This is a genomic window from Hymenobacter arizonensis (assembly GCF_900115775.1).
Lineage (GTDB): Bacteria > Bacteroidota > Bacteroidia > Cytophagales > Hymenobacteraceae > Hymenobacter > Hymenobacter arizonensis.
The window spans coordinates 460,741-576,083 of record NZ_FOXS01000003.1; the positions used below are offsets into that span (position 1 = coordinate 460,741).

The 115,343-nt window shown below is 57.3% G+C and carries 87 protein-coding genes and 1 tRNA gene (2 of these 88 only partly in view); 39 read left to right on the forward strand and 49 right to left on the reverse strand.

The window, feature by feature from the left end; all coding sequences use genetic code 11:
• The 7 genes from BMZ66_RS13560 to BMZ66_RS13590 all read right to left on the reverse strand — a co-directional run.
• Positions 1 to 1,759 carry the 5' portion of a GumC family protein gene (locus BMZ66_RS13560; RefSeq protein WP_092674138.1) on the reverse strand. The gene continues 359 nt to the left of window position 1, outside the view, so the window shows 1,759 of its 2,118 coding nt (coding positions 1-1,759); the start codon lies at positions 1,757 to 1,759; its stop codon lies beyond the left edge, outside the window.
• Entirely contained in the window at positions 1,756 to 2,490 is a 735-nt protein-coding gene (locus BMZ66_RS13565) for a TolC family protein (protein WP_092674141.1), read from the reverse strand. Before BMZ66_RS13565 ends, BMZ66_RS13560 begins: the two co-directional genes overlap by 4 nt.
• Positions 2,487 to 3,677 carry a sugar transferase gene (locus BMZ66_RS26360; protein WP_092674145.1) on the reverse strand — a complete coding sequence of 397 codons (1,191 nt, stop codon included), beginning with the start codon at positions 3,675 to 3,677 and terminating at the stop codon, positions 2,487 to 2,489. The genes BMZ66_RS13565 and BMZ66_RS26360 overlap by 4 nt, the downstream gene beginning before the upstream one ends.
• Positions 3,674 to 4,147 carry a response regulator transcription factor gene (locus BMZ66_RS13575; protein WP_369407598.1) on the reverse strand — a complete coding sequence of 158 codons (474 nt, stop codon included), beginning with the start codon at positions 4,145 to 4,147 and terminating at the stop codon, positions 3,674 to 3,676. Before BMZ66_RS13575 ends, BMZ66_RS26360 begins: the two co-directional genes overlap by 4 nt.
• Positions 4,148 to 4,825: 678 nt before the next feature.
• Complete coding sequence (locus BMZ66_RS13580) at positions 4,826 to 5,662, reverse strand: PA14 domain-containing protein (protein WP_177204724.1); 837 nt, start codon at positions 5,660 to 5,662, stop codon at positions 4,826 to 4,828.
• A 771-nt stretch (positions 5,663 to 6,433) separates the two neighbouring features.
• Positions 6,434 to 8,536 (reverse strand): ATP-binding protein, encoded by a 2,103-nt coding sequence (locus BMZ66_RS13585; protein ID WP_092674154.1) that lies wholly within the window; start codon positions 8,534 to 8,536, stop codon positions 6,434 to 6,436.
• Between the two features lie 613 nt (positions 8,537 to 9,149).
• On the reverse strand, positions 9,150 to 12,491 hold the full coding sequence (locus BMZ66_RS13590; RefSeq protein ID WP_092674158.1) for a PA14 domain-containing protein: 3,342 nt from the start codon (positions 12,489 to 12,491) through the stop codon (positions 9,150 to 9,152).
• Between the two features lie 999 nt (positions 12,492 to 13,490).
• Between BMZ66_RS13590 and BMZ66_RS13595 the strand changes: the two genes are divergently transcribed.
• Positions 13,491 to 14,351, forward strand: coding sequence for a hypothetical protein (locus BMZ66_RS13595; RefSeq protein WP_143080205.1), 861 nt, complete (start codon positions 13,491 to 13,493; stop codon positions 14,349 to 14,351).
• Between the two features lie 30 nt (positions 14,352 to 14,381).
• Here BMZ66_RS13595 and BMZ66_RS13600 read toward each other — a convergent pair whose 3' ends face one another.
• A complete protein-coding gene (locus tag BMZ66_RS13600) occupies positions 14,382 to 15,074 on the reverse strand; it encodes a YetF domain-containing protein (protein WP_092674164.1) in 693 nt (230 codons plus the stop codon).
• A gap of 16 nt (positions 15,075 to 15,090) precedes the next feature.
• Positions 15,091 to 15,792: a DUF421 domain-containing protein gene (locus tag BMZ66_RS13605; protein ID WP_092674167.1), complete on the reverse strand. Its 702-nt coding sequence runs from the start codon at positions 15,790 to 15,792 to the stop codon at positions 15,091 to 15,093.
• Between the two features lie 488 nt (positions 15,793 to 16,280).
• Here BMZ66_RS13605 and BMZ66_RS13610 point away from each other — a divergent pair, with 488 nt between their 5' ends.
• From BMZ66_RS13610 to BMZ66_RS13620, 3 genes are all read left to right on the forward strand, one after another.
• Entirely contained in the window at positions 16,281 to 16,628 is a 348-nt protein-coding gene (locus BMZ66_RS13610) for a hypothetical protein (protein ID WP_092674170.1), read from the forward strand.
• 18 nt (positions 16,629 to 16,646) lie between these two features.
• Positions 16,647 to 17,558: an isoaspartyl peptidase/L-asparaginase family protein gene (locus tag BMZ66_RS13615; protein WP_092674173.1), complete on the forward strand. Its 912-nt coding sequence runs from the start codon at positions 16,647 to 16,649 to the stop codon at positions 17,556 to 17,558.
• Positions 17,559 to 17,856: 298 nt separating this feature from the next.
• A complete protein-coding gene (locus BMZ66_RS13620; RefSeq protein ID WP_092674176.1) occupies positions 17,857 to 18,702 on the forward strand; it encodes a cyanophycinase in 846 nt (281 codons plus the stop codon).
• 287 nt (positions 18,703 to 18,989) lie between these two features.
• Here the strand turns inward: BMZ66_RS13620 and BMZ66_RS13625 are convergent, their stop codons facing one another.
• Both BMZ66_RS13625 and BMZ66_RS25820 read right to left on the reverse strand, forming a co-directional pair.
• Positions 18,990 to 20,531, reverse strand: coding sequence for a DUF4394 domain-containing protein (locus tag BMZ66_RS13625; protein ID WP_092674179.1), 1,542 nt, complete (start codon positions 20,529 to 20,531; stop codon positions 18,990 to 18,992).
• A 361-nt stretch (positions 20,532 to 20,892) separates the two neighbouring features.
• Positions 20,893 to 21,213: a hypothetical protein gene (locus tag BMZ66_RS25820; RefSeq protein ID WP_214606999.1), complete on the reverse strand. Its 321-nt coding sequence runs from the start codon at positions 21,211 to 21,213 to the stop codon at positions 20,893 to 20,895.
• A gap of 58 nt (positions 21,214 to 21,271) precedes the next feature.
• Here BMZ66_RS25820 and BMZ66_RS13630 point away from each other — a divergent pair, with 58 nt between their 5' ends.
• On the forward strand, positions 21,272 to 23,473 hold the full coding sequence (locus BMZ66_RS13630; protein ID WP_092674182.1) for a bifunctional alpha,alpha-trehalose-phosphate synthase (UDP-forming)/trehalose-phosphatase: 2,202 nt from the start codon (positions 21,272 to 21,274) through the stop codon (positions 23,471 to 23,473).
• 13 nt (positions 23,474 to 23,486) lie between these two features.
• Here BMZ66_RS13630 and BMZ66_RS13635 read toward each other — a convergent pair whose 3' ends face one another.
• The gene (locus tag BMZ66_RS13635; RefSeq protein WP_092674185.1) at positions 23,487 to 23,744 is read right to left on the reverse strand and encodes a hypothetical protein; all 258 of its coding nucleotides are present in this window, start codon (positions 23,742 to 23,744) and stop codon (positions 23,487 to 23,489) included.
• Between the two features lie 531 nt (positions 23,745 to 24,275).
• On the opposite strand from BMZ66_RS13635, the gene BMZ66_RS13640 reads away from it, so the two are divergent.
• Positions 24,276 to 24,653, forward strand: coding sequence for an SPW repeat domain-containing protein (locus BMZ66_RS13640; protein WP_092674188.1), 378 nt, complete (start codon positions 24,276 to 24,278; stop codon positions 24,651 to 24,653).
• Between the two features lie 119 nt (positions 24,654 to 24,772).
• On the opposite strand, the gene BMZ66_RS13645 is transcribed toward BMZ66_RS13640, so the two are convergent.
• Together BMZ66_RS13645 and BMZ66_RS13650 are read right to left on the reverse strand one after the other, a co-directional pair.
• Positions 24,773 to 25,429, reverse strand: coding sequence for an MOSC domain-containing protein (locus tag BMZ66_RS13645; protein WP_092674191.1), 657 nt, complete (start codon positions 25,427 to 25,429; stop codon positions 24,773 to 24,775).
• 81 nt (positions 25,430 to 25,510) lie between these two features.
• Positions 25,511 to 26,146: an NAD(P)-dependent oxidoreductase gene (locus BMZ66_RS13650; protein ID WP_092674194.1), complete on the reverse strand. Its 636-nt coding sequence runs from the start codon at positions 26,144 to 26,146 to the stop codon at positions 25,511 to 25,513.
• 93 nt (positions 26,147 to 26,239) lie between these two features.
• On the opposite strand from BMZ66_RS13650, the gene BMZ66_RS13655 reads away from it, so the two are divergent.
• The 5 genes from BMZ66_RS13655 (at position 26,240) to BMZ66_RS13680 (ending at position 33,736) form a co-directional block, all read left to right on the forward strand.
• Positions 26,240 to 26,629, forward strand: coding sequence for a winged helix-turn-helix transcriptional regulator (locus BMZ66_RS13655; protein WP_092674197.1), 390 nt, complete (start codon positions 26,240 to 26,242; stop codon positions 26,627 to 26,629).
• 264 nt (positions 26,630 to 26,893) lie between these two features.
• The gene (locus BMZ66_RS13660; protein ID WP_143080206.1) at positions 26,894 to 27,403 is read left to right on the forward strand and encodes an efflux RND transporter periplasmic adaptor subunit; all 510 of its coding nucleotides are present in this window, start codon (positions 26,894 to 26,896) and stop codon (positions 27,401 to 27,403) included.
• A gap of 722 nt (positions 27,404 to 28,125) precedes the next feature.
• Complete coding sequence (locus tag BMZ66_RS13670) at positions 28,126 to 31,485, forward strand: cadherin-like domain-containing protein (RefSeq protein ID WP_092674205.1); 3,360 nt, start codon at positions 28,126 to 28,128, stop codon at positions 31,483 to 31,485.
• A gap of 182 nt (positions 31,486 to 31,667) precedes the next feature.
• On the forward strand, positions 31,668 to 32,375 hold the full coding sequence (locus tag BMZ66_RS13675; RefSeq protein ID WP_092674208.1) for a response regulator transcription factor: 708 nt from the start codon (positions 31,668 to 31,670) through the stop codon (positions 32,373 to 32,375).
• Positions 32,372 to 33,736 carry a sensor histidine kinase gene (locus BMZ66_RS13680; protein ID WP_092674211.1) on the forward strand — a complete coding sequence of 455 codons (1,365 nt, stop codon included), beginning with the start codon at positions 32,372 to 32,374 and terminating at the stop codon, positions 33,734 to 33,736. Before BMZ66_RS13675 ends, BMZ66_RS13680 begins: the two co-directional genes overlap by 4 nt.
• A 23-nt stretch (positions 33,737 to 33,759) precedes the next feature.
• On the opposite strand, the gene BMZ66_RS13685 is transcribed toward BMZ66_RS13680, so the two are convergent.
• The 3 genes from BMZ66_RS13685 to BMZ66_RS13695 form a co-directional block, all read right to left on the reverse strand.
• Positions 33,760 to 35,205: a TolC family protein gene (locus BMZ66_RS13685; RefSeq protein WP_092674214.1), complete on the reverse strand. Its 1,446-nt coding sequence runs from the start codon at positions 35,203 to 35,205 to the stop codon at positions 33,760 to 33,762.
• Positions 35,198 to 38,389: an efflux RND transporter permease subunit gene (locus BMZ66_RS13690; protein ID WP_092674217.1), complete on the reverse strand. Its 3,192-nt coding sequence runs from the start codon at positions 38,387 to 38,389 to the stop codon at positions 35,198 to 35,200. The genes BMZ66_RS13685 and BMZ66_RS13690 overlap by 8 nt, the downstream gene beginning before the upstream one ends.
• Before the next feature lie 143 nt (positions 38,390 to 38,532).
• Entirely contained in the window at positions 38,533 to 39,618 is a 1,086-nt protein-coding gene (locus tag BMZ66_RS13695) for an efflux RND transporter periplasmic adaptor subunit (RefSeq protein ID WP_092674220.1), read from the reverse strand.
• 959 nt (positions 39,619 to 40,577) lie between these two features.
• Here BMZ66_RS13695 and BMZ66_RS13700 point away from each other — a divergent pair.
• The 5 genes from BMZ66_RS13700 to BMZ66_RS13720 all read left to right on the forward strand — a co-directional run bounded on the left by BMZ66_RS13700 (position 40,578) and on the right by BMZ66_RS13720 (position 49,604).
• Positions 40,578 to 41,801 (forward strand): site-specific integrase, encoded by a 1,224-nt coding sequence (locus BMZ66_RS13700; protein ID WP_092674223.1) that lies wholly within the window; start codon positions 40,578 to 40,580, stop codon positions 41,799 to 41,801.
• Positions 41,802 to 42,311: 510 nt separating this feature from the next.
• Positions 42,312 to 43,175, forward strand: a complete 864-nt coding sequence (locus BMZ66_RS13705; protein WP_092674226.1) for a vWA domain-containing protein — start codon at positions 42,312 to 42,314, stop codon at positions 43,173 to 43,175.
• Positions 43,157 to 44,194: a protein phosphatase 2C domain-containing protein gene (locus tag BMZ66_RS13710; RefSeq protein WP_092674229.1), complete on the forward strand. Its 1,038-nt coding sequence runs from the start codon at positions 43,157 to 43,159 to the stop codon at positions 44,192 to 44,194. The genes BMZ66_RS13705 and BMZ66_RS13710 overlap by 19 nt, the downstream gene beginning before the upstream one ends.
• On the forward strand, positions 44,191 to 46,635 hold the full coding sequence (locus BMZ66_RS13715) for an SEL1-like repeat-containing protein kinase family protein (protein WP_092674232.1): 2,445 nt from the start codon (positions 44,191 to 44,193) through the stop codon (positions 46,633 to 46,635). Before BMZ66_RS13710 ends, BMZ66_RS13715 begins: the two co-directional genes overlap by 4 nt.
• 476 nt (positions 46,636 to 47,111) lie before the next feature.
• Positions 47,112 to 49,604 (forward strand): hypothetical protein, encoded by a 2,493-nt coding sequence (locus tag BMZ66_RS13720; protein ID WP_214607000.1) that lies wholly within the window; start codon positions 47,112 to 47,114, stop codon positions 49,602 to 49,604.
• 2 nt (positions 49,605 to 49,606) lie between these two features.
• Here the strand turns inward: BMZ66_RS13720 and BMZ66_RS13725 are convergent, their stop codons facing one another.
• The 12 genes from BMZ66_RS13725 to BMZ66_RS13780 all read right to left on the reverse strand — a co-directional run bounded on the left by BMZ66_RS13725 (position 49,607) and on the right by BMZ66_RS13780 (position 63,016).
• Positions 49,607 to 50,557 (reverse strand): protein kinase domain-containing protein, encoded by a 951-nt coding sequence (locus tag BMZ66_RS13725; protein WP_092674235.1) that lies wholly within the window; start codon positions 50,555 to 50,557, stop codon positions 49,607 to 49,609.
• Entirely contained in the window at positions 50,554 to 51,654 is a 1,101-nt protein-coding gene (locus BMZ66_RS13730) for a DUF262 domain-containing protein (protein WP_092674238.1), read from the reverse strand. The genes BMZ66_RS13725 and BMZ66_RS13730 overlap by 4 nt, the downstream gene beginning before the upstream one ends.
• Positions 51,655 to 52,734, reverse strand: a complete 1,080-nt coding sequence (locus BMZ66_RS13735) for a phosphoadenosine phosphosulfate reductase family protein (RefSeq protein ID WP_234795090.1) — start codon at positions 52,732 to 52,734, stop codon at positions 51,655 to 51,657.
• 33 nt (positions 52,735 to 52,767) lie between these two features.
• On the reverse strand, positions 52,768 to 55,998 hold the full coding sequence (locus tag BMZ66_RS13740; protein ID WP_092674245.1) for a hypothetical protein: 3,231 nt from the start codon (positions 55,996 to 55,998) through the stop codon (positions 52,768 to 52,770).
• A complete protein-coding gene (locus BMZ66_RS13745) occupies positions 55,982 to 56,869 on the reverse strand; it encodes a DUF4007 family protein (RefSeq protein ID WP_092674248.1) in 888 nt (295 codons plus the stop codon). Before BMZ66_RS13745 ends, BMZ66_RS13740 begins: the two co-directional genes overlap by 17 nt.
• 164 nt (positions 56,870 to 57,033) lie before the next feature.
• On the reverse strand, positions 57,034 to 57,627 hold the full coding sequence (locus tag BMZ66_RS13750; protein WP_143080207.1) for a hypothetical protein: 594 nt from the start codon (positions 57,625 to 57,627) through the stop codon (positions 57,034 to 57,036).
• Positions 57,628 to 57,704: 77 nt separating this feature from the next.
• The gene (locus BMZ66_RS13755; RefSeq protein ID WP_092674254.1) at positions 57,705 to 58,415 is read right to left on the reverse strand and encodes a recombinase family protein; all 711 of its coding nucleotides are present in this window, start codon (positions 58,413 to 58,415) and stop codon (positions 57,705 to 57,707) included.
• A 173-nt stretch (positions 58,416 to 58,588) separates the two neighbouring features.
• Positions 58,589 to 60,319, reverse strand: a complete 1,731-nt coding sequence (locus tag BMZ66_RS13760) for a DUF3987 domain-containing protein (RefSeq protein ID WP_143080208.1) — start codon at positions 60,317 to 60,319, stop codon at positions 58,589 to 58,591.
• A complete protein-coding gene (locus BMZ66_RS13765; RefSeq protein WP_092674257.1) occupies positions 60,283 to 61,110 on the reverse strand; it encodes a BT4734/BF3469 family protein in 828 nt (275 codons plus the stop codon). Before BMZ66_RS13765 ends, BMZ66_RS13760 begins: the two co-directional genes overlap by 37 nt.
• Before the next feature lie 171 nt (positions 61,111 to 61,281).
• Positions 61,282 to 61,689 carry a helix-turn-helix domain-containing protein gene (locus tag BMZ66_RS13770; RefSeq protein ID WP_092674260.1) on the reverse strand — a complete coding sequence of 136 codons (408 nt, stop codon included), beginning with the start codon at positions 61,687 to 61,689 and terminating at the stop codon, positions 61,282 to 61,284.
• 90 nt (positions 61,690 to 61,779) lie between these two features.
• Complete coding sequence (locus BMZ66_RS13775; protein WP_092674263.1) at positions 61,780 to 62,766, reverse strand: hypothetical protein; 987 nt, start codon at positions 62,764 to 62,766, stop codon at positions 61,780 to 61,782.
• A 178-nt stretch (positions 62,767 to 62,944) separates the two neighbouring features.
• Positions 62,945 to 63,016: transfer RNA gene (locus tag BMZ66_RS13780), tRNA-Glu, on the reverse strand.
• Positions 63,017 to 63,330: 314 nt separating this feature from the next.
• Here BMZ66_RS13780 and gap point away from each other — a divergent pair.
• The 5 genes from gap (at position 63,331) to BMZ66_RS13805 (ending at position 66,782) form a co-directional block, all read left to right on the forward strand.
• Positions 63,331 to 64,338, forward strand: a complete 1,008-nt coding sequence (gap, locus tag BMZ66_RS13785; protein ID WP_092674267.1) for a type I glyceraldehyde-3-phosphate dehydrogenase — start codon at positions 63,331 to 63,333, stop codon at positions 64,336 to 64,338.
• Between the two features lie 135 nt (positions 64,339 to 64,473).
• Entirely contained in the window at positions 64,474 to 65,343 is an 870-nt protein-coding gene (locus BMZ66_RS13790) for a diacylglycerol/lipid kinase family protein (RefSeq protein WP_092674873.1), read from the forward strand.
• Between the two features lie 62 nt (positions 65,344 to 65,405).
• Positions 65,406 to 65,750, forward strand: a complete 345-nt coding sequence (locus BMZ66_RS13795; RefSeq protein ID WP_092674270.1) for a translation initiation factor — start codon at positions 65,406 to 65,408, stop codon at positions 65,748 to 65,750.
• Positions 65,751 to 65,815: 65 nt separating this feature from the next.
• Complete coding sequence (locus BMZ66_RS13800; protein ID WP_092674272.1) at positions 65,816 to 66,337, forward strand: HPP family protein; 522 nt, start codon at positions 65,816 to 65,818, stop codon at positions 66,335 to 66,337.
• Positions 66,338 to 66,344: 7 nt separating this feature from the next.
• Positions 66,345 to 66,782: a DUF1622 domain-containing protein gene (locus BMZ66_RS13805; protein WP_234795091.1), complete on the forward strand. Its 438-nt coding sequence runs from the start codon at positions 66,345 to 66,347 to the stop codon at positions 66,780 to 66,782.
• Positions 66,783 to 66,811: 29 nt separating this feature from the next.
• Here BMZ66_RS13805 and kdsB read toward each other — a convergent pair whose 3' ends face one another.
• On the reverse strand, positions 66,812 to 67,558 hold the full coding sequence (kdsB, locus tag BMZ66_RS13810) for a 3-deoxy-manno-octulosonate cytidylyltransferase (protein ID WP_092674278.1): 747 nt from the start codon (positions 67,556 to 67,558) through the stop codon (positions 66,812 to 66,814).
• Positions 67,559 to 67,748: 190 nt separating this feature from the next.
• Between kdsB and BMZ66_RS13815 the strand changes: the two genes are divergently transcribed.
• Complete coding sequence (locus BMZ66_RS13815) at positions 67,749 to 68,711, forward strand: LysM peptidoglycan-binding domain-containing protein (RefSeq protein WP_092674281.1); 963 nt, start codon at positions 67,749 to 67,751, stop codon at positions 68,709 to 68,711.
• Positions 68,712 to 68,870: 159 nt separating this feature from the next.
• Positions 68,871 to 69,638 (forward strand): TIGR02757 family protein, encoded by a 768-nt coding sequence (locus BMZ66_RS13820; protein WP_439645763.1) that lies wholly within the window; start codon positions 68,871 to 68,873, stop codon positions 69,636 to 69,638.
• 101 nt (positions 69,639 to 69,739) lie between these two features.
• Here the strand turns inward: BMZ66_RS13820 and BMZ66_RS13825 are convergent, their stop codons facing one another.
• From BMZ66_RS13825 to BMZ66_RS13835, 3 genes are read right to left on the reverse strand one after another with little or no spacing between them, the layout of a single operon-like run.
• Entirely contained in the window at positions 69,740 to 71,443 is a 1,704-nt protein-coding gene (locus BMZ66_RS13825) for a hypothetical protein (RefSeq protein ID WP_092674288.1), read from the reverse strand.
• A gap of 22 nt (positions 71,444 to 71,465) precedes the next feature.
• Positions 71,466 to 72,107 carry a hypothetical protein gene (locus tag BMZ66_RS13830; RefSeq protein WP_092674291.1) on the reverse strand — a complete coding sequence of 214 codons (642 nt, stop codon included), beginning with the start codon at positions 72,105 to 72,107 and terminating at the stop codon, positions 71,466 to 71,468.
• A 3-nt stretch (positions 72,108 to 72,110) separates the two neighbouring features.
• Positions 72,111 to 73,118 carry a WD40/YVTN/BNR-like repeat-containing protein gene (locus BMZ66_RS13835; protein ID WP_092674294.1) on the reverse strand — a complete coding sequence of 336 codons (1,008 nt, stop codon included), beginning with the start codon at positions 73,116 to 73,118 and terminating at the stop codon, positions 72,111 to 72,113.
• Between the two features lie 362 nt (positions 73,119 to 73,480).
• Between BMZ66_RS13835 and BMZ66_RS13840 the strand changes: the two genes are divergently transcribed.
• From BMZ66_RS13840 to BMZ66_RS13855, 4 genes are all read left to right on the forward strand, one after another.
• On the forward strand, positions 73,481 to 75,925 hold the full coding sequence (locus tag BMZ66_RS13840; protein WP_092674297.1) for an endonuclease MutS2: 2,445 nt from the start codon (positions 73,481 to 73,483) through the stop codon (positions 75,923 to 75,925).
• A gap of 604 nt (positions 75,926 to 76,529) precedes the next feature.
• Entirely contained in the window at positions 76,530 to 79,385 is a 2,856-nt protein-coding gene (locus BMZ66_RS13845; protein WP_177204725.1) for a right-handed parallel beta-helix repeat-containing protein, read from the forward strand.
• A gap of 352 nt (positions 79,386 to 79,737) precedes the next feature.
• Positions 79,738 to 80,175, forward strand: coding sequence for an inner membrane protein YiaA (gene yiaA, locus BMZ66_RS13850; RefSeq protein ID WP_092674303.1), 438 nt, complete (start codon positions 79,738 to 79,740; stop codon positions 80,173 to 80,175).
• A 33-nt stretch (positions 80,176 to 80,208) separates the two neighbouring features.
• A complete protein-coding gene (locus BMZ66_RS13855; RefSeq protein ID WP_092674307.1) occupies positions 80,209 to 80,811 on the forward strand; it encodes a CDP-alcohol phosphatidyltransferase family protein in 603 nt (200 codons plus the stop codon).
• A gap of 537 nt (positions 80,812 to 81,348) precedes the next feature.
• Here the strand turns inward: BMZ66_RS13855 and BMZ66_RS13860 are convergent.
• Both BMZ66_RS13860 and murB read right to left on the reverse strand, forming a co-directional pair.
• Positions 81,349 to 82,350 carry a hypothetical protein gene (locus tag BMZ66_RS13860; protein ID WP_092674311.1) on the reverse strand — a complete coding sequence of 334 codons (1,002 nt, stop codon included), beginning with the start codon at positions 82,348 to 82,350 and terminating at the stop codon, positions 81,349 to 81,351.
• Positions 82,351 to 82,471: 121 nt separating this feature from the next.
• A complete protein-coding gene (gene murB / locus BMZ66_RS13865; protein WP_369407596.1) occupies positions 82,472 to 83,527 on the reverse strand; it encodes a UDP-N-acetylmuramate dehydrogenase in 1,056 nt (351 codons plus the stop codon).
• Between the two features lie 69 nt (positions 83,528 to 83,596).
• On the opposite strand from murB, the gene BMZ66_RS13870 reads away from it, so the two are divergent.
• Positions 83,597 to 84,142, forward strand: a complete 546-nt coding sequence (locus tag BMZ66_RS13870; RefSeq protein WP_092674879.1) for an RNA 2'-phosphotransferase — start codon at positions 83,597 to 83,599, stop codon at positions 84,140 to 84,142.
• A 183-nt stretch (positions 84,143 to 84,325) separates the two neighbouring features.
• On the opposite strand, the gene BMZ66_RS13875 is transcribed toward BMZ66_RS13870, so the two are convergent.
• Complete coding sequence (locus BMZ66_RS13875) at positions 84,326 to 85,741, reverse strand: sugar MFS transporter (RefSeq protein ID WP_092674315.1); 1,416 nt, start codon at positions 85,739 to 85,741, stop codon at positions 84,326 to 84,328.
• Positions 85,742 to 85,914: 173 nt separating this feature from the next.
• Between BMZ66_RS13875 and BMZ66_RS13880 the strand changes: the two genes are divergently transcribed.
• From BMZ66_RS13880 to BMZ66_RS13900, 5 genes are all read left to right on the forward strand, one after another.
• Entirely contained in the window at positions 85,915 to 87,135 is a 1,221-nt protein-coding gene (locus BMZ66_RS13880; protein WP_092674319.1) for a THUMP domain-containing class I SAM-dependent RNA methyltransferase, read from the forward strand.
• A 104-nt stretch (positions 87,136 to 87,239) separates the two neighbouring features.
• Positions 87,240 to 89,966 (forward strand): DNA helicase RecQ, encoded by a 2,727-nt coding sequence (recQ, locus tag BMZ66_RS13885; RefSeq protein WP_092674322.1) that lies wholly within the window; start codon positions 87,240 to 87,242, stop codon positions 89,964 to 89,966.
• A gap of 1 nt (position 89,967) precedes the next feature.
• Entirely contained in the window at positions 89,968 to 90,651 is a 684-nt protein-coding gene (locus BMZ66_RS13890; protein WP_092674325.1) for a hypothetical protein, read from the forward strand.
• 297 nt (positions 90,652 to 90,948) lie between these two features.
• Positions 90,949 to 91,782 (forward strand): LexA family transcriptional regulator, encoded by an 834-nt coding sequence (locus tag BMZ66_RS13895; RefSeq protein WP_092674328.1) that lies wholly within the window; start codon positions 90,949 to 90,951, stop codon positions 91,780 to 91,782.
• Positions 91,783 to 91,992: 210 nt separating this feature from the next.
• Positions 91,993 to 92,715: a pirin family protein gene (locus tag BMZ66_RS13900; RefSeq protein ID WP_092674331.1), complete on the forward strand. Its 723-nt coding sequence runs from the start codon at positions 91,993 to 91,995 to the stop codon at positions 92,713 to 92,715.
• A gap of 180 nt (positions 92,716 to 92,895) precedes the next feature.
• On the opposite strand, the gene BMZ66_RS13905 is transcribed toward BMZ66_RS13900, so the two are convergent.
• On the reverse strand, positions 92,896 to 93,801 hold the full coding sequence (locus BMZ66_RS13905; RefSeq protein ID WP_092674334.1) for a hypothetical protein: 906 nt from the start codon (positions 93,799 to 93,801) through the stop codon (positions 92,896 to 92,898).
• A gap of 211 nt (positions 93,802 to 94,012) precedes the next feature.
• Here BMZ66_RS13905 and BMZ66_RS13910 point away from each other — a divergent pair, with 211 nt between their 5' ends.
• Together BMZ66_RS13910 and BMZ66_RS13915 are read left to right on the forward strand one after the other, a co-directional pair.
• Positions 94,013 to 95,008, forward strand: a complete 996-nt coding sequence (locus BMZ66_RS13910) for a fasciclin domain-containing protein (RefSeq protein ID WP_092674337.1) — start codon at positions 94,013 to 94,015, stop codon at positions 95,006 to 95,008.
• A gap of 79 nt (positions 95,009 to 95,087) precedes the next feature.
• Positions 95,088 to 96,650 (forward strand): alpha/beta hydrolase, encoded by a 1,563-nt coding sequence (locus BMZ66_RS13915; protein WP_092674340.1) that lies wholly within the window; start codon positions 95,088 to 95,090, stop codon positions 96,648 to 96,650.
• A 107-nt stretch (positions 96,651 to 96,757) separates the two neighbouring features.
• Here the strand turns inward: BMZ66_RS13915 and BMZ66_RS13920 are convergent, their stop codons facing one another.
• From BMZ66_RS13920 to BMZ66_RS13945, 6 genes are all read right to left on the reverse strand, one after another.
• A complete protein-coding gene (locus tag BMZ66_RS13920) occupies positions 96,758 to 98,605 on the reverse strand; it encodes a M2 family metallopeptidase (protein ID WP_092674343.1) in 1,848 nt (615 codons plus the stop codon).
• A 311-nt stretch (positions 98,606 to 98,916) separates the two neighbouring features.
• Positions 98,917 to 99,858: a M90 family metallopeptidase gene (locus BMZ66_RS13925; RefSeq protein ID WP_092674347.1), complete on the reverse strand. Its 942-nt coding sequence runs from the start codon at positions 99,856 to 99,858 to the stop codon at positions 98,917 to 98,919.
• Positions 99,859 to 99,894: 36 nt separating this feature from the next.
• Entirely contained in the window at positions 99,895 to 101,175 is a 1,281-nt protein-coding gene (locus BMZ66_RS13930) for a hypothetical protein (RefSeq protein WP_143080210.1), read from the reverse strand.
• Between the two features lie 38 nt (positions 101,176 to 101,213).
• Positions 101,214 to 101,402: a hypothetical protein gene (locus tag BMZ66_RS26085; RefSeq protein WP_234795093.1), complete on the reverse strand. Its 189-nt coding sequence runs from the start codon at positions 101,400 to 101,402 to the stop codon at positions 101,214 to 101,216.
• Positions 101,403 to 101,563: 161 nt separating this feature from the next.
• Positions 101,564 to 103,012, reverse strand: a complete 1,449-nt coding sequence (locus BMZ66_RS13940) for a DEAD/DEAH box helicase (RefSeq protein WP_092674356.1) — start codon at positions 103,010 to 103,012, stop codon at positions 101,564 to 101,566.
• 63 nt (positions 103,013 to 103,075) lie between these two features.
• The gene (locus tag BMZ66_RS13945; protein WP_092674359.1) at positions 103,076 to 104,026 is read right to left on the reverse strand and encodes a YihY/virulence factor BrkB family protein; all 951 of its coding nucleotides are present in this window, start codon (positions 104,024 to 104,026) and stop codon (positions 103,076 to 103,078) included.
• A gap of 89 nt (positions 104,027 to 104,115) precedes the next feature.
• Between BMZ66_RS13945 and BMZ66_RS13950 the strand changes: the two genes are divergently transcribed.
• Positions 104,116 to 104,643 carry a DUF2062 domain-containing protein gene (locus BMZ66_RS13950; RefSeq protein ID WP_092674362.1) on the forward strand — a complete coding sequence of 176 codons (528 nt, stop codon included), beginning with the start codon at positions 104,116 to 104,118 and terminating at the stop codon, positions 104,641 to 104,643.
• A gap of 216 nt (positions 104,644 to 104,859) precedes the next feature.
• Complete coding sequence (locus BMZ66_RS13955; RefSeq protein ID WP_092674365.1) at positions 104,860 to 105,408, forward strand: DUF2062 domain-containing protein; 549 nt, start codon at positions 104,860 to 104,862, stop codon at positions 105,406 to 105,408.
• A 59-nt stretch (positions 105,409 to 105,467) separates the two neighbouring features.
• Here the strand turns inward: BMZ66_RS13955 and BMZ66_RS13960 are convergent, their stop codons facing one another.
• Together BMZ66_RS13960 and BMZ66_RS13965 are read right to left on the reverse strand one after the other, a co-directional pair.
• On the reverse strand, positions 105,468 to 105,995 hold the full coding sequence (locus BMZ66_RS13960) for an NADPH-dependent FMN reductase (RefSeq protein WP_092674882.1): 528 nt from the start codon (positions 105,993 to 105,995) through the stop codon (positions 105,468 to 105,470).
• A 100-nt stretch (positions 105,996 to 106,095) separates the two neighbouring features.
• The gene (locus tag BMZ66_RS13965) at positions 106,096 to 107,325 is read right to left on the reverse strand and encodes an MFS transporter (RefSeq protein ID WP_092674370.1); all 1,230 of its coding nucleotides are present in this window, start codon (positions 107,323 to 107,325) and stop codon (positions 106,096 to 106,098) included.
• 221 nt (positions 107,326 to 107,546) lie between these two features.
• On the opposite strand from BMZ66_RS13965, the gene BMZ66_RS13970 reads away from it, so the two are divergent.
• The gene (locus tag BMZ66_RS13970) at positions 107,547 to 108,704 is read left to right on the forward strand and encodes an MFS transporter (protein ID WP_092674374.1); all 1,158 of its coding nucleotides are present in this window, start codon (positions 107,547 to 107,549) and stop codon (positions 108,702 to 108,704) included.
• A gap of 185 nt (positions 108,705 to 108,889) precedes the next feature.
• Here BMZ66_RS13970 and BMZ66_RS13975 read toward each other — a convergent pair whose 3' ends face one another.
• The 4 genes from BMZ66_RS13975 to BMZ66_RS13990 all read right to left on the reverse strand — a co-directional run bounded on the left by BMZ66_RS13975 (position 108,890) and on the right by BMZ66_RS13990 (position 114,523).
• Positions 108,890 to 110,182 carry a hypothetical protein gene (locus BMZ66_RS13975; protein WP_143080211.1) on the reverse strand — a complete coding sequence of 431 codons (1,293 nt, stop codon included), beginning with the start codon at positions 110,180 to 110,182 and terminating at the stop codon, positions 108,890 to 108,892.
• Between the two features lie 637 nt (positions 110,183 to 110,819).
• On the reverse strand, positions 110,820 to 111,575 hold the full coding sequence (locus tag BMZ66_RS13980) for a succinate dehydrogenase/fumarate reductase iron-sulfur subunit (RefSeq protein WP_092674885.1): 756 nt from the start codon (positions 111,573 to 111,575) through the stop codon (positions 110,820 to 110,822).
• A gap of 157 nt (positions 111,576 to 111,732) precedes the next feature.
• Positions 111,733 to 113,667, reverse strand: a complete 1,935-nt coding sequence (locus BMZ66_RS13985; RefSeq protein WP_092674385.1) for a fumarate reductase/succinate dehydrogenase flavoprotein subunit — start codon at positions 113,665 to 113,667, stop codon at positions 111,733 to 111,735.
• A 100-nt stretch (positions 113,668 to 113,767) separates the two neighbouring features.
• The gene (locus tag BMZ66_RS13990) at positions 113,768 to 114,523 is read right to left on the reverse strand and encodes a succinate dehydrogenase cytochrome b subunit (protein ID WP_092674389.1); all 756 of its coding nucleotides are present in this window, start codon (positions 114,521 to 114,523) and stop codon (positions 113,768 to 113,770) included.
• Positions 114,524 to 114,821: 298 nt separating this feature from the next.
• Between BMZ66_RS13990 and BMZ66_RS13995 the strand changes: the two genes are divergently transcribed.
• Positions 114,822 to 115,343, forward strand: partial view of a T9SS type B sorting domain-containing protein gene (locus tag BMZ66_RS13995; RefSeq protein ID WP_092674395.1) — the beginning only. 2,436 nt of this gene lie beyond the right edge of the window; 522 of the gene's 2,958 nt are visible here — the first part of the coding sequence; it begins with the start codon at positions 114,822 to 114,824; its stop codon lies beyond the right edge, outside the window.

Below are 115,343 nucleotides of genomic sequence, written 5' to 3' on the forward strand. Positions count from 1 at the left end.
TATCGGGGTACAAGGCCAGGGTTTGCACGCCCATTTCGTGGCAGCGCTGCGAAAGGCCCTGGCATAAAGTGGTTTTGCCTTCCTGGCGCTGCACGCTGAAGATGCCCACCACAAACGGAGGTGGCACCGGCGAGGTGTTGGCTTTGAGCAAAATGTGCCGCACCAATTGGTCGAGGCTGCGTTGCTGCGCGGCTTGCAGCTGCTTGGTAGCAGGCGCGTGCGAGTCCAGTGTCATGCCGGCCACGGGCAACCCAATCTGCCGCATGGCTTCCGATGGGTTCTTCAACGACTTGTCGAGCAGGCCCAGGCCCACAATAGTCCCGGCCACAAACACGAAGCCACCGAGGCCACTCAGCAGCACCATCATCATCAGCTTGTTGCTTTTGGGCTGCGAGGGCAGGTTCGGCGGGTCCACAATCTTCAGGTTGGCCGTGAGGGCGGTGTTTTGCTGAGTAGCCTTGCTTGCGTTCAGGCTGGCCAGCACCGAGAGGTAGGCTTTTTCGGCCAGCTCTATCTCGCGGCCAATGCGCTTGAGGGTTGCGCCCAGAGGAGCCATGCGCTGGTACTCGCGCTCAAACTCCTGCCGGCGGCGGTTCATTACTTCCAGCTTGGCCTTGTTCGACTCCACCAGCACCATGTTTTGCACCCACTCGCCCAGCAGGTCCTTGTTGGGAATGCCTTCGACGGAGCTGCTCTGCACGGCAAGAAGGTCCACGTTGTTCTGGATGGCTTGGGCGGCTTGGTCGGCTTCGGCCTTGAGCTGCTTGGTTTTGTTGGGGTCGTTCTGGCCAAAAAGCTCCTGGTCGGCAATGCTGGCGCTGAGGCGGCTAAGCTTCCGGCGCTGCTCTATCATCTGGGCGCTGCTCATCAACGAGGCCTGGCGGCCACCAAGCTTGCGGTTCACCGCACTGAGGGCGGCCTGTGCACCGGCATACTGCTGGTTCATCTCGGTGAGTTGCCCCGCCAGCGACTCCTTCTGCATGGCCACGTTGTTGGACTGCGACTCGAAGTTGATGATGTTATTCTCGCGGTTAAACGCCAGGTTTTCGGCCTCGGCCTTGTCGAGCCGGTCTTTGGCACGCTTCAGCTCCTCTTCATAGTACTTAATAACCGAGCTGGTCTGGCCTTCGCGCAGGTTGCGGGACTGGTTCAGAAACACCTGGGTCACCAGCGAAAGCGTGGTGCGGGCAAGGTCCGGGTCGTGGCTGTCAAAGTACAGCCGCACCAGGTCGCTGGAGCCAACACGGCTTGCCGAGAGGTCTTTCAGCGCGGCCAGCGAGTATGTGGGGTTGGCCGAGTTCAGCAGCCGCTGCACGGGGTTGCTGTTGTTGGTTTGGGCGTAAGCGCGCACCTTTTCCAGGGTGGCCTCCTGCGTGGGGCCCGTAAGTTGCTGGCGCAGGCGGGCCGGCAGGCTCTCCCGGAGCCCTTCGTAAGTTGGTGAAGCCAGCAACGAGGGCTGCTGGCTGGTTTCCCACAGGTGCTTCGCCAACAGGCTGTAAATCACCTCCTCTTTGGTGGTGCGCGACGTAATCAGGTTGATGAGGTTGTCGAACGCGTTGTTGGTTGTGTTATAGTCCGCCGCCGCATTGCCCGTGAGCGAGTAGCCCGAGGCAATGCCCGTGTAAATGGTGGTGTCGGAGCTATAGGTTTGGGGCAGCTGGCGCGCAAAGAAATAGGTCGAGACACTGAGCACCAGCGGCACCAACAGCAGCAAGACCCATTTCCGCTTCAGCAGCCGGAATATCTCGTACAAACTCATTTACTTGTCATTAAAGTTGAAATTTTAGCGCCAACCACTTCTTCCAGCAGCATAAATGCCGTGTCGTATTGGTTGCGGGCCGACTCCAGGGCCACCGAAGCCGAGGTCAGGCTACTGTTAGCACCGGAAAGCTCCTGCAAGGTCATTTGGCCCTGCCGGAACTGCTTCTCGGCCAGCTGGTAGTTGGTCCGAACGTTTACCAGAGCCTCTTGCTGCAAGGTAAAAACTTTTCGGGCCAGGCGCACGCTTTGGTACATCGGGATAATCTGCTCCCGAATCTGGTTTTCGCGGTCCTGCTGCAGGGCTTCGGTGCGCTGCAGCGCCAACTGCTCGCGCTTGATGTTATTGCCGCGGCTCACGAATTGCCCAAGCGGCAGGTTCAACGAAGCAACGGCCGAGTAGCGCGGCGTATTGCGTATCGCAATTTGGTCAACCCCCAGGTTGCCCACCGCCAGCAGGTTGCCATAGCTGTAGTTGGCACCCACGGCAACGTTGTTAAAGATGGCTTCCTTCGCCAGCGTCACGTTTTGCTTGGCAATGCCCTTTTCCAGCTCCATGGCTTTCATCTGCGCCGAGTGCCGAAGGGCAGCCGCGGTCAGCAGGGGCAGTGCCGTTTCCGGCGAGTCAAAAAAAACGCTTTGCCAGGTCTCGCTAGGCGCGGGTTTTGCCTGGCCAAATGCCAGTGTTGTGTGCAGCGCGAGCAGCAAGCCACTCAAGAGCGTCCTCATCATACGTTTTCCTTCTGAAATAAAGCGGGAATGGTTTTCAAGATGATTTCCAGGTCTTTTTTCATCGAATAGTCCCGTGCGTATTCAATGTCCAAAGCTTTGCGTTCTTCCTCCGACATGTCGCCGCCTTTGCCGCGGCGGCTCACCTGCCACAAGCCCGTGATACCGGCCGGCGCAATAAAGCGCCGGGAGTACTCGTCGGTGAGCAGTTTTTCGGCCTCGTACAGCGGCAGGGGGCGGTTGCCGACCAGCGACATGTCGCCCCGAAGCACGTTGTAGAGCTGCGGAAGCTCGTCGATGCTGGTGTTGCGCATAAACCGGCCCAGGCGCGTAACGCGGGGGTCGTTCACGATTTTGATAAACGCCGGGGCCTCTTCGGCCTTTTTCTGCCAGCGGTACTTCTTCTCACAAATCAGGCGCCCGCGCTGGTCCACCAGCTGCTGTTGGCAGGCGGTGCCGGCGGCGGTGCACGCGTCGCACAGCCCCGCCAGCCCGTTGGCCTCCGGCGCCGTGCTCGACCCGTTGGCCTGGTACTGGTTCAGGTTTTTAATGGAATCCAGCATCTGGTCCGCATCCGAGCGCATCGAGCGCAGCTTCCAGAACTTGAAAACCCGGTAGCCCGCGCCCACGCGGTAGGAATAGTAGAACACCGGCCCGCGCGATTCGAGCTTGATAAGAGCTGCCAGCACCAACAGGATGGGCGAGAGCACCAGCAGCGCCCCACCCGCCACCACCACGTCCATGAGGCGCTTGCTCAGGGGCATGCGCAGGGCGTAGGGGCTGGTGGTGTCTATTTGCACGGGGCGGGCCCGCGCCAGGAAGTGCAGGCGCGTGAGTAGTCGCTCCTGGTCGTCTTGGGCTGAGAATATTTCGCTGCCCGGGCTTTCCAGCAGCACCGTCCGCAGGGCGGGGGCTACCGGCTGCTGCACCACCCACAGTATGGGCTGGGCCACGTGGTTTTGCTCCTTAAGCACGCGCATCAGGCGCAAGCCTAAGCTAGACGCCGCGTCGGCAGCGTTAATTACTGCGGTGAAAGGCATGGGTTGCTGCGCGCAGAGCGCCAGCACTTGTTCGGCAGTCGTTACGACTACCGCTTCCAGTTCCTGCACAAATTCCTGTTGGAAGCGCCGGCCCTCCTGTTCGTCGGGCGTTATGTACAAGACGGGTATTTTACCAGTAGTCAAGCTCATACCCGAATGCGGTTCAGCAGGTTTTGAATGCGCAAACTTAGCTCCTCGGGGTTGAAGGGCTTTACCAGGTAGTCGTCGGCACCCAGCCGCAAGCATAGAATCTTGTTGCTCGTGCTTTCCTTGCCCGACAGAATAATCAGGCCCACATCGCGGTGGCGGCTGCTGGCCCGAATCTGCTTAATGAAGTCCGGCCCGTCCATTACCGGCATGTCGTAATCAGCCACAATGGCGTCGGGGCTGTTGCCTTGCTCCAACCATTGCATGGCCTCCAGCCCGTTAGACTTAACCACAACTTTGTAATCAGCGCCGAAATAATGCTCCAAAATCAAGCAAATTGACGGTTCGTCATCGACTATAAGTAGTGTTTTTTTAATAATGGGCATAGTTTGTTTTCTGTTTTGTGAAAAATCAGAGTTTATATATAGCACAATCGGATACCAATATAAGGTACCCTCATTGCTAACAAGCATACTGCCAAAGGCTGTTTGAGGTTGATTTATCTGCACATAATTTTCATACAAACTACGGTAAAAGCCGCATCGTGGATTCAAAAATTCGCTGATAATTAGTGTATTACATTTAAAACAGTTCTTATTTGAAATAGTGCTTCATTCTGTTTCATTAATTGTAGGTCTAGAGCAATTTGGCCATTCAGAGCATTGCAAGAGGCATTTTTTATTACGCCAGCATTACGCGCAAACAATGGGTTCGGCCGGTTTTAAGGCAGCCTGTGCGCTGAATCGGAGTCCAATAACCTCATCATTATGATTAATGAGAATTTGCGTTTTACTGAGATTTAGTTTTTTGAAAAGACTGATAAGCAAAAAGCATAGTTAGATGCTTTCAACAGCCTTTTTTGCGGTTCAGGAGATATTAAGCTGACTTGGTTGCAAGTGCAGCGCATTGACAGAAGCAGGTGTCACGGTTAAGCGCAGGGCATACCGTAGAATGATTTCATTTCTTAAGTTAGCTACTGCAAACTCAACAGCCTTAAGGCATGAGTAAAACGACCCTGCCCCGGATGGGCTGTTCACGAAAGAACAGCCCATCCGGGGCAGGGCACTTGACTGATTCTGTTGGGCTAACAGGCCCGGATGCGGGTTGGATTGTGAGCTGCTGCTAGTAAGCTCTCGAATGTTATTATATCATTACCGGGTAATAGTAAACCGGGTATTAATGACTTCGTGTTGGGTGATGAGTCGGACGAAGAAGACGCCGTCGGGTAGGCCGTTGGTGTCGAAGGGCACGTGCTGGAGCTCGCCGGCGGGGCGGGTGTCGGCCAGCAGCTGGCGCAGGCGTTGGCCCTGCAGGTTGTAGAGGGCCAGGGTGACGGGGCCGGCCTGGGCCAGGCGGAAGGCCACCGTGGCGCGGCCCCCTTGCCCGGCCACGGGGTTGGGGTACACCGAGGCCGTCGTGCCGGCCTCGGCGGCGGCTACCGTAGCGCTGCTGCCCGTGGCGCTGCTAGTCAGCGAGGCGGTAGAAGCAAAGGGCAGCAGGTTGGCGCCGGGGATGGGCTCTTGGCGGGTGCCGTTGGGCAGGCGCCAGGCCACGGCCAGGTAGCCCGGGCCCCAGCTCTGCTTGTGCAGGGCCTCGACGTAGTAGCGCGTGCCGGCCGTGAGCTGCACCGGGGCCGACTGCTGGCTGGCCATGCGCGTGAAGTCGCGGTTGCCGCTGGTCCAGCCGGCGCAGGAAGCGATGCGGACTTTCTTGGCCGGGTCGTCGCTGGTGCTCAGGAAGAGCTCGGCCGCGTCGTCGCCCACCACCCAGAAGGTGTAGGCCCCGCTCGTGGGCGGGCAGAGGTAGGCGCGGACCCGGGCCCCGTAGTTGAAGCCCGACTGGGCCGGCGCTTCGAAGCTGGCGATGGCCGCCGTGCTGCTCGGCGCGCTGCCGGTGGGGATGTCGCCCACGGCCGAGCCGTTGACGTTGGCCCACACCTGGTACGTGGCGCTACCCGCCCCGCTGCAGCTTGCTGATGTTTGTGCCATGGCGGCTGGCGCCGCCAAGCTTACAGCACCTACAGTGGCGATAATTAGAAGTGAATTTATTATGGCAGGAGCAATTTTTATTATAACTTTTTCAATAAAAAACATAGGCTGGTAACTAGCGTTTTCGTACTTAAAAGGCTCCTGACTGCCTCAATTATTAAAATTGATTAGGGCATGCACACCATAAAGTTAGTAGGAGGAATTTCTGAAATAGGATTTCACCCGTACAACATTTTGGCATAGATTAACTTGATATTCCTTATTATTGGTGATTTATAGATTGTTGCAGTGAGTAATGTCGTGTTATGATTAATGGGTGAATTATACTGGCATCTCAATTTTATAAAGAGATGTTACAGTCGACCCTAACACCTTTATACCTTTTGGAGGTGCATAATTCAATTTTTAGCTTTTATGCTTCTTTGCACCAAATGAAGAGGAAAATACTACTATGTAGTAGTGTAAAACTGTCTCACTATGTGTCGGCATAAAAGGCCGTCCTGATGTGCTTGTGTCCACCAAGTGCAGGCGAGACATACGGGCCGCTACTGGGCAGGATGCTGCTGCGGAACCCCTTCCAAAATAGCCAAAAAGCACAGCCCCTGCCGGGCACTTCGAACTAGCGAAGCGCCCGGCAGGGGCTGAAGATTGAATCGGCATTGATACCGGGACGGACCCGGTGCTAATTACCTAAGAGAGTGGTTCCGCCCTTGGTCTGGTAGAGCGTTGGCGCACCGCTTCAAGTCTGTTATTGAGCACAGGCTCGTAGTATCATACTTGCTGGGCGGCCGACATTTTGGCCAATTCTTCCTTGAATAGCGCAGAAAACAGCTCGGTTCCTTTGGCAATGGCGTTCACAAACGGAAGGATATCGGCTTTTGGTGCCTTAAGTTCGGCAAGCTCTTCCACCATCTTCAGGTTGCCTACTTCGGGCTGAATGTTGAGGCTGCCGAAGGTCGATTTCAGGCTGTGGGCCTCGTGGGCTACGGTCTGCCAATCGTCCTGCTCTAAGGCGCGCTGGAGGGTTTCTACCTGCCCGGGCACCCGGTTGATGAACAGCTCCAGCATCTTGCGGATGAAGGTTTGGTCGGTGGCCAGGCGGCCCAGCATCTCGAAGTCGTAGTGCAAGCCCAGGTCTGTGGCAGCTATGGGCGCATCAGCCGGCGCCAGTGGGTTCTGAGAGCGTTGGCTGACTTTGGCGATGATGTTGTAGAGCGCTAATTCGCTATAAGGTTTGGTGAGGAAGTCGCTGAAGCCCAGCGACTCGCACGAGGCTTCGTTTACCCGAATGGCATCGGCGGTGAGGGCAATGACGGGGGTGTTGCGGTTGGGGCTTTGCTCGGTCCGGAGCCGCGAAGTGGCCTCGAATCCGTTCATCTGGGGCATCTGAATGTCCATCAGAATGAGGTCGTACTGGCGCTGCCAGGCCTTGTGCAGGGCTTCTTCGCCGTTCTGGGCCATGTCGACTTTCACCTGCCACTGGCTGAGCATCGACACGCCAATGAGTTGGTTCACAGCGTTGTCTTCGGCAAACAGGATGCTGAGCCCCCGCAACAGGTCGGGCTGTTGAATAACGGGGTGCTCCTTGGCGGGCTGCTCGTTGCTGACCGTGTAAGGAATGGTGAAGTAGAAGCAACTGCCCTGGCCGGGCTCGCTGCGCACCCCAATTTCGCCGCCCTGCAGCTCCACCAGGTTTTTGCAGATGGTGAGCCCCAGCCCCGTGCCGCCGTATAGCCGCGGCACGCTGCTGTCGCCCTGCTGAAAGCTGCTGAAAACCGTGCTGAGGTTTTTGGCGCTGATGCCAATGCCGGTGTCGGCCACGCTGAACGTGACCGGCAGGTGCGTGCCCGAGCGGTGGCTGGCGTCGATGGTGATGGTGATGGCACCCTGCTCGGTAAACTTAATGGCGTTGCTGATGAGGTTGACCAGCACCTGGCGCAGGCGGTAGGGGTCGCCCTGGGCCAGCGGCAGGTTCTCGTTGAGGCCCAGCACGCGCAGCACGATGCCCTTCTCGTCCGACTTGAAAGTGAGCGAACGCACGGCGTCCTGCACGGTCTTGACGATGTCGAACGGAATATTTTCCAGGTTGATTTTGCCCGACTCAATTTTGGCAAAGTCCAGGATGTCGTTGATAACTACCAGCAGGTTTTCGGTGCTGGACTGAATCATGTCCACGTAGTCGGCCTGTTCGGCCGAGAGAGGGCCTTTCTTAATCAGGTCGGCCAGGCCCATTACGCCGTGCAGGGGCGTGCGGATTTCGTGGCTCATGTTGGCCATGAACACCTGCTTGGCGTGCACCGATTCTTCGGCCACCCGGTTGGCCCGCTTCAGCTCCGTGATGTCGGACGAGAACGAGAGCAGGTACCGGGAGCCGTCGGAGCGCATCAGCGGGCTTTGGGTGGTGTGGTACCAGCGCGTCTGGCCATCCATGAGGTGGTAGCACTCCTCAAAAGTGGTCGAGGTTTCGTTGGTTTCCCCGTTTTCCATGGGGCGGTTTGGGGCCGGCACGCCCGCGGCCACGGGCTCGTCGGCGCGGCTGCGGCTGGAAAGCCAGCTCAGAATGTGGGCGTAGCTTTTGTTGGCCAGGATGATGCCACCTTTGGCATCTTCTACATATATCAGGTTGGGACTGGTGTTAATGACCTGGCGCACCAGGTCTTGCTGGTCTTCCAGCTCTTTCTCAACCTGCTTGAGGTGCCCAACCACGCGGGCCAGCTCTTGCACGGCATCAAAGGAAGGTATCTGGGCCGAGGTAGCGGCTTGCGTAATCGCATCCAACTGAGCCCGCAGCCGCACCACTTCGGCTTCGGCGGCGGCGGTGCGCTTGCGCTCAGCAGACAACGCTGATTTGGTTTGTGGAACTTGAATACTCATAAAACGAAAGCGGTCAGGCTGAGCGCCAGGCGCCTATGTAAAGAAATTGTGAGCTCATGCTCGTCTTGGTGAGCAGGAAGCGCCGCGATGGGCACGAGGGGTTACCTCAAAAAAGCTGCCATAGTTTGTGGCCAACCGGCCCTGCGTGTGCGCCTAGCTAGTGCCTTTGCGACGCAAAACGCCGGCAGCGAAGATGAATTCGGAGAGCTGCGGCATGAAGTAAGCACGTCGCGACTTGGGTCATAAATGATTGAAAACGCTGGTGTTAGCTGTTGGCTGGGGCTTGCGCTACTTGTTTGAGTTCAGTAATTGGCCTTGTTGGGTTTAGGTACTGGGCTTGCATCAAGATATAAGCCCTAAAGTTGTTGGTGGGCTTTTCCCTTATCAAGCCATACTATAAAGATGCAATAAAAGGATATACGTTTAATAGCTGTTGTGCGTGGGTACAAAATAAAAGTAGGAGGCACTTCAATTGCTTCGTGCGGGCTTACGCAAAAGCCCGGCCCAAGGGCGGCTTTGCAGAAGCCGTATCCCTGGGCCGGGCTTTTTGCTTGGGCCTGAGTGGGCCGGTTGAGTTATAACCGGCCCGGAGGCAGCCATTTGCGAGGGGCTACTATTTCGTGTGCACCACTTTCACGTTGATGACTTCGTGCTGGGTGATGAGTCGGACGAAGAAGACGCCGTCGGGCAGGCCGTTGGTGTCGAAGGGCACGTGCTGGAGCTCGCCGGCGGGGCGGGTATCGGCCAGCAGCTGGCGCAGGCGCTGTCCCTGCAGGTTGTAGAGGGCCAGGGTGACGGGGCCGGCCTGGGCCAGGCGGAAGGCCACCGTGGCGCGGCCCCCTTGCCCGGCCACGGGGTTGGGGTACACCGAGGCCGTCGTGCCGGCCTCGGCGGCGGCTACCGTAGCGCTGCTGCCCGTGGCGCTGCTAGTCAGCGAGGCGGTAGAAGCAAAGGGCAGCAGGTTGGCGCCGGGGATGGGCTCTTGGCGGGTGCCGTTGGGCAGGCGCCAGGCCACGGCCAGGTAGCCCGGGCCCCAGCTCTGCTTGTGCAGGGCCTCGACGTAGTAGCGCGTGCCGGCCGTGAGCTGCACGGTCGCCGACTGCTGGCTGGGGTAGCGGGTGAAGTCGCGGTTGGAGCTGGTCCAGCCGGCGCAGGAAGCGATGCGCACCTTCTTGGCCGGGTCGGCGTCGGTGCTCAGGAAGAGCTCGGCCGCGTCGTCGCCCACCACCCAAAAGGTGTAGGTACCGGTGGTCGGCGGGCAGATATAACCCTGCACGCGGGCGCCGTGGTTATAGAGCGTCTGGGCCGGCGCTTCGAAGCTGTTGATGGTCGAGGTGCTGCTCGGCGTCGACCAAGTAGGAATGGAGCCGATAGTCGAGCCCGTGACGTTGTTCCACACCTGGTACGTGGCGCTGCCTGTGCCGCTGCAGGACGAAGGCGTTGGGGTGGGTGTCGGCGTGGGCGTGGTAGTAGGGCTAGTGGGAGCAAAGGGCATCAGGTTAGCACCGGGGATGGGCTCCTGACGGGTGCCGTTGGGCAGGCGCCAGGCCACGGCCAAGTAGCCCGGGCCCCAGCTCTGATGATGCAGGGCTTCGATGTAGTAACGCGTGTTGGCTTGCAGCTGCACCGTGGCCGACTGCTGGCTGGGGTAGCGGGTGAAGTCGCGGTTGCCGTTAGTCCAGCCGGCACACGAGGCGATGCGTACTTTTTTGGCCGGGTCAGCGTCGGTGCTCAGGTAGAGCTCGGCCGCGTCGTCGCCTACTATCGAGAAGGTGTAGGCACCGGTGGCGGGGGCGCAGATGTAGCCGCGGGCCCGGGCGCCGTGGTTGTAGAGCGTCTGGTTAGGCGTTTCGAAGCTGCCCAGGGTCAACGTGCTGCTCGGCGTGGTGCCCGTGGGGATGCTGCTCAGTACGGTGCTGGTCACGTTGTTCCATATCTCGTACTGCAGGCTGCCCGTAGTGCCGCAGGCAGAGGTAGTAGGCGTGGGGGTTGGCGTCGGCGTGGGGGCCGGCGTGGGGGTTGGGGTAGTAGTAGGAGTGGTGGCAGTTCCGAAAGGAATCAGGTTAGCACCGGGCACGGGCTCCTGACGGGTACCGTTGGGCAGGCGCCAGGCCACGGCCAGGTAGCCAGCACCCCAGTTCTGCTTGTGCAGGGCCTCAACGTAGTAGCGCGTGCCGGCCGTGAGCTGGATGGAAATGGACATCTGGCTCTGCTGGGTGGTGAAGTCGCGGGGGCCGCTGGTCCAGCCGGCGCAGGAGGCAATGCGGACTTTCTTCGTGGGGTCATCGCTGGAGCTCAGGTAGAGGTCAGCGGCGTCGTCGGCCACAATCCAGAAGGTGTAGGCGCCCGAAAAAGGTGCGCAGATGTAACCGCGAATCCGCGCTGCGTGGTTGCCCGTCGACTTAGAAGGCGTTTCGAAGCTGGTAATCGGGGCAACGCTGTTGGGGGTAGTGTTTACGGGCACGGCGCTTACGCCCGTGGCCATTACGTTGGTCCACTCCTCACGCGTCAGGCTACCGACGCCCGGGCAGGTGCTGGCGGTGGGGGTGGTAGTAGGCGTGGTAGCCACCGGGGCGCTGCCTTCGGAGAAAAACAGGGGGGTTTCGGTCAGGGCAACGTTTTGGGCAGAGATGGTTGTGCGGGCGTTGGTGCTGGCGTGGTTCCACTCGTAACGCTGCAGGTTGGTCAGGTTGAACGAGGCGGGGAAAGAGTAGGTGCCGCGGGCCGATTCCTGGTTGTCGACCAGTGCGCGGGCCCACAATACATAGGTATAGACGCCGTTTTTGCTGAAGGCAGCGCCGTTGAGGCTAGCGGGCAGGGCCAGCGCCGCGGTGCGGGCCGCGTCGTACTGCCAGCCGTAGAGCAGCTTGGAAGTAGTGGCAAAAGCCTGGCCGAGCTGGGTGGCTTTCTGCGAGCCGGGGGCGTCGCGCTTGAGGTTTTCGTACAAGCCCATCAGGGCCAATTCGTCGTCGCCACTGACGGAGGTGCCTACGGGCGGCGCGTTCACAGACTCACCCAGCTGGTAGAAGTAGAACTGCTTGACGGCGTTTACCTGCGTCAGAACCAGAGATTTGATACCGAAGTTGCGCTGTCCTTCGTCGGAGGCCGTACGATTGGCCGAAGTGCGGCGCGATACGTTGGCTTCGCTCATTAGCAAGTGCTTGGTGGGGTAGGTGCTGCCGTAGCCGTACTTAGTCATCACGTTCACCATGTCCTGGCGCTCTTTCAGCAGCTGCTGGATGGCGTAGTCCGACGAGCGGGTGTAAACGAAGCCGTTGATGGCCACGCTCCAGGAGTGGAGCGAGTAGGTGGGGTAGCTGTGGAAGCTCAGGGCGTCGAGGTAAGCACCGGCTTTGTTGGGGTACTGGGCCGTGACGGTGCCGCCGTTGGGGTTGTCGGTGTAGCGCAGCAGGGCGTCCATGAACTGGGGGTAGCCCACGCCGCCGGTGGTGATGTACGCCTCGGGGCGGTACTTCTTAATTACCTCGTAGCTGATGCGCAGCATCCGGATGTAGTGGAAGATGGGCGCGCGCAGGTTGGGCAGCTCATCGGGCAGGGGAGCGCGGGTCAGCCACACGTTCTTGTCGTAGACGTAGGTGAAGTCGGGCTCATTTATTACTTCCCAGAAGCGCACTTTGTCGCCGTAAAACTGGAGTACCTTGAAGACGTAGTTGGCGTAGTAGTTATTGGGGTTCACGCTGCCATCGGTGTTCCAGATGGGCTCGTACAGGTTTTTGAACAGCCGCGAGGGCTGCGTGCCGCCCGGGTAGGTGGTGTTGTCGCGGTGAGCTTCAAGCGGGTCTTCCAGAAAGACCGTGAGCTCTTTCATCCCGTAGGTGTGCAGGTATTTGTCGAAGGTATTGGTGCGAATGCCGTAGCCAAAGTTCTCAAGAAAGCGCTCGGGCAGCGTGGGCCGAACCGAGTGCACTCCCAGGTCTTGGGAGGCCTTCGCCATTAGCTCATCACTCCAGTTAGTATTGTAATATCCAAAATTGACGCCGTATTGAAAAGGCTCTGAGTACGGACGTACATAATCATTTGCTGTTTGCGTGGGAGCTTGTCCATTTACGTAATAGACAGACTGGCTGACGAGTAAAAGCAGGAGTGAAAGAAGTCGTTTCAAAGGGTATTGTACTTTTGGTGAAACTTATTTAATAGTGAATGGGGTGTTGTATGGGTAGGATACAATTTCAATCAACTAGGACAAAGTTACCTTCCGATTTTTAGAGCGACTAATCAGGGTTGAGGCCAAGCTAGGATTTCGGGCCCGATTTTACAATCGAATCAATTATTTGATTAATAATATGTTTTGGTCTGCTAAAACTGAAAAAGCTGGGCAATAACAGCCTTTAGGTTAAACTTAGACCCGCGCTGATTATGCTTGGAAATCAGGCGTGTATACTAAGGGCAAGCCCGCGCTTTGCATCCAGTTAGTACTTTATTCCCGATATAGGAATCACAGCGGTAGACTTTGAAAAAAGCGAGGCCATAATTTTGTACGTCACTTTTTTCAATGGTACACGTAGCGCCTTTGCTAATCTAGGCTGGTTACAAATCAGTGTTAGATTCATTATACTAACCGACAAAGACAAGGTCTTCCCACTTTGGGAATAGTGCTCTACTGTCGAGCTGTACAAAAGCCAAGCCCAACCACGGTAGTTATCTGCACTAGCACTTTTGGGGTGGAGCCGGATGAATCCAGTTTAGGCCTGCTAAGATGAAGCCATTGGTTACCAATGGCTTTAGCATGAGGCCCAGTAAGGTAGGCGCCTATAATCTGCCATCGAAAGCAGATGCGTACAAGCTTCCTTTTGCCATTCAGGCACGTTGGCTAGCCGAATTTTCAGGCTCAAAACCGGAGCTTTTTCCGTTTACTGCGTTTTGGCAGTGGAAACCCCAATTTGGGCCATTTGCCAGCCTTGGCGAAGCGGCCCAGTACTTATTTGCTGTGCTTATGTTAATGCTACTTCGCGATGCGCTTTTCCCGCTAATTGTGTTCCTGCACGCCTTACTTATAGGAGCACCCGCCAACCACGGGCGGGGCCGGTTTGCGCGCGCTACATATGGCGTGCGCCGGGTAGGGCAGCTGCCCACCAAGCTACGCGAAAGCTCGGGCCTGGCCCGGGCCGACTCGCTCCAGGGCCTCTGGAGCCACGGCGACGGCGGTGCCCCAGCCCGATTGGAGCTGGTGGCGCTATCGGGCGCCCCGCTGCGCACCCTCGACTTGCCCTTGCTCGTGAACGTCGATTGGGAAGACCTGGCCCAGGACCGCGCCGGCAACCTCTACATTGGCGACTTTGGCAACAACCGCAACCAGCGCCAGGACCTGGCCATCTACCGCCTTCACCCGGGTGCTGGCCCGCTACCGGTGGTCGACACTATTGCCTTTCGCTACCCCGACCAGCACGCGTTTCCTCCGGGTCGGGGCCGGCGCAACTTCGATTGCGAGGCCTTTTTCTGGCACGCCGATACCCTGCACCTGTTCAGCAAAGACCGCAGCCTGCGCCAATGGACCAAGCACTACACCCTACCAGCCCGCCCCGGCCGGCACGTAGCCACCCTGCGCGACAGCATTCGCCTCAACCGGCCCATCACCGCTGCCGACATCAGCCCCGATGGGCGCACCGTGGCCCTGCTCGCCTACGGCGGCGTGTTTTTATTCAGCCGCCAGCTGGGTCAACGACTTTTCGATGGTCCTAAGCGCTTTCGGGCCCTGCCGGCCACCGGCCAAGCCGAGGGGCTGGTGTTTGTCAATGATTCCACCTTTGTGGTGAGCAACGAAAAGGGCAAGCTCTTCCGGGCAACGCCGCGGTAGCCTCGGGCAAGCTGCGGCCCTTGACCGCGCTCAGGAAATCACGGCGGGCTGCCATTCCTTATGCTGGCACCGCGGGCAGGCAGTGGTGGGAGCGTGTTTGCTTTCCGCCACGTGCGCGCAGCTGGCGCAGGCAAAGTGGCCGGGGGCTTTTTCCTGCTCCTCGCGGAAGGCCGCATCCGCAGTGGGCAGAATGGAAAGGCCGGGGCGGGGCTCGTCAAACTTGAGCAGCGAGAAGCTGCCGTTAGCTTCGTGGTACACCCGGCGCACGGCCCCCAGGTTGGTCACGCCTTCCTGCCGGAGGCGGGCCATGAGCTGCTCGCGGGAAATCACGCCTTCTTCCAGCTTGTCGAGCCGGATGAGCCCATTCTCCACCATAATGCTGATATCGTCCAGCACCATGCTCTCGAACTTGGGGCTGCGGTAGGCGCGGTGGGCAATCCAGCGCTGGTAGCCGATGATGACAGCCGCAATCAGCACCACGGGCAGCAAGCCCCGGTCGGGGGCCATGAGGGCCACGCCGTTGGCTGCGGCCAGGGAAACCAGGGCCGTCATCTCATTGCGGGTCAGCATCGAGCCCATGCGGTTGCCCATCAGCCGCATCGAAAACAGCAGCACCAGGTAGATAAAAACGATGCGCAGGAAGGCTTCGAGGTAAAAGCTGCCGGGGACGTCGCCCACCAGGATACGCATCCAGTCGCTGAGGTGAATTTCTTCGGGTTTCATAGGTTACCTGCGGGAGCTATTCTTCTTCGATTTGGTGCACGGCTGGGGCCCACTTGTCCCAGCCACAGCGCGGGCAGGCCGGCAGTTGGTGGTCAGCGGGCTCGGGGTGGCCGCAGCGCCGGCAGGCGCTCAGGTTATGCGCGGCGGGTTCGTCGTCGTGCACCCGCGCATCGGTGTCCGGCAGCACCGACAGGCCCGGCCGGGCCGGTTGCTGGCGATAGATGCTGAACTCGCCGTTGGCCTCCACGTACACGCGCTTCACCTGCCCCAGCTGCCGGACGCTGTCGGCGCGCAGCATGCCGAAGAGCTGCTCGCGCGACAGGTTGGCTTGGGCCATGGCGTCGAGGTCGAGCACGCCATCTTTGGCAACTATTGCCACGTCGCCCTGGGTGATGTATTCCACGCGGCGGTACCGAAACGCTAGCCAGTTGATGCCGCGGTTCAGGGCCAGCATGCACCCCAGCGTGAAGGCGCTATGCAGCAGGCCACGCTCGGGCACCTGCATGGCCACGGACACAATTCCTCCGAGCATAATCATCACGGCCAGCTCGGTTACGGTGAGCTGCGCGTTCATGCGCTTGCCCAGCTGGCGCATGGCTACCAGCAGCACCAGGTAGATGAGCAGCGTGCGCAGCACTACTTCCAGCATGAATTCCAGCGGTGCGTTGCCCAGCAGAATTCGCTGCCAGTCGCCCAGGTAGATTTCCTCTTTTTTCATTGGTGTGGTATGGCGGGGCCTTGCCGCCGCGCTTCCTTGGTTTGCTTGCAAATGCCCGGTTGGCAGGAGCCGGGCGAATACGGTTGAACGAAGTATGGGAGCCCGGGCCGTGGCCGCAGCCGGCCGCGAGGGGGCACCCGGCGGAAACTTGCCAGCCAAATGCGCCCAGTGCCGCAGGTTCCAAAACGCATTGCCAACTTGAGGGTTTGCCTTTTCCTGGAAAAATGTGGCTTGGGTGTTTGGGTCTTGGCTCGTGCCAATGTGCACAGCATCAGCCTTGCACGTCGGGCGCGGCCTATAAACTCCGTACCAACACGGGTTAACACCTAAGTATATTACTCCTCAAAAACCGTGTTTATACAGCCTCTCTTCTGCGGTGCTGGCCCGTTTAAGAAGTGAATATTTACCGCTTTGCCTGCCGTATGAAACCCGTACCTGCTCCGGTTGCAGAGGCTGAAAAGCCTCTCCACAACGCACCATCTTTTTGCGTGAGCCGCTCAGACTGCGCTACCGCCTACCACCAGCTGTCGCTGGAAGACGACCACGGCTGCGTAGCCAACTGGGTTATCCCGTTGCCCCTCAAGAAGCTGAGCAAGCAGAGCGTGCTGCTCTGGCTGCTGCCCACCACTTCCGCGCCCACCTCCTTGGCCTGCGTGGAAAGTGGCCCCGTGCGGCAGGTGCCAACCCGCAACGGCAAGCCCGCCGACCTGCGCCGCAAGCTGACCGAAGGCCTGCTCCAACTCAATTTCAGCGGCCATTGGCTTAGCGGCTATCACCGCCTCCGGCGCCTGCCCGACGGCAGCGGGCAGCTCTGGCAGCTCACCCCCATCAGTTAATTTTCCTCTCCATTATATATGAGCAACTACGCCCTTGTAATCCACGGCGGCGCCGTGACCATGAAGCCCGGCGAACTAAGCCCCGAAGAAGAAGCCCATCAGCGCGAAGGCCTGAGCCAGGCCCTGCAGGCCGGCTGGCAAGTGCTGCACGACGGCGGCACCGCGCTCGAAGCCGTGGAAACCGCCGTGCGCAGCCTCGAAGACAACGAGCACTTCAACGCCGGGCGGGGCAGCGGCCTCACCCAGCAGGGCGAGGTAGAGATGGACGCCGCCATCATGGACGGCCGTACCCTGAAGGCGGGCGCGGTGAGCGGCGTGCGCTACGTGCAAAACCCCATTAGCCTGGCCCGGGCCGTGATGCAGGAAAGCCCGCACGTGTGCCTCACCAACGATGGTGCCATTGAGTTGGCGCTGGAACAGGGCCTGCCCCTGAAAGCGCCCAGCTACTTCATCACCGAGAAAAACCGGAAAAAGTGGCTGGAAATAGTGCAGGAAGAGCCCATAAGCGCCATGCACGACACCGTGGGCGCCGTGGCCCTGGATAAGGACGGCAACCTGGCCGTGGCCACCAGCACCGGCGGCATCGAGGGCCAGTTGAAGGGCCGCCTCGGCGACAGCCCCGTCATTGGCGGGGGCACCTACGCCAGCAACGAAGCCTGCGCCGTGTCCTGCACCGGCGATGGCGAAGTCATCATGCGTGGGGCCCTGGCGCACGAAGTGTATGCGCGGGTGAAGTACGCGGGCCAGCCGCTGGTAGAAGCCTGCCGGGCCGCTGTGGAGCTGCGCGACGAGGACCTAAAGGGCGACAAAGGCATGATTGCCGTGGACAAAGACGGGGCCATCGCGCTGGAATTCAACAGCAACGTCATGCGCCGGGCCTTTCGGGTGGGCGAGGGCGAGCCGTACGTGGGCATCTGGAAAGACGAATAAGCGAACCTTTGAGCTGCCCCTGCCGAGGCTTAAATACGGGTAAAATCGGCCGCTAATTCCGTATTTCTAGCACATACAGTGGTGTTTTCTCGCCGTAAATAACCCTGAGCCCATCGATGCTGCAACCAACAGGCGCACCGATGGGCTGGGAGACGATTAGTGGATTTTTTCCTTCTTCGAACGTCCCCACTACCTCCACAGGCGCTCTGATGGGCTATGCTCCCAAGGGCGTCTGTGCGGGGTATATTCCGTGGGCCTTGTCTTGCCCGAACGGGTTTTTTATTTACCAATCCATTGTATGACAATTCGTACCCAAACCCCCAAAGGCAAGCTATTGGCCATTGGGGGCCGAGAAAACCGCATTGCCCCGGGCCAAAATGGCCCCGAAAATGAAGATGGCGAGAGAGATGAGTCGGCCGACTTTATTCTGGAGCGCTTCGTGCAAGAGCTGCCCGCCAAGGGCGTGGTAGTCGTAATTCCCACCGCTTCGGAAGAGCCCCAGGAAGCAGCAGAAGAATACATTAAGGTGTTCACCGCCCTGGGTGTCGACAAAGTGGAGGTGCTGGACATTCGTAGCCGCGAGCAGGCCCACGACGCCGACGCCATCGAAACCATTAATCGGGCCGATGGCGTGATGCTCACGGGCGGCGACCAGCTCCGCCTTACGGCCATTTTTGGGGGCACGCCGCTGCTCCGGCGCCTGTATGAGCGCTACGTGCAGGAGCCCATCGTGATAGCCGGCACCAGCGCCGGCGCCGCCGCCATGAGCACACCCATGATTTACCAGGGCCGCAACGATGCAGGCTTCGTGAAGGACGAAATCCACATCACCACAGGGCTACAGCTGCTGCGCGATGTGGCCATCGACACGCACTTTGTGGCCCGCGGGCGCATCGTGCGCATGGCCCAAATTATCGCCACTAACCCCGGCTGCATCGGCCTGGGCCTGGAAGAAGACACGGCCGTGCTCGTGACCAAAGGCAGCGAGCTCGAAGTCATCGGCAACGGCCTCGTGGTGGTAGTCGACGGCCACTATTGCACCGGCAACACCATTCACGAAGTGCGGCCCGGCGAAGTCTTTTCCATCCGGGACTTGCGCGTGCACCTGCTCTCGCGCGGGCAGCAGTACACCCTGCCGGAATAGTGCTGCCCACGCAGTGGCTGCTAAACAGCTAGAAAACAATAACGCCTCGGCCGATGGACCGAGGCGTTGTTGTTTCCGCAGAATAATCAGGTCTTAGAGTCTGTTTAAGTTAAATTGTGATGGCGCGGGGCTGTGCCCCGTGACGGGCTATGAGCAGGCCTCTGGCCTGTGGTCGTTGAATAGGACTGCCTGACACCCCAACTTGCGCGGGCCAGAGGCCCGCCAGTAAGCGACGCGGGGCACAGCCCCGCGCCATCAGAGCCAATAAAATTAACTTAAACAACCTCTTAGAACCCGAGGCCAATGGTGAAGCCCGTGGCTGGGCCACCGAAGGCGCCCAGGGCCGTTGCCGCTCCGGTTGCTATGTTGATGCGGTAGAGCTGGGTGCGCCCGGCCGAGGTGAGCAGGGCGTACGCCACGCCGCTCGTGCCGCCAATATCAAATCCGTTGGCAGCGTCAACGTTAACTCCCAAGGGGCCCACTTCCCGCAGCGTCCCGTCGTTCGGGGGCGATTGGAGGAAGAGTTTGTCTGTCGCTACGTCAATGTCGTAGAGGGCGGTCGTCGTGGCGGTGGCCACGTTGTTGGTGTAGGCCGCGCCCGTCACCGTGGGTGCACCTGGATTCAAGGGGCCGTCCACCGTTACAGCGCCGGTCATGGGGTTAATGCGCAGGTTCTGGCCGGTGTTGCTCACCACGCGGAGGCGGTCCACCGTGGGGTTGAAGTCCACGCCGAAAGAAGTGCCCGCCAGCGCCACGCTAAGAGGAGCGGCGAGAGTAGCTGCGCCCGAGGAGGCATTGAGCGTATAGAGGCGGCTGTTGCTGCCCACGGCGTAGAGCTGGCCGTTCACGGGCCGGAAATCCAAGCCTACCACCGACTCTCCGGCTTCCAGGCCGGTAATGGGTTTGGCCACGGTGGTGCCGGGGGCGCTTGGGTCAAAAATCAGCAGCTGATTGGCCGGGTTAATGGCGTAGGCCACGGGATTGGTGGGAATGGCAATGCCGGTGTAGGGTAGATTTTTGTCGTACTTGGCCAGGACCCGAGTATCGCCGGTGGCTAGGTCCACGGTGAAGAGCGTGGGCTTCTTGTTGACTTCGAACAAGGCCAGCGCCAGGTTGGAGCCTGGGGCAATATCAAAGCCGCCTTCGCCGGTCACCTTGAGCTTCAGGTCGCCTACTTCAACCAGCGTGCCGGCATTGGGCGGGTCTTGCTTGAAAAGCTTTTGGCTGGCAACATCAATATCGTAAAGAGTGGTGGTAGCGGCGCCAGCCACGTTGTTGGTATACGCTGCGGCGGCTATGCGAGCCCCAACCACCGGGCCGTCCACCACTTGCACGGTGCCGGTTTCGGGGTTGAGCCGCAGGTTTTGGCCCTCTGAGGTAACCACGCGGATGCGGTCCACCGTGGGGTTAAAGTCAAAGCCCGCCACGGTGCCTGCCAAGGCCGGAGCAAAGGGACCGGCGCCGATGGCCCGGGCCGCGCCGGTCATGGGGTCGATAACGTAGATGCGGCTGGTGCTGCCTAAGCCGTAGAGTTGGCCCGTGGCCGGCCGGAAGTCAATGGCCAGGATGGTTTCGCCGGGCTGCAAGCCCGTGATGGCCACTGAGCTGACCTCCTTCTCGGGGTTGGCCCCTGCAAACGCGTCCAGCCGCACGCCGCCTGCTAAGGCATAAAACGAAAAGTCTAGCTTCGGCTTTCTGGCATCGAGGCTGCCAGTGTCGGCGGCGGGGTTGTTTTGGGAAACCTCGTCAAGGGCCTTTTCGCAGCTGGCCATGGAGAAGAGGAGCGCGGCGCCGGCCGCTAACTGGAGGAAGGAAGGTGTTCTTTTCATTTTACTGGTGTTTAATGGAATTAAAATCAGTTAGGTAAAAAGCTACGATGTGCTGGCTGCATCGGATTGCGGTAAGCCTAAAAAGTTGTAATTCTGTTAAAACGTGGTACTAATTCATCAGCACAGGCTGGCGACGACGCATTTAAGCCCATTGCTTGATGCTGATGCCGGGAAAGTGCCTAGCCTTATAGCGCGTTTGGGAAGTCTGAAAAACGTCATACTGCATCTGGCGTCCGCTTTTCAAATCATCTCGCTTGCTTCGTTGAATGGTGCTAACGAAGAGGGCGAGATGCCTCGACCAGCGGACGCCAGATGAAGCATGACGTGCTATTTATGAATTAACCAAAATTCAAACACGCGCTTAGCCTCCGCAACTTTGGTAGCTATAGAGCCGGAAGGTTTCTGAAGGGAAGAAGTTGCCTGAGCGCTGGTCAGAGCAGGAGCCTCCGCAACCATTGCTCACTGAAGCATGGCGTGCCAGCCACACGCTATTAATCAAGCACGTGATTTTTGCAGCACGTGTCAATTCATTCCTACTCCCGCATTCAATGGCTTTGACTGGCTCAAAGTTGGGTTTTTTAGACGCTTGAGCTTGGCGCAACGCTAGTCGAAAAGATTGTTTGCCAGCATCAGCAAGTTCTGCAACAGCCACCACCGTTTTTGCTCCCAGGCCGTAGTGCATACTACTTATTCACCGCCGGGTGTCGCCAATACGAGCAGCAGGCCAGTGTTTCAACTCCATGTCCAGAACTATTATCGTTTCCAACCGCCTGCCCACGAAGGTGCAGCGCAATGCCGAGGGCCTCACTTTTCAGCCGAGCGAAGGCGGCCTGGCCACCGGGCTGGGCTCCATCTACCGGGCCGATGGCAACGTGTGGGTAGGCTGGCCCGGCTTGTTTGTGGACGACCCCGCTGAGCAGGCCGAAGTAACCGAGCGCCTGAAATCCGACAGCATGGCCCCGGTGTTCCTCACCGAGGCCGAAATCCGTGACTATTACGAAGGCTTCAGCAACTCCACGCTCTGGCCAACTTTTCACTACTTCTCCCAGTTTGCCACCTACGAAGACGCCCACTGGGCCGCCTACGTGGCCGCGAATCAGAAATTCTGCGAAGCCGTGCTTGCCCTCACCGGCCCCGAGGACACCATTTGGGTGCAGGACTACCAACTGCTGCTCTTGCCCGAGATGCTGCGCAAGGCGCGGCCCAACGCCACCATTGGCTTCTTCCTGCACATTCCGTTTCCGTCTTTTGAGCTGCTGCGGGTGCTGCCCTGGGGCAACGAGCTGCTCCGCGGCATGCTTGGCGCCGACCTCATCGGCTTCCATACCTACGGCTACATGCGGCACTTCCTCAGCGCCGTGACGCGCATGCTGGGCCTGCCCACCCAAAATGGCCAGATTGAGACGCCCACCCGCACGGTGCTGGTCGACGCCTTCCCCATGGGCATCGACTACGAGCGCTACGCCGAAACCGCCGCCTCAGAAGCAGCCCTGGCCCACGAGCGTACCTACCGCGAAGCCCTGCGCGACGTGCGCGTAGTGCTGTCCATCGACCGGCTCGACTACACCAAGGGCATTGCCCAGCGCCTGCGCGCCTTCGAGCAGCTGCTTATCAACCACGACGAATGGTGCGGCAAAGTGAGCCTGCTGATGGTGGTAGTGCCCTCGCGCGACCAAGTGGCGCAGTACGCTTCGCTAAAAGAGGAAATCGACGAATTGGTGGGCCGCATCAACGCCCGGCACGGCTCCATCAGCTGGAATCCCATTCACTACTTCTACCGCTCGTTTCCTTTCGACGAGCTGGTGTCGCTCTACCGCCTGGCCGACGTGGCGCTGGTGACGCCCGTGCGCGACGGCATGAACCTGGTGGCCAAGGAGTACATCGCCTGCAAAACCGACCAGCGCGGCGTGCTCATCCTCAGCGAGCGAGCCGGTGCGGCCGTGGAACTCACCGACGCCCTGCTCATCAACCCCACCAATACCAACCAGCTGGTGGAGGCCCTGCATGAGGCCTTGGTGATGCCCGAAGAAGAGCAAACCACCCGCATGAGTAACCTGCAGGCCCTGGTGCAGCAATACAACGTGTTTGCCTGGACGCAGCTGTTTATGGACCGACTGGCCTACAGCAAAATCAAGCAGCATACCCTGAGCACCGACGCCCTCGACGACGAAGCCCGGGCCCAGCTGCTGCGCGAGTTCCAGACCGCCACGCAGCGCCTGCTGCTGCTCGACTACGACGGCACGCTGGCCTCGTTCTACGCCAACCCCCAGCACGCCCGCCCCGATGCCGAGCTGCTCCAGCTCCTGAGCGCCCTCTGCGACAACCCTCAAAACCAAGTCATCATTATCAGCGGCCGCGACCGGGGCACGCTGGAAAAGTGGCTCGGCCACCTGCCCCTGCACTTCATTGCCGAGCACGGCGTGTGGCTGCGCCGGGCCGGGGAGGAGTGGAGCCTGTTTCAGGAGCTGCGGGCCGGCTGGAAACGCGAAATGCGCCCCCTGCTCGACCAGTACGTGCGCCGTACCACTGGCTCCTTCATTGAGGAAAAAGACTATTCGCTGGTCTGGCACTACCGCCGCGTAGATGCTGAGCTGGGGGCCATGCGGGCCCGCGAGCTCATGAACCACCTCACCTTCATGACTTCGAACACCGACCTGCAGGTGATGGAAGGCAACAAGGTCATCGAAATCAAAACCGCGGGCATCAACAAGGGCACGGCCGCCGCCCGCTGGCTCGCCACCGAGCACGCCGATTTCATCCTGGCCATTGGCGACGACCGCACCGACGAAGACACCTTTGCCGCCATGCCCGCTTCGGCCTACACCCTGAAGGTGGGCGGCACGCCCCGCTCCCTGGCCCGCTACGCCATCGACAGTCCCAAAGAGGTACGCCAGTTGCTGCGCAACCTGCAGGAGGTGCAGGCGCAAATAGGGCAGGAGTAACCGGCGAGGGCGCTTACCGCATGATTTTGCCGCGCAAATCCCAGTGGCTGGACTTTACCTCCAGGCTGCCGGGCTGCCGCTTAATGGTGCGCGTGTAGCGCTCGCCGGCAATCATGCCGTCGGGGCGGCGCTTGCCGAAAAACAGGGTCACGGGCTCGCCGTGCTCGTTGGTGACGAAGGTGATGTCGTAGCCCTTGAAAACGTCGTTGATGCTGGTGGAGGGCTCAAACGTCTTGCTCAGTTTCTTGTCTAGTTCGTGGTGGAGTGGCATCGGTTAAGGAGGATGAGTACGCCTTTTTTACGGCAGATTTCCTCCCGATGGTTGGCTCACTATCGCAGTTTTACTTAGCTCAGCTATAGCCCCGGGCAGCCTTGAAAAGCTGTTTAAGACTCATTAAGCGCCTATTAATTGCCCTACGCCCGACCTTGCAATTGTCTTCGTGAGCGGTCAAATTGCTGCCCAAACGCTGGCATGCCTACAACGCTGGTGTGGCAAACGGCTCGTCCAGCCTGACTTCCGTCGGTAGTTCGGCTATGGGGGCTCTTTATTCAACTGCTACCCCACCGGGGCTACATTGACTCAGCCAATCTGACCTTCTGCAAAAATCTGAAAATTGCTTTTAGGAGCTAACGGCTAACCCAGCCTGCTGGAAAGCTGCTGAATTGGATAGAATAAAACGATAAGACGGATGAGGTAACCTGCTAAACAAGAGTGTTTAAAATAAAGCAGAGCCATATCCTTGCTTGTACTCGGCGCGTAGCGCTACAGCATAAGTTTCACTCAGTCCATGTCTACTATCCAATGAAAGTAATTTCTCCTGCCCTCCACGGCATCATCGACTATTGCATGTCCGGCGTTTTCCTGGCCCTGCCCTTTGCGTTTGACTTTTCGGGAACCTATGCCGGGGTATGTTATGCCCTCGGCGCTGGCTATTTGCTAATTGCTTTAATGACCAGGATGCCGTTCGGGCTGTTTAAGGTGATTCCCTTCGCCATACACGGCGGCTTTGAAATGGTGAGCGGCCTGGCATTTATTGCCTCGCCCTGGGTTTTTGGCTTTGCTCAAGACCCAACCCCTCGCAACCTCTTTATTTCGTTGGGCGTGGTGTTTCTCGTGGTCTATGCCCTCACCGAATGGCATCCGCAGGAAAAGCGAGCCCCCGAGCTGGAGCTAGGCTAAGTGTGCTATTGCCCCGGTCAGCCCGCCCTAGGCGCGCCGACCGGTTGTCGATGGAGTATGTCGCTCACTCTTCTCCGCTCGCCCCGCCCAAGGCCAACCGAGGCAACGGCACGCTACTGCTACCGAGCCTGCTGCTGAAAATGCGCCCGCAACGAGGCCGGTAAGTACGGAATGGCCAGCAAGGTCTGCACCGCCGCCGCGTCTTGCCGCACCCCATAATACAAGTCGACCACGTCCTGAATAGTAACGGCAAACGGCGAGGGCTGGCACAGCACCAGGGCATCGCCGGCCTGCACCACGCCCGGCCGCCGCACCTGAAAATAGATGCCGCTGCGGCCCGCCGCCACAAACCGCGGCACCATGCGCGGGTCGTCGAACCGTAGGTTGAGCTTGTGGCAAGGCTGCCGGGGCTGCACGGCGCGCAGCACAGCCGTGCCGATTTCGAACTCGTCGCCCACCCGCACCTCGGTTTCCAGTAGGCCCTGCGTGGTCAGGTTCTCCCCAAAAGCCCCGGGGCCCGGCAGGGTGCCCGCGGGCAGCACGCTTTCCCAGTAGGCATAATGCTCGTGGGCGTATGCATACACGGCTTTGTCGGGGCCGCCGTGCACGCGCAAATCGGCCTGGGCATCGCCGGCCAAGTTGTGGCCCGCCAGCGCCACCGGCCCCGACACGGGCTCCTTAAAAATAGCGGTGCGCACCACCCTGCCCTGCCACCAGTGTTCCCGGGGCAAGCCAACATTGACGGAAAGAACCTGCGGGATGGGCGGCAAAGTCATACGGCTTCAGAAGAGCTAAAAACTTTGCGAAAGTAACCCATGCGGTCGCGCTACTGAATGCGCTATAATTGGAAAAGAACTCTAATTGCTCACCATGGGCATTTTGCCCACAAATAGCTGGTCGTCAAGTTGGGTCAGGATAAAATCGGCCAGGTCGGCGCGGGTTAGGGACGTGCCGGCGTTCACGCCCACCCAGCCCACGCGGTAGTGGCCGGTGCCGGGCGCGTTGGTCAGGCGCGGGCCGCGCACTATTACCCATTGTCGGTCGCTGCGCTGCAGCACCTCGGCGTGGCCGACGGCATCGGCCAGCACCTGGGGCACGGCCAGTTTCATAATCCCCCGAATGAGCTTGTCCATGAATTTGGGCTGGTCCTGAGCGAAAGGCAAGCCCCCGCCCGAAAGGCTCACAATTTTGACCACGCCGTGCTTTTGCATGGCCGCCACAATGTGGCGCGTACCGTCGGTTTGCACCCTGGGCGGAGAGCCCTTCACCTGCCCAAATAGGCTGACCACCACATCGGCGCCCTGCACGGTGCGGGCAACGTCGGCGGGGTTGAGCACGTCGCCGGCTATGACTTCCAGGTTGGGGTGCTGCGTGTCGCTGAGCTTGGCGGGCGTGCGCACGAGCGCTTTCACGCGGTGACCCTGGGCCAGGGCTTTGGTAAAAAACTGGCGGCCGGTTTGGCCCGAAGCGCCGAATAAGGCTATGGTTTTCATGGGATAACGAGAAAGGCAGACGCGGATAAGTAACTTAAAAGTACTTTCTTTGCCTTACCACCCGAAATGCGAGGTACCTACCTTTAGGTAAGTATGAAATCAACTGCCATCACCCTTACCCCGGGCTGCCCCGTGCGCACCACCATGGAAATGCTGGGCGGCAAGTGGCGCCTGCTCATTTTGCACCAGCTGGCTGCGGGCCCGCTGCGCTTCGGCGCGCTCCGGCGCCTGGTGCCCGACATCAGCGAGAAGGTGCTGGTGCACGAGCTCCGGCACTTGGCCGACTCCGGCCTGGTGCTGCGCACCAACCACGGCGAGGTGCCGCCCCGGGTCGAGTACCACCTCACCGACCTGGGCCGGCTGGCCTTGCCCGTGCTGGCCGCCGTGGGCGAGTTCGGACAGGCCTACGTGGCCCAGGCCCGGCTGCCGAGAGGGTCTGAAGAGTCCAGTCAAGCGCTGGACCAGCAAGCAAGCCTTCGGTAACGGATTTGAGGGCCAGAGCGGCGCGGTGTTAGGCCAATATTATTAAATACTAATAAGTCTAGCTGCTTGCACGGTCTTCAGCTTGAGATGAGGTGACCGCTACTGTGCTGCTAGTGAGACGCCAACAGGTAAATGCTCCCATCCAAGGCACATAAAATTGCAGGTTGGGTAAAGTAAACCAGTTGCTGATGCGTCTGCCAGAGCAGTTATTCGGCGTGGGCGGTGCCCTAAATTTGCCCTTCTTTTTTGTTGTTGACTCTGGTCATGAAAACCTCTTTGTGCTGGCTTAGCACAGTCATCTTTCTGGGCGTGGCGATGCCAATTCAGTCGCGGTCCCAGCCTCTATCTTCCACCAGTGCGGGTGCTGCGGGCCAGATGGTCGCCCCTCCTCCTGGAACTCCGAACAAGCACGTGGTGCAGGCATCAGAAGCCGGGCATGTGCAGTCCATTCTGGTTTGGGCTGATACCGATGTTGTGAAAGGCCAGCCCCTGCTCCGGCTCAGCATCGCCGTGAACACGCCCGAGCAACGCCAGCACCAACTGGCAGTGCAGCAGGCCGAGAAAGATTACAAGGCCCAGCCCACTCCCGAACGCGCCCAGGTCCTTGCTCAGGCTCGCAGCCGCATGGCCTCGGTGCATCACTACGTCCGCGAGGGCTACGTGGTGGCGCCCGTATCGGGCCGGCTGGTCCGCAACCTGGTAGAAACAGGCCAGTACCTGTCCCGCGCCGGGTCGGTGGCAATCATCGAGGTTCCGGTTATCGCCAAGCCCTAGGCGCTGTAGCCGGTAGCTGCGTCAGGCAGTCGTGCCGGGTGCTGCCTAGCCCGTGCTGAAGTGAGAGGCGGGGTTGATGAAAATCATCCTTGGCGCTGATTGTCGTCAACGCCAGAGTAGGGGGCTTAAAGCGAACTTTGGGATGTTCTCTTTTCTGTCACGGACTATCAATCAGTCCCTAAACCCTCTCGCCATGATACCGCCCATCATCATGTTCTCAGTGCTTTTGCTGACAATGCTAAGCGTGGCCAGCACCTACCTGCGAGGCCGCCGGCATGGTCCGTTGGCCTAATCTAGCGCACATAGCTCGGTGCCATACCTAGTGCCTGCTCGTTGGCTATACCCAGGCCGATGAGCAGCCAAGCCGGATATATTTTCAGTTCAGTTATTCCCTCAACGGGCCTGTCTTCTTCGTGAAGGCGGGCCCGTTTTGCGTCTGATAACCGGTGAAGGCCGCGGTGCTTGCGCATTAGTCCAAGTGCAGTAGAGCCCGTTGGGTGTGATGGTAATTTATTGAAATAATCTGCTTGAACTTTAGTGAGAATTAATTAAATTTAATAAACAATGGCGAAGCGCCCAATACAAGTGGTTGGCGTATGAGGTAATGTTATAGTGAGGTTTAAATAGCTGATTTATAAATTATTAATCAGATAAATTTTCTCTTGTCGAACGCCCCGTATGAATCTGACCAATCTATCCTTCACTACTCTAATCTTCTAGCAATGAAAACACTCTTTACACGCACGGTGCTGCTCGGCAGCGTCTGTCTGGTGCTGCTGCCCGCCGCAGTAAGTAAGCCCATCGGGACACCGGGCAACAGGGCGGCCGCGCCCACTAAATCTGTGGGCCGGCAAGTAGCTGCTGGGCCACTACGGAAGTCATCATCCACCGCAACAACCGCAGAGCTGAGCCGGGAATGGGTGGCTCGCTACAATGCTCCGGCGCTGTTTCGGCGGGCCAGCTACGAGTTGGCCAAAGCAGTGGCCGTAGATGGGGCCGGCAACGTCTACGTGACCGGCCTTTCCGCCGTAACGTCCGACTCTCAGGAGGCCGCCGACTACGCTACGGTGAAGTACTCGCCCACGGGCCAGGAACTGTGGGTGGCCCGCTACAACGGCCCGGCCAACTCCCGGGACGAGCCCAATGCCCTGGCCGTAGATGCCGCCGGCAACGCCTACGTTACGGGCATCAGCACCGGCGTGGGCAGTGCTACCGACTACGCCACCGTGAAGTACTCACCCTCGGGGCAACAGCTGTGGGTGGCCCGCTACAACGGGGCCCACAACGGCTATGAAAACGCCTGGGCGCTGGCCGTTGATGCCACCGGCAACGTGTACGTTACGGGCGATTCTGACGGGGGCAGCACCGCCGGCGATTACGCTACCGTGAAATATTCGCCCACCGGGCAGCAGCTCTGGGCCGCCCGCTACAACGGCCCGACCAATAGCGGCGATTATGCCCAAGCCCTGGCGCTGGATGGCGCCGGCAACGCCTACGTGACGGGGGTATCGTACCGCGCCGACAACAGCACGTCTGGCGATTTTGTCACCGTGAAGTACGCGCCCACGGGCCAGCAGCTGTGGGCCAGTCTCTATAACGGCCCCAACAATGGCTACGATGAAGGCCGGTTGCTGGCCGTGGACGCCGCCGGCAATGCCTACGTCACCGGCTATTCTTTCCTTGATGACGACACCCCCGGCGACTTCCTGACGGTTAAGTATTCAGCGAGCGGGCAGCAACTCTGGCTGGCCCGCTACAATGCTCCAAGCAACGAATCGGACTATCCCTACGCCACCGCCCTGGACGCGGCGGGCAACGTGTACGTGACGGGTTCTTCGCAGGGCACGGGCAGCAGCGACGACTACGCCACGGTTAAGTATTCAGCAACGGGCCAGCGGCTGTGGGTGGCCCGCTACAACGGCCCGGCCAACGGCGATGACGTGGCCCGCGCAGTAGCCGTGGATGCGAGCGGCTACGTGTACGTCACGGGCTATTCGGCGGCAGTTGGCAGCGGCACCGACTACGCCACGCTTCGGTATTCGCCACAGGGCGAGCAGCTTGGGCTGGACCGCTACAACGGCCCTGGCAATGGCGGCGACGAGGCCCACGCCCTGGTGGTAGATGCCGCGGGCCACGCTTACGTCACGGGCCACTCCGATGGTGCCGACTTCAGCAGCGGCCTTGACTTCGCCACCATCAAGTATGCATCGGTTCAGGCCGCTCCGTGTCAGCCCGGCAGTGCCTCGCCCGTGGCTGCTGCCGACGCCTTTACTGCCCTGTGCGGCTCGCTCACTATTACCCCCGCCCAACTTCTGGCCAATGATTCGGACCCGCAGGGGCGCACGCTGCAGGTGGCCCGGGTGGGCGCTCCCAGTGCCGGCGCGCTCACTACCAACCCCAACAGTTCCTTCACCTACACCCCGCGCCCGGGCTTTGTGGGGCAGGCCACCTTCTCCTACGTGTTGCAGGAAGTCGGGCCGGTGCTGGCCTCCCCCGAAACGGGTCATTATTATGAGTTCGTGCCGGCGTCCGGCATTTGCTGGTCGGCGGCCCGGGCAGCAGCGTCTGCGCGTAGTTTCCGCGGCATGCAAGGCTACCTGGCCACCATTACTTCAGTCAAGGAAAAAGATTTTCTGATGGGCCGGGCCCCGGGCCAGTACTGGTTTGGGGCGTCTGACGAGGCCGTGGAAGGGGAGTGGCGCTGGAAAACCGGCCCCGAAGCCGGCCAGCTCATCTGGCGCGGCGGCCCCAACGGCACCGGGGCAGCTTACACGCACTGGCTGCCGGGCGAGCCCAACAACTTCACAAACCAGTGGCGCTCCGAGGGCGAAGACTACGGCATGCTCTACGGCGAGTCGGGCCTGTGGAACGACTTGAACAACTGCGGCGAAGGCAGCCGCCTGCAGGGCTACGTGGTAGAATACGGCGGGCTGGAAGCCTGCACACCCGTCCTCTTTTCGGTGGGCACCGTCACCATCACCGTGCCTGACCCGGCTGCGGGGCCCGTGGCCAATCCCGATGCGTACACGTATAGCTGGGGGCCTAAAAGGCAGCTGTTCATCAGGCCCGACGACCTGATGAACAACGACTTCGACCCGCTCGGCCGGCCGCTGCAGGTAAGCGAAATCAGCAAGCCCAGCGTCGGCGACTTGTTTGTGTTCCAGGAAGGTGGCCGCTACACGCTTAACTACTCGCCGCCTACCTACTTCGCAGGCACGGCCACGTTTACGTATGTGCTGGAGCTAGCCGGTTCGGTCCACGCATTGCCGGCCACGGGCCACTACTACGAGTTTGTGTCGGCGCCGGGCATTTGCTGGTCGGCGGCCCAGGCGGCCGCGGCCGGGCGCACCTTTCAGGGCATGCGGGGCTACCTGGCCACCATCACCTCGACGGCCGAATCGGACTACCTGAAGCGCTTCAGCGGCATCCATTGGTTTGGGGCGTCAGACGACGCTGTGGAAGGGGAGTGGCGCTGGAAAACCGGTCCCGAAGCCGGCCAGCTCATCTGGCGCGGCGGCCCCAACGGCTCCGGGTCCGGTTTCAGCAATTGGACTCCGGGCCAACCCGACGACTACAGCAATCCCTGGCGGCCCGGCGGGGAAGATTATGGCGCCCTATACAGCGGCTCGGGCCAGTGGAACGACCTGAGCAATTGCGGCGAGGGCAGCACCGTGCAAGGCTACATTGTGGAGTACGGGGGCCTCGAACCCTGCACGCCGGTGCTTTTTTCGGTGGGCACCGTCACCATCACCGTGCCTGCTGCCGATTTTCCGTGGCGTTCGACCAATGCCACCGAATCTGTAGCTCCCGCAGCAGCCACTGCGCCGCAGCTAGCAGCCGCTCCTAACCCCAGCAACGGCCAGTTCCGGGTGCAGTTAACGGCCGGTGCGGCTGGCCCCGTCCAGCTGGATTTGTTTGACCTGCAAGGGCGGCGCGTGCGCTCCCTCTTCGCGGGCACCCTGCAAGCAGGCGAACCGCGCGAAGTGCGCGTGGATGCCCCCGACCTGGCCACGGGGCTGTACCTCGTGCGACTGCAAAGCGGGACGCAGGTGCAGCAATTGCGGGTGCACATTCAGCAGTAAGGCGGGTGAATTGGTCATCCCGGCGGTTCGGAAGAATTTCCGAGTTCCTCTAGTAGTAAGCATGCACCAACCGCTGCGAAACCTATTGGCAATTCACGCTCCGAGGCGGAGAGGTTTAACCAACGCGCCCGCGGCGGGCCGTAAGCGGCGGCCGTCGCTGCCGTTTGCCCTAGTTTTGAGGAATGAATGTTCTCATTGTGGAAGACGACCGCGGCCTGGCGCGCGAGCTGGGCCTGTTCCTGCACCAGGAGCGCTACCAGTGCGACTTTGCCCGCACCGGGCGCGAGGCCTCGGAGAAGCTCTTCGTCAACGACTACGACTTTGTGCTGCTCGACCTGGGCCTGCCCGACCAGGACGGCCTGCAGCTGCTGGCCCAGGTGCGGCGTGAGCGCCAGAGCCCCGCGTCCATAATCATTCTCAGCGCCCGCGGCTCGGTCGACGACCGCATCAACGGCCTGGACCTGGGGGCCGATGACTACCTGCCCAAGCCGTATTCGCTCCTCGAGCTGCTCTCGCGCATGCAGGCAGTCACCCGCCGCAAGCACGGCGTGCGGCAGGACGCCCTGGCCCTGGGCGGCTTCACCCTGAACCTGAGCGAGCGCACCTTGCGCTACGGCTCCACTGCGCTCGACCTCACGCGCAAGGAGTTCGACCTGCTGCACTACCTGCTGCTGCACCGCGGCAAGGTGCTCACCCGCCAGCAGCTCAGCGAGCACATTTGGGGCAGCTCGGCCAGCGAAAGCACCGACCACGACTCCAACTTCATTGATGTGCACGTAAAGAATGTGCGCAAGAAGCTGGCCCAGCACGAGCCCGGTGTGGAATGGATTGAAACCGTGCGCGGCGTGGGCTACCGGCTCAAGGCTGACGCCACCAGCCCCGCCGCATGACCCTGCGTCAGAAGCTGATTCTGCTCAGCACCGTATCAAAGGGGCTCATGGCGGCCGTGCTGCTGCTGGTGCTGCCTTGGGCCGTGCAAACGCTGGTGCTGCGCCACACCGACGCCACCCTGCGCACGGAGCTGCGCCAGGTGCAGGCCCGCATTCAGGAAGTGGGTATCGAAGAGTTTTTGCCCCAGGGCAACCGGCCGCGGCGCACCCACTACGACCTGCTGCAGGATGAATTCATCGACCTGCAAGCGGCCGCGACGGGCGCCCGAGGGCGCGACACCATCGGCACCTTTGCCCGGCCCCGCCAGGGCGGTCTGGTCGATTTTCGGGTGCTGCGCCACCACACCCAGTTTCGGGGGCGGCCCTATACTGTGGAAATCGGCAAGAGCATTGCCTCCATCGAGGAAGTGTACGACCTGTTGCGGCGCCTGGCGGCCTACGCGCTGGTGTTTGCCGTGCTTACCACCCTGCTTTTTGAGCTGGGGGTTATCAGTTACCTTCTGCGGCCCTTCGACTACATAGTGGAGCGGCTGCGCGCCGTGCAGGGGCCCACGCTGCCAGAGCTGCCGCCCCTGCACACCAGCACCTCCGACTTCCAGTACCTCGACGGCAGCATTCAGCAGATGCTGGCCAAGCTGCAGTCCGTTTTCGACCACGAGCGGCAGTTCATCGCCAACACCTCGCACGAGCTGCTGACGCCCATTTCCATTCTGCAAAGCCGGTTCGAAAACATGCTGCGGGCCGAAACCCTGCCCGAAGACGCCGAGCTGCAGCTCGTGACCTCGCAGAAAACCCTGCAGCGCATGACGGCCACTCTGCGCACGCTGCTGCTCATCTCGCGGGTCGAAAACAATCAGTTTGCCCGGCAGGAGCGGGTGCTGGTGCGGGAGGTACTGGCCGAGGTGGCCGCCGAGCTGGAAGACCGCATCGGTGAGGAGGAGCTGACCGTGCATTGGGAGATGGCCGGCGAACCCGTGCTCGACCCTGCCAACCGCACCCTACTCTTCACGCTGTTTTTCAACCTGCTGAGCAACGCCGTGAAATACAACCAGCCCGGTGGCCGCATCGACCTGCGCGGCCACGGCGAGCCAGACGGCACCTACCGCTTAACTATCCGCAACACCGGCCGGCCCATCCCCGCCGAACATCTGCCGCAGGTCTTCGACCGCTACAGCCGCTTCGACGAGGCCGCTGCCGAAGGTTATGGGCTGGGACTGGCCGTGGTGCGCAGCGTAACCCAGCTGCACGGCATCGCCATCGCCGTCACGTCCGACGCCGCCCGGGGCACCGAGTTTGTCTTGCGGCTACCCGAGCCAGTCAGCGGGGCCGGCCGCGTTGGAGCCGCCAAAGCTATGGGCTAGCAGCGCGGGTTTGCTTGCAGTGGCTATTGCCAGCCGCCGCCCAGGGCCCGGTACACGTTCACCGAAGCGTGCAGCTGCTGCATCTTGGTTTCGATGAGGTCAAACTTGGATTCCAGCGCTTCGCGTTGGGTGAAAAGCACTTCGGTGTACTCGGCCCGCGCCGAGCGGAACAGGCTGTTGGAGATGTCCACTGATTGGTTGAGGGCGGCCACTTCCTTGGATTTTGCGTCGTAGCTCTTTTCCAAGTTGCCGATATTCGAGAGCTGATTGGCTACTTCCATGTAGGCATTGAGCACGGTCTTTTCGTAGCGGTACACGGCCTGTGTTTGCAGCGCATTGGCGGTGGAGTACGCGGCCTTGATGCCGTTGCGGTTGAATAAGGGCGCCACCAAATCACCGCCCAGCGAATACAGCATGGACTCAGGCGTGGAAACCAGCAAAGCCGGGTTGAAGGCAGCCAGCCCGATGCCGCTGGTGAGGCGCAGCGAGGGGTAGAAGTTGGCGCGGGCCACTTTCACGTCCAGCTTCGCGGCCACGAGCTGCTGCTCGGCCTGCCGGATATCGGGGCGGTTGCTCAGCAGCTGAGTGGGCATGCCGGCGGTGAGGACCGTGGGCACCAAGTTATTGAACGAGGCATCGTCGCGGGCCACCGGTTGCGGGTAGCGCCCGGCTAAGTAGTTCAGCCGGTTCTCGGTTTCGGTGATGCTTTGCTGCAGCTTATACTGCAGACTTTTGGTGTGCAGCACCTGCGCTTCGAAGCGTTTCACAGCCAATTCCGTAGCCCGGGCCGATTCCTTCTGCAGCTTCACTAGCTCCAGCGCGTTGCTCTGTATACCGATGTTCTGCTTCACGATGAGCAGCTGGTTGTCGAGCGCCAGCAGCTCGTAATACGAGTTGGCAATCTCGGCAATCAGGTTGGTCACCATGAAGTTCTTGCCCTCCACGGAAGCTAGGTAGCGCAGGGCGGCAGACTTCTTGGCATTGCGCAGCTTGTGCCAGATATCAACTTCCCAGGTGGCAAACGCGCCCAGCTGGAAGTTGGTGAGCGGGTCGGGCGTGCGGTGGTCTTCCTTGATGTCGACCTTCTCCTCGGTGGCGCCCTGCAGGGTGTAGCGGCCTACTTTCTCCACGTCGGCGCGGGCGCCCAAGCCCACGAAGGGCAGGTACTCGCCGCTGCGGGCGCGGACTTCGTTGCGGGCAATTTCGATTTCCTGCAGCGTAATGTTGAGCTCCTGGTTGTGTTGCAGGGCCGTTTCAATCAGGCTTTTTAGGTTGGGGTCGGCGAAAAACTGCTGCCACTGCACGCGCGCTGTGTTGGCACTGTCGCGGGTAGCGGCGGACGCAGTGGAGTAGCTGGCCGGTGTGTTGCGGCTTTCGTTCTTCACTACCAGCTCGGGCGTTTTGCAGGCGCCCACGGCTAGCGCCAGACCGGCTGCGCTCAGGCATTGATAAAGGCGTTTCTTAAGCATAATCCTCGGTTTCTTCAATCAATACACGCGGCTCCACGCCTTCCAAAATCGGCGATTCGTTTTCGTCGCGAATCAGCTTGCTGCTGCCGGCCAGGGTGCCGAAGAAGTAGTACAAGCCGGGGATGATGATGACTCCGAACACGGTGCCAAACAGCATGCCGCCCAGGGCCGACGAGCCGATGGTCCGGTTGCCGATGGCCCCCGCGCCGGTAGCCACCACCAGCGGAATCAGGCCGGCAATGAAGGCGAACGACGTCATCAGGATGGGTCGGAAACGTACCCGGGCGCCTTCAATGGCCGCCTCGCGCACCGACATGCCTTCCTCGTGCTTCAGGGCCGCGAACTCCACAATCAGCACGGCGTTCTTGCCCAGCAAGCCCACCAGCATCACGAGGCCCACCTGCGCATAGATGTCGTTGGCCAGGCCAAACATCTTGATGAACAGGAAGGACCCAAACACGCCCGCCACCAGCGAGAAGATTACGGCCAGCGGCAGCAGGAAGCTTTCGTACTGCGCGGCCAGCACCAGGTAAACGAAAATGAGTACAATGGTGAAGATGACGATGGACTCGTTGCCGCGGCCCACCTCGTCTTTCGACAGCCCGCCCCAGTCGATGGAGTAGCCGTGGGGCAGGCCCTGGGCCACTTCCTGCACCGCCTTAATGGCCTCGCCGGAGCTGAAGCCCTCGGCCGCACCGCCGCGGATGGAGGCGGTGGTGTACATGTTGTAGCGGTTGATTTCGTTGGCGCCCTGCGTCTTCACGATTTTCATGAAGGCCGAGAACGGCACCATCTCGCCCTTGTCGTTTTTGGCCCACATGTTCAGCACGTCCTCGGGCAGCTTGCGGTACTCCGGCGAAGCCTGCACGAACACCTTGAAAAAGCGCTGGTACTTGATGAAGCCCAGCTCGTAGGTGGAGCCCACCAGCACGGAAAGCGTATTCATGGCATTGCCGATGCTCACGCCCTTTTGCATGGCCTGCTCGTTGTCAATCTTGAGTTCGTACTGCGGGTAGTTGGCCGAGAAGAAAGTGAACAGGCCGGCCAGTTCCTTGCGCTTTTTCAGCTTGCCCATGAACTCTTCATTCACCTTTTCCAGCGCTTTGTAATCGCCGGAGTTGGTTTTGTCGAGCAGCTGCAGTTGGAAGCCGCCCGCCGCACCGTAGCCGGGCACCGCCGGCGGCTCGAAGAATTCGATGGTAGCACCCGGGATTTGGTGGGCCTTTTTCTCCAGGTTGGCAATGATTTCGGCGATGGATTCCTTGCGCTCCGACCACGGCTTGAGGTCCAGCAAGCAGGTGCCGGCGTTGGAGCCGCGGCCCTCGGTGAGCACTTCGTAGCCGGCCAGGGTTGAAATGTTGGCGATGCCGGGCACGTCCTTGGCCAGGCTGGCCAGGCGCTGCGACACGGCGTTGGTCTGTTCCAGCGTGGTGCCGGGCGGCGTCTGCACAATGGCGTAAATCAGGCCCTGGTCTTCGCTGGGGATAAAGCCGGCCGGCAGCTTGGCCGTGATGGCCCAGATGCCCAGCCCAAAGGCAATCAGCATGGCGAAGGTCACGAGGCGGTTGGCCACAATCTTCTCCAGCAGGCCCACATAGGCGTTGGTCAGCTTCTCAAAGCTGCGGTTGAACCAGTCGAAGAAGCGCTGCATGGGCGTTTTCTTCTTGGGCTGGCCGTGGTTATTTTTCAGAATCATGGCGCAGAGCACCGGCGTGAGCGTGAGGGCTACGAGGCCCGAAATCACAATGGCCGTGGCCATGGTAATCGAGAACTGCCGGTAGAAAATGCCCACCGGGCCGCTCATGAACGACACCGGAATGAACACCGCCGTCATCATGATGGTAATGGCGATGATGGCCCCGCTTATTTCGCCAACTACCTTGCGCACCGCGTTGTAGGGCGAAAGGTGCTCCTCCTCCATTTTGGCGTGCACGGCCTCAATCACCACAATGGCGTTGTCGACCACAATACCAATCGAGAGCACCAGCGCAAACAGCGTAATCATGTTGATGGTGAGTCCGAACGCCTGCATGGCAATGAACGAGCCCACCAGCGACACCGGCACAGCAATGGCCGGAATCAGCGTGGAGCGCCAGTCGCCCAGGAACAGGAACACCACCAGCGCCACTAGTATGAAGGCGTCGCGCAGGGTGTGAATAACGTTCTCAATCGAGGCGTCGAGGAAGTTCGACACGTCGTAGGTGATTTTGTAGTCCATGCCGGGTGGGAAGCTAGTTTTCTTCAGCTCTTCCAGCTTGGCTTTCACTTCTTTAATTACGTCCGAAGCATTGGAGCCGTAGGTCTGTTTCAGCACGATGGCCGCCGAGGGGTACTGGTTCAGGTTGGAGTAGATGTCGTAGTACTCGGAGCCCAGCTCCACGTTGGCCACGTCGCGCAGGTGCAGGCTTTCGCCGTTGGCGTTGGCCTTCAGAATCACGTTCTTGTACTGCTCCACATCGTTGAAGCGGCCCTGGTAGCTGAGCACGTACTCGAGCGACTGCGCCTGCTTGCCGTCGGAGCGGCCGATACGGCCCGGCGAGCCGATTACGCTCTGCTCGTCGAGGGCCTTCATCACGTCGTCCACTGAGATGTTGTAGGCGCGCATGCGGTCGGGTTTCAGCCACACGCGCATGGCGTACTGCCGGCTGCCGAGGATGCTGGCCCGGCCAATGCCGTTGAGGCGCTGCAGCTCGGGCAGCATGTTCACGCCGGCGAAGTTGAACAGGTACTTCATGTCCGTGTTCTTGTCCTTGGAGTACAAGTTCACGTACATCAGCATGTTGGGTACCACGCGGTTCACAATCACGCCTTCGCGCTGCACCAGCAGCGGCAGGCGGTTGAGCACCTGCGCAATGCGGGTGTTCACGTTCACCACGGCCTGGTCGGGATTGGTGCCCAGGTTGAAGACAATCTGGATGTTGGCCTCGCCGGCGCTCACGGCGTCGGAGGTCATGTACTTCATGCCCGGCACGCCGTTCACGGCCTGCTCCAGCGGAATCAGCACCGACTCGGTAAGCACCTTGGCGCTGGCGCCGGGATAGGAAGCACTCACCATCACTAGCGGCGGCGAAATCTCCGGAAACTGCGAGGTAGGTAGCTGGAAGATGGCCAGCCCGCCCATGAGCAGGATGACCACCGAAATAACAATGGCGAATACGGGCCGCCGGATGAATTTACTAAACATAAGAGCTTGGTTATTAAAGCCAAATTGTCGTCATGCTGAGCGCAGCCGAAGCATCTTGCTCGCATCGCCCTCACGATTGATTTACTACCACACGCGAGATGCTTCGGCTGCGCTCAGCATGACGTTCTGTTGTTGGGCGGACCCTATTCGCTGTACACTTGCAGGTGCGAAAACACCGACTTCGGTGCCCGGTAGTCGAAGCTCACCTTGTCGCCGTCCTTGACCTTGCGCAGGCCCTCAAGCAGGATTTTGTCGGTCGCCGCCAGGCCCCCCTTGATGGCGTAGAGGTCAGGCATTTCCGAGCCGATAATGATTTCGCGTTGGTGCACCACCTTGTTCCGGTCAATCACGAAGACGTATTTCTTTTCTAGGACTTCGAACGTGGCCTTCTGCGGAATCAGCAGGGAGTTTTTCACCGGCACCGTCATCAGGATGCTGCCCGTTTCGCCGTTGCGCAGCAGGCCCTCGGGGTTGGGGAAGGTGGCCCGGAAGGCGATGTTGCCGGTTTCGTTGTTGAAGTCGGCCTCGATGGTTTGCACCACGCCGGGCTGGTTGAAGACTTCGTTGTTAGCCATTTTCAGCTGCACGTGCACGGGCCGGTCGGTGGCCTTGGCGTGCGCCTTGTAGGCGAGGTACTCGGCCTCCGGCACGTTGTAGTACACCCACATTTTGCTATTGTCCGAGAGCGTCGTGAGCAAATCCCCTTCGTCCACGAGGCTGCCCAGCCGGCCCTGAAAATGGTCCATGATGCCGCTGAACGGCGCCTTGATGGAAGTGAACGATAGGTGCGTCTGCGCCAGCGCCACTTCGGCTTTAGCCTTGTCGAACTTGGCCTGGGCCAGCGCCAACTCATTGGGAGACACCACGTTTTTATCGGCCAGCCGCTTGGTGTTCTGGTATTCCAGCCCCACGTAATTGGCCTCGGCCTGCGACTTTTTCAGTTCGGCCTGGTATATCAGCGGCATAATCTGAAACATGGGCTGCCCCGCCTTCACAAACTGCCCCTCATCAACGTAGATTTTCTGCAGGTAGCCCTTTTCCAAAGCCCGCAGCTCGATGTGCTGGATAGAGTGAATCTGGGCGACGTACTCTTTGGTGATGGTGGTGTCCTGGAGCAGGGGGCTGGTGGCCACCAGTTGAATCTGCTCGGCCACCTCTTTCTTCTCTTCCGAGCAGCTGGCAAGGCAATACAACGCGCCGCAGCTCAGAAGCGCAAACATTCTTTTCATCAGGACCGGAGGTAATAAAAGAGGCATGAGGGATAGCAGCCCCAGAGCAGCCAATAGCTGCGGCTGTGACCAGGGCCACTAGGCGCAGTGGTGAAGCTGCGTTAGTAGCCGTTTGATGCCACAAACCAACGCCCACTACCATGAAGGGAAAATGAAGGAATTCTTCACGTCGGTCCAATCCCTAGTGCCAGTCTTCAACCCGACTGCTGCCCACTGCCCGGTAGCACGCAGACGTTTTTCTGATTCGTCTTTCGCAATGACCCCCACTCTCTGCTGGTCAATCAACCCTTGTGTGGCGGGTGCTATCCAACGCCACGCTTCATGTTGCCTCGCTAGATATGCTTGCTGCTCAGCAAGCGTTATCCGCGCAGCACAAGTTGTATTCCGCTGAATTGAGCGAGCTATTCAGGCGTGAACTTGAAAGGAACTGCAGCAGCAAATGAGCTCCGGCCATGTGGTGCTACTGAGCCAAGCGCTTTTGTATACCCTTCGCGCTCAACAGAGCAGGATTTTAGCTGGCCGCGCTGCGATGACAGAATATTATCACTGCCGTTAATGTGGCGCCTGAATCACTGAAAAGAACAGCTTGAAAGAAAGCTGCTCAATCGCCTTATTGATGGATTAAGAACCCGGTTTGCTCCAGCAGATGTTTCGGGTAGCAGAGCCTTGGAATTAACGGTTGTTCCGCATGGTTGGCCGGGACCAAAGAAAAAAGGCTCTCTGCGCAATGCAGAGAGCCTTTTTAGTAGTCCGTAGGGGAATCGAACCTTATTGTTTATTCATAATCAAACAGTAGGTAATAATGCCCTAAATGGGCCTATTAAGGCATATTATTGGCATCTGCTACTAGGTAACAATAGGTCTAACACCGTCTGGTCATGTAATTCTGTACCCTAAGTTGTACCCCAGAATGGGATATAATGCTACCTTTGGTACAGTAGTCATAACTCAACCAATCAATGTCCTCCATCTCCTTCCATTTGAAAGACCCTAAGTCGGGTAAGCCTACTACAATTTTCATCTGGTTCAATGCAGATGGCCGACGAACAAAACTCTATACGGGCTACAAAATCATTGCTGGTCAGTGGGATAATGAAGAGCAGAAGGCGTTAACTCGTGGCTACCCAAGGGAAAATGGAGACATCAACAAGGGGCTTGCGCGGATGGGAACCCGATTGACAGAGTTTTACACCGCTCAACGAGCAGAGGGCATTATTCCCAGCGTTGAATCGCTAAAGAAAGTTATTGAGCCTGAGGAGGAGCGAGGTGCTGACCGACCTATGTTGCTTATAGACTACGCTGACTACTTGAAGCGGCAGGCATTGACTAAACAGCCCACTACCATCAAATCCATCAGGACGAACTACAACCATGTAGTAGCTTTTGTGGAAAAGCGGCGCAAGGTGCTGAACTATGATGATTTGACAATTGCCTTTTATGACAACTTTACACACTATTTATCGGAAGCAGGCTTAACAGACAATAGCTTGAGTAAGCAGGTCTCTCTGTTCAAGTGCTTTCTGTCCGACGCGTTGAATCGTGGCCGAACGGATAAGCAAGATTTTAAGCGATGGACATGGGCCGGACGGGAACCAGACGTGATTGCTCTAACCCGCGATGAGTTGCGTGCCATAGAAAATCTTCAGCTAGTCCCTAGAAATTACCTTCATAATGCAAGAAGCCTTTTCCTGTTGAGTTGTTATACTGGCTTGCGTTTCTCTGACGTAGCAGCCCTGAAACCTGAACACGATAAGGCTGACCGTTTGCATGTCACTACTCAAAAAACGCGCGACTCGCTGGTTATTCCTGTGAGTCCAAAAGCGCGGGTGCTACTTGATTTGCTTTGGTCAGGAGAGGTGCACCCGATTACAAATCAAAAGTTGAATCAATTTTTGAAGGAATTAGCACAGCGTGCTGGCATAGATGTGCTTATTGAGGACACGGAGTATAAAGGAGGGAAACGTCTTAGCGTGAAAAAACCTAAGTATGACCTGATAAGTAGTCATACGGGTCGTAGGACCTTCGTGACTTTAGCCCTCGAAAGCGGTCTGCCATGGGAAGTGATTATGAAAGTAACCGGCCACAAAGACATGCGTTCTTTCAAACGGTACATCCAAGTGACGGATGAACGTCAAATAGATGCTTTTCAGCAAATATGGGAAGCTGAACAATTGAAAGACTGACCCATATAGTCTTGCGATTAACGGAGTAGCTGGGTCATGAAAGCGGGTTCATCGCCGATGTCTGCACCCTTATTCAGGCGGCTTTATGCCTCTAAACCCAAGTGTGGTCAGTAAGCGAGCAAAAGAAGTGCTGGCTGCCTTATCTAGCTCTTCATTCTCATTTCCCTCGGGGCTGGATAGTTTGTGAGCCCAAGGCCTAAGCCCTTTGCTATTTTTAACTGACCTATTCAGTCTTCCTGCGTGGATACTGCCCTCTCAGATATCGTGAAGCTCCGCCGCCACCGACAAGGTGAGTGCTCTATGCACCGCGGCACGTTTCAGAACCTCGCCGTATCATTCTTGTGGCACCGGCCGTCATATCCGTCGCCCGCTGCCACTAGCTTCTGTGGTTCTTGTCCCCGCAGTGCCCAAGAACGAATTATATAAAAATGGCTGCTCTACAAGCCGTATGGTGCAGGTTGTCAAATATGGTGCAACTTGCATCTTATATCGATTCTAACTTCTAATCACATGGCCTACAAGTGCGCTAATTGCGCCAAAAGCTACGCTCAGCCTACCGCTGACTATTTCTGTACAGATTGTGGCTACGACGGCCTTCTGATAGACGATGCCGTTGATACCAAGCTAGAAGAAAACGGCGGTGATCGCGAGATAGGCTTGTGCATCCTTCTGATGGATGCGTCGGGCTCCATGGACCAGCCTGCTTTCCCAGGTAGTCCCCTCACCAAATTGCGCTTGGTAGCTAACAGCGCAGCCCAGGGCATTTTTGACTTGCAGCAGATGGGCAAAGCGGATGACGCTTACATCTGCGCCATGTTGTTCGACAACACTATTAAGCAGATTTTCTTCAAAAGCGTCAAGGAGCTGCTGGAAGAGCACAATTTTGAGGTTAAGGTCTTCGCTAATTACTTGTATGAAGAGCTAGCACAAATGGGTGGCACTACTGACATCAATGGGGCCTTGCAAGCAGCTAATTCTTTTGCAAAGTCCTTTACCACACGCTCCATTCCCAACATGCAGGGATATACCCCCCTCGAGCACGTTGTCCTAACCAAAGCAGGGCAGAGCCGCGTGGTACCCAATGTGCGCGTGTTGCTCTATACCGATGGCGTGCAATACATCGACGGCAAGAGCGACCCACTGGTTAGTCCATTCAAAGAATGGGAAACGGATATTCTAATGGGGGCCTTTTTTGGTGACAGTTCTGAGTCCGGCTGCAATGAGCTCAGAAGCATTCTTAGCAAATGCCCAAACCACGATTTTGAGCAGTTTTTCTTGCTTGACCAGCCTTCCAAAGTGGCTCATCTGCGGAAGCTCTTTAGGATGGCCTCCGGGGCTTCAGGTTTCTGTCCCCTATGTATTCCGAAAGAGTAATGCTGCTCGAAACGCTCTCCTTCATATCCTTTATGACCAATTCGGGTTTATCATTTCTAGCAGGCTCTGCTTTCACTGTAGCAATGTTCTTAATGCGAAATGAAAAGCAGAAACGTCTTGCCCAGGCTCGGCAGCCCATAGCTGAAGAAGCAAAGCAACAGGTTTTAGTGGAGCCTCAAAAAGAGAGTACACTTGTTTCAGATGTTCCTGCAGCACCCCTTAGTTCTGGCTTACTCCCCAAGGTAGAACTGCTCATCAGTGCAGGCCCTCGCAAGAGCACTCGGGAGACAGAACTCGGTGAGGACGTGGCTGGCTCGGTACTTACTCCCAATCGCGTTATTTTTTGGGTTCTCGACGGTACCAGCGACACAGTGGTTATCCCAGGTGAACAAGGGCGCGACTTGCTTTCTTCTCGGCTCTTTTGCCTTGCTATCAGTGCTGCGCTACACCAGCTGGCGCACAAATTCACCGATGCCCATAAGTTGGCAGAAGCTGCCCTCGATGAAGCGGCTGCACAGCTCAAAAGTCTGGTTGCGGAGCACCAGGAGTCCTTCCAGAAGTTCGGAAAATCTGAGCCTGAGCAGACCTCCCATTGGGATGTTTCCACAACCATGCTGGTAGGAATTCTATCAGACACAGGTGAGGTTGACTTGTTCAGGATAGGGGATTCGAAAGCCATATGTTTTGGTTTAGACAAGCAGGTAGTTGCTACCGTCGTCGACCAAAAGCCAGCCAGCATCGGATTGGGTCGCATCCATGCTCGATTGGTTCGTGGGGAGTTATTTACTCTTCAGTTATTCACTCCTGACCGGGAGGACCAGCTGCATCGCGGACGGGCTAGCGGAGTTAGACGCATTATTGCCTTCTCCGATGGTGTTGGGCCAAGCACAGAGCAATACCTCCGCCGCATGCTGGCGCAGCGCACCTATTCACAATTTCATGACGAGCTAGGGCGCACCCCCAATAAGACCTTCGATGATAAAACCTTAGTGTTGGCAAGCTTTGAGCCGGTGTCATGAACATCTCTATCCAGGGCGAGATTGTAGCCTATCATTCAGATTATTCTGCCACCAGCAAACTTTGGAAAGTCCACCTGCGTGATGCCTTTCGAATGGTTACGCTTGGCAGCACCGAATGCTTTGTCAAGCGCTTTGCCAGCAAACCTCGCGCTTGGGATTTTATGGTTGCAAGCAAGGGCAAGCGGCAGACTGGCTTGCCCATCGTTTATGATGCCGTATCAGTTACAGAAGGCGGTGTATCCGTTTATTACCTGTTTCTGGAGAAGATAGAAGGGGATACCCTGCACGACCTGATGAAGGATAAGGCAGATGGTAAGCCTAGCGTTAGCTTAATGGCTAAAGCACTTACTGCTGGTTTCCGCACTTTCCATAGCCAGGGCTATTGGCACGCTGATTTCTGTGCCAAGAATATAATGGTCGCTACTGGTGGCCGGCGCTTTGTAGTTATCGACCTGGATAGCCTAGAGCCGGTTGCTAACCGGCCAACGCCTACCCCAAATGAGCTTGGTTACATACCCGACCAGGAGTTGGCAATGTATGCGCTTACCTATGTTCAATCATACATTGACCCTAAAATAAAGAGCTTCAGCTCCATCCCGGGGCCGGCCCTCAATCACCTGCAGCTGGTGTTTTTGCTTGATAAGCTAACCTACTTCAGTTGTGTATTAAAAGCAGAAGGTGCGAAGTTTCGACAGCTCGCAGCCTTTAAGGGTTTGCCCCAGCTTGTTCACCAGTATTTGGGTGGTTACACAGACCAGCTGGTGAAACGCATTCTCGACCGTACCGTCGACAGCGAGATGGTCATTACGCAACCTGCTTTCTTTGAAAAGGAGTTGCCACGGCCGCAAGCCTCAGCATCCCTACTTTATTTCAAAGCCTCTAGTTATTCAGTCCTGCCTGGCGAGTCAACGCAGTTAACATGGGAGGTAGTTGGGGCCTCAAGTGTCCACATCACTAATTTAGGTATCCAAGCCGCGAAAGGCAGCATAACCGTTCCACACAATAGTGGGTTAGTTGGGGAAAAATCATACATGCTCACTGCTAACGGCGACTCCATTAGGCATAGCATCAAGGTTAATTTTGTCAATGTACCTCTTGCTTACATATCCCCCTCAACTAAGCAGACAATTAGATTTAAATCGTTAGCTAATTTACATTCCAGAGCGGTAGCCATCAATACTTTTGTTGCGAGTGCTTATTTAGTAAAAGAAGGCGAACAAACCGTTATTGATTGGGATGTAAGTGGAGCTGGAAATGTATATATAACGAATATCGGTACCGTACCGGCAAAAGGTTTAAAAACGTTTAATTCGAATGCGTTCAGTGGGCGAACGGAATTTGAACTTACAGCCGGTAGCCCAGCTGTTAAGAAAAGCTTTTTTGTGGAATTCCCTGTAGCTGCTGCACAGCCAGTTTTAGTCAATTGGAATGCTTCTCCACCAGCAGTAGTAACGCCGGTGCCTGCATTATCAGCAAAGTCTAAGATTAGCATATGGCCTTTCCTAGTGGGTTTTTGCTTGATTCTAGCGTTTATAGGCTTCTTAATGCAGGATAGGTCGTTAGTCGCATCAGGCGCTTCAACCTTTATTCCAAATCAAGAAAGAGGCCTGCAGTTATTTGATGAATTTAAATATGATAGCAGCTTTATTCATCTGGTGAACTTCCGAAATGATACCAGTTACCGCTTTGCTACACAATATAACCTTGCAGTAATGTATGATTTAGGTAAGGGGATAACTGTAAATGACACTTTAGCAAATAGTTTATATTGGGAATGCATTCGCTCAACTACACCAACGGTCGTATCCAATGCACTATTTGCTTTGGGAACAAACTACCTTTTAGGTAAAGGATGCGCTCAAGATGTGGTTCAAGCAAAAAAGTGTTTCGCTTATGCAGCTGAGAAATACAACAATACAGCAGCTCTGAATGAGTTAAACAAGCTAAACGGAGAAAATAACAAAGCTAGCCTAGCTGCTACTGATAGAGTTACTAGTGCAAGGCCCGAACTTGTAAGCCAAGAATCATCAAGTTTTGCCCAAGAAGAAGCACCTAGAGTCGCCGTAGAAAGCTCAGAACTTGTCTCTAGTTGGCCAAGAATAGAAATTCAGTCGGAAGAAAGACTTAATATAAAGCGAGTTGTTCAACTCAAAAACTACACACGAGTAGATTTCGTCTTCACATTGACAATGCCAAGCCACGGAGGCAATTATTTAAGTCCTCCAGGTAGCCCCACTGCCTTTCATATTGAATGGGCGGGTAGTTGGTATAACCTAAAAAAGACCACGGACAGCGATGGCGGGCAATTATCTGATGACGAAAAGACCCTGAGTTTCTCTGCTTACTTTGAAAAAATACCCGATAGCGCAACCATTGTAAATATAAAAGAAGGATACGGAGGCATTTGGAAATTTGAAGGAGTGCACCTTTCGTTTCATTGAAGAATAGAATCCAAAGGCTAACACCTAAAAAGTGGAACCTGGGAGAGGTATTTCTTTGAAGTCTGCTCCGTACCCTCTCCATGCTCCCTCTCGACTTCATTCGCTCAGGAGCGTTCGTCTACGGCATGTGCTTGGGCCCTGACCACGCCGTTCACATTATCAGCACCAAGCCAATCGGCTAGGATGCCGTTATGGTGTCTTTCAAGGCAACCCGGGGACCACCCAAGGACTGCTATTTCCCAAGCTGAGGGTCGCAAGTTTGAATCTCGTTTCTAGTTTATTCATAATCAGAAATTTAGCTTCGTTGCTAGGTGGCTGTTTTGCTTTTGGTTTAAACATGTACTCTTTAACCTACAGCCATTCCCAGTAGAATCAATCGTCTGTAAGCAAGCTGAAAGAGTGTCACATTTTTGATTTACTACTGCAATGCTCCTACCTTTCCAAACTGTTATATAAAGACTCCTTTAGATTGTTATATGGACCTGTTCTCTACCCAAACGCCAGACCTTAAAGCTCTTTTCTTACAACTCTTCCACTGTCCTGACGAGCAAGCAATTGACAAGGTGATACAACAGCATTCTGCTGTCTTCACGCCTGCCAGTAACTGGAAACCTCTCGGTGGGAGCGAGAATATGTACGGGGTTATTGAAAACCAACAGGCTTCCCCTATTGCGGCTCTGGTTGAGAAAATAACCAACTCCATTGATGCCACACTCATGCGTAAGTGCTACGAGGCCGGCGTCGACCCCAAAGGGGCTGAGGCACCTAAAACAATGGAGGATGCTGTTAAGCAGTTTTACGCGGGCAAGGCGTCAAACTGGGACTTAAGCTCACACCGAAAAGCGCAGGCCGAGAATATCCAGATTGTGGCCTCGGGACAGCGTATGAATACGTCGCTTACCATTTACGATAATGGCGAAGGCCAACACCCGGAGCATTTCGAAAACACCTTTCTATCGTTGCTGCGGGGCAATAAGAATGAAATTCACTTCGTCCAGGGTAAGTACAACATGGGCGGCAGCGGGGCCATCGTGTTCTGCGGGAAACGAGGTTATCAGTTGGTGGCCTCGCGGCGCTACGATGGTAGCGGCCCAATGGGCTTTACACTGATTCGGGAGCACCCATTGACGAAAGAAGAGCAGGGCACACGCAAGAATACGTGGTATGAGTTTCTGGTGCTAGATGGCAAGATTCCATCCTTCTCAATAACTGAATTGGATTTGGGGTTGGTGGGTCGCATGTTCACGACCGGTACCATCATCAAGCTTTACTCCTATGGACTGCCGGCGGGGTCGCGCTCAGTTATTTCGCGCGACTTGAATCAAAGCTTGAACGAGTTCCTGTTTGAGCCGGCATTGCCCATTTTGACGGTAGACACGAAGGAGCGGTACCCTGACGATAAAAACCTAGAACGCCCGCTTTTTGGCCTGAAGCGGCGCTTGGAGCAGGATGACAAAGACTACGTAGAGGTGAATTTCGTGGAGGATTTCACCGATGCTCTGTTTGGCAAGATGCGCGTGGCCGGCTACGTGTTCAATGCCAAGGTCGGCGGCAAGTCGGCCAAGGATACGAAGGACTCGATTCAACGCGAGTTTTTCAAGAACAACATGACCGTACTGTTCTCTATGAATGGGCAGGTGCACGGGCATTACACTTCCGAGTTCATTACCCGCTCACTGAAGTTGAACCTACTGAAGAACCACTTGCTGCTGCACATAGATTGCACGCACATGAGCTATGAATTCCGCAAGGAGCTGTTCATGGCTTCGCGGGACCGATTGAAGGATGGCGAGGAAACGCGGGAGCTGCGCAAGTTTCTAGCCTCGAAGCTGGGCAAGGCGGGCGGGCGGCTATCTGAGATTGAGAAGAAGCGTAAGGATGCTATTGCTGTAGATGGAGGCGATTCCAAAGAGCTGCTGAAGAACGTCACCAAAAACATTCAGATGAACCCGGAGCTACTGAAGCTGCTGGGTAGTACGTTCAAGCTAGAAGAGAAAAAGGCGCAACCCGATAAGCAGGAAAAACCAGAGAAGAAAACGCCATCGAAACCGGCACCAGACCCGTTCAAGCCGCAACGCTTCCCTACTTTTTTGAAGGTGAGAGGCCACAATGATGGCGACAAAGCTTTAACCGGTATTCCGTTGGGTGGTGAGAAGACGGTGCGCTTCGATACCGACGTTGAAAACCAATACTTCAACCGAGTAGAAGAACCTGGCGAGTTGAAGGTTGCACTGCTTAGCGTGAAGCGAGCTGGTAAAAACAACAATGGCAGCAGCAACGGCCACGGAGGCAGTTTCGAGGGCACCACGTTGGCGGTGGAAGACGTGCTGAACGTGAATGTGAGTAGCCCACAGGATGGGACCATCCGCATTACGATGAACCCACAGAAAGACGCGCAAGTGGGCGACGCTGTGCAGCTGAAGGTGTCGCTAACTGCGCCGGGCGAGGAGCTGGAGGAAATATTCTGGGTGAAAATTTCCGACAAGGACGCGCCGCCCAAACCAATGCCCCAGCCCGAAGAAGAACCACTGCAAGGTTTGCCGGAACCAGTCTTTATGTACAAAGAGCAAAAAGACGGTGCTGCAACTTGGGAGCAAATGGAAGGTGTCGGAGTGACGGTGAACCACGATACTATCGTCCATCCTTTTGCTACAGGCGACAACCTTGAGAAAATCTACATCAACATGGATAGTAAGGTGCTGAAGAATTTTCGCTCCAAGTACCGTACTATCAATGAGGCACAGCTAGAAATTACTGGCCGCAAATACTGGACAGCTGTGTATATGCACACACTCTTTCTCTACAGCATCACCAAGAACCGCAAGTACCAGATGTTTCAGATGAAAGCAGGTGAACAAGACCTGATAGACGTCGCTGACTACATCAAAGACTTGTTTGAAAACTTCTACTCGGAGTTTATTCTGAATTTCGGTGGTATGGAAGAAATGATGCAGGGTTTAGGGGAGTAGGACTAAACGCCTAAATCGTATCCTATTAGCTCCATGTCTTCCTCTAATGAGGCTATCTTCTGACGCTTTAACTTGGAATATTGAAGCATTTTATTAATTATACTAAAAATATAATCTTTGTTTTTTGTGATTGGTGCAATAAAGTCCTCAATGTTTATCTGGCCAACAGGGATATTGGATTGGTATATAAACCAAAACAATTTTCCTAGTTGAAATACATCTGACTCGTTATCAATGTGACAGTCAAATCCGAGATTTAATTTCTCCGTAAGAAATTTGTTTGCCGCCTCAGGTGAGAGCCATCCGAAAGGGCCTATTTTTTCACCAATCAGGTCAACCGATGCTCGGACACCACCACGGCCAATGAGGCCCAAATCACTGATTTTCCATATGGATTTTCCCTCTTCACCTGTATTAAATAGCAGAATATTATCAGGCTTTATATCCCTGTGATATATCTCTTTGCCATGTAGCTGTTTTACAGCAAACATAACTTCCAAGCATATTTTAAATCTTTCTTGCTCATCAAATTCTGTGTTCTTCTGGATATACTCCTTAAGGTCAGTATCCGCTTTTTCCATTACGAAATATGGAAATTTCTCCCCATCAACCTCTACCACCCCGTCAAATTCTATCCTTACAATATTATTATAATTACTTTGCTTCGCTATGTTTAATGCATTTATTTCTTCTAGAAAACGCGCATAGCCACGACTTTTCCAATCATTTGCTTGACCACGGACACGGCGAGCTACAGGGAAATTTGATATTTTTATCGCGAATGTCGTATTGTTGTTAGGGTCGTGCAGCTTGAAAACATTCGAGTTTCCTCCCTTTGATGATTGAAAATCATCATTCAAAGCACTCAGTGTAAATGTTTGATTTTCATATACAATAACGTCTTTTAAGGCGCTTCCTGTAAGTAGGACACCCCCTCGTTTTGAAAGCATCATACAGCAAAAGTTTTTGGCTTATCTAACGTGGAATTAATAGCTTGGTAGTCAAGAGTCGTATAGCCTTCGACTAAGTAGGGGGTATATTCTATACTGTAGTAGTCTGATACATCCTCTTGAGTTTCGTTCAGCTCAGCCGTTTCATTGGTCAGGAGTTCAACGAAAAAGCTTAATCTTGCCTTTCTAGCTTCAGATGAGTTGCTTTGACTAATGCAGTTAAAAGCGTAATCCTGCATTGAAATACATTCCGAATTGGATGGCAGGATATCATCACCTATGACAACCAATAATTTGTAGAAACTTGTAAATGTCTCAATCGAAAGACTCTTTCTTTTGTTGACAAAGCCAAAAAGTGTGTAAAAATCATTCTTCTGCTTATAACGAGTGTCTCTGATAGCAAATACTGTATTTAGTCGCTGAAATATTCTTATTGTTTCGTAAAAGCCATTTCTAAGTTCATTAAATTCTTCTTCGCTTGCTATCACATCATATAGTTTATCTACATAGTGCTTTTTGTCGGTAACACCATATTTAACTTGGGCCAACAGTTCGGATATGAAATCTATATCTATCATTCTGCTTGTAGCAGAAGATGTAAATAGTCCTAAGCCAATAAACTCGTTGCTCTCTGCCAATTCCTCAACTAACTTAAGGAATAAGCTTCCTGAGTATTGTGCCTTTAGTGTTTCTTGGCGGTTCAGTTTAGAACCATAGTTGTTTACGCGATAGTAGAAATCCTCAATAGATTCATCAGTTTCTGTTTCTATAATTACTACGCTTATTCTGTAATCTAAAATCGAGGACGATTCAGAATCACTGAAATACTTTTTGTTTAGGTCGGGGAATAGGTTCTTAATATACCCAAGTAGAGTTCTGGTACGCTGCTGACCGTCCACAACGTCATATTTGCTATTTTCTCTTTTGTGCAAAAAGAAAGAAGGTAGTGGGTAACCTATTTTAATTGAGTCAATTAACCGTTTCTTAGCAATAGGTGTCCATATATCATGCCGCTGGTAAGGTGGATTCAGGTTGAGCTCCTCCTTCTCATAGCTTGATATTAAGGAACCAATCGTCCATTCACTATTCGAGTAAATCATTTATATAAAGCATGAGGCGCACCCTACCTCTTCCTCATCATCAAGGACATCAAGTAGGTAAGCGCTGGTAGAAAATGAGTTTTTCTGTTGTTTTGCCAAAGCGTCCAGCTTTATGCGACGGATGCGCTCAGGCTTGATAAGGTCATTCAGCGACTCTTCCATCCAAGTGTAGCCATCCTTCTCGTAGGCTTGGGCAAGGGCAAATTTCTTGGGATGTTGCTCATAGAGCCATACCCATTCGATTTTTTGCTGGAAGAAGCAGAAGAAACAGCCGGAGCGGCTGCGGGCGTATTCGCCCTTCTTCCCATCTACCTCAAAGGTTATCTTCTCATAGTAGGCCGGCACACCAACCCCGCTTTTGCGCAGCAGATGGAAAATATCGGCTCGGACTAGATTCTCGTCATTGTCGAGCAATGAGAATTCGGCAGCTTGCGCCAATGGGTAGGCTGTATCGCGCAGGAAGGCAAATACAACGCGGTTGAATAGCCGCACATCGGCATCGAGTAGCGCGTTGAGCTTTTGCGTCTGGCTGAAACCGCGTGACAACGGAGCATCTACTAGCGGCAGTAGGCGTGAGTGCTGAGCTGGGTCGCTTAATTCCCGGTAATGGCTGCTGAGGCGGGGCAGGGCATCAGCTTGTAGCACCTTCTGTATGACGTCTTCGCTCCAGATATTGCGCCGGAAGGGGAAGATGGATTGAATGTTGGGCTTGCGAGAAATGTAACCTTCGCGGTCCTCGTCGCCCCGAATGCCCACGTATGAAACCACCGGGTCGTTGCCTACAAACTGCTCGAAGGGTTCCAGCTTTAGCTTTTTGGTACACCACCGGGCACTAGATGAGGGCAGATAGCCGCCGTACACCTTTACGAAATGGTCGAAGGAGTCTTCGGGACTGTCGGGGGCGGCTTCTAGGCGGGTAATCGTTTTGCCTAGATAGTTCTCCAGATTGCTGATAAGCTCGTAGGTCTCATCTAGCTCCTTGCCTGTATCGGAGAAATAGTATTCAATGTCAAGCTCAGGGTGCTTGTCGCGTAGATAGATGGCCAGGGCAGCGCTGTCTTTGCCGCCAGAAATGCCCATTACGTGCCGGAGAGGCTTATTCTGCATGGTTGTTTATAAGTGCTCCTGTAGTAGGCGAGCCAAGATAGCCAAGCTGCGGGGCTTGTCGCCTTCTAGCAGGCCACGAATTTTGCTTTCTAACTCTTTCTCTTCGGGGCTGGTTTGCTTAGGTCGGCGGATAACGCGGGCGCGCTCTTTGTTGCCGAAGGTGGAAATGCCAACTCGTAGTATATCCTCGGCTTCGGGGTCGATGACAGTTTTGGCCAGTTCGCACATGTTATCCAACTCATGGATGCGCTGCTGAAAACGGTCCTGAAAAATCCGTTCGTCGGTGTCGTCAAAGTCTTTTAGGCTTTTGCTCAGCAGCGCATTGGCCATAGAGTTCAGCCATGCTTCGCGGTCATCCAGCTTCGACATGAGCCGTTCCCGGAATATCAGCAGCTCCTTTGGCAGTTGGTGCGGCTCTAGGCTTCGAAACCGCTCTTGCAGCGCCTGCTGGTATTGCTCGAAGTCAGCAGTCTTGCCCATGATATGGCTGCTGATGGCTTGCTCTAAGCGCAGCAGCAGGGCGGAGTATGCCTGCCGGATTAGGCCAATGTGGTGTTGCAGGGTCAGCACGTACTTCTCCCGCGTAGCCGTGTCGTGCTGCAGGGCCGCCAGCGTAAAGCCCAACGCTCTGGGGAACGTTTCGAAAAATGCCGCTTCGGGGTCTTTAGCCGTCACGATGCTTTCGCGCAGCCGCACGGCTATGGCCGGGAGGTTGCGGGTGCGCTGGGCATAAGGGGGCAGCTGCTTATAGAATGTCAAAAACGGCTTAATCGACTCGATAAAGGTCTTGTTAGATAGCTGCTCGGCTGGTTCAAGCTGCAACAGCTCGCGGTATTCATTGAATAGTGCCAGCTTCTCGGGTAGCAGCTCAAATGCCTTCACTGCATACAGACCAGGGCTTTTGCTGAACAGGTCTACTACGTCAGCGTTCAGGTCAGGAATGTACTTGTCCTGCTCGCCGTAGAGCGCAAACTCGTGGCGACGCATGAAAAGAAACACCGGCACCCAAAAATCGACCAAGCCCTGTTTCAGCTTAAATGGCTTGCGAAGCAACCGATTCATCAATTCTGAAACTTTCCTTTTGCCTTCCTGCGATTCTTGCAGAAAAGCGTCGCACGCTTCCCACAACTTTTGAAACGTAGGCGCAGCAGGAGGCATCAACGCATATTCGCCATTGAAGCGCCCGTGCATTCCGGTATCCTGCAACAGTGACAGGTAAATGGTTTTTTCGGGCGGGAAATTTTTGACCGGGAAATCTAAGTCCTCGTACTGCCACTTGTCGAAAAGCGCCCGAATGAAATTCTTCCGCGCTGTGAGAATTGGGGTCGACAGTTTGGTTCGGTTTACCAGTTCACTCCGATACGTGGGTGTGGCTGCATAAACCTCTCGAGCAATGGCGGATAAGCAGCGATTGAAGGACCGCCGGCTGTTGAAAGCAGTTGATGCAGCCCCGTTGTAAAACCAAATAATGTTGCCGTCTGCCTGGTACAAGCTATCAAGCACATAATGGTTGAGCAGCGCAACTTGATGGTCGAGAATGCCATTTAACTCGCGCACAGCTACCTTATCGTTCAGGTTTTCCTCTCGGACCTTACGGATTTTATCAATCTCCCGAATTAGTCGCTTGATTTCGCCCGACTTCCGGTAGATGCCATACAGCACCGCGTCGCGCCGGTCGCCCACGGTTTGGCGCAGCTTGTCGATGGTTATACCATCCGAAAAAATCAGGTTTACGAAGCCGTCAATCTCGCCCACTGGTTCTTCCAACAGCACATCGTCAGTCATGCGGACCTCAAACACGCGGGGCGTACCTACCTCATAAGAAACTTGCTTGGCTGCGATGTACGGGAAAGTGAAAAACTCCCGCAACCGGGTGGCCACATCCGTTACTTGCTCTACCAGGCCGCCGGCTTCGTCAATGGCCAGCTCAATATCAAGGTCAGTACCCTCGAATAGAATGAAGCTTTTTTTATGCGGTACCAACCGAATTAGCTTGTGAAGCTGTAGCTTTTTCAGCGTGGGCGCTGCGGTGCGTAAACCAAGACTAATCTGCGCATAGGTTTCCAATAGTTCCGGGCTGATTTCAGCTCCCGCCGGCGAAAAAATGGAAAGCAACCCAATGGTTTTGACAAGTTGCCGTGCGTCGCTCAACGCAACTTCATCGTCAAAGTGCTTCTCTAATTGGTCAAGGGTAGACTTGAGGCTGGCCCACTGCGAAAAATTGGAATTGAAGCGCGAAGTGAGTAGCGAATAGAAATGGTAGCTTAGGTAGTCGTACACATGGCTCACGCTGTAATACGTGCCCTGGGCCGCGTGCTGCTCAATTCCTAGGTAGTCGTTGGAGCGCAGGAATGAGAACAGTGACCGTTCGTTTTGACCGTAACGCTGTAAGGCTTGCACTAATACGCCCGCCGATAGCAAATCAAGCGGCCATACCTGCTGCTGCATTTCCTCGGTGCCATAATCGCGCAGTGGAAAAGCGTGCGCAGCTTTGATGCTCTCAAATAGGCGTTGGTTTTCGGCCAGTGCGGGCACTGATACCTTATTGGCTGATAACTGCTGTGCTGCCAGGTAAAGCAGCTGCTCCACTGGTTCGTTAAAAGTCAGTTCTTTCAGCCGGCCTTTCACCTTTTCCCACTCCTGGCGCTGTGCGCGCCCTAAGCCGATGGCATAGGCGCTAACATCCTGGTGGACGGTCGTTAGTAGCAGAATATCCTTATCGGCGTCGTTGATATACTCCGCCAACTGTTGAATGAAATACAGCTCTTCCTCAGGGTTTTCCTTGGCTGCATATTCCAGAAATTTACCGAACTCATCGATGATGAGTACAAGTGCAAATTTCTTCTTTGCCAACGCCTGATACTCTTGGTCGATGGCCTCAATTACTGTTGCGGATGGTGTGTCAGTGGTACCGTCGGCTACGAAGTGCTGCGCTAGCGTTTGTTTCAGCGAAGCATACTCCCCTATAAAGTGCTCAAAGCGAAAGGATTTTATGTTTTTAAACCCGGCCTCAACGCGAAAGAATTCATTCCGTTTGGTAAGGGTTTGCTGGAACGCCCACAGAAAAGCCGATTTACCTGTACCGTATGCGCCAACAATATTAAAGCAGTGAATTCCCGATAAGTAGTTGTTAATTATTTGACCGAAAATAGCCTGCGCGTTTTGCGTAGGTATGTAAAATAGCTGCTGCGCTTCATCGCGCACGATATTGACCGAAGGGCTAAACGAGGTGGCCATAGTATTGCTGCATAACCTCATCGAGGTTGATTAATTCTTTCTTAATCGTCAACACTCGGTTGCCCGCCGTGCTGGAATAAACAATGGCCATCGGGAGGTGTGCCTTCATCTCCTCGATTTTATGAAAAAGGCCCTTTTCATTTAGGGCGAATATTAGTCCGGGTGAATCTGGAGCTACTTCCAAATCAGTAAAACTGATTGTTTCCCCAAAATGCTCATTCTCTAAAATCACCCGCAAGACTATTTGCCAGGGAATGTCTCGCTGTTCCAAGTTTTCAATGTGGTAGCGGACGCCATCATTTCGAGTAATGGTAAGTAGGTCCAAGTCTTGCAGTAGACCGGTGGACTCTTCTTCCACGTCAAATTTCTCTTTATCCTTACCCGAAGGCGCGTAGCTTCGAATGAAAACTGTCAGGTCGGCGTCAAGCGTGTTTGCATTCAAGACATTGGTATTGCCAAGCTCGCTATTCCGGCGAATCACGAACTGCTGCAGTTGCGCCCGACTGAAAGAAAAACCTTCTTTACGCAGCTCGTTGAACACGAAATGGTAGAGCGATGCGCGCCCCGTTTTAACAAGCAGGTAGTGCAAGTACCAGAGCGTCGCATTGTCTTCGATGTAGGGGTCGTACCCATCGGGTCCTAGTAGCTCATGTGCTACCGCCCGTAGTTCATCTGCTTCGTTGGTCAGGCCAAAGGCCCGCATCCAGTAGCGGATGGCGTCAACCATGTTCTTACCAACACCAAGCTTGACCACCGCGTCGGCATCGTTGAACCCTCCGTTTGCCTCAATAAAGTCGTAGCCCTTCTTCAGCCAGCTGTGACGACACAAGAAAGTATTATGTCCTTGAAAAACAAGCTTTTCCCCTAACATGGTAGTCTTTTTTTACGCTAAGTTAGCGTTAATTAAAGTGATATGTAAGGAGAAAACGCTAATGGATTGAGCATCAACGACGCTTTATTATGGAGATAGTAAACTAGGTAAAATGACTAGACTATGGACTGTGATATTGAGAAGATTCAATGATTTGTGAGTGATTAATCCGCAATCAATAAGCTTCTTAGCTGCTTGCGCCACTTAGAAGTTAGCTCATAGCTATCTGTTTTACTTCGCCACAGGCTTTTACGACCAATTTCTTGCAAAACCTCGCACAGAGTATCTTGCAGGTTGTAAAGTTCTTTCAACCGCCTTGGTGCGAGACTGGTAGCTTGCTTCAGATAAGGGTGTTGCCGATAGGCATTTGATAACTCATCCACCTGGTCGAGAAATTCCGAAACTGGCTTCTCAGCTAATTGACGGCCTTCGACAGCTAGAAATTCCTTGACAATTTGACAAAACTGCTCGTGCAGTTCTGTTGCTGCCCGTTGGTCTTTTTGAGCTTTCTCTTCTCGCTCACGTTTCTGCCAATAGGTTTCTAGCTTAAGCGGCTCTTCTTCCTCTTGCTCTTCCTCATACCCAGCTGGAGCAAACTCCTCATCGCGTGAATCAGGCGTAGACATTAGAACAAAGCATTCTGAGCCGGCATTCTCTCGAAAATGCAAGCCTTTACACGCTTCACTACAGTACTTTTTATTAGGGCGCCCTTCAACTAATTCGCCGCATTGGGGACAGGTACGAATCGGTTTTTTCATAGTATTGGTGCTTTAATTGGTAAGTTGAAAACGGTTTAAAGGGCCTTAGAACCGTTTCTGATAAGAAAATTCACTATTTAAGGCTTAAAAGCCACTGAAACGTTTTGGTCCTGAATAGCACCAGTTGAAACTAACAGTCGGGCGATGGCTGACTTATAGAAAAGCTTGCCATTAGGTGTGCGATAGCCACTAGCATTCAGCTCTCGTACAATGGCCTGTAAGCTGGCTCCTTGCGCCCTTAGCAACTCACAAAGCCGTCGGGCTTGGCGACTACTTAATTGCTGTCGAGCCTTTTCCTGACGGACTTCGATACTGCGCATTCTAGCCTTATCAGTCAGGTTGCTAGGAGTGCCAAGCTGAAAACCGCGCGCTTTCTTAGCTGCTAGTGCCGCGCAGGTACGTTGCGAAATGGCTACTGCCTCGCGTTGAGCTACTGCGGCTAGAATATGGATGGTAAACTCATCCGCTTCGGGTACATCTACCGCTTTGAAGCGTACGCGGCTTTCCATCAGTTCAGCCAGGAAGGCGACGTTGCGCGCCAAGCGGTCTAGTTTAGCCACCAGTAGAATGGCTCCGGTTTGGCTCGCCATATCGAGTGCTGCTTGCAGTTGGGGACGCTTATTATTGCGCCCACTTTCCACTTCTGTAAATTGAGCGAGTAGCTCAGCTGTCTGAGGCACGAAAGCATGTACGGCGGCCCGTTGAGCTTCTAGGCCCAAGCCCGAGCGTCCCTGTTTATCAGTACTCACGCGGTAGTATGCAACGTATTGATTGTTGGGTGTTGTCATTATTAGAATGAGATAACGAAGCCGACCACACCACCTTAAAAGAGGGCGTAGCAGCTGTTGAACGGGTGTTTGACAAATGCAACGATTTGAAATCCTTGTAAAAAAGCATCGTTGGTGAGGGCTGTCCAGTTTGTCCAGTGTCCAACAATATGGACACTGGACAAACTGGACAGCTATAAATCTTTTGTCCAATTATGGATTGTCGACTTTGAGACACCGAGGATGTCCGCAATCTCCCGAACCCCTTTTTTCTCTAGGTGTAAGGCAATGGCCCGTTCCTGCTTTTCGGCTCGTTGAGCAAACCCGTTGTTATTGCTCACGCTGCCACGCGCGGCGGGAAGCGTTTCCAGCAGGTATAAGGCGTGCGCGCGACCTGTCTCGACAATAGATATTGCCGCTGACACATCTTGCGCATCGGCTACTATACGCTCCCCGGGTGCTACCCCGTGTTCGAAGCACCGGAGCAGGGCCAAAAGGCCGGCTATGCGGAAAATTGTTAAGCCTAACCGTAAGGCCGTGCTTGCGCCCGCTGACCCAGCTACCACCACAGCTTCAGCTAATCCTTTGCGGCCCGCCGCGTTAAGGGCAGCCCATCCGTCACTGGTCATTTCAAAGCAAGTCTCTTGGCCTGCCATTGCTTCCATCATTCGCGTAACCGCTGTCGCTTGCTCATCAAAGAACTGGCCCAGGTTGCCCCGTCCGCCCGCTGGGCTGACATCGCGCCAAGCCGCAGGTCGCTCAAAAGTGTAAAAGAGGATGCGGCTGAACAAGCCATCTTCGGCCGTAGGAATGAGGCGGCGCAATTGAGCCGGAGTCCCAGTGAGGGCCAGCGATATAGCTGGAGCCCCAATGTCAATTTGCTCGCGGTCAGTTTTGCGCATCAAAGACACTGGTTCGTGATGGAACGCCTTGCGAAGCAAATCGGAAAAATTTCCAAAATCTTGGCCTAAAGCGCCGCTCAGTGTATCCGCCTCCGTTTCGCAGATTATGCCGCGGCCGTCGTTATCGGCCAAGGCACGCATAAGCGCGGCGGCCGACGTGTTACCTGGCAAGTAAAGCTGTTTGAATGCAGGTGCAGGAGGCGGCATCTCGGCCGTCGTTTGTTTGCCTTTGCGCCGCGTCTTCCATTCTTGAAGTTGCAGCTGGTAGGCGTCAGCTGCTTGTTTGCTCGCTTGCGTCAGGCGCTGGTGCCATTGCCAAGCCAGTTTTCGGGCCCAGCCCATAGCCCCCTTGCCGCTGGCCGCAGGAGCCAAGATGAAAGTGAACAGATTGAGCCATACCGGAGCTCCGTCATAGATGCCCTTTATGCTGGCAAAACAACCGGACAGCACCGCTAGGGTGCTCAATAGCATCACGTCCCGTTCGGCGCCGGGAGTAAAGGGCTCGCAGCATTTGCGCAGCCATATCGGTAGCGCATTATAAGCCTGTTGGGCGATGGGTCCTGGCAGGGCAGGGGATGGGGTTTCGCGTTGCCCGGCTACCGAAGCGTTAGCAGAGCGGGTAGATATATTGCTAGCGAAAGGCTTATTTCCGTGCTGCGCTTTGGCGTTTTTGAATATTCCGCCTATAGTGCGGCTGATTTCCATTTCGGTGAAGTCGTCGGCTTGCCACTGAGCAGCGTGGGCCGACAGTAATCCTTCTGCTACCCCCCGTTCGTTACAGAAGTACGTCAGGGCCGTCAACCATGTATTACGACCTCCGGGTCCGGGAAATGGGCCATGGTGCTTCTCATGTTGCGTCAAGCACCATGCTAGAGCATCTCCGGGCAATTCGCCGATGGAAGTAGGACTTGGGACGGGTTTGGCTGAGGTCGTGAGTTTGGGCGCCCAAGCAGTTGGGTCGAAGGTTCGCGGTGCGGTTGCCATCATTAATAAGCCGAAGGGTGATACATCGGATGAATCCAAGCCTCGGGGTCGTGGCAGATAAAGCAAGCGCGGTCAACGTTCGACCCACTGGAGTCAGGGGCTATGCCATGATTTATGCTGAGACAATTGCGCAAACCCGAAAAAATAGTCAGGTGGTCATACTCCAATGACACACGAACTACAGCTTTGATACCATCTCCTGAGGGGCTGATAAACAGCAACTCAATTGGCAAATTTGAATCCCCCAGTAGGCGTGCGCGTACCCCCACTAAATCAGATAGGTGGTCAAAATCAAGCACAATCAGGCCGCTTCGCCTTACTAGATTACCTCCAGACCGCTTGGTGAATGTGCCACCTGCCGTGAAGGATGGAAGCCCAAATTTTAGGCGTTCTCGAGCTTTGCTACCAATTGGTAAGGAGCGAAGTCTTTGAGTTTGCGTGACTAAGTAAGGCCCGCTGATTACCTTATAAATGTCTGCTAACGTGACGTCTTTATAGGGAATTACATTGGTAATGGGCGGTTTAAAGTAACTAACCAGCGGTAGGGGCGCAGAGGCTTTTTTGCCAGTGAAGTGGTGGCCGGTCAACCAAACACGCCCAGCATAACCCATCCACCCACAGGCCTCTTGCAATAACCAACCGGCTGCCAGAGCTGCTTCAAGAGAAGATTCTGGGTTAGCGCACCCATTCCGGGACAGCAGGAACAGCACCTTAGACCGGGGGTATAGTTTATCCGGCTCTAAAGCCGCGAGCAGGAACATTGCCAGTTGGACAGGACCTTCAGGTGGCATTGGTACCCCGTTGGGGTATGAGTTATTAACCAGCGTCATGACTTTGAGCTGATTAAAATGTTGCCGTAGTTTGTCTGCGAGGCCAGACGTACAACCTCGCCAATCAATATGAAACTGATTGCATCGATATGACCGAAGGTCGAAATCGACGTACTTTTGCTGTGGCTACCAACCACTTCAAAAACATTGAGCCTGTTAGTCTTCATAGGACTAGCGGGCTTTTTGTTCGTACTGGCGGCGGGCGTATTTGCGGCGCCCATCGGGCGTGCTTTGGACCTTCAGCGCAGCTAGTACCTCCGAGCGTTTAAAATACACACGGTTGCCTAGTTTGTAGCCAATCAGCAGGCCGCGTTTGCGCCATACTAGGACTGTTTGGGGCGCTACGTCCAGCAATTCTGCGGTCTTCTCTACCGTAATAGGTTCATCCTTACCTAGTGTAGAGACTTCTGCATTGGTGTTAGCTTGTAGCCACGACCATTGCTCTGATATTGTTTCCCGAGTTCTTCGGTCAAGTGCGGCCAGAAAGGACGCGAATGCTTCTGTTACTAGTGGATAAGTATCAGAATGTACTTCCGCTTTTAAGAGTATCGATGGAGGCTGTGGAGTTTGTTTTGGCATGTGAAGGCTGAAAGGATATGACCTAACAGGCTTCAAATTTTGCCTTAATAAACTGATTAACAGTGAGTTGGTATATACCGGTATCTACCATCAAGAAGATGGTAGATGGTATACGCCCTTTAAATTAGGTAGATATCTTATAATCAACCTGTTGCAAGACCTGAGTTCGGCATGAAAAGGCTTAGATTTGGTCGTGTCGATTTGATATCGGCTGACTGCATTTGTAATACTTGCTCGGTAACGCTTCTTAAAAAACATTTTCCATTGAGCCAAGTCTCCATAATCTGGCTTGTCAACCTGTTTGAAAGCAATAAGCAATTTTAATAGTGCTATAAAACTTAAGCCTTTTGCGTTTGGCTGGGTGGGCCTCCATTTGTCATTAGGGCCACGTTCAATTGCCCTCATCCCAACTAGGATGTTGTCGAAAGTAGTGAGCATGGCTGTGTCAAATCCTAGCAGCTCTATAAACACCTCTTCATTGAAGTCAGCTATATCATCATGCTGCCTATTTTTTACATTAGAAGTTTCAACAGGAAGCGTCGAGCTTGCGAGGCGCAATTGTTTACTCACAGCTGCTTGCAGCTGCACCCATCTTTCACTGGCTCCTGTTCCAACAAGTTGAAGAGTTGCAATGCGTTCTTTAAAGGAGAAAGCTAACACAGGTGAGGACGCGCCTTTTTCAGTACTAGCCTCAAAATGCATGACTATTAGCTGTTGCATTTGAACAAAAGCTTCCTCCCCAATAGACCTATCGATGGCTGAGTGGGCCAGTTCCCTTATAAGGGCCGTATATGACTCGATGATAAAGTCATTAAATTGATGCGGTTCTACCAAAAGAGATTTGGCTTCATTCAAATAACCAATAAGCTCTAACTTACCCTTGTCTAAAAGAAATTTAACGTTAGCTGCTAGCTCTTTTCTTGCAGCATCATAAGCTGCCTCTATCTCGGCAATAAGTTCATCGAAGACATCGGGCTTTATTATATAATAGAAATAGTCAATTGTGCCTTTATCGAGTGGCTGAGCGGCTGTTTCTACTTTTTCGATAAACTTTTCAAAAGCTCTGAAATCGCTCATTGGTCATTTCATTGAGACTTTGAATCGGGGTCCGTTTGTGGAGAGGTCATCCTAGATGTGTCTGCCCTAAAACGAAAACCTAGGAAGTAAGTACATGCTAGAAGAGGGGGCATTGTACCCCAACTTGTACCCTAGATATGAAAAAAGGCCCTCTGCGCAATGCAGAGAGCCTTTTTAGTAGTCCGTAGGGGAATCGAACCCCTGTTGGTAGAATGAAAATCTACTGTCCTAACCCCTAGACGAACGGACCGTTTTTGTTTTGGTGGTGCAAAGATACGGCGCGCTTCTTTCCGTGCAAGTCAATGCCAGAAAAAAAGTGCTTCACCATGCAAAATGCGTTGTTTTTCAGGCTCAAAAGTTTTTCTGTGCTGGATTGGTGGGCGCTGCTGGGCGGTTCGCATGGCAAATGCGGCTCATCCCTAGGGGGCGATTTGCCGTAGGGAAGCCCCGGAAGAGGATGCGATGATGGCATTATTAGCTAACCAACGTTAGGCTGCTATCTTCGCCCCGCGTTTCAACCGGCTGCCAGTGTGGCGGCCAGTCACCTTTTTTTCTTGTTTTGCTATGGCAAAAATTAAAGTCGCCATTAACGGCTTCGGCCGCATTGGCCGCCTCACTTTCAAGTCGCTGCTCAGCCGCGACAACGTGGAAATTGTCGCAATCAACGACTTGACCGACAACAAGACGCTGGCTCACCTGCTGAAGTACGACTCCGTACACGGCCGTTTCGATGGCACCGTGACCTACGACGAGGAGAGCCTGACCGTGAACGGCCAGCGCATTTCGGCCCTCGCCGAGCGTGACCCCAAACTGCTCCCCTGGGGCGATATGGGCATCGATGTAGTGCTTGAGTCCACCGGCCGCTTCGTGGACGAGGCCGGCGCGGGCCAGCACCTCACCGCTGGTGCCAAGAAAGTTGTTATCTCGGCTCCCGCTACCGGCAACATCCCCACCGTGGTGCTCGGCGTGAACGAAGACATCCTCACCGGCGACGAAACCATCCTCAGCAACGCCAGCTGCACCACCAACTGCTTGGCCCCGATGGCCAAGGTGCTGGACGATGCTTTTGGCATCGAGAAAGGCTACATCACCACGGTGCACGCCTACACCTCGGACCAGAACCTGCAGGATGCCCCCCACAAGGACCTGCGCCGCGCCCGCGCCGCTGCCTACAGCATCATCCCCACCAGCACCGGTGCCGCCAAGGCCGTGGGCCTGGTATTGCCCCAGCTGAAAGGCAAGCTCGACGGCCTGGCCATGCGCGTACCCGTTCCGGACGGCTCCATGACCGACCTGACCGTAATCCTGAAGCGCGAGGTGACCAAGGACGAAATCAACGCGGCCCTGAAAACGGCAGCCGAAGGCCCAATGAAAGGCATCATCGAATACACGACCGACCCAATCGTGAGCATCGACATCGTGGGCAATCCCCACAGCTGCATTTTCGACTCAGAGCTGACCTCCGCCAACGGCACGCTGGTGAAAGTTATCGGCTGGTACGACAACGAATTTGGCTACTCGACCCGCACGGCTGATTTGATTCAGAAGCTCGGCGAGCAGATGAACGGTTAGTTGCTGCACCCGTAAACTACGCCGCTCGCTTTGCCCTTTGTGGCGGGGCGGGCGGCGTTTTTTGTGCCATCTCAGCACGTGTTTGCGCCCTCTTTTCTTTTCTACAATTCGCCAAGCACCCGCTGGGCGTTGCTCATGCCCAAGACCTGTTTTATTCTGAATCCCATGGCGGGGCCCAGCCGCCGGCTCGACATGCCCGCGCTGATTGCCCAGCACTTTGGTGCGCTGGAGGCCGACTATGAGATTCGCCTGACCGAATTTGCCGGCCACGCCGTGGAATTGGCCAAACAAGCCGCTGCCGACGGCTTCCGGGTGGTGGCCGCTGTGGGCGGCGACGGCACCGTGAACGAAGTGGGCCGCGGCCTGCTGGGCACCGATACCGCCCTGGGCATTGTGCCGCAGGGGTCCGGCAATGGCCTGGCGCGCCACCTGAAAGTGCCATTAGGCTTGCCGGCTGCCCTGCGGCGGCTGGCCGCGCCAGATTTCAGCCGCATGGACGTGGGGGTGATAAACGGTCATCCTTTTTTCTGCACGGCGGGGCTGGGCTTCGATGCGCACGTAAGCCAGCACTTTGCCCAAGCCGGCTCGCGCGGCCTGAGCACCTACCTGCGCGTGACGCTGCGCGAGTACCGCCGCTACCTGCCTGTGCGTGTGCGCGTGGACCTGGACGGCCAAATTGAGGAAACTAACTGCTACGTGCTGGCCTTCGCCAACGCTTCGCAATACGGCAACAACGCCTACATCGCGCCCCTGGCCGACCTGCGCGACGGCCTGCTCGACGTGTGCCTGATTGACGCCCTGCCGGTGATTCGGGCCATGAAAGTGAGCCTGGGCATGGCCCTCGGCAACCTGCCCCAATCCAAGGCCGCTGAGTATTTTCGGGTGCCCCGGGGCCGGGTTTCGGCGCAGGCTCCCATCGGTTTCCACGTAGACGGCGACTACCTGGGGCACGCCACCGAATTTGAAGTAGAAATGATGCCCTTGGCGCTGGCTGTGGCGGTATAGTAACGACTTCTTGAGCTTCGGCTGTTTGCCAGGGCCTCAACCCACTGCTTTATTATTGCACTATGAAAGCTGATAAAAACCAACGGCAGGGGGTGGTTTACTCCACCAACCCCGACTTTACTTACCAAACCAACGAGGAGGCTGCGGCTGCCACGCTTCCCCCGCAACAGCAGCAGCTTCGAGTGCAACTCGACAAAAAGCAGCGCGGCGGCAAGCAGGTAACGTTGGTGACGGGCTTTGTGGGCACCGATGCCGACTTGCAGGCCTTGGGCAAGCTCCTCAAAACCAAGTGCGGCGTGGGCGGCAACGCCAAAGATGGCGAAGTGCTGGTGCAGGGCGACTTCCGCGACAAGGTGCTGGAAGTCCTTGTCAAAGAAGGATACAAAGCCAAGAAGGCGGGCGGCTAGCCCGGGCACCCCAACCCGCACCCTTGCGTATGTAGAGCCGTCGGGATGAGTGCCGACGCGCCCGTATGCCTGAAACACCAGCTCCTGCTCAACCCTTGTCGTCGCCCGGCCGCAGCCGGCTGGGCTGGCGCGGCGAACTTCTGCTGGCCGTGCTGCCCACCGTCACGGTGCTGCTGATGCTGTGGCTGCTGGAGCTGCTCAGCAACCAGCGCCTGCTCTTTGCTTCGCTGGCTTCCAGCTGTTTCCTGATTTACCTCGACCCCGGCCACCGCTCCAACAGCAGCCGAACCCTGGTGCTGAGCCAGCTCGCGGCCGCTGGCCTTGGCTACGGCGCGCATATGCTGCTGGGGCCTGGCTACGTGGGGGCTGCTGTGGCCCTGGTGCTGGTCATCGCCTTCATGATACTCACCGACTCCATGCACCCGCCCGCGGTGGCTACGGCGCTCAACTTTGCATTTCGGGCAGGCAGTGGCGAGGGCAACCTGCTTTTGTTTGGGCTGGCCGTGGGGCTGGTACTCGCCCTGTTGGCCGTGCAGCGGGGCTCAGCGTATGTGCTTGGGCGCCTCATGCATTCTTCTCAAACTTAGCCGCCTGATGCATATGCTGCTTTTCCTCTCCGAGTTGTCGGGTCTTGCGCCACCTGCCGCGACCATTCATGGCCGGGTCGAAAGCGGTGTGATGGAGGCCGTGCTGTGGCTCAAGCTGGGCATCGAGACGCTGGGCGCCACCATCATTGCCGTGGGGGTTATCAGTGCGGGCTGGCTGATGGTTAAAGCCTTCGCCAGGCGCGATGCTGCCAATTTCACGGCCATTCGCCTCACTTTGGCGCGCTACCTCGCCTTGGCACTGGAGTTTCAACTCGGAGCCGATATTCTCTCCACGGCCATTGCGCCCAGCTGGGAACAAATTGGCCAGCTAGGCGCCATTGCAGTTATTCGGACGGCGCTCAACTATTTCCTTTCGCGGGAAATGAAAGTGGAGCAGGAAGAGCTAAGCCCGGAGAAGCAAGTTGTGGACCGCGCCGATTCCTAAACGGCTGGCCGGATAGGCGCTAAAGCAGCTCAGGCCAAGCGCGCGAGGGCCTTTTGCACGTCCTCGGGCGTGTCAATCCCAAATGCCTCCAGTTCGGTTTCGGCGCAGCGAATTTGAAAGCCGGCTTCGAGCCAGCGGAGCTGCTCCAGGCTCTCGGCCGCTTCGAGCGGCGATACAGGCAGCTGCGTGAGCTGCTCAAGCACTGTGGGCTTGTAGGCATACAGGCCCAGGTGGCGCAGGTAGCGGTGGTGCGCCAGCCACTCGGCGTGCTCGCGGCCCCGCTGGTAGGGCAGGGGGTGGCGGCTGAAGTATAGGGCGTGGCCCCGCTGGTTGAGCACCACCTTGGGCAAATGCGGGCTGAAAAGCTCTTCCTCCGAAAGCACGGGCTTCACCAGCGTGGCAATGTCGGGCGCGGTGGCTTCGTCGGCATACAAATCGACCAGGGCGTTGATTTGGGCCGGGTGAATGAAGGGCTCGTCGCCCTGAATGTTGATGATGCAGTGTACGTCTGCAGGGCTGCCCAACTGCTGGTAGGCTTCCCAGAGGCGGTCGGTGCCGCTGGGGTGGTCGGGGCGGGTGAGCACGACTTCGCCCCCAAAGTCCTGCACGTGCCGGAGGATGCGCTCGTCGTCGGTGGCCACCACCACGCGGGCCAGGTTGGCTTGCTGGGCTTGCTTCACCACCCGTTGTATCATGCTCTGCCCGCCGAGGTCGACCAAGGGCTTGCCGGGCAAGCGGGAGGATGCAAAACGAGCAGGAATAAGGCCAAGAACCATGTGGGAAGAGCAGAAAGGAAAAGCTGGAACGAACGCAAGTCAGCAATAATGCTTCAAATAAAGCGCTTTGCCCGCCGTTGTGGCGAAGGAAAGCCAATTGCCCGCGGGTTTTTGCGTTATTTTGTGGTTGCTAGCTGCCGGGCTGGCTTCCCGGGCGGGGACGGTACGGATATTTGAACAGGTTGATTTTATGACTATAATTCTTTCGCTTCTCACGGTGCTGGCCTTTGGCGGCCCCGGTCCTGGAAAAACAGGGCCTTCGAAAAGCGCTCCAACTGACTCCATTGGCGTAGAAATGCGCAACGGCCAGCGTTTCGTGAAACACCGCGTGGCGGCCGGGGAAACCCTCACGGCCCTTACGCGCATCTACCGCGGCGTCACGCTGGCCCAAATCACAGCAGCTAACCCTCAAATCACCAACGGCTTGGGCGTGGGTCAGATTGTGTACGTGCCCCGGCCGCTGCAAGGCGCCGCCGCTAAAGCGGCCGCAGCTGCCCCGGCCGCCCCGACCGCAGCTGCCACGGCGGTTCCCGCAATCTACACCGTGGCCAAGGGCGAGACGCTGTTCGGGATTGCCCGTCGGTATCAACTTACGCCCGATGAGCTGATTAAGCTCAACAAGCTGCCCGCCAGCGGTGCCGTGCGCGTAGGCCAGCAGCTGCTGCTTACCGCGTCGGAAGCTGGCGCGCCCGCCACTGCAACCGCAGCCACCCCCAGGCCTGCCCCCGCGCGGGCAGCTGAGGCCGAGGCTGCGCCCGCGCCCAAAGCGCCGGCCCCCGATAAGCCTGCTCAAATTGCTACCGTGACCCCGTCAACTTCTGAAAAGGAGAAGGAAGAGGTAGAGAAGGAGGAGCGTACGCCCACGCGGGCTGCCGAATTGCTTTCCCGCGTGGTGGAAGCCGGCTTGGGCGCCCCCATCGACAAGAGTGTCACTGATAAGTATTTGGCTCTGCACAAAACCGCTCCGGTGGGTACCATCATGCAAGTGCGCAACAACATGAATGGCCAGTCGGTGTACGTGCGTGTCATCGGCAAGCTGCCAGATACGGGCGAGAACAACAACATTCTGGTGCGTCTTTCGCCCCGCGCCATGCAAAAGCTGGGCACGAACGATTCGCGCTTCCGCGTCGAAACCAACTACATTCCGCAGTAATCGGACGGCCAAAAAAGCCAACGCTAATACGTCATGCAGAGCGGAGCGAAGCATCTCGCGTGGAATAGTAAGCCCATTGATTGAGTTACTAACCCACGCGAGATGCTTCGCTCCGCTCTGCATGACGTTCTGTTTTCTAATTGCTGCCCACTAATACCCTTGCATTTGAAAATCGAACAGCTCCGCCATCAGCTCGACACCCAGTACGAGCGCTACAACCGTCCGGAGTTCATTCAGAACGACCCTATCCAGATTCCGCACCGCTTCACCCTAAGGCAGGACGTGGAAATCAGTGCGCTTTTCGCGGCGCTGCTGGCGTGGGGGCAGCGACCCACCATCATCAATAAGGTTAATGAACTGATGCGGCGCATGGATGATGCTCCGCATCAGTTCATCACCCAGCACCACGACGAGGACCTGAAAGGCCTGCTGGGCTTCTGCCACCGTACATTTTGCGATACGGACTTACTGTATTTCGTGCATTTTTTGCGCCACTGGTACGAGCAGCACGATTCCCTTGAAACTGCGTTTCTGGTGGGCCACACGCAGCGCGAGCGGCTTGAGAATTTCCACACTACTTTCTTCAGCCTGCCCGATGCGCCCAGTCGCACCCGCAAGCATGTGGCCACGCCGGCCCGCAAATCGGCCTGCAAGCGCGTGAACATGTACCTGCGCTGGCTGGTGCGCCGCGACAACCACGGCGTAGATTTTGGCCTCTGGACCCAACTCTCGATGGCCGACTTAATAATGCCCATCGACCTGCACGTAGAGCGGCAGGCCCGCCCGCTGGGCCTCCTCACCCGCAAGCTGGTGGACTGGCAGGCCGCCGAAGAGCTGACGGCGAATCTGCGTCTGCTGGACCCCATGGACCCGGTGAAGTACGATTTCGCGCTGTTTGGAGCGGGGGTAGATAGAGGTTCGCTATGATTTGCTTGGCACCGCTTTGAATTAAATAAAAAGCAAGCTTAACAGCGCAACAAAAAGGCCCCGGTAGTACTACCGGGGCCTTGATTTTTGTATAGAATTATCTATTGGAACGTGTACACCTGTAGGCTGCCGCCCAGGGGCTTTTTTTGCTCCACAACGAGACCGGAGGTAGCACCGGTGGGGCTGAGGTGAAACCAGTAGTCGTGGGCATCAGCAGGAGCAGTGCGGCGCTTCTTTTCGAGGGCGGCGTACACGGCCGGGTCGGTTTTGTCGGCGTGTTCGTAGAGGCGAATGTCGTCGGTGCCGTCGTAAGTGGAGGTGAGCTTAAACGGCTGGGCGTATTGCACCGACGTGTAGGTGCGCTCATCCTTGTCTTTGCCCGGCAGGTAGTCGTAGCGAAGCGGCTTGAAGTCGCGGTCCATAAAGAGGTCAAAATCTTCGCTGTTGCCGTACACGCGCAGGGGCGAAAAGCTGAACTGGGTCTGGCCGGAGATGGGGTCGACGTGGAAGCGCGTCTGGCGGTAATAGCCTCCTCTGAAGCTCGCATTCTTCTTCTTGGCCCGCATGGCTTCGCTGTAGGCGTTCTGCACCTGGGCCACCGCCCGGCCATCGGGGGCATAGCGGCGGACAAAGAAGCCCTTCAGGTCGTCGTTGGTCATTTCCGGTATTTCGCCCTCGCCGTATTCGCCGTAAATGAGCACGTCGCCGGTGGCGTGGTCCAGGTAGAACGAGCCCATGCCGCCGGTGCTGGTTTCCCACTCGTCGTAGGTCACGTTGCGATTTTTACCTTGCGCTACCTCGAAGTAGAGCGGAATATGGTTCAGCTCGCCAGGGCTGGGCATTGGGCCCGAATACATGGGGCGGGTGCCTTTATTAAGGGCAAGCGTGGTGCTGAAGCCGCCCGTAGCTTTGCCCTGGTCATCGGTGATGTATACCTGGTAGATGAGGGGCTGCTTGCCGGGCTTCTCCTTTGGGGCTCCGGTTACAAGGGTGCGGCGGCAGAAATACGTTTGGTTGGGGCGGTGGCCCAGGTAGGCCCATTCCTGGTACCAGTGCCGGTAGTGGTTTAAGCCGGTGATGTGCTCGGGCGTGGCTGGCATGTCGATGGGCTCGCGACGCAGGGTCTTGGTATTGAAGTCGAAATGAAGCAGGGCAAACACCAGGGTTTCTTCGCGCTTGTTGGTTTCGCGGACTACTTCCACGTAGCCGTTGGCCTCGGCGTAGCGGCCCAAGGTCCGGACCTCAACCTTTTTTAGTTCGGCCTCGGGGCGCGGCTCAAACTGGTGCTTGGTTAGGCGGCCCTGCTCGTCGAGGCGCTGCACGAACATGTGGTCGTTCTTCAGCTTAAAGGATTTGTCGTGGTTAAACTTCTTGAACCAGGATTCGCTCAGCCGCTCGGCCAGCACCACAGTGTTGCCATCGGTCACGACGTTCACTGGGTAGAGCGCGGCCGCGAGCTTTTCTTTCTGCACCTCCTTGTTTTCGCGGGCTTCGCGCCCAATGGCAATTTTTTGCAACTCGAGCGAGAAACCCTGCGTCGGGCGCTGGAAGCGGTTGAGCGTGGTTTTCCAGAGGGTGTGCCCGTCGGGCGCCAGGCACTGTGCCGTGATGTCGAACGACACCCCATCGGTTAGCAGCAGCACGGTGTTGTGGTTGGGCAGAACCAGGGTGCCAGCCAGCATGGTGTGCTCGCCCAGGCTAATGGTTTGGGCGGTTTGCAATGGCCCGGCCGCGGGCTGCTGCGCGGCTACGTTGCCACTGGCCAGCAACAGCAGGCTAGCCAGTGAACGGTAAAAATGTTTCATGAATAAAATAGAGAGAAAAATATTAGAACGATTTGCCTAGCTGTACATTGAATTCGCGAATGCGAAGGACCTCTACCAAGCCCTCGCTCGAATAAAGATTATAAAAACGCATGGGCTTCAGGTCCGAGCTAAGCCGGATAAACCAGTCGTTGTCAGGGGTGGAATACACGCCTTCGAGCATGGCGCTCGGGGAATTAAAGGGCAGGAAAAACCGGCTAAAGCGGTAGCCTACTCCCACACCCACGCCAAAATCCTTCTTCGAATGCTTGCTCGCTTTGGCCCCGTAGCGGTACGTGACGTATTGCGGCAAATCCAGGATGACCGAGCGGTTGAAGCCGTCCACATCCTGGCGGGTGGTGCCTAGCAGGCCGGCAGTAGCATTGAGCGACACCCCAAAAGATTGTTCGCCCTGGCTCAGCTGAAGGAGTGGAGCATCGAATCCTAAATTGAGGTTAAGCAAAAACAAGTTTGCATCCAGCGTCTGCAACTCAAAGCCAGGAGTAGTGCCGGAGTAGCCGTCGGGATTGGCTTGCACCGGGCCCTTGGACCGCATCGGCACCATGCCTACCCCAAAATCGCCGTGGAACTTGCTAACCTGGGCGTGCACAGGGCACGCCCAGGAACCGCCAGCCGCGATGGCTAGCAAAATGAAACACTTTTTCATCGATTATTGGTAGTGAAAGCGGTAGACAAGGCCGCGCGGGCCGACGGCATAAAAAGTGCTGGCATCAGCAAAGTCGGCAGCGTAGAAAGTAGCGTTGATGGTGGCGCCGTCTGGCGCATGCACATACACCCAGGGCGTTCGTTCGCCGGCCTGCGAGAAGGCCTCGTGCCGCCGGATAACCATGCGCCGGCCTACCCCAACTACCGGCCCGCCGCGGCCCGCAGTGGCCAGCCCATACACGGGGCCACCGTACTCATTATCCGGCTTATAGCTCCGAATGGCATCGTGGGCTTCAAAACCGCGGGGTGTGGCTAGCAGGTAAGTGTTGAGGTTATAGCGGATGATGTCGTGCGTGGTGTTATCCTGCGGGTTGCCGCGATAGTCGAAAATATCCCATGTTTTTCCGCCATCGTCGGTCAGCCAACGGGACCGTTCGTCACCCACTACGGTGCCCGAGTCAACGGATGTAAACGACACGGCCTGGAACGTGTAGCGCTTGTCGATACGGCGATGTACGCTCGCCCAGGTAGTGCCGCCGTTGGTGGTTTTGTTGATGCTGCCGCCTGCGCCCACGGCGTATCCCACTTGGCTGGTCACGAACTGCAAGTCGGTGATGCTTCCCGAAGCCGAGCCGTAGGAATCGTAGGTCATGACACCGGTCCAACTCTGCCCGCCGTTAGTGGTGCGGTAAAGGCCATTGCTGGTGCCCGCCCAGCCCGTGGTAGCCGAGGTGAAGAGCAGCTTGTTGATGGTGCCCAGCGTCGGTTGGCTGCGGCGCGTCCAGGTCTGGCCGGCGTCGGAAGTGACGAAGAGCGAGCCATTGGCTCCGCCCACAAAGCCCTCGCGGGCCGATACAAAGTCAACGGTGTTCAAGCTAAGCGTATCGGCGGCAGTGGGTAAGGCCAGCACGTCGTAGCGCATGGTAGAATACACATCAAGCACGTATTTATCCTCGGTGCAGCCAGCAAATGCTAAAGCACCCGAGAAGAGCAAACAGTAATATTTTTTCATATAAACGTATGGGTGGAAAGGTCAAAGCTACGGGTGCATCAGCACTTAATAGTTATATTATTAGTATTCCTGATAAATAATTTATCACTCCAAATAATGCCCTCTTATGTGCAAGAATCTAACCGGCTGGATAAAGACGAGGTGGCATGACAAGGGAATCGTCCTCAGGGTAAAAATGGTCCGCCTACCCTGTCTTATTATCGTTTATGACCCCGAAAGGAAAACCATTGACGGACCTTGTTGAACGCCGCCCAGCTGCGACAATGCGGAAGCGCGCAAGTTTGGCAACTCGGTAACGAATCTTCCTGCCCGGCCAGCTGTTTACCTTCGCATCCTATCCTGACTATCGAAAGACTACTTTCTTGCTCTTACCCCAACACTTCGAACAAAAAATCGGCTTCACCACGCTCCGCGAGCAGCTCGAAGCCAATTGCCTTTCCGCCCTGGGCCGCCAGTACGTGGCCCGCATGGAGTTCCAAACCAAGCACGAGCCGCTGCTGAAGCTGCTGCAACAGGCCGACGAGTTTGCCTACCTGCTACGCTCCGGCGCCGACTTCCCGGCCTCGCACTACTACGACCCCAAGGCCCACCTCAAGCGCGCCGCCCTGCCGGGTTCCTTCCTTGATGTGGCCGCATTTTTTGAGGTGAAGATGAGCCTGCGGACCATTCGCCAGGCCCTCACGTTCTTCACCGAGGCCGACCCCGGCCTGTATCCCACGCTACGCCTGCTGGGCATTGGCGTGCAAGTCGACCGCAACTTGTTGGCTGCCATGGACCGCGTGGTGGACGACGAAGGCCTGGTGCGCGACGACGCCTCGCCGCTGCTGCGTCAGATTCGGCAGGAGCTCATTGCCCGCCAGGGCCAGCTGCGCAAACAGATTGCCGGCATTCTGCGCCACGCCAAGAATGAGGGCTGGATTCCCGGTGACGCCGAGCCAACCATCCGTGGTGGCCGTTTGGTGCTGCCCGTTATTGCCGAGCACAAGCGCAAAGTGAAGGGCCTGATTCACGACGAATCGGCCTCGGGCCAAACCGTTTACATCGAACCGGCCGAGATTTTCGAGCTCAACAACGACATCAAGGACCTCGACAATGCCTATCATCGCGAGCTGATTCGCATTCTCACGGCCCTGACCGACCAGCTGCGCCCGCACCTGCCCGACTTGCGCCGCGCCTATTCCTACCTCGGCCTGCTCGATTTTATCAGAGCCAAAGCAAGGTTGGCCGTGTCGCTCGATTGCCGCCTGCCCGTGATGCACAATAAGCCGTTGCTGAAGTGGCACGGCGTGCGCCACCCGCTGCTGCAGCTGGCTTTTGCCCAGCACAAGCGCGAAAACGGCGACCCGCGCGAAGTGGTGCCACTCGACCTAGAGCTGAACCACGAGCAGCGCATTCTGGTGATTTCTGGCCCCAACGCCGGCGGCAAATCAGTGAGTTTGAAAACCGTGGGCCTGGTGCAGTTCATGCTGCAAATGGGCCTGCTAATCCCCTGCGCCGACAACTCCGAAGCCGGCGTGTTCGAGGATATTTTCCTGGACATCGGCGACGAGCAGAGCCTGGAAAACGACCTGAGTACCTATTCTTCGCACTTGTTGGCCATGAAGCAGTTCTTGCTGCTGGCCGGCAAGAAAAGCCTCGTGCTGATTGACGAATTCGGCACCGGCACCGAGCCCAGCCTGGGCGGCGCCATTGCCGAGGCTGTGCTCGACGAGCTGAACAAGGCCCGTGTGTTCGGCGTCATCACCACGCACTACACCAACCTGAAGAACTTCGCCGAGCGCACGCCGCACCTCATCAACGGCGCCATGCGCTACGACCCCGACAAGCTGCAGCCGCTCTACCGCCTGGAGGTGGGCAAGCCGGGCTCGTCGTTCGCCATTGAAATTGCCCGCAAAATCGGCCTGCCAAGGGAAGTGGTTGAGCGCGCCACGCAACTGGTGGGCAAAGACAAAATTCGCTACGACCGTCTGCTGGAAGGCCTGGAAAAAGAGAAGACCGAGCTTGAAGCCCGCACTGCCGAAGCCGCCAAAGCGGAAAAGCGCCTCAAGCGCGCCGCCCAGGAGTATACCGACCTCAAGCAGCACCTCGAAGACACCAAGCTCGAAACCCTGCGTACCGCCAAGCAGCAGGCCAAGGCCTTGCTGGTAAATACCAACCAGCAGATTGAAGCCACCATTGGCGAAATTCGCCGCGGGCAGGCCGACAAGGTAATCAACAAGCAGGCCCGCGAAAAGCTGGAGACCTTCGTGCGCAAAGAGCTACAGATTGAGCCACCCAAGCCCAAAGCCTCGCGCGAGCGGGCCGAAGCCGGCGCGCTGCAGCCCGGCGACAAAGTTGCCTTGTTTGGCCAGGAAGGTCACGGCGAAGTGGTGAGCGTGAAGGGCAACACCGCCGAAGTCATGTTTGGCGGCATGAAAACCCTGACCAAGCTCAATCAGCTTGAGAAACTTGGGCGCGCCGAAATCCGCGAGCGGGAGCAGGCCGCCAAGGCAAAAAGCGGGCGGCTTGGCGGCGGTGGCTCGGGCGGCGGCAACGGCGTCAACATCACCGACCGCATGGCCGGCTTCAGCCCCACGCTGGACCTGCGCGGCGAGCGGGCCGAAGACGCCCTCACCAAAACCATGAGCTTCGTCGACGACGCCGTGATGCTGGGCATGCCCGAAATCAAGTTCCTGCACGGCCGCGGCAACGGGGTGCTGCGCCAAGTGGTGCGCGACTACCTGCGCTCGCAGCGCGCCGTGGCCAGCGTAGCCGACGAGCACGCTGACCGGGGCGGCGACGGTGTGACCATTGCGGTGCTGAAGTAGTAACTCCAGGCCGGTGCGTCTGGATGCGCTTTGCTTAAGTGCTCTCAGCGTGAATTGCAGAGGTCGGACTTTGACGGACCTGGATTCCTATTCAGCCTTCCGACGCCATCAAACAAGAAGCCCAGGCCCTAATAAGGTCTGGGCTTCTTATTTGATAGGGTTTCAGCGGTTTGCACCTCAATTGAGGCACATACTAGGAGGCCTAATGCATTCATTGACAACACATCGGTTTTGCCGACTCGGCATAAATCTTTTGGGGCTGGAAGCAGCTAATAGGTGTGCTTCACCCATCTGCAGCGCATAATTAAAGCAGTGATAAACATATTGAACAAAAATAAGTTTAAACTTGGTTAATCGAATTTTGCTCAAAAGCTGAAACTCACGCCTGGTTCTGTATTCGCTTAAAATGCAGCTGTTTTGACTGTTATTAAATATGACTACTCATATGTGTAAGTTTCTGTTATTCAATAGGCTTAATTATGATTAACGAGTGGTTGTCCTGATATTGCACTGATGAGCTTGCCAAAGCTTGTGGATTAGAAACTCCTGAACACAACATATGATAAGAGCTCGACAGTCGCCATTTCGTCTTAAAATACTTCTCTTGCTTTTCGTTGCTGGATTGGTCCAGCCGGTTTTCGCAACTGACTACTATGTGTCGACGAGTGGCAGCGACAGCAACGCTGGCACGGCAGCGGGCAGCGCGTGGCGGACCATAGAAAAAGTCAATAACCAAACCTTCGGCCCCGGCGACCGGGTGCTTTTTCAAGCAGGCCAAACCTTTGCGGGTACGATTTACCTCACGGCCGCCGATGGCGGTGTGGCCAGCAATCCGGTCACCGTCGGCTCGTTCGGCACCGGCCGGGCTACCATTAACGGCGGCGCTGGGTCGGGCCTGAGTTTGCGAGGCACCACCGGCATACGGGTCGTTAACCTGAATTTTATTGGCTTGGGCCGCAAAACAGGCAACGAGAAGGGGATGGGCGTGCAGGTGGCGAACGCCAACGGCATTACTATTGACCAAGTAGACGCCAGCGGTTTCCAGCGCGCAGGCGTTGATTTTGCCTACAGCAGCAACGTGCGCCTGACCAACGTGTTTGCCCACAACAACGGCTACGCAGGCATTGCGGGCTATAGCGCTACCGATGTGTACATCGGCTACTGCCGGGCCATCAGAAACTCCGGCGACCCCACCATCACCACCAATCACAGCGGCAACGGCATTGTGGTGTCGGGCCGGCGCATCGTTATCGAGTACTCCGAAGCGGCCTACAACGGCTACGACATGCAGCAAGTGTACAACAACGGGCCCGTAGGCATCTGGTGCCACGACGCCGACCAGGTAACCATTCAGCACTGCATCTCGCACAACAACTCCAGTCCCAAAGGCGACGGCGGAGGCTTCGACCTGGACGGTGGCGTGACCAATTCTGTGGTGCAGTACAACTACGCCTACGAAAACAAGAACTACGGCTTCTTGGCGTGGGAGTATGGGTCGTCCGTGCAATGGTCGGGCAACGTGTTCCGCTTCAATATCAGCGCCAACAACTACGGCCCCGGCCTGCTGCTCGGGGCCAATGGCAGCCAGGGCCTGCAAAACTGCGAGGTGTACAACAACGTGTTTTACAGCTCAGCGTATCCGGCCGTAACTCAGATGGGGCCGACCGTCAACGTCAACCTGCGCAACAACATTTTCATGGGGCCTAACTCTAGCAGTCTGGTGACCACGGCGAGCGGCTTACTGTATCAGGCCAATGCGTATTGGAGCACCAATGGAGGCTTCAACGTCGGCGGCTACAAAAGCTTGCAGGAGTGGGCCAATGCTACCGGCCAGGAAAAGCTAAACGGCACTGTGGTGGGGATTAATGCCAATCCCGGTTTCCAGGACCCCGCCAATTACCAGAAGCTCACCGACCCAGCCCGGTTGCCGTCGCTCACTTCGTTTCTGGTGCCCGCTACCTCGCCGGTCGTAGACAAGGGCGTAAACCTGCGCGCCACCTTCAACATCGACCCCGGCACACGGGATTTCTACGGCAAAGCCCTGCCAACCAGCACCGGCACTGACATAGGAGCGCAAGAAGCCGGCAGCGCCACCCAAACGCCAACCACCACCCCAACCTCAACGGGCTGCACGGGTACGGGCAGCTTGCAGTACGAGGTCTGGAACAACGTGTCGGGTTCAACGGTGAGCAGCATCCCCACCGGCAGCGCGCCGAGCAGCACTTCGGCCATCAACAGTTTCGAAGCCCCCGCCCAAACTCTTTACAACTACGGCGCACGAACCCGCGGTTATGTCTGCGCGCCGGTATCGGGGGCTTACACCTTCTGGGTGGTGGGCGACGACGCGGCCGAGCTCTTCCTGAGCACCGACGCCGACCCGGCCAAGAAGGTGCGCATCGCCTCGTGCGCGGGCTGGACTAGCGGCAACCGCGACTTCACGCGCATGGCCAGCCAGCAGTCCGCGACCATCCAGCTCACGGCCGGCACGCGCTACTACGTCGAGGCCCTGCACAAGCAGAGCTGGGGCCCGGGCTACCTGGCCGTGGCCTGGCGCCTGCCCAACGGCACCCGCCAAGAGCCCATCCCCGGCGCCAGCCTCGTTCCATTTGGCGCCATTCCGACCCCAACGCCGACTCCAACACCTACGCCTGTTCCGGCGCCATCGCAGCCTAACCTGGCCCTCAACCCTGGGTTTGAAGCCGATAAGGGGCCCGTGCAAGCGCCGGCCTCGTGGTATACGTGGGCTGGCAGTGCGGGCACCGATGCCGACGCCGACTTAACCGAAACCACCGGCGGCGCCTACGCGGGCACTTACCACGGCGCGCACCGCAAGGACCGCCCCTACGAAGTGTACACCTACCAAGTGGTGAAAGGGCTTGCCAACGGCTACTACACCCTACGGGCCTGGACCAAAAGCAGCGGCGGGCAAACCCACGCCATGCTCTTGGCCAAGAATTTCGGGAGCGGGCAGGTATCGGCGCGCTTGCCAGCCACTGCGGGCGGCGTGGCCGGCGCCTGGCAGCAGGTCGAGCTAAAGGATATCAACGTGACCAACGGCAGCTGCGAGATTGCCTTGTACTCAAACGCAGCAGCGGGGCAATGGCTGTTGTTCGACGAGGTGACGCTCGTAAGCCAAGCCGCTACCGCGAGCAAGAGCACCTCAGCTGTAACCTCGCCCGCAAGCAATGCTGCTGAAGTGCGGGCCGAACCCCAAAGCTGGCCAAATCCGGTGCAGAACGAGCTGCAGGTGAGCTACCCCAGTGCCGAAAATCAGGTGGTGGAGGTGCAGCTTTCAAACCTGCAATCGGCCCGGGTGCAGCTGCGGCACAAGCAGTCGGTGTTTCCCGGCAACAACCAGTTCAGCCTCAACACCAGTGCCCTCAAGCCGGGCCTCTACCTGCTTCAAATTAACGGCGGAAAGCAGCCTTATTCCCAGCGCATCAGCGTGGAGCGCCCGTAGCTGCCGCGCTCAAAGTAACCACTCACTCCGTGTAAGGAGTATTGCAGCGAATGCAGCGTGAGCTTAATGTTTTCTCGAATTAGAACCGGGCTAAATTCCCGTTTTAGCGCTGAGAAGTAGTTTTTGAAATATCCAATAATTCGTAGAGAAGCCCGGGTCTTTTTAGGCTCGGGCTTTCTTTTTTAGGGTATTTTTTGTCTGTGAAAGCTAGGCTGCCCATGATTTGAAAAGTCTGATGATGCTAAATGTTGGCTAGTGCGGGATAGGGGGCCCTTGGTAGGTTTGCTCAACTTCAGCAGGGTAGCAGTTGCTGCCCGGAAGCTCAACCTCCCAACCTCCATTTTTTCACGTTATGAACCCGCACATTACCAGCCAGCCCGTTGCTCACCAAACCTCTCCTGCCTTCATTGGTACTTCCTGGGCCGCCATGCTCGTGGGCTTTGCCGCTTACAATATTGGCCTTTGGAACGCCGAAATGGCGCTGAATGAGAAAGGCTACTACTTCACCGTGCTGCTGTACGGCCTGTTTGCCGCCATTTCGGTGCAGAAAAGCGTGCGCGACCGCCTCGAAGGCATCCCGGTTACCAACCTCTACTATGGCATCAGCTGGGTTTCGGTGCTCCTGACGGTGGCCCTGCTCACCGTGGGCTTGTGGAATGCCACGCTCACTCGGAGCGAAAAAGGCTTCTACGCCATGTCGTTCGTCCTGAGTTTGTTCGCGGCCATTGCGGTGCAGAAAAACACGCGCGACAACCTGCAGAGCCGCCAGCCCGAGCAGGCCAGCCACTAAGCCAGCAGCCGTCAACAATAAACCTGCCCGGCCGTGAAGCACCTCCCGCTAACGCTCATCTATTCCCGGCTACTCATTGGGGCGCTGCTGGTTGCCTTGGCCTGGTGGCACGTGCCGCACTTTGCCGCCCTGGCCGTCGTCCTGATTACGCTGGGCCTGCTGACCGATGTGTTCGATGGCATCATCGCCCGCCAGCTTGGCATTTCCACCGAAAAGCTACGCCGGCTCGATTCCACCATCGACCAGGCCTTTTGGGTAATGGTGCTGGCCGCTACCTACCTGGCGTGCCCAGCTTTCTTCGCCCAAAACGCCGCGAAACTATGGGCGCTGCTGGCCCTGGAAGGCCTGACGTATGCCGTCAGCTTGCTCAAATTCCGCAAGGAAGTCGCCACCCATTCGTGGGCTGCCAAGGCGTGGGTGCTGGTGTCATTCGCCGCCCTCATCCAGATAATCACCTTCTGCGAATCGCGGCTTTTGTTTGAGGCTTCCTTCTACGTGGGCGTGCTGAGCCGGCTGGAAATCGTGGCCATTCTCGTGTTGCTGAAGCAATGGGCCAACGACGTACCAACGGTGTACCACGCCGGCCTGCTCCGGCAAAACAAGCCCATCAGGCGGTACAAGTTGTTCAATGGGTAGGCCCAAAGGACGAATCTCTGTGCATAATTCGCTGATTTATGTAAAACGTGCATCCGGTTAATATGCCGCTACACAGCTTACCTGCTTGGTTTCGAATATGGTCACCGGTGCTAAGTGCAGGCTCGAGGACAGCGAAGTGGCGTCAACTATAAGGTTGGTGCTAGTGTAGGGATGGGTGCACGCTCAACTCTACGCGGCCTCAGGCATCAGGCAGAGTTACTGTACAGGTGCGAGTGGTTAGCGGCAGCTATCAGGCGGTGACGCTCTGGCTTTGAGCGGCAAGGCCCTGTTCGACCAAGGCGCACCCCACATCGGAGTGCATCGCGAACACGTGCTGGTCAAAGTTGGTGGACTGAATGGTTCCCAGCAGTCAGGAGCGCAGGTTCTTAGCGGCTGAGCATTACAGTCCTGTGCTTTTGCCGCGGATGAAAAGCTATTGCGGGAAAGCTGGGGCCGAAATCAAGCAAAGCTTGAAACTGCTGACCCAAGCAGCAATTGTTGGCTTGCACGAGGTAGTGTTCCTGGGGGGGAGCAGCCTTAGTTTTTGGCGTTGGCGCGGGCACCGCTGGTACTCACCGGCACGGGCGCCGCAGTGTCGGTGCCGGCCGCATTGCGCGAGCTTACCTCTACATAATAAGTAGTGCCGGAGAGCAAGCCAGTCAGGGTGAGGCTATGACGCGTGGTGAGGGCCGCGTCGGTCTTGATTTCTTTAAGCTCCTTTGGGTTTAGGCCGTAGCGAATACGGGTGTCACCGGGGTTCAGCGTGGAGTAGGAGATGGTAAAGCCGGTTGGGGTGATGTCTGCTGCCACCGGCTCTTCGGTGAGGCGGGGCGAGCCATTGCCCGTTACAAGGTCGGTGGCTAGGCGGGGCAGCAGCTGGTAGCCGCCGGAGCCGCCGGGGGCAAACTGACTCATTACGCCGCGCACATCGAACGTTTCGCCAGTGGGAGGCGTGGTGTCTACGAGCCCGTTGGGGCCGGTGCTGGCTGCTCCCACGCGCAGCAGCGCGCCGGGCTGGCCATCGAGTAGGTAGTTGGCATTGGCGGCAAGCCGGGTGGCGGGGTTGCCGGCCGTGTTGGCCAGGTGGCTCACGCCTTTTATTTCCAGCAGGCGGCTTTCATTTTCTTCGGCGAAGGCCGCCGTGGCCTGCTCCACGGGCACCTGCACCGCGTGCAGGCGCTGGCCGGTGGCCAGTTTTTGCAACGAAGTAATGGGGTCCATTTCCAGCAAGCCGTTGTAGGCTTTGAGTTGGCCGGTTACCTGAATGCTGTCGCCGGCTCGGAGCTCGCCGTAGCCGGGTAGTTTAGTAGGCTGGGCGTAGAGGGCCAGCCCCGCCTCCGCGTCTTGGATGTAGCGGATGTTGCCCATCTCGGCGCCGTTCAGCACCACGGCCCGCACCGTAACGGTACTGCCCGCCCCCTGAGCCCGCGCGGCTTTTACAGTGAGCACCGCTGGGGCCGCCGTTTGGGAGGGACCGCTGGCACAAATGGTAGTTGACAGGCTCAGCAGCCAGCCAGCTAATAACAGCATTTTGGTCATCGTCGTAAATTGTAGAAAAAGCAGACGGACAAAAGAAATACCCGTGCAAATTTGGGTATAAATCCTTTATCATCGGTTGATTCCGGTTTTACAGAGGAGGTTAATCCAAAGTGCTATCCAATCACAAAATATTAACTTCTGGGTGAAGCTCAATACCGAACTGCTGGCGGACAGAGGTAATTATTTCTTCGGCCAGCTGGCGCAGGTCGTTGCCGGAAGCACCGCCGTGGTGCACCAGCACCAGGGCCTGGCGGTCGTGCACGCCGTGGGTGCCTTCGCCGGGGCCGCGGCGCAGGCCTTTCCAGCCAGCCCGCTCAATGAGCCAAGCCGCAGGCACCTTCACGCCGCCGGGCACGGGGTAGCCGGGTATCTCAGGATTTTCGCTTTTGAGTTGGTCGAACTTGGCTTGGGAGACCTCTGGGTTCTTGAAAAAGGAGCCAGCATTGCCCACTTGCGCGGGGTCGGGCAGCTTGGAGCGGCGGATGTGCACCACGGCCCGGCTGACGTCGTGCGGCGTGGGTTCGCCTTCGATGCCCAGCTCGGCCAGTGTTTCGGTGATGGCGCCGTAGCGCACGTTGGGCTCGTACCCGGAAGGGTGGGCCTTGCGGTGCAGGCGCAGCACCACTGCTGTCACCACAAACTGGTTTTTGAGCGTGTTTTTGAACACACTCTCGCGGTAGCCAAAGCCGCATTCGGCTGCATTGAACAGGCGTACCTCGCCGCTGGCGAGGCTTAGGGCTTCGAGGTGTTCGAAGGTGTCGCGCAGCTCGGCCCCGTAGGCCCCGATGTTCTGGAGCGGTGCCGCGCCCACGGTGCCGGGGATGAGCGAGAGGTTTTCGATGCCGCTTAGGTTTTGGTCGAGGGTGTATTCCACGAGGCCGTGCCAGCTTTCGCCTGCGCCGGCCCGCACCAGGGCGGTGTTGGTGTCGCCGTCTTCGCTGATGATTTCCAGTCCGCGGATTTCATTTTTGAGCACCACGCCGTTGAAATCCTGGGTGAACAGCAGGTTGGAGCCGCCGCCCAGAATCAGCTTCTCGACGCCTTGCAGCTCGGGCAGCTGCAGGAGCTGGCGCAGCTCATCGGCCGAGGTGAAGCGGGCGAAGTAGCGGGCCTGCACGTCGAGGCCGAAAGTGTTGTAGGGGCGGAGGGAAACGTGTTGTTCGAGCAGAGGCATCATGCCGTAAAGGTAGGAGCGAGGCTGCGGCCCCGTTGCTCCGACATGCTTTTTGCCCCAACATTTGCCGCCATGGACCATAACAAATCTATCCGCTTGAGCAAGTTTCTGAGCAAGCACCTGCGCCACTCGCCCCAGGCTATTGGTTTGGTGCTGCAGGAAGGCGGCTGGGTGGGCGTAGCGGAGCTGTTGGCCGCTTGCGAGAAGCACGGCGTGGCTATCAGTCACGAGCAACTGGTGGAATTGGTGGCGGGCAGCGACAAGCAGCGCTTTGCTTTCGACGCAGCCGGCACCCGCATTCGTGCCCAGCAGGGCCACAGCGTGACCGTTGATTTGCAACTGGTGCCCACTACGCCTCCAGCGGTGCTTTACCACGGCACGGCCCCGGCGGCATTGCCGGCCATTCGCCGTAAGGGCTTGCAGAAGATGAAGCGCCACCACGTGCACCTCTCGCCCGATATTGAAACGGCCCAACGCGTGGGCGCCCGCCGTGGCAAGCCCGTTATCCTAACCGTGGCCGCCCTGAGGCTGCACGAGGCCGGCGGGATTTTCTACCAATCCGGCAACGGCGTGTGGTTGGTGGAGCAGGTGCCACCAGAGTTTCTGCAAGAGCTATAATTGCAGTAAGAACGTCTTTTGTAGAGACGTGACACTTGGCTACGCCGACCTTCGGTTCGCGTTTCGGCGTCCGCGCCATTGAGCACATTATCGTTCGGGTGCCGTTCAACGCCGAGACGCGAACCGAAGGTCGGCGTAGCCAAGTGTCACGTCTCTACAAAAGACGTTCTTACTGATAGGCGCCTACCGCACGCGGTAACCCCGCAAGGCGTAGAACAGCAGGTACAAATAGCACAGCACCGGCACTACAAAGGCTATCCGGAGCCCACCGCCATGCGTGGCCAGCCAGCCCATCAGCGGCGGGACGATGGCCCCGCCTACAATGCCCGCAATCAGATAAGAAGAACCCTGCTTTGTGAAGCGGCCGAGCCCAGTGATGGCCAACGGGAAAATGACGGGCCACATAATGGAGTTCATCAACCCGCAGAGTACCACCAGCCAGAGGGCCGTTTCGCCCACGTTGAGGATACTCGCGCCCACCAGGGCCGCGGCGGTGGCGCATACCACCACCAGCATGGCGCGGTTATTAAATTTCAGGAGCAGCGGAATGCCCACCAGGCGCCCCACCAGCGAGCCAAACCAGTACGACGACACCAGCACCGCGCCCACCGCTTTGGTGAACCCCGCCGTGGTATCAATAGGAGAGGGCTCCTGGCCAAATAACACCAGCGCGTAGTTCGTAGCCACGTTCAGGCCGCGCACCAAGCTTTGGGTAAAGTCCGAAAGCTGCTGAATCCCCTGCGACTCGCCGTAGCGAATGAGAAAGGAGCCCAAGCCCACTTCAACCCCAACATATAGAAAGATGGCCACCACGCCCAGCACCAGGTGCGGAAACCCGAGGGCGCTTTCGCGATGAGTCAGCTGCTGGCGGCCGTCAGTGGCCACTTCCGTGCTTTCATCGTCTTGCATGCCCTCGATTTCCGGTAGCTTCACCAGGAAGAAGAACACGCCCGCCAGCACCACCAGAAATACAGCCAGTCCGATGTAGGGGCCTTTAACTAGTTGCGATTCCTCGCTCAGCCGCTGGGAAAGCGGCAGTGCGGCTAGCCGGGCCTTCAGGGCCACCGAGCCGCCAAACAAAATCAAGCCGCCCACCAGCGGCGAAAGGCTGCCGCCGAAGTTGTTGGCCACGCCCACAATGCTTACCCGCGCCGCCGCACCGCGCGGCGAACCCAGAACCGAAACGTAGGGGTTGGCGGCAACCTGCAGCAGCGTGATACCGGCGCCCAGCACGCTAAGCGCGGTGAGAAACAGCCCAAAAGCCCGCGAATCGGCAGCCGGCACGAACAGCAGCGCACCGCCCGCCATTATCAGCAGGCCCAGCACAATGCCGCGTTGGTAGCCCAGCTTCTTCAGCACCCAGCCCGCGGGTAGCGACATCAGGAAGTACGCCCCAAAAAACGCCGACTGCACGGCCGAGGACTGCAAGTCCGTCAGCTGGCACACGTCCTTGAGGTAGGGCATGAGCACGTCGTTGAAGTTGGTGACGGCGCCGAACAGGAAGAACAGCGTTGTCATCAGCACCATAGGCCCGGCGTAGGAGCGGGCGGGCGCCGTGGTACTGGTGGATGAAGGAGTGCTAATGGGTGCGGTGGCCATACAGGGAGTTTTTGGGATGCTAAAGGTACACAACTGTCATCCTGAGCTTGCGAAGGACCTTATCACGCCAAAATGATATTGCCGCAATGATAAGATGCCGCAACTGAGATTAGGTCCTTCGCAAGCGGACGCCAGATTAAGGATGACAGGTTTTTACCCCGACCTTTGTACTTATGCACCTTACCGCCACCACCCAGTTCGGCCTGGAAGAATTGCTCGCCGACGAGCTCTACAGCCTCGGGGCTGACATCACGCACATCGGCTCGCGCGCCGTCGAGTTCATCGGCGACCAGCGCCTGCTCTACGAAGTGGCCCTGTGGAGCCGCCTCTCTATGCGCCTGCTGCGTCCGTTCGCGGCCTTCTACGCTGCCGATGAAAAGGCCTTGTACCGCGAAGTAAGCCGCATTGATTGGCAGGACTTCATCGGCCCCGGCCAAACCTTCGCCATTACCTCCGTGGTCAACCGCTCCACGTTCGAGCACTCGCTCTTCGTGGCTCAGCTCACCAAGGACGCCATCGTGGACCAGTTTCGGGAGCGCACCGGCGAGCGGCCCAGCGTAGACACCCGCACCCCCGACATCCGCCTGCACCTGCGCATGTCGGAAAACGAAGTCATCCTCAGCCTCGACGCCGCCGGCGACTCCCTGCACCGCCGCGGCTACCGCCAGCACACCAACGAAGCCCCACTCAACGAAGTGCTGGCCGCCGGCCTGGTGATGCTCTCCGGCTGGGACGGCAAAAAGCCTCTCATCGACCCCATGTGCGGCTCCGCCACCATCCTCACCGAGGCGGGCCTGCTGGCCCAGCGCATTGCGCCCGGCCTGTTCCACCAAGGCAAGTTCGGCTTTGAAAACTGGTACGACTTCGAGCCCGAGCTTTGGAGCCAGGTGCGCGAAGAAGCCAAGGCGCAGCGCTTGGAAGAGCCCCAAGCCTACATAGCGGGCTCCGACCTCGACCCCAAAGTCATCGACATGGCCGCGGCCAACATCACTGCCGCGGGCCTGGAGGATTTCATCCGTCTCTCGGTGCGCGACGTGAAAGACGCCGTGGCCCCATCCAAAGAGGAGCCCGGCATCGTCATCACCAACCCGCCATATGGTGAGCGAATAGGCGAGGAGGCCGAGATGGAGGCGCTTTACAAAACCATTGGCGATGCGCTGAAGGCTAACTTTCAGGGGTACGATGCCTTTGTGTTTACCGGTAATCTGGAAGCGGCCAAGCGCATTGGGCTGAAGGCGGCCAGGCGGACGCCTCTGTTTAATGGGCCGATTGACTGCCGGCTGCTGAAGTATGAGCTGTATCGGGGGAGCCGGCGAGCGCCTTCACCTCACCCCCCGGCCCCCTCTCCCGCGGAGAGGGGGAGCTACGGCGGCGCGGAAGATGGAGGGGAATGAAAACACAGAATTAAAATTCCTATGAAGTCGTCAGGCTCCCCCTCTCCGCGGGAGAGGGGGCCGGGGGGTGAGGTGAGCCAGTCGCGCCTTATTACCTTACAACCATGGAAACCCCAGCCGGCCCTGAAGACGTCGCCAACTTCGTTTTCACAACTGAAGTCCGCCCGTGGCGCAAGCAACTAAAAGAGTATGCTCGCCAAAACCGTCGCCAGTCCACCAAGGCCGAGGAAGAATTATGGCAAGCACTACGCGGGTTCAAACTGGGCGCCAGGTTTCGCCGCCAGCACGCCATCGGCTTTTTCATTGTTGATTTTATCTGCGTAACAGCCAGCATTACCATTGAGCTCGATGGCGAAATTCATGCCACTCCCGAGCAGGCCGAATACGACGCCGGCCGTACCTTCACGCTAAAGGAATTAGGATACCGCGAACTGCGTTTCACCAACCAGCAAGTGCTAAGAAGCTTGGACGAAGTCCTAGCTACCATCGCCCAAAATCTGAAAGCCGAAAATCCAGAACAGCCGTCTGGCTCCCCCTCTTTTTTGGAGAGGGGGCCGGGGGGTGAGGTTACCCCGAACACCATGCCCACAACCCTTACTACCGCCAAACCCGACCTGCTGCCCGCCGCCCGCCAGGCTCTGAAACGGTACTACGGCTACGACAACTTCCGCCCCATGCAGGGCGAAATCATCCAGCACATTCTGGCTGGTAAAGACACCGTTGTGCTCATGCCCACGGGCGGTGGCAAATCGGTCTGCTTTCAGATTCCGGCGGTGGTGTCGGAGGGAACATGCATCGTCGTGTCGCCCCTCATCGCCCTGATGAAGGACCAGGTAGAGGCCCTGAAAGCCAACGGTATTGCGGCGGCTTACATCAACAGCAGCGTGGGCCAGAGCGAGGCCAACGACATTGCCCGCGCCGCCGTGGGTGGCTACCTCAAGCTGCTCTACGTTTCGCCGGAGAAGCTGCTTTCCGACGGCTTTTTACAGTTTCTGACGCGGGTTAACATCAGCCTGTTTGCCATCGACGAGGCGCACTGTATTTCGAGCTGGGGCCACGATTTTCGGCCCGAATACACCCAACTGGGCCAGCTGCGGACGCACTTCCCCAGCACGCCCATCATAGCCCTCACAGCCACGGCCGACCGCCTCACGCAGCGCGACATCAAAACCCAGCTCAACCTGCACGAGCCCAAGGTGTTCCTGTCCAGTTTCGACCGGCCCAACATCAACATGCTCGTGCGCCCTGGGCAGGACCGGGTGGGCTCGGTGCTCGACTACATTACCCGCCACCCGCAGGACCCCGGCATCATCTACTGCCTCTCGCGCAAAACCTGCGAGACCATTTCGCAGAAGCTAATTGCCAAGGGCATCAAGGCCGCGCACTACCACGCTGGTCTCACGCCGCTGCAGCGCGGCAAGGCTCAGGAGGCCTTCCTGCAGGATGATATCCAGGTGATTGTGGCTACCATAGCCTTTGGCATGGGCATCGATAAGAGCAACGTGCGCTGGGTGATGCACTATAATTTGCCCAAAAACATCGAGGGCTACTACCAGGAAATCGGCCGGGCCGGGCGCGATGGGGCGCCGTCCACAGCCATCCTGTTCTACAGCTTTGCCGACGTGATGCAGATGCGCGAGATGGTGACCAAGGACGTGCCCGCGCGCCAGGCCCAGCTCAACACCGCTAAGCTCGAGCGTATGCAGCAATTTGCGGAAGCCGCTTCCTGCCGCCGCAAAATCCTGCTCAACTACTTCTCCGAAACCCTGGGCGAAGACTGCGGCAACTGCGACATTTGCCGCAACCCGCCCACCACGTTCGACGGCACCCTCATTGCCCAAAAAGCCCTCTCGGCCGTGTTCCGCAGCCGCGAGCGGGTGGCCATCAACCTGCTGATTGACATCCTGCGCGGCATGCGCAACCAGGCCGTGCTTCAGGGTGGCTACGACCAAATCAAGACCTACGGCGCCGGTAACGACCTGCCCTACCTCGATTGGTACAGCTACATCCACCAGATGCTGAACGACGGCCTGTTCTACATCGCCTACGAGGAAGGCTACGCCCTGAAAATCACCGAGCGCGGCCATCAGGTGCTCAAAGGCCAACTCGCCCTGCCGCTCAAGAAATTCCAGCCCGCCGAGAAAGCCGAAAAATCCACCCGCGCCAGCAAGAAAGCCGCGGCCACCACGGCCACCATCGGCACCCCCGAAGCGCAGCTGTTCGACAAGCTCCGCAAGCTGCGCAAGGCCATTGCCGACGAGCAAGGCGTGCCGCCCTACGTGGTGTTCTCCGATGCCACGCTGCAGGAAATGGCGGCCGAGCGCCCCGTGAGCCGCGTGGGCATGCTGGGCATTTCGGGTGTGGGCATGAAGAAGTTCGAGACCTACGGCGAGGCGTTTATCAAGCTGATTCTCGAGCACGGCGGCGGCCAGTACGTGCCTTCCGATTCCGATAATATGTTCAACGAACCGCGCCCGCGCCTTGCCGCCGCGGCCAATAAGGCTCCTGTTGCCGACAAGCCCGTGAGTGACTCGGAAGACGCGACCATCCATTTTCACCAGATGGGCCTGACTCCGGAGGATATCTCCGAGCGCCGCGGCCTAGCCCTGAGCACCGTGAAAACGCACCTCTACAATGCCTACGCCAAGGGCCGCGAGCTGCGCATTCATGACTTTTGCACTGATGTAGAACTGGCAGAAATCTTCACCGCCCGCGCTCAACTCGGCGGCGACCCCACCTTGCGTGACCTTTTCGACCACCTGCGCGAGAAGTACGATTACTTCCAGCTGCGAATGGCGGCGCTGTATCACAAGCGGTTGCGGGGGCAGTAGAATGAAAGCCGTTTCGTTGATTACGTTAATAATCTTTGTGGTCGCTTCTTCATGTTCAGAAAGCAAACCGGCAGATAAGGTCGCTATTAACAAAACCCCAATGCAACTAAAAGAAGCAGAGATGCCTATTGACACTTCTGCTTCTTTTCAGATTGAAACCCATTGGGTGACACCTGATAGTTTGTTTGATTTTAATACACTTCTAAAGGCGGGAGAGGATACCCTTCAGTTGGTTGCTTGTCAGAAATACTTAATAGAGCCGTTTGGACCGACTGAAACCCAGTCGCAATTGCAGTCTAGCTTATTGAAAGGGTTTTCTATGAAAACCAAATACATAAAAGAGGATAACAGAACATTTCCATTTGTGACGCTTAGCAAGGGAAATAACAGGTTACTATTATACTTTGCAACTGACCCAGAAGAGCTTGTTCAAAGCAACATTATGAAGGGTGAGATTAATGACAGTAGCGTGATTTTTACCAATGGTGTCAGAATAGGAATGAGTACTGGTGACTTCTATAATCAATTTTTTAAAGTCTTTCCGTTAGCATTACAGCACAGATACAAAACCGTTGTATTTGACTACTGTGTTGATGACATCAAGCATATTTACGACTTCAAAAACGATAAGCTCACGTCTGTGAGATTTAGTCACCCCAATGCCGGCTGGAATCTTGAGTATTAGACCATCGTAAGCGATGCATCACCTCTTCTTTGCTGTTTTAGAACTCGTTATTGCAACTTCACGAGCTTAGCTAGTCCCTTAGTCTAAGTAGCCGCTTATTCCCAGATAGGGGTATCTAACGCAGCATGATTGGCCTCAAAACATGAAAATAGGAGCCTCTCAGCAAATACCTCAACGCTAAAGTGGTGGGCAGAAAAATATTAGCTAAGTGAATTAGTAACTTCGCGCTTGCGTTGCTAACTTCACCAGCCGAATCCGCGTTGAAACCAACGCCATTCCCGGCTGCTGCCTCCTCCGATGATTAATACCAACCTCAAGTTTTGCCGGCGCGAGCTAGCCCTCACGCAGGCCCAGATGGCCGACAAGCTCGGCATCAAACGCTCCCTGGTCGGCGCCTACGAAGAAGGCCGCGCCGAGCCCCGCCTCGCCACCCTCGTCAACATGGCCCGGCTGTTCGGCATCACGCTCGACCAGCTCGTTACCACCGACTTTAGCAAGCGCAAGAACGCCAAAGCCATTGGTGCCATGCGCGCCCAGGAGCCCGCTGCTGCAGGCACCGATACCGACGACGACACCGACCCACCCACGACGCCCGCCGGCGGCAAGCTCCGCATCCTGGCCCTGACCGTGGACAAGGACCAGAACGAAAACATTGAGCTGGTGCCACAAAAAGCTGCGGCCGGCTACCTCAACGGCTACGCTGACCCCGAGTACCTGGAGGTGCTGCCCAAGTTCCGGCTGCCCATGCTCTCGCAAACCGGCACCTACCGCGCCTTCGAAATTGCCGGTGATTCCATGCTGCCCATAGCAAGCGGCACGGTCATCGTGGGTCGCTACGTCGAGGACTGGGCCACCATCAAGGACGGTACGCCGTGCGTGGTGGTGAGCAGCAAGGAAGGCATCGTGTTCAAGCGCGTGTTCAACAAGCTGCGCTCGGGTGCCATGTTCGTGCTGCACTCCGACAACCCTCAGTTCTCGCCTTACGACATCAACGTCGACGACGTGGTGGAAATATGGGAAGCTAAAAGCTACATCAGCAGCACGTTCCCCATCGCTGAGCTGTCGCTGGAGCGCGTGGCCAGCCTCGTGCTCGACTTGCAGCAGCAAGTAGCCTTGCTGAAGAAAGCGTAGCAAGACTGCGGGTTTTGCGGCTCGCCGCGAACCAGAGGTTGGCCTAATTTGCCCGGCACTCTGTAACAGTTTCGAAGCATCCACCTGTCTGTATTGCCTCTAACAGCGAAGCCCTTCCGCAGCATCGGGAGGGCTTCGTCGTTTGGGGTCATTAACTAAGGGAGGCGCAACCGCGTATGCGAAGCACGACCACCTTTTTGCTTTCGCTCTATGCTCAAATACATTTCCGCCGCCGACCGCCACCACGCCGCCCCAGCCGCTTGGCTCAGCAGCTACTTCCTGTTTTCGTTTGCCGATTACTTTGACAGCGACAACATGCACTTTGGCCCGTTGCGGGTCTTCAATGACGACAACGTAGCGCCCCAGTCCGGCTTTCCGCAGCACCCGCACTCGGAAATGGAAATTGTGACGCTGGTGCTCGAAGGCGAAGTCACGCACCAAGACACGATGGGCAACAAAACGACCATCAAAGAAGGGGAAGTGCAACGCATGACAGCCGGCACCGGCATGGCCCACTCCGAATTCAACCGGCAGGACAAGCCTTTGCACCTGTATCAGCTTTGGTTTATGCCCGGTCAGAAAGGGTTGGCCCCCAGCTACGAACAAAAAGACCTGGGCTTTACCAGCGGCAACAAAAACGAATTGGTGCCGCTCGTGACCGGCCAGAAAGTGCTGGAAGACGTGGTGTACATGAATTCCAACAGCACGGTTTACTGGTCGAACCTCAACGAGGACAATGAAATCTCGTTCAGGACCTTTCCCATCCGGCTCACCTTCATTTACGTGAAAGAAGGCGTCATTTTCGTCAACGGCACAGAGCTTGGCCCCAACGACCAGGCCCGCATGACAAATGACGACGTGGTGCACATTCGCGCCGCCAAGGATTCGCAGTTTATCCTGATTGACTTGCCCGCATCGGAAGCCAACTACTAGGGCGGTTGCCAACCGCGGAAACAGCTAAGTAGCGCGAACTTTGTAGTTCGCGTCCCAGAACGAGCTAGTGGCGCGGGGACGCGAACTACAAAGTTCGCGCTACTTCCTAGCCGCTGCTGCCGCTACCAAAAAGACCCGCCTCTGAGCAGAGGCGGGTCTTTTTGGTAGCGGCAGTGTTTTTTAGAAGTTATAAGAAGCGCCCGCCGAGTAGCCCGTCGACTTGCCGATGTTGCGGCCGGCCACATAGGTGCTGACGCCAAACACCACGCCTATGCCGTTGGCCAGGGGCCGATAAATGCTGCCGCCAAGGCGAATGAAGTTGACGCGGGTGGCGGGAAAAAAGCCATTGAAGCCTTGCTGCGAAATGTCGGTGCCGCCGTTGGATTCTTGGAAGGAAGCGAAGCCTTCGAGGTAGGTTTTCGGGCCGGCGTAGCCCACCTTGGCCTCGCCCACTAGGGCGTGGGGCACTTGGCCCGTGCGCAGGCTGTAGCCCACCTGGCCGGTGGCAAACACGCCGGAACTGGTTTTGAGGTGGGCCACGCCCGCGGCTGAGTACTTGGTAGCGCGGTTGCCAATGGCGATGATGTAGCCGTAACCGGTGTTGGTTTGGTAGTCGCTAACCGGGGTACTGAAGCTGGCCACGCCCAGCAAATCGAGAACGCTGGTGCCAATTTCGCGGCTGTAAGTCTTGAACTTAAGCAGCGCCGTGAGGTCTTGCAGGCCCTGTCGCACGTTGGTGTAGCCTTGCGTGGAGAAGAGGTTGTTCAGGTCGTTGATAACCGTGCCCGGGGCTCGGCCCTTCGACTGAATGTAGGGCAGGCTGACCACGGCGTCAACCTTGTCGCTGAGGCCGTAGGTGCCGTAGAGGTTCAGCGAGTTTACGCGCACTTCCTGGAAGATGGGTACGCCGTCAATCTTATCGGGGGCGAGGAACACCGACTGGTAGCTTTCCGTGGTGCCCGACACCACCACCGAGCCGTGGCCTTTGCCCGCCATGAAGCCGCTTACCAGGCTCTGGGCTTGTGCCACGGACGTCACACCGGCCATAAACAAAGTGGTGAAAACCAAGGCGGAGAAGTTTCGCATAAAAAAGGGAATAGGGTAAAGCAAAGAGTCTGAAAACGCTGTGCGCCAGGTAACCAATGGGCTGCCTGAATTGTGGTTACGATGCAATTTACGGCGATGTTTAACGCTTCGGATTTACCTTAGCGGAATCCAAGGGGCTTTGAAATACGTTTGTTTTCAGTGATTTGAGACGAATACACGGATAAGCACGACAAAGCCAACTTTTTGCACGATGAAAAAAAATTACAAATTAATGATTGCCTTAGGGCTTAGCTTGTTTGCGGCGGGAGGGTGTGCCAAAAACACCGAAGTAGACCCGTCCATCACCAACATTGCGGTGTCGAACCCCGACTTTCAAACCCTGGAGGATGCAGCCGTGCGTGGAAACGTGGCCATCCTGCTGGGCAACTCAAATCCCGGCGACCCCGAGGGGAAGTTCACCGTGTTTGCGCCTACCAATTCGGCCTTTGCCCGGCTGGGGCTGAACTCGGCCCAGGACCTGACGGTGCTGCAGCAGCCGTTTCTGCGCAACACCCTGTTTTACCACGTATTCAACGGCACGCTGCCCGGCGTTGCCCTCACGCCCAACAGCGTGTCGCCCTCCGCACTGGGGCCGCAACGGCGCATCATTCGGCGGGCCGATAACAGCTTGTATGTAAACGGTTCCAAAATTCTGGGTACCGACGTGCGCGCCTCCAATGGCCTGATTCACCCCATCGATAAGGTGCTGCTGGCCACTGGCGCCGACGTGCTGAACTCGGCACTGGCCTTGCAAAAAGGCGACGTATTCGTGCAGCCCGAGTTAACTTATCTGGTAGAGGCGGTGCTGTACACCAACCTGGCCGGGGCCCTCGCGGGCTCGCCGGGAGGTGCGCCGCTCACTGTTTTTGCGCCTACCGACCAAGCGTTTAAAAATCTGGGCACGATGCTAGGAGTACCGCTCAACCAGCCCAGCGACATCCGCAAACTGCCCGAAGCCACGGTCAGGGCAGTGCTGCTCAACCACGTGGTGGGCGGCACGCAGGGCGGCAAGTTCACCAGCGAGCTTCCGGAAAATGCCGTGGTGGCGTCGGCCGGCGGTGCCCCAGTGGCTTTGGGGGCCTTTACCAACGGCGTACTCACGGTGAGGGGCAACGGCAACGGTACCAATACAGCCAACATGGTTATTCCCGACGTGCAGTGCACCAACGGCGTGGTGCACGTCATCGACCGAGTGCTATTGCCGTAAGTCACGCCGTTTTATTGAATTAAGCAGAAGCACAGGCCCCACCCGCATGGGCAGCAAGGCCACTTTTTAGGTATTGGTTATGGGAAAGATGGTGCTCCGCAGCATGGGGCTTGGGGTTTTGCTGATGTGGCTGCTGCCAGCGTTGGGGTGGGGGCAAGCCAGCCTTCCTCCGGCGCCGGAGCTGGCGGGCGTTTGGGCGGGTCCGCTGGCTATTCCGGGGGGTAGCTTGCCGCTGCAGCTCACCATTGTGCAGGCTAGCGCCAACAAACTCACGGCCACCCTGGACCTGCCCGCTAAGCGCCTCACCCGCACGCCGGTAGCGGTAACGCTTCGGGGCGACACCCTGGTTTTTTATGCAGCCACGGCCGACTCCCGGTATGTGTGCGTGCCAAGCGCCAACGGGCAGCAGCTGCGCGGCACCTGGGTGCAGCCGGGCTTGCGGGTCCCTCTCACCCTCAGCCGGGTGGTAGAGGGCGGAGCACCCCTGGTGGCGACTGGTGCGGCAGCGGCTGGAGCAGTTCCAGTCGCTACCACCTACCATACCGAGCAAGTGATGTTGAGCAGCCAGCCCGGCAACGTGCAGCTGGCCGGAACCCTCAGCATTCCCGATGGCCCCGGACCCTTTCCGGCCGCCGTGCTGCTCTCCGACTTTGGCGACCACGACCGGGATGCCCGGCAGGGGAATTACCGTTTTTTTGCTGCCATAGCCTCGGCGCTGGCCCGCCAGGGCATTGCCGTGCTGCGCCTCGACGATAGGGGCGTGGGCCAGTCCACGGGCAGCGGCGCTCTGGTCACGGCCCTCGACCATGTGCGCGACGCCCAGGCCGCCCTCAGCTACCTGCGCCTGCGCCCCACCATCGACCCCGCCCGCACGGGCCTCATCGGGCATGGCGAAGGCGGCAATATGGCGCTGCTGGCCGCGGTTCAACTCCTGCCTCCCAGCTTTGTGGTGACCCTGGCCGCCGCCGGTGTGGAGGGCCTGGAGGTGCTGGCCAGCCAGGCCGAGCCCATTGGCAGCGCCGCTGATACGGCTCAGGTCGGCGCTGCCCACCGCCAAGCCTGGGCCGACGTGCTCAGCAAAGCCGCCAAGCTCCGAAGCAGTGGCTCCAATGCCGCCCAGGTCGAAACCTACGTGTCGCAACAGCGCCTCAAAATGAAAGCCGAGGAGCGCAAGCAGGCCGAAGCCATGCGCAAATTTCGGCGCAGCATGTTCGAAATCGTGCGCCAAACGCCCAACAACGACCAAGCCCAGGCCATTGTGGTGAACATGCTCCGCCAGCGCTACCCCAACCAGGACCCCGCCGTCACCCGCCAGCGCGCCACCGACCTCACCACACCCCGGTACCGGTCGTTTCTGGCGTTTGACCCGCAGCCCGGTCTGTCTGGCGTGCAGTGCCCGGTGCTGCTGCTGCACGGCACCGACGACGCCGAGGTGAACGCCACCACCAACCTGACCAGCCTCGAAAAAGGCCTGAAAGCCAACAAGCGCGTAACAACGCGCCGACTAGTGGGCGTCAACCATTGGTTTCATACGCCCGCCACCGAGCTGATAGCCAACGCCGATGGCAAGGTCGACCCGATTATTTCGATGCTCATGCTGGATACCCTGCGGGACTGGGTGCAGCTACAGGTCGGAAAGTAGACCGCAACAGGAAATAGATAAATCAAAAAGACCGTCTTGCAGAGCTGCAAGACGGTCTTTTTGGGTTATTGATACCCGCCCGGCGAAACCGCCGTTCTTACCCAGCCTTACATGGTGTACTTGCGGCCCTTGTTCTGGGCTTTCAAGTAGGTCATCAGCGGTTGGAAGTAGTCGACCATGGCGCGAGCCGACAGGTCTTCGCCGGTTTTCTCCTTTAGCACCACGCGCCAGTCGCGGCTGGAGCCGGGGCGCATGATGTCGCGTAGGAAGTCGCCTACTTCTTGGCTGCCGTAGTAGTTGGTGGCGCGCGGGTCCTGCTTCAGAATATTCTTGGCAATGTGGTCGTGCAGCTGAAACAGAATGACGTAGCTCAGCGCGTAGTCATAATACTGCGCGGGGTCGTCGTTGATGTGGGTTTTGGTGGCGGGGTCGAGGTAGTTTTCGCCGCGGTTGGTGGGCGGCACTATGCCCTGGTACTGCTTACTGAGCGCCCACCACTTGGCATTGAGCTGGTCGGCGGGCAATTTGTCGGCATAGAAGCTGCTTTCCCACTCGCTCATCACGCCCGAGGCGAAGGGGATGAACACCACGTAGCTCAGGGCTTCTTTCAGTAGCTCCTGGGTCTGGTCAGTTTTGGTTTTGGGGTCAATCAGCCCGAGGCCGGCCAGGAAGGGTTTCTGCTTAGCCGCCAGGCCCATCATCGAGCCGATGGCCTCGTGGTAGGCCCGGTTGGCGCCTTGGCGCAACAGCGGCGGCACTTCGGGGTTTGAGTAGCTCTGGTAGTAGAAAATGTGGCCCAGCTCGTGGTGCGAGGTTTCGTACCATTCGGTGTTGGCCTCCACGCTCATCAGGCTGCGCAGGTCGTTGCCCAGGTCCATGTGCCAGGCTGAGGCGTGGTTGTTTTTCTTGTAGGCGGCATCTTTAGGCAGCGGGTAAAGGCTGCTTTTGGTATAGAACGACTCGGGCAGCGCCGGAAAGCCCAGGCTCTGGTAAAACCGCTCGCCCTGCTTCACCTGCCACTCAGCGCCCTTTTTGGCTAAGGTGGCGTCGAGGTTAAGACCTTTCACGTCCACCATCGAGCCCCAGTCCTGACCCCAGCGGTTGGGCAGCCAGTGGGCGGGCAGGTAGTCGGGCACCTGCTTCACCTTGTACTTTCTGGCCAGCTCGTAGCGGGCGTAGGTGTGCAGCTCGCGGTAGAGAGGCCGCAGCTCGGTGTTGATTTTGCGCACCAAAGCCATCATTTCGTCCCGGCTCAGGCCGTAATCGCTGGCCTGGTAGGTGAAATAGTCGGGGTAACCGAGGGCCTGCACGGTTTCGTTGCGCAGGTCTCGCAGGTTCAGCAGACCTTCCTTGAGGGTGGGGCCGATGGCCTTGCTGGTTTCCCACACAGCTTGGCGTTTCTGCGGGTTGGTCTCTTTGCGCAGCAGCTCATCAAGGTCGTTGGTGGTAACGGACTTGCCGGCGTACTTATAGTCGAAGCCGTAGAGTTTTTCCGTTTGCGCGGCTTCGGCGGCAATGCGGCGCTTTACCACCTCAGCCACCGTTTGGGGGTTGTTGGCGGCGTTGTAGAGGGCCGTTTCCAGCTGCTTGGTTTGCAGTTCGGTGAGGTCGGTCTTGTGCTCCAGCAGCTCGCGCAGCTTCTGGATGTTTTCGGTGCTGCCCGTGAAGGCGGCCATGCGCTGGTTGGCGCGGGTAGTGGCGCCGCTGTTGGCCGTATCGCCGGGCACAATGCGGGTATTGGAACGCCACTCCGCTTCGGCCGAGGCGGTGTACAGACGCACATACTCGGCGTTGTAACCGGCAAGGAACTGCTCGGCCTGGGCGCGGTAGTCGGGTGGGGCAGGGGTTGCCGGAGCAGCAGTGGTATCAGGTGTTGTGGCCACGGGGGCCTTCGCGGTAGGCGCGCAGGCAGCCAACGAAGCTGCCGCCAGAATGGATAATAAGGGCGTTTTCATAAGGCAAGATTACTGCATTTTGCCCTCATGATAACCGAGCATCATGCAGTGCCAAACCGAAGGGCAGCGTGTAGTTGAACCCTCGCGCGGGGAACCTCGCCCCCGGCCCCCCTCCAAAAGAGAGGTGAGCCATAGCACAGGAAATGGGTATGCCATTCAATAGAAAGCCCCACTGCTGGTAGTTACAGGGCTTTCGTATTTCCAATTGTTTCGTCAGGCTCCCCTCTCTTTTGGAGAGGGGCCGGGGGTGAGGTTCCCCGCGTGAGGGTTCGGCTGTGCTCAGCATGACGTTCTTTTGAATTTTGCTCCGCTTACGCCGCCTGGGCCTCACTTAAATGGCACTCCTTATACTTCTTGCCGCTGCCGCAGGGGCAAGGGTCGTTTCGGCCCAGCTTGCGGCGGCTGCGCAAGGTCTTCAGCCACTCGCGCGGGTCGGTGGCGAAGCGCAGGAAACGCTTCTTAGGGTTTTGGCGAAAGGCCCGGCCCAGCAGCTCATAAAGCTCGGGGTGGTTTTCCTGCAGCTTTTCGGGCTTCTCGAAGAAATATTCCGTCACCACTGCAAAGAACTCGGCTTCGTTCGTGGCGGCATAAGGGTTGATTTCCGACTTGCCCGCTTCAATAGCCGCGATTTCGCGCTTCATTACAGCGGCCCAGGGCTCAAGCAGCTCGGGCGGCAACGCAGCTTTGGGGATGCCGTCAATCACGCCGTCGGCTTCGTCCAGCATGTGCGCAAACTCGTGAATGCCCACGTTCTGGCGGTCCAGCCCATCCTTGAAGCCTTGCTCCAGCGAGGCCTTGGACAGGCGCATGTAGTGATGGTTTTGGAAGCCCTGCACCGAGCCGAGGAGAGTGCCTTGCAGCGGTTTGACCTCTTTATTAGGGTCGTCCTTCAGCTTCCAGGCATCGGGCATGATGAGGATTTCGCCCAGGTTGCGGTACTCCCAATTGGGAAAGCCGAACACCGGAATCAGGGCCGAGGAAGCAACGAGCAGGCGGGTGGCGTCGTCGACTTCGGTTTGCACGCCGGTGATGCGCGTGCTGGCCAGAAACACCTGCACCTGTTTCTCAAAGCGCACCTTGTCTTTCTTCGTGAGCGAGAGGTAGAAGGCTACTCGCTCGGAAAGGATTTGCCGCCAGGCGGCTGGGAATTCTTCAGCAATGGCGGCCGTACGTTGGCGGGAATCGGCAGTGGCGTAGCGATAGAAAACGTAGATGATAGCGACCAGCGCGGCCAGGCTCAGGATATAGGGCATAGCCCCATTAAACGGCCGCTAAAGCAGTAAGTTGGTTTAAGGGCGCGCTGCCTTGCTCGTTTTAACAGCATCGGGGTTGCCGCTCAAGCGGTAGCCGAGGTTTGCACGCACTACGTAGTTGGTGCTAAAAAACTGCTTTTCAATTGCTTTAGGGCCGCTCCCATATTTGTCATACATCGTTCCGCTGAGCACATACGTTAGGCGTCGACTGCGCCAACCTAGCTCCAATCCGGGGAGTAGGGTTTGGGAGCCAAAGCCTAACTCTTTTTCGGGAGCGTAACCCGTGTCGACAGATGCATTCATGACCTTATTGAGTTCGTAGTTCATGCCTAGCACCAACTGATTCTCGTGCGGCATTGGAAAGAATCTACGAATGCCCAACCGGGCCGTGCCCAGTAGGGCGCGGTAATCACCGATACGGACCGTGTATGCAGCTAGAATAGGAAGGGTGGTTTTGAAGTAACTAAAACTAACCTCACCATAGATGGCCACGGTGCGACTGGGCTGAAACAATTCGCCATAAAGCCCGGCAAATGGATGCGGTTGACAATCGACGCAAGGGCCTTTCAGCATAAGCGAAGCGCTTTCGATACGGTTATAACGAACTCCTGCTAATAAGCCGCCCTGAAAAGAAACATTGCGCCGCAGTTTGGCCTCGGGCAGTAAACTACGCGTAGGTTGGCGGTCCGCACTACAAGATTTATTGAATGCCTGGACCACGCCAACAATTCCTTCGGCAGTAAAAGGAGCCGCCTGAGCTGCTGTTATGGCATCGGGGCAGTCATTGAAGTACAGGGACAATTGGTTGCGGTAGTTATTGCCATCGGTGACAACCCAAGTTCTATTGGGTGTAAAACGCAAATACTTCCTTTCGCTCAAATCGAGCACAGGTTGGTTAGCACCTCGCAACAAATAGTGGGTAACCCCATTTCTCACAACCCGCCGCAACGGAACTGGACCATCGAGCAGAACGTCGGCTAGCACCGTGTCGATGATTACATCAAAATAATTTCCGCGGGGCAAGTCATAAATCTCCGTCTTGGCTGCGTTGTCAATGGGCAGCGCCTCATAGCTGAAATACCTGCCATTGGTGAAGCTGACGGCCCGCAACTGACGGGGCCGAAACAGTTGGCTGGCGCTTGCTGCCGACGGGCGATAGCGAATAAACGTAGGTGGCTCCACCCAAAAGCCATTTTCAATTTCGCCCCGTAAGGTGTCGCCGTTGGCGCGCACGAGCAGGCCCGGCTCGTAGGTTTGGGCCAGCGCTTGAAAGGCGCACAATAAAAAAGCTGGTAGAAAAAGTAAGCGTAGAGACATAGATAGAAGCATTTGATAAGCTAAAGTAATGGAATGACCTACGGTAACAGCAAATGCTCCTGCAGCTTCTGCCGAAGCAACGCCACCAACTGACTGTCTCCAAACTTGTACTTATCCGGAATGCGCAATACGACAACCCGCGTGCTGCCCAAAGCATCCGCAAATTTCTCCCGCAGCCGGTCGGCGTGTCGGCGCTCCATCACAAAAATGATGTCGGCCCAACCCAAATGACCTGCTGTGACGCGTACTCGCGCGCCCGGCTCGGTGCCGGCCGAGCGCGCTTCGTAGTGCGGATGGTCGTCAAAAAGCCGCTCGGCCGTAAGGCTGCGCCACTTGTTTTGGCTGCAGACGAATAGCAGCTTTCGGAGGGCGGGGCTGGCTGACAGAACTAGCGAATAATGGCCATTTTCACCTTCTTGCCCTTCACCTTGGCACCCTGCATTTTTTCGAGCACCTGCTCGGCCACGGCCTCGGGCACGGCCACAAAGCTGTGGTGGTCGAACACCTCGATGCGGCCCACGGCGTCGCGCTCCAATTCGCCCACGCTCACAAAGGCCCCAACCAAGTCGCCGGCGCTGATTTTCTCACGCTTGCCCGCCGACACGTGCAGCGTGATGGTGCTGGGCCGTGGCGCTTTAGGCGCGGCCGCGGGCAGGGAAGGTGGCCGCAGCCCCGCCCATTTCACGCTCTTGGCTGAGGGCCAGTTCTGCAGCTTCTGCTGCTCGTGGGGCGTCACAATGAGGTGAGCAGTGCCAACGGCGCCGGCCCGAGCTGTGCGGCCGGCGCGGTGCTGGAAGGTTTCGGCTTCGTGGGGCGGGTCGAACTGCACCACCGTGTCGAGCTCGTTCACGTCGAGGCCCCGGGCGGCCACATCGGTGGCCACCAGCACGGTGGCCGAACCGTTGCGCAGCTTCATCATGGACTTGTCGCGCTCGGGCTGCAGCATTTTACCGTGCAGCGCCTCGGCCGCCAAGCCGCGGCCTTTCAGGAAGCGGGTGAGTTCCTCCACCCGGTCGCGGGTATTGGCGAACACCAGGGAGCGCCCAGCGTCGGGCTGCGTGATGATGTGAAACAGGGCAGCAGGTTTCTGGTCGGCGGCGTTCACTACGTGGCCGCGCAGCACCAGGCTCTCGGGCAGAGTGGTGGCGTTGGAGCCGCCCACGTTCATCACGCGGGGGCGGGTGAGGTACTCGCGCACCAGCGCCAGCACCTTATCAGGCATGGTAGCCGAGAACAGTAGCGTTTGCCGGCGCACCGGCAGGCGGCTGATGATGGTGGCCATTTCTTCCTGGAAGCCCAGCTCGAGAAGCTTATCGGCTTCGTCCAGCACCAGCACTTTCAGCTTGTTGGGGATGATTGTGCGGCGCTCAAGGTGGTCGAGCATGCGGCCCGGAGTGGCCACCACCACGTGCGGAGTCTGCTGCAGGCCTTTCACTTCTTCGCGCATGGCGTGGCCGCCGTAGTAGCCGGCCACGCGCAGGTTGTGCATGTGCTTGCCCAGGCTCTTGAGGGCGTCGCGTACCTGCAGCACCAACTCGCGGGCGGGCACCAGCACCACGGCCTGCACGGTGGCGGAGGTGGGGTCAATCTGCTGCAGCACGGCCAAGCCGTAGGCCGCGGTTTTGCCCGAGCCGGTGGGGGCCTGGCCAGCCACGTCCTGCCCTTCGAGGGCGGGGGCCAGTACCAGCTGCTGCACGGCAGTCGGCTGCGTAAAGTTTAGTTCGGCCACACCCGCCAGCAGGGCAGGGGAGAGGGCGAAATCAGTGAATTGGAGGTCGGCTTTGGCGGCGTTGGGGGCCTGGGCGGCACCAGCGGCGGAGGAATCAGGAGTTTGCACGACGCAAAGGTAACGGATGCGGCAAGGGAATGCTTTGGTAAGGCTGCAAACCTGCTTTGGCCTTTAAAACCCCGCTTCCTCTTCCGTGATATTCACCAGCCGGTAGCGCACTGCAGTTTTCTTGGGCCGAATGTCCAGGCCAATGCGGTGGGCATAGGCTTTGGTGAAGGCGGCGCCAAAGTAGAATATCATGGCGCAGTAGAACACGAACAACAGCACCAGCACCAGGCTGGACGCCGGCCCGTACACCGGGCCCAGGTCGCGGGCCACCAGCAGCTTGCCCAGAATTACTTGCCCGATGCTAATGAGAAAGGCCGTGAGCGCTGCCCCGCGCGTAACCGCCCGCCAGGGCACCTTGGCCAGGCTTAGGGTGCGGAACGTTACGCCGAACCAGGCAGCCAGGATAAACCAGGCAATCACGGCATTGAGGGAGCGAACAACAAAGTAGCTGAAGGTGGGGTCGAAGTCGTTGATGCTCTCAGAAAACAGGCCTAAGGCCGAGTCGGAGGCAAAAGCTAGCAGCGTCAGGACGGCCGTTACCAGCAACAGGCCCAGCGAGCGCAGCCGTTCGCGCAGGGCCTGTGAAAACTGCCCCGAACCGCGCTTGGGCCGAATTTGCCACAGCTGGTTCAGGGAATGCTGAATAATGGTAAACAGGGTAGTGGCCACGAACATCAGAAAGGCAAAGCCCACCCACGTCACCAGCCGGCTGCGGCTGGGGTCGGCTACATTCATCACAATCTGGGCCACTAGCCCGGCCGCGGGCGCCCCTACAAGGCTGCTGAGCTTATCGAGCAGCATCAGCCGAACCATGGAGGTGGAATAGAGCGAGCCCAGGAGCTGAATGAGGATGATGAGAATGGGCGGCAGCGCAAACGACGTGAAAAACGCCGTGGCCGCGCCCAGCCGCAGCGGGTCGTTGGCGCCGAGCTCGCGGGCGGCGCGGTGCAGCAGAATGGGCAGCTCCCGCCACCAGGGCCCGGGCAACTCGGCGTGCGGGGTTACTTTTGTCATCAGCAAAAAGCCGGGGTGGCTATCCAAAGCATGGTGCTTTACGCAGCTCACACCCGGCGAAGTTACGGGGCTTGGCTCCGGCCTCCCTCATGCCTACGCCGTTTCCGCCTCCGCTTCCCGAAATTACCCCAGCTCCGCCGGCCAGCTGGCTGCGCCGCCGCGTGCTGACGCCGCTGCTCGGGCTGTTGCGCCAGGGCTTGTCGCCTTCGCAATTGGCTTTAACTGTGGCATTGGGTGTGGCAATTGGCGCTATCCCGCTGATGGGCGCCATCACGACGGTGGCCACGCTGGTGGCCCTGCGCCTGCGCCTCAACGTAGCCGCCCTGCAACTTATCAGCCATTTAATGACGCCTTTGCAGCTGGTGCTCATCATTCCGTTGCTCCGGCAAGGTGCGCGCCTCATGGGCAACACGCAGGAAAACGAATTGACTTTGGCCAACGTGCGCCACTTGTTTGCCACTGACTGGCGGGCTGCCTTGCAGCTCTTGTGGCGCGCCGAAGTAGGCGCCATGGCCATTTGGCTGCTCGCGGCCATTCCGGTGGTCGCGGTGCTGTACGTGGTGCTCAAGCCGCTGTTTAAGCGGTTTATAAAAGAGCGGCAGGTAGTAGAAGCTTAAGGGTGGTTCCCGCAGCCGCGGTTGCCAGCCGTTGCTTGGCGAAGCTTTTGTGTGTTGGCGTAGCCGCCATTGCCCCACCTAAGGGCACGTCAGACAAAACCTAACAATGCCATAACTTTTTATGGCAACATTTTGAGCCTCAGCCGTAAAATAGGTGAGCCTCGCCAGCGTACGGGGCAGTGCGTGGTCCGGATTGGGACCGTTTAGCTTTTCGTCATGCTCGCTCCGGATTCCCTGCCTTCGCCTGCGGCTGTGCCGCCACCCGAGCCCTCCCGCTCCTGGGTGTACCGGCGCGTACTGGCGCCCTTCCTGGCTTTGCTGAAGGCAGGCCTGTCGCCCGAGAAGCTGGCCCTGACCGTGAGCCTGGGCGTGGCATTCGGCTTGGTGCCCACCTTTGGCATTACCAGCGTGGTGAGCGCCGCCACGGCGCTGCGACTGCAGCTCAATATACCGGCCATGCAACTGGTGGCGCACCTCATGAGTGCTTTCCAACTGCTGTTGCTGGTCCCGCTGCTGCGGGCTGGGGCCTTCATTCTGGGCCACGGCCACGACGTGGCCAACCTCACGTTGACGGGCCTCCGGCGGCTCATTACTCACGACGGTTGGGGAGCAGTCGGCCATTTGCTTTGGCGAGCCCAACTCGGCGCTCTGTTGATATGGGCCGTGGCCGCGGTGCCCCTGGTGGCCGCGCTGTACTACCTCTTCCGGGCAGTGTTCCGGCAGGTGGTAGCTCGGCAGGCGGCCAAGAAGCTGGCGGGAGGCTAACTCCTCATGCGAAGAAGAATCAACAGAAAGCGACCGAGGGTAGCTGATGCCACAGGTGGCTAAAAAGCCAGAAGCGCCTCGGCCTGCTCGCGCAACAGCTGGCGCGAAAGGTCATGGTTCAGGCCATCGTCGGGGTTCAGGTCTTTGCCGATGAACGGCAGCCGAACGCGCTGGGGCAGTACGGCTGAGCCCAGGTACATGAGGATGTCGGTGAGGTGGGTCATGGCCAGCAAGCCGCCCTGGCCGCCATTGCTCAGGCCAATCAGCGCCGCCTTTTTTCCGCGGATGCCCCCGGGGTAGGGCAGGCCGTCGATAAAAGCCTTTAGCACACCAGGAAATGAGGCGTTGTACTCGGGCGTGATGATGACCACCTTGTTGCTGGCATTCAGCATGTCGGCCAGCCGATTGAACTGAGGATTGGTGCCCACGTTGTTGTACAGGGCCGAAGTGATGAAGTCAGCAGGAAGCTCGGCAAGGTCCAGAATTTGACTTTCGGTGCCAAGCTCGCTTAGTAGCGCGCTGTAGTAGGTGGCAATGCGGCGGGCGCGGGAGTTGGGCCGGTTCGTGCCGACGAGGAGGGTTATCAAAACGAGGGGGGCAGAAATTACGATGCAAGGAGACAACAGAAAATAGAAGGCTAGGTTTTCGCTGCCCAACGCAGAGGGCGCTGCCAGCCCGAAAAGTTCGTTAAGCCGCCGCCGGCACCCGAGGCTCGGGGCGAGCCGCCAGCCACGCCACTGCCCCCAGGCAGAGCGCAAACCAGGCCCACGGCAATCGCAAATCCAGCACCGACAGCCCACCAAAAACGAGCGCCGTGCCAAAGCTGGCCAGGGCCTGAAAAGCCTGATTAAGCCCGAATATCTCGCCCCGGTCCGCGTCGGTGGTGCGGCGGGCCAGCCGGCCCTCCAGCAGTCCCTGAATCAGGGAAAGCGTGAAGCAGTCGAGCGTAACGAGTATGTAGAATGTGGTTTTCGACGTGCCCACCAGGCCGTAGCCAAGCAGCACTGGCGTGCCCAGCACGGCCAGCCACACAATGGCCTTGCGCTGGTTGAGGCGGTCGGCAAAGTAGGTGTAGAACACGTAATTCAGCACGATGCTGAGCGCCCCAAAGTACATGAACAGGTAGGAAATGCCGCGGGCGTCGAGCTGCAATTCGCCCATGCTCACAAACGGCACAAAATAGAAATAATACCCCAGGCTAAGGGTAAGGGCCACTTGCGTGAGCACAATGCGCCGGATGCCGGGGTTGGGGGCGTTCTTGGCTTGCAGGCGCTTCCACAGCGTGAGGGGGTTGATGGCCAAGCCGAGCTCGGTGCGGAGCTCGGCGCCGCGCACGCCATTGCGCTGCTGGTGGGTTTCGGGCAGCCACAGACTCAGCAGCACATTCAGCGCTCCCAGGGCCACCGCCAGCCCCACCACGTAGCTGGCTTGCTGGCCCGATGGCACCTGCAGCACCGTGAGCAGCAGGCCGGCTGCCATGGGCCCCAGCACAAAGCCCAGCGAAATAATGGCGCCCTCAATGCCCAGGTTGCGAAACAATCGTTCGGGCGGCGACATGTCCGTGATGGCCGAGCGGGCAGTGGCATACATGCCATTGGTGAGGCCGTCGGACACGCGGTTGACGAAGTACAGCCCTGCTCGCACCGGCAATAGCAGGACGTTGGCCGCCAGCGTACCTATTGCCGATAGAATAAAAATGGGTCGCCGCCCGTACCCGTCGCTCAGCCGGCCCAGCAAGGGGGCCGAAAACAGCTGCACGCCCAGAAAGATGCCCGTGCCCACCGAGAGCCACAACTGCGGCTCGGGCAGGCCCCGCACGAACTCCGGCATCACGGGGCCTACTGCAGCTCCCACCACCACATCGAGCAGAATGATGGCGTAAAGCAGCGGCAGGGTGCGGGCGGGTAGGGGAGGCATGGGGCAAAATAAGGTCTTAATCGACTGCGCCGCCTGGAAATTGCCGCAGGCGCAACTGTGCAGGGCAACCAGTTTCGTGCTCGCCTCGTCTAACGAAGCTTTTGCTGTAAGCCCGCAAACCAACTTACGCTCGCTATTTATCCTATCTATTTCGAGTGCTGACGGCCCATGTCCTGCGCCATATTTCTGGCGGATTACGGAGCAGCATTCACCTATTTGCTATGAGTCAAGCCTTGACCCTGCCCCGTGCGTCACCCACGCGGGCGCGCATTGCCATTGCGCTGTTCTTCTTTGTTTCGGGCTTTGGGTTTGCCACCTGGGCGTCGCGCATTCCCACTATTCAGCACCAGCTGCAGCTCAACGAAGCCCAGCTTGGGGCCGTGCTGCTGGCCCTGCCGGCGGGCCTGATGCTCACGCTGCCCGTTACTGGCAAGCTGCTCCAGTACTACACCAGCCGCCAGGTAATGATGGTGGGCGCCCTGCTCTACAACCTGGCCCTGGCCCTGTTGGGGTTTGTGGAGCACACCTGGCAGCTGGCGGTGCTGCTGTTCTGCTTTGGCTCGTCGCGCAACCTGCTCAACCTGTCGGTTAATGCGCAATCGGTGGGCGTGCAGGCGCTCTACGACCGTTCCATTATTGCCACGTTTCACGGCATCTGGAGTGTGGCGGGCTTTGCGGCAGCCGGCATCGCGGCGCTGCTGATTCGCAACGACGTATCTACCACCTTTCATTTCGTGGCGGTGTCGGCGGTGCTTACGGGGGTTGCGCTGGCGTTTTTCCCGGGCACTCTTTCATTGCCACCCTCGCCCACCACCAAAACCCTGTTTCCCTGGCCCGACAAAACCGTGTTGAAATACGGTCTTATCACCTTCGCCTCTATGGCCTGCGAAGGCACTTTCTACGACTGGAGCGGCGTGTATTTTGCCCAGGCTGTGCACGCGCCGAAAGCCATTGCGCCCTTTGGCTTCACCCTCTACATGGTGGCCATGACCACCGGGCGCTTCCTCGGCGACAAGTTGGTGGAGCGTTTCGGCACCAAGCCCTTGCTGCAGGCCAGCGGCATACTCATGAGCACCGGCTTGCTAATGGCCGCAGCTTTCCCAACTCCGCTAATGGCGGGCATAGGCTTTGTGCTGGGGGGCCTGGGGGTATCCTGCGTGGTGCCTCTGGTATTTGGCTTGGTGGGCAAAGCCAACCCACTGAGTGCGGGCACTGCCATTGCTTCCGTTTCAACGGTCAGCTATTTCGGCTTTCTGGTAGTGCCGCCGCTGGTGGGATTTGTAGCAAAAGCAGCGAGTCTGCGCTGGTCGTTTGCGCTCGTGGCTTTGTTAGGCGGCATAATCATCTGGCTGGTGCCCAAACTACGGGAAGAGGTTTGACGCAAGCGCATCACCACAAGCCGCTCAGCGAACTTTCCAACCGGTTTGTATACTTCAGACACTCTTGGTTACTCATCAACATAGCCTCATAATGGCGCAAGTGGCTCCAGACAGGCTGGCCCGAAACAAAGCGACCCGCCAGAGGCGGGTCGCTTTGTTATTAAAGCACTGAGGATGAGGTGGCTTTACAGATTCTCGATGGCAGTAGAATTCAACTGGCCGGTGAGGATGCTTTTCACTTCGCGCTCGCGCTCTACGATTTTGCCGAAAACAGCTTTGAGTTGAGGCGTCTTCAGGTTGGCCATAGCAGCCGAGCTGTCAATCTTATTGTCGATGATGCTTTGCAGCGAGGCAATAAAAAGGTCGTGCGTTTCCTGGGCCGTCAGAATGTGGCCCATGGGCATGGTTTCCTGAGCAATAATCCAACCGAGGCGCGAGGCGGCCATGCGTTGGTTGGGAGTGCCGTGGTGGCCTTCGCTGATAAAGCTGCAGTCGCCGATGTTGAAAAACAGCTTGAAGAATTCTGCCGAGCTCTTCCAATTGTAAGTAGCGCCGCGCTTGTGCGTGAGGTAGTAGCTGCTTAGTAGGTCGGCTTCAAGCTCCGTCATGCGGGTTTGCTCGGCCGTGTTTACCCGGGGGCCATACCAAGCCTCGTAGTTGTTGAATTGTATCTGGTGAGCCCACTCATGGCCCAAAATGCCCGCAAAGGTCACTTGCTTATTAACGCCGGCTTCGTTCATTACCTGCACGAGGCCATCGCCAATCACAATCAGGTCGCCCACCACTTTTCCGGTGCGTGTCGTCAAGCCAGTGGTGGCAAAGCCGTCGAGCGCCAATAGGGGCGAGGTCTTGAACACAGTGCTGGGCAGCACGTAATTGGCAATAATGAAATCGGCATTCGCGTAAGCAGCTTGCTCCGATGCAGTGGAGAAATTACGATACACGGCTGCTATCGCCTCCCGATTTTGCAGGCTGTTCACGTGCTGGCCGTGCAGGGTTACCTCGTTGGGCATGTTCCAAAACGACTCAAGGCTGCGCTTCGTTTTTGCCGCAAAGTCGGTCAGGCTGCCGTCAGCTCCGAAGTAAGGGGTAGCGGGGTCTACGTAGGTGTAGAGCTGGCTCAGCTGCGACAGCAGGCTGTAATTCTGCCGCTCTGCCAGAGTAGCTCTGTTCAGCTCGGTTACGTACGGCGCCAGGGCCGTATTGAATGCCGTGGGAGCACACGGACTGGGGGCTACGCCGGTAGTGGCTGCATCCGCGAAAATTGCCTGGGTGAAGGCTTCGTAGGTGCATTTAATGCGGCCGTCTGCCAGGACTCCGGTCTCCAGCTGCAGGTCGCCTTCGCCTACCGTGAAATTGGCAGCAGTTGCGCCTGCCTGGGGAGTAGTCGGGCTAGCTGCATCGTCCTTGTTACAAGAAACAGCAATGAGACCCAGGCCACTGCACAGCAAGCCAATAGTAAGAGATTGTAACTTCATAAAGTGGAAATATGATGGAAGATGCCTTCTAAGGATTTCCAGCAGCTAAATGGTTCTGAACCGGGCCAAAATTCAGCTTCTATCTATAAGATAAAGTAAAGAGTATTAATTAATAAGTTTCTGAATTATAGTTAAATAAGTATGGGATTAAGACCTTTTAATTTTTTTAATCAAAGCTATTTACCAGTACTTAGATACCTTAAAAGGTGAGTCCAATACCCGCAAGTATGGGTTTTAATGTTCTATCAAAACTTATAAAATTCATATTTTAGTTTTGCTCTTTCACGCATGACCAATGCCATTTGAGTGTATGCTATGCCTATTTTAATCATAACTATTATGGCAGCAGCCTGCCCAAAGTGGCACTAGCTTCGAACGTATCTGTCTCGATTGAAATCGCAAAACCGCGGTTCGTGTACTCCTAGATTGGCTCCTGATAGGAGTTAGTAAAAGCATCCTTCAGGTTGACTTTGGGGAGGTCATTTTAGTATCCTCACCAATCATCTGTACAGCAGCACTTCCTATCAGTGTTACCACAAAAATTGCCTGCGCTTTGGTCACGACAAGCCATGACCCACGTGGACACAAAAAAAGCGCTACGGTAATCCGCAGCGCTTTTTCAAATGAAATAACCAGCTTAAGCCAAGTTGTTCGACGTCGCTTTGGCCGCGATGTATTCGCGGTTCAGAATAGCAATGTTTTCGAGTGAAATGCCTACTGGGCACTCCGCAGCGCAAGAGCCGATGTTGGAGCAAGCGCCAAAACCTTCTTTGTCCATCTGAGCCACCATGTTTTCTACACGGGTTTTGCGCTCGGCGTGGCCTTGCGGCAACAACGCCAGCTGCGAAACCTTGGCAGAAACGAACAGCATGGCCGAGGCATTTTTGCAAGCCGCAACGCAGGCACCACAGGCAATGCAAGTAGCAGCTTCAAAGGCCCGGTCGGCAATCTCCTTGGGAACGGGAATTTCGTTGCCATCTGGCACACCACCAGTGTTCACGCTGATATAGCCGCCTGCTTGAATGATGCGGTCGAACGCCGAGCGGTCCACGCTCAAGTCCTTGTTTACGGGGAATGCGTTGGCGCGCCAAGGTTCGATGGTGATGGTGTCACCATCCGAGAACTTGCGCATGTGCAGCTGGCAGGTAGTGGTGCCCTTCTCCGGACCGTGGCTACGGCCGTTGATGAACAGGTCGCACGAGCCACAAATGCCTTCGCGGCAGTCGTGGTCGAACGCCACGGGGTCCTTGCCGGCGTGCAGCAGGTCTTCGTTCAGCACGTCGAGCATTTCCAGGAAGGACATTTCGGGCGAAATGTCCTTCACGTTGTATTTCACCATCTGGCCTTCGGTGTTGCGGTTGGGTTGTCGCCACACGTTCAGGGTCAGGTTCATCGGTTTGGCATTGGGGTTGGAGCCGGCCATAGTTTTATTTCTCGTTTGTCATCCTGAGCCCAGCGAAGGACATTATCACGCCGGCGCTCTTTGGGTTAGTAACTTAATTAAGCGCCAGCGTGAGAAGATGCTTCCTTCGTCAGCATGACAGGGGTTCTTACTTGTAGCTGCGCTGAGTCAGCTTCACGTTTTCGAAGGTTAGTTCTTCCTTGTTGAGTTTCTCGGGCTGGTTTTCGCCCTGATATTCCCAGGCTGCCACGTAGGCGTAGTTCTCGTCGTCGCGGAGGGCCTCGCCCTCCGGCGTCTGGTATTCCTCGCGGAAGTGACCACCGCAGCTTTCGTTGCGGTTCAGCGCATCGTCTACCATCAGCTCACCGAGCTCCAAGAAGTCGGCTACGCGGCCGGCGCTTTCAAGTGACTGGTTCATCTCTTCGCCAGTGCCCGTGATTTTAACGTCCGTCCAGAAATCCTTCTTCAGCTTCTGAATCTCAGCCTTAGCAAAAGTCAGGCCTTCGGCACTGCGGGCCATGCCGCAGTACTCCCACATGATGTGGCCCAGGGCCTTGTGGAACTCAGTTGGGGTACGTGTGCCATTAATGCTGAGCAGCCGCTCGGTGCGGGCCTGCACAAACGCCTTAGCTTCGGCAAAAGCGGGGTGGTTGGCGTCAACCGGCTTGGGAGCCGTGTTGGCCAAGTAGTCGCCAATGGTATAGGGAATGACGAAATAACCGTCGGCCAGGCCCTGCATCAGCGCCGAAGCACCGAGGCGGTTGGCGCCGTGGTCCGAGAAGTTACACTCGCCCGTGGCGTAGAGGCCCGGAATGGTGGTTTGCAGATTGTAGTCAACCCAGAGGCCGCCCATGGTATAGTGCACCGCAGGATAAATCCGCATGGGCAACTCGTAGGGGTTCTCGTCGGTAATTTTCTCGTACATGGCAAACAGGTTGCCGTACTTCTGGCTAACTGCCGCAGCGCCGGTGCGCTGAATAACATCGGCAAAGTCGAGGTACACGGCCAGGCCGCTGCTGCCTACGCCACGGCCTTCGTCGCACATCTGCTTGGCGTTGCGGGAAGCCACGTCGCGTGGCACCAGGTTGCCGAAAGCAGGGTATTTGCGCTCCAGGAAGTAGTCGCGGTCTTCTTCTTTGATGTCAGTAGCCTTGATTTCGCCTTTGCGCAGACGCTCGGCAATTTCTACCGTGGCCGGCACCCACACGCGGCCGTCGTTACGCAACGACTCCGACATGAGGGTGAGTTTCGACTGGTAGTCGCCGCTCACCGGAATGCAGGTAGGGTGAATCTGCGTGAAGCAGGGGTTAGCGAACAAAGCACCTTTTTTGTGGGCGCGCCAAGGAGCGGTCACGTTGCAGTACTTGGCATTGGTGCTCAGATAGAACACGTTGCCGTAGCCGCCGGTGGCCAACACCACAGCGTGAGCCGCGTGGGTTTCAATCTCCCCAGTAATCAAGTGGCGCGTAACGATGCCGCGGGCCTGACCATCGACCACTACGAGGTCGAGCATTTCCGAGCGGGTGAACAGCTTCACTTTGCCATAAGCAACCTGTCGGCTCAAGGCCGAGTAGGCACCCAGCAGCAGCTGCTGTCCGGTTTGGCCGCGGGCGTAGAACGTGCGGCTTACCTGGGCACCACCAAACGAGCGGTTAGCTAGCAAGCCACCATATTCGCGGGCAAAAGGCACGCCTTGGGCCACGCACTGGTCGATGATGTTCACCGATACCTGCGCCAGGCGGTACACGTTGGCTTCGCGGGCACGGTAGTCACCGCCCTTCACGGTATCGTAGAACAGGCGGAACACGGAGTCGCCGTCGTTCTGGTAATTTTTGGCAGCGTTGATGCCACCCTGCGCAGCAATGGAGTGCGCACGGCGCGGCGAGTCGTGATAGGTAAAGGCCTTCACGTTGTAGCCCAGCTCAGCCAGCGAGGCGGCGGCCGAAGCCCCGGCCAGGCCAGTGCCGACCACAATCACGTCGTATTTCCGCTTGTTAGCGGGGTTGACAAGCTTGACGTTGAACTTGTGCTTCTCCCATTTTTCGGCAAGGGGGCCTTCGGGAATCTTGGAATCCAGCAGCATAGAGTAACGGTGTGAAGGTGTGATTATTGACCTATAGAACAGCCAAGCGGCGCAGGTGTTCCGCGCTTGGTAAATATTCTAGAGGCCTAATCCAAAACAATTAGAAGGCGGAGGCTACGCTTTGAAGGAATGCCGGCGCATTGGAAACCACGTCGCCCCGCTCGTTGGTAAACAGGAAGAAGTACAACGGCATGGAAGCAAAGCCGGCCGCTACTACCACCGAGAATACGTAGCCAGCATACTTAATTAGCGGCATGTATTTGCGGTGATTCAGGCCCAAGGTCTGGAAACCCGAGCGGAAGCCGTGCCACAAGTGGTAGCCCAAGCTGATTTGAGCGGCCACGTACAGGGCCACGTACCACCAAAGCTGGAACGACGAAACGACGGCCAGATACAGGTTGTCGTAGTCGCTGGTGAGGGGGTCGGCACCGCCCATTTTGGGCAGGTCGCCAGCAAAGCGAGCACGCCAGAAGAAGTTGTAGAGGTGTACTATGAGGAAAATCAGAATGATGGTGCCCAGCAAGCTCATGTTGCGCGAGGTCCACTCGCTGTTCTGCTCGGCCTTCCACTGCGCGTAGCCATGGCCACGAGCAGCTTTGTTGCGGCGGTACAAGGCCCACGCTTCGTAGATGTGAAAGCCAAAGCCCAGCACCAGTCCCCACTCAATGGTGCGGATAATGGGGTTGGTGCCCATGAAGTGAGAGTAGGCATTGAAAGCCGCGCCCCCGTCGTGCTTGAACAGCTGCAGGTTGCCAACTAAGTGTACTACCAGAAACGTGCACAGAAACAGGCCCGTAACCGACATGATTAGCTTCCGGCCGATGCTGCTGGTTAAAGTTTTTGTTATCCAACTCATAAATTAGCCAAACTGGCGAAGTGAAGAGGGTTGTTTAATACTGCCCAAAGGTAGGCTCCACCCGCTAACCGAACAACGTACAGGCCCGTTTCTTGCCCTTTGGGCCCCCTCCCTAAAAAAAACCATCGGTAGCGCGGTGAATCTATCTCGTCAGGGCATCGTTTCTACGCATGGGCGCGTTATGTATACGTAACCTGATAACCCCGTAGGCCTGGCGAATGTTAGGCCAGTACCGGTTGCGGGTTGTTTCCGTCCAGGCATTGCTTGTTTCTTCTTTGTCTCTTCTCAGCAAGTTGATATGATACAGTTTACTCTACAGTGGGTTGGGTTTTGGGAGCGGGTGGCGCTGCTGCTGTTGGTGCTGGCCGTTGGCTTGGGCCTGCAGCCAGAAGCTGCCCGGGCCTCGCACATCCGCGCCGGCGACATCCAGGCCAGGCCCGATACCACGGCCAACCCCATCCCGCGCCGGATTTTCTTCAGGATGACCCTGTATACCGACAACGCGTCGCCGGTGAAGCAGCCCGCCGCCACCATCTTTTTCGGCGACGGCACTTCCAGCTGCCTCGATGGCGTGCCCCGCCTGGGTGGCGAGCGGCCTGTACCCGGCAGCCCCGACACCAGCCTCAATATCTACTTATTCGAGCACACGTTTCCTTCTACTGGCAGCTTTGTAGTGAGCTTCATTGGGGAGAACCGCAACCGGGGCGTGTTGAACATGGACCGGTCCGATGACCAATCCTTCTACATCAGCACCACAATCACCTTGGACCCCGCGTTGCTAGGCAACCGGTCGCCGGTGCTCACTACTCCCGCTGTCGAC

What these genes read in the sequence shown, in the direction of transcription:
- BMZ66_RS13565 (WP_092674141.1), bottom strand. Translation starts at nt 2,490, where the DNA reads ATGATGAGGACGCTCTTGAGTGGCTTGCTGCTCGCGCTGCACACAACA.
- BMZ66_RS26360 (WP_092674145.1), bottom strand. Translation starts at nt 3,677, where the DNA reads ATGAGCTTGACTACTGGTAAAATACCCGTCTTGTACATAACGCCCGAC.
- BMZ66_RS13575 (WP_369407598.1), bottom strand. Translation starts at nt 4,147, where the DNA reads ATGCTTGTTAGCAATGAGGGTACCTTATATTGGTATCCGATTGTGCTA.
- BMZ66_RS13580 (WP_177204724.1), bottom strand. Translation starts at nt 5,662, where the DNA reads ATGGCACAAACATCAGCAAGCTGCAGCGGGGCGGGTAGCGCCACGTAC.
- BMZ66_RS13585 (WP_092674154.1), bottom strand. Translation starts at nt 8,536, where the DNA reads ATGAGTATTCAAGTTCCACAAACCAAATCAGCGTTGTCTGCTGAGCGC.
- BMZ66_RS13590 (WP_092674158.1), bottom strand. Translation starts at nt 12,491, where the DNA reads ATGGCGAAGGCCTCCCAAGACCTGGGAGTGCACTCGGTTCGGCCCACG.
- BMZ66_RS13595 (WP_143080205.1), top strand. Translation starts at nt 13,491, where the DNA reads ATGTTAATGCTACTTCGCGATGCGCTTTTCCCGCTAATTGTGTTCCTG.
- BMZ66_RS13600 (WP_092674164.1), bottom strand. Translation starts at nt 15,074, where the DNA reads ATGAAACCCGAAGAAATTCACCTCAGCGACTGGATGCGTATCCTGGTG.
- BMZ66_RS13605 (WP_092674167.1), bottom strand. Translation starts at nt 15,792, where the DNA reads ATGAAAAAAGAGGAAATCTACCTGGGCGACTGGCAGCGAATTCTGCTG.
- BMZ66_RS13615 (WP_092674173.1), top strand. Translation starts at nt 16,647, where the DNA reads ATGAGCAACTACGCCCTTGTAATCCACGGCGGCGCCGTGACCATGAAG.
- BMZ66_RS13620 (WP_092674176.1), top strand. Translation starts at nt 17,857, where the DNA reads ATGACAATTCGTACCCAAACCCCCAAAGGCAAGCTATTGGCCATTGGG.
- BMZ66_RS13625 (WP_092674179.1), bottom strand. Translation starts at nt 20,531, where the DNA reads ATGAAAAGAACACCTTCCTTCCTCCAGTTAGCGGCCGGCGCCGCGCTC.
- BMZ66_RS25820 (WP_214606999.1), bottom strand. Translation starts at nt 21,213, where the DNA reads ATGCACTACGGCCTGGGAGCAAAAACGGTGGTGGCTGTTGCAGAACTT.
- BMZ66_RS13630 (WP_092674182.1), top strand. Translation starts at nt 21,272, where the DNA reads ATGTCCAGAACTATTATCGTTTCCAACCGCCTGCCCACGAAGGTGCAG.
- BMZ66_RS13635 (WP_092674185.1), bottom strand. Translation starts at nt 23,744, where the DNA reads ATGCCACTCCACCACGAACTAGACAAGAAACTGAGCAAGACGTTTGAG.
- BMZ66_RS13640 (WP_092674188.1), top strand. Translation starts at nt 24,276, where the DNA reads ATGAAAGTAATTTCTCCTGCCCTCCACGGCATCATCGACTATTGCATG.
- BMZ66_RS13645 (WP_092674191.1), bottom strand. Translation starts at nt 25,429, where the DNA reads ATGACTTTGCCGCCCATCCCGCAGGTTCTTTCCGTCAATGTTGGCTTG.
- BMZ66_RS13650 (WP_092674194.1), bottom strand. Translation starts at nt 26,146, where the DNA reads ATGAAAACCATAGCCTTATTCGGCGCTTCGGGCCAAACCGGCCGCCAG.
- BMZ66_RS13655 (WP_092674197.1), top strand. Translation starts at nt 26,240, where the DNA reads ATGAAATCAACTGCCATCACCCTTACCCCGGGCTGCCCCGTGCGCACC.
- BMZ66_RS13660 (WP_143080206.1), top strand. Translation starts at nt 26,894, where the DNA reads ATGAAAACCTCTTTGTGCTGGCTTAGCACAGTCATCTTTCTGGGCGTG.
- BMZ66_RS13670 (WP_092674205.1), top strand. Translation starts at nt 28,126, where the DNA reads ATGAAAACACTCTTTACACGCACGGTGCTGCTCGGCAGCGTCTGTCTG.
- BMZ66_RS13675 (WP_092674208.1), top strand. Translation starts at nt 31,668, where the DNA reads ATGAATGTTCTCATTGTGGAAGACGACCGCGGCCTGGCGCGCGAGCTG.
- BMZ66_RS13680 (WP_092674211.1), top strand. Translation starts at nt 32,372, where the DNA reads ATGACCCTGCGTCAGAAGCTGATTCTGCTCAGCACCGTATCAAAGGGG.
- BMZ66_RS13685 (WP_092674214.1), bottom strand. Translation starts at nt 35,205, where the DNA reads ATGCTTAAGAAACGCCTTTATCAATGCCTGAGCGCAGCCGGTCTGGCG.
- BMZ66_RS13690 (WP_092674217.1), bottom strand. Translation starts at nt 38,389, where the DNA reads ATGTTTAGTAAATTCATCCGGCGGCCCGTATTCGCCATTGTTATTTCG.
- BMZ66_RS13695 (WP_092674220.1), bottom strand. Translation starts at nt 39,618, where the DNA reads ATGAAAAGAATGTTTGCGCTTCTGAGCTGCGGCGCGTTGTATTGCCTT.
- BMZ66_RS13700 (WP_092674223.1), top strand. Translation starts at nt 40,578, where the DNA reads ATGTCCTCCATCTCCTTCCATTTGAAAGACCCTAAGTCGGGTAAGCCT.
- BMZ66_RS13705 (WP_092674226.1), top strand. Translation starts at nt 42,312, where the DNA reads ATGGCCTACAAGTGCGCTAATTGCGCCAAAAGCTACGCTCAGCCTACC.
- BMZ66_RS13710 (WP_092674229.1), top strand. Translation starts at nt 43,157, where the DNA reads ATGTATTCCGAAAGAGTAATGCTGCTCGAAACGCTCTCCTTCATATCC.
- BMZ66_RS13715 (WP_092674232.1), top strand. Translation starts at nt 44,191, where the DNA reads ATGAACATCTCTATCCAGGGCGAGATTGTAGCCTATCATTCAGATTAT.
- BMZ66_RS13720 (WP_214607000.1), top strand. Translation starts at nt 47,112, where the DNA reads ATGGACCTGTTCTCTACCCAAACGCCAGACCTTAAAGCTCTTTTCTTA.
- BMZ66_RS13725 (WP_092674235.1), bottom strand. Translation starts at nt 50,557, where the DNA reads ATGATGCTTTCAAAACGAGGGGGTGTCCTACTTACAGGAAGCGCCTTA.
- BMZ66_RS13730 (WP_092674238.1), bottom strand. Translation starts at nt 51,654, where the DNA reads ATGATTTACTCGAATAGTGAATGGACGATTGGTTCCTTAATATCAAGC.
- BMZ66_RS13735 (WP_234795090.1), bottom strand. Translation starts at nt 52,734, where the DNA reads ATGGGCATTTCTGGCGGCAAAGACAGCGCTGCCCTGGCCATCTATCTA.
- BMZ66_RS13740 (WP_092674245.1), bottom strand. Translation starts at nt 55,998, where the DNA reads ATGGCCACCTCGTTTAGCCCTTCGGTCAATATCGTGCGCGATGAAGCG.
- BMZ66_RS13745 (WP_092674248.1), bottom strand. Translation starts at nt 56,869, where the DNA reads ATGTTAGGGGAAAAGCTTGTTTTTCAAGGACATAATACTTTCTTGTGT.
- BMZ66_RS13750 (WP_143080207.1), bottom strand. Translation starts at nt 57,627, where the DNA reads ATGAAAAAACCGATTCGTACCTGTCCCCAATGCGGCGAATTAGTTGAA.
- BMZ66_RS13755 (WP_092674254.1), bottom strand. Translation starts at nt 58,415, where the DNA reads ATGACAACACCCAACAATCAATACGTTGCATACTACCGCGTGAGTACT.
- BMZ66_RS13765 (WP_092674257.1), bottom strand. Translation starts at nt 61,110, where the DNA reads ATGACGCTGGTTAATAACTCATACCCCAACGGGGTACCAATGCCACCT.
- BMZ66_RS13770 (WP_092674260.1), bottom strand. Translation starts at nt 61,689, where the DNA reads ATGCCAAAACAAACTCCACAGCCTCCATCGATACTCTTAAAAGCGGAA.
- BMZ66_RS13775 (WP_092674263.1), bottom strand. Translation starts at nt 62,766, where the DNA reads ATGAGCGATTTCAGAGCTTTTGAAAAGTTTATCGAAAAAGTAGAAACA.
- gap (WP_092674267.1), top strand. Translation starts at nt 63,331, where the DNA reads ATGGCAAAAATTAAAGTCGCCATTAACGGCTTCGGCCGCATTGGCCGC.
- BMZ66_RS13790 (WP_092674873.1), top strand. Translation starts at nt 64,474, where the DNA reads ATGCCCAAGACCTGTTTTATTCTGAATCCCATGGCGGGGCCCAGCCGC.
- BMZ66_RS13795 (WP_092674270.1), top strand. Translation starts at nt 65,406, where the DNA reads ATGAAAGCTGATAAAAACCAACGGCAGGGGGTGGTTTACTCCACCAAC.
- BMZ66_RS13800 (WP_092674272.1), top strand. Translation starts at nt 65,816, where the DNA reads ATGCCTGAAACACCAGCTCCTGCTCAACCCTTGTCGTCGCCCGGCCGC.
- BMZ66_RS13805 (WP_234795091.1), top strand. Translation starts at nt 66,345, where the DNA reads ATGCATATGCTGCTTTTCCTCTCCGAGTTGTCGGGTCTTGCGCCACCT.
- kdsB (WP_092674278.1), bottom strand. Translation starts at nt 67,558, where the DNA reads ATGGTTCTTGGCCTTATTCCTGCTCGTTTTGCATCCTCCCGCTTGCCC.
- BMZ66_RS13815 (WP_092674281.1), top strand. Translation starts at nt 67,749, where the DNA reads ATGACTATAATTCTTTCGCTTCTCACGGTGCTGGCCTTTGGCGGCCCC.
- BMZ66_RS13825 (WP_092674288.1), bottom strand. Translation starts at nt 71,443, where the DNA reads ATGAAACATTTTTACCGTTCACTGGCTAGCCTGCTGTTGCTGGCCAGT.
- BMZ66_RS13830 (WP_092674291.1), bottom strand. Translation starts at nt 72,107, where the DNA reads ATGAAAAAGTGTTTCATTTTGCTAGCCATCGCGGCTGGCGGTTCCTGG.
- BMZ66_RS13835 (WP_092674294.1), bottom strand. Translation starts at nt 73,118, where the DNA reads ATGAAAAAATATTACTGTTTGCTCTTCTCGGGTGCTTTAGCATTTGCT.
- yiaA (WP_092674303.1), top strand. Translation starts at nt 79,738, where the DNA reads ATGAACCCGCACATTACCAGCCAGCCCGTTGCTCACCAAACCTCTCCT.
- BMZ66_RS13860 (WP_092674311.1), bottom strand. Translation starts at nt 82,350, where the DNA reads ATGACCAAAATGCTGTTATTAGCTGGCTGGCTGCTGAGCCTGTCAACT.
- murB (WP_369407596.1), bottom strand. Translation starts at nt 83,527, where the DNA reads ATGATGCCTCTGCTCGAACAACACGTTTCCCTCCGCCCCTACAACACT.
- BMZ66_RS13870 (WP_092674879.1), top strand. Translation starts at nt 83,597, where the DNA reads ATGGACCATAACAAATCTATCCGCTTGAGCAAGTTTCTGAGCAAGCAC.
- BMZ66_RS13875 (WP_092674315.1), bottom strand. Translation starts at nt 85,741, where the DNA reads ATGGCCACCGCACCCATTAGCACTCCTTCATCCACCAGTACCACGGCG.
- BMZ66_RS13880 (WP_092674319.1), top strand. Translation starts at nt 85,915, where the DNA reads ATGCACCTTACCGCCACCACCCAGTTCGGCCTGGAAGAATTGCTCGCC.
- recQ (WP_092674322.1), top strand. Translation starts at nt 87,240, where the DNA reads ATGGAAACCCCAGCCGGCCCTGAAGACGTCGCCAACTTCGTTTTCACA.
- BMZ66_RS13890 (WP_092674325.1), top strand. Translation starts at nt 89,968, where the DNA reads ATGAAAGCCGTTTCGTTGATTACGTTAATAATCTTTGTGGTCGCTTCT.
- BMZ66_RS13895 (WP_092674328.1), top strand. Translation starts at nt 90,949, where the DNA reads ATGATTAATACCAACCTCAAGTTTTGCCGGCGCGAGCTAGCCCTCACG.
- BMZ66_RS13900 (WP_092674331.1), top strand. Translation starts at nt 91,993, where the DNA reads ATGCTCAAATACATTTCCGCCGCCGACCGCCACCACGCCGCCCCAGCC.
- BMZ66_RS13905 (WP_092674334.1), bottom strand. Translation starts at nt 93,801, where the DNA reads ATGCGAAACTTCTCCGCCTTGGTTTTCACCACTTTGTTTATGGCCGGT.
- BMZ66_RS13910 (WP_092674337.1), top strand. Translation starts at nt 94,013, where the DNA reads ATGAAAAAAAATTACAAATTAATGATTGCCTTAGGGCTTAGCTTGTTT.
- BMZ66_RS13915 (WP_092674340.1), top strand. Translation starts at nt 95,088, where the DNA reads ATGGGAAAGATGGTGCTCCGCAGCATGGGGCTTGGGGTTTTGCTGATG.
- BMZ66_RS13920 (WP_092674343.1), bottom strand. Translation starts at nt 98,605, where the DNA reads ATGAAAACGCCCTTATTATCCATTCTGGCGGCAGCTTCGTTGGCTGCC.
- BMZ66_RS13925 (WP_092674347.1), bottom strand. Translation starts at nt 99,858, where the DNA reads ATGCCCTATATCCTGAGCCTGGCCGCGCTGGTCGCTATCATCTACGTT.
- BMZ66_RS13930 (WP_143080210.1), bottom strand. Translation starts at nt 101,175, where the DNA reads ATGTCTCTACGCTTACTTTTTCTACCAGCTTTTTTATTGTGCGCCTTT.
- BMZ66_RS13945 (WP_092674359.1), bottom strand. Translation starts at nt 104,026, where the DNA reads ATGACAAAAGTAACCCCGCACGCCGAGTTGCCCGGGCCCTGGTGGCGG.
- BMZ66_RS13950 (WP_092674362.1), top strand. Translation starts at nt 104,116, where the DNA reads ATGCCTACGCCGTTTCCGCCTCCGCTTCCCGAAATTACCCCAGCTCCG.
- BMZ66_RS13955 (WP_092674365.1), top strand. Translation starts at nt 104,860, where the DNA reads ATGCTCGCTCCGGATTCCCTGCCTTCGCCTGCGGCTGTGCCGCCACCC.
- BMZ66_RS13965 (WP_092674370.1), bottom strand. Translation starts at nt 107,325, where the DNA reads ATGCCTCCCCTACCCGCCCGCACCCTGCCGCTGCTTTACGCCATCATT.
- BMZ66_RS13970 (WP_092674374.1), top strand. Translation starts at nt 107,547, where the DNA reads ATGAGTCAAGCCTTGACCCTGCCCCGTGCGTCACCCACGCGGGCGCGC.
- BMZ66_RS13975 (WP_143080211.1), bottom strand. Translation starts at nt 110,182, where the DNA reads ATGAAGTTACAATCTCTTACTATTGGCTTGCTGTGCAGTGGCCTGGGT.
- BMZ66_RS13980 (WP_092674885.1), bottom strand. Translation starts at nt 111,575, where the DNA reads ATGAACCTGACCCTGAACGTGTGGCGACAACCCAACCGCAACACCGAA.
- BMZ66_RS13985 (WP_092674385.1), bottom strand. Translation starts at nt 113,667, where the DNA reads ATGCTGCTGGATTCCAAGATTCCCGAAGGCCCCCTTGCCGAAAAATGG.
- BMZ66_RS13990 (WP_092674389.1), bottom strand. Translation starts at nt 114,523, where the DNA reads ATGAGTTGGATAACAAAAACTTTAACCAGCAGCATCGGCCGGAAGCTA.